This window comes from Pseudomonas sp. NY15181 (assembly GCF_048068055.1).
GTDB lineage: Bacteria > Pseudomonadota > Gammaproteobacteria > Pseudomonadales > Pseudomonadaceae > Pseudomonas.
This window is the reverse complement of sequence record NZ_JBLUPT010000007.1, coordinates 110664-223503: the sequence shown is the minus strand read 5'-3', so window position 1 is coordinate 223503 and position 112840 is coordinate 110664. Positions and strand designations below refer to the sequence as shown.

Below are 112840 nucleotides of genomic sequence, written 5' to 3'. Positions count from 1 at the left end.
GTGCCGCCCATGGCCTCGCGGCCCTCGAGGATGGCGTAGGATTTGCCGGGGCACTGCTTCTGCAGGTGGCAAGCGGCGCCGATGCCGGACAGGCCAGCGCCGATGATCAGTACATCCAGATGCTCGACTGACATGCGAGGGGCTCCTTGCTGCAACGCCTTGGTGAGTCTAGGCGGGAATGCCTCGCCACACCCTACAAGGGAGCCCGGCGGCGCCACGCCGACCTTTAGTCGTGCGTGGCACGTGCGCTGTTACAGCTGCGCCTGTACCCAGTCGCGTACCTGGGCGTAGGGGTAGTCCTCCAACGTTGCGTAGCCCGGCAACGTGCGCGCCCGCAGGCGGGTGAAGGCCGGCACGCTGATGCCGCAGAGGAAGCGCGTGATGCAGTCGGCGCTGGGCTCGGCACCTCGGGCGCTGCGGTACTTTTCCAGGAACGCGGCGCAGCGGTTGTGCAGCGACTGGCCCTGCAGCGGCGGCAGCGCGGGCGGCTCCGGCAGGCAGGCGACGCGGCCGGCGCACACCGAACAGTGGCCACAATGGCGCGGCGCCTGCTGGTCGCCGAAATACTGCGCCAGGCGCCAGCTCAGGCAATCCGCGCTGCCCAGCAGTTCGAGCATGGCGCCGATGCGGGCGATCTCGCTGTCCTCGTGGCGCTTGAAATAGCGGTGCAGTTCGTCGCTCAACTTATCCACATCGAAGGCAGCGTCGCGCACCGCATAGACCTCGGTCATCTGTTTGCTTTCCAGCTCGACCCAGCCGCGCTCCTGGAAGTAGTCCAGCGCCTTCACCACCCGCGCGCGCTCGGCGCCGTGGCGGCTGTAGAGGGTGTCGAAATCCAGGGTTGCCCAGGTCCGCGCGCGGGCCGAGGTGTTGAGGATGGCTTCGACGAACTGCCGCCGCTCGCCCTCGAAATGCCCGAGCAGCGCTGCGGAATCGATGAGCAGTTTGTAGCGATATTCGGCGAAATAGGCGAAACGCGGCGCGATGATGCCGCGCAGCTCCAGCTGCACCAGCAGCGTCTTGAGCGGCAGCTGGCGGATGTTGGACTGGTCCGACAGCGGCACCAGCATGGTTTCCCACTGGCCATTCGGCGCCTGGCGGATTTCCTCCAGCACATTGCGGATGCCTTCGCGCTCGGGCGTGTCGCCGTAGACGAAGTTCTCCAGCACGTTGAGGCTGTCGCGATTGGCCAGCACCAGGCATTCCGAACGCTGGCCGTCGCGCCCGGCGCGGCCGATTTCCTGGCTGTAGTTCTCCAGCGATTTGGGCAGGTCGTAGTGCACCACCTGGCGGATGTCGCTCTTGTCGATGCCCATGCCGAAGGCGATGGTGGCGACGATGCAGTTCAGCTGGCCGTCCATGAAGCGCCGTTGGATGCCTTCGCGCTCGGGATGCTCCATCCCGGCGTGATAGGCGCAGGCGGGCATGCCGCGCTCGGCCAGGTGCGCGGCGACTTCCTCGGCGGTCTTCTGCTGGGTGACGTAGACGATGGCCGGCTGCCCGGCGCGCTCGCCCAGCCACTCCACCAGGCGCGCCCGGCGGGCGGCGCTGGCCACCGGTTCCACCTGCAGGTCGAGGTTGGCGCGGTAGAAGCCGGTGGTGACCACGTCGGTCTCGGCGATGGCGAACTTGGCGCGCATGTCGGCGATCACCGCCGGCGTCGCGGTGGCGGTGAGCAGCAGCACCTGGGGAATGCGGAACTGCTTCTGGTAGTCCGGCAGCTTCAGGTAATCCGGGCGGAAGTTGTGGCCCCATTCGGAGATGCAGTGCGCCTCGTCCACCACCAGCAAGGAAATCGGCACCTCGCTGATGAAATTGCGGAAGCGCTCGTTCTTCAGGCGCTCCACCGAGATCATCAGCACCTTCAGCTCACCGCTGCGTGCGCGGGCCATGGTCTGCGCGGTCTGTTCGCGGCTCTGCGCCGAGTCGATGCTGGCGGCGGCGATGCCGTGGCGGGCGAGGAAGGCCAACTGGTCCTGCATCAGCGCCAGCAGCGGCGAGACCACCAGGGTCAGGTGTGGCAGCAGCAGCGCCGGCAGCTGGTAGCACAGCGACTTGCCCGAGCCGGTGGGGAAGATCGCCGCCGCCGAGCGCCCGGCCAGCACGGCGCTGACCGCCGCCTCCTGGCCGGGGCGGAACTGGCGGAAACCGAAGACGCGTTCGAGGGTGTCGTGCATGTGGGTAACTCCTTTCATGGGCGTCCACCCAGCCTAGGAAGCGTCATTGTAGGAGCGAGCTTGCTCGCGAACCGGAGCTGGGCTGTTCGCGAGCCAGCTCGCTCCTACGAAGAGCCCAATGGCGTAGGACCGTTCCCAGGCGCCAATGAAAAAGCCGCCCGAAGGCGGCTCTTTCCAGAACGGGCTCGCTTACAGCTGCGGGCCGGCGTTTTTGATGGCGTCGCTCACGTCGAACTTCTTGAAGTTCTCGATGAACTTGCTGGCCAGGCCCTTGGCGGCTTCGTCGTAGGCGGCCTTGTCTGCCCAGGTGTTGCGCGGGTTGAGCAGGACGGTCTCGACGCCCGGAACGGCCTTGGGCACGTCCAGGTTGATGATGTCCAGGTGCTCGGTCTCGGCGCCGATCAGAGCGCCGCTCTGGATGGCGGCGATCACGCCACGGGTGGTCGGGATGTTGAAGCGCTTGCCAACGCCGTAGCCACCGCCGGTCCAGCCGGTGTTGACCAGGTAGACCTTGGAGCCGAAGGCCTTGATGCGCTTGATCAGCAGCTCGGCGTAGACGCCGGCCGGACGCGGGAAGAACGGCGCGCCGAAGCAGGTGGAGAAGGTCGACTTGATGCCGCCGCCCGAACCCATTTCGGTGGAACCGACCAGCGCGGTGTAGCCGGACAGGAAGTGGTAGGCCGCCTGCTCGTTGTTCAGGATCGACACGGGCGGCAGAACGCCGGTCAGGTCGCAGGTCAGGAAGATCACGGCGTTGGGTTCGCCGCCGAGGTTCTTCTCGGAACGCTTCTCGACATGCTCCAGCGGGTAGGCCGCGCGGCTGTTCTGGGTCAGGCTGTCATCGGCGTAGTCCGGGGTGCGGTTGTCGTCGAGGACGACGTTTTCCAGCACGGAACCGAACTTGATGGCTTTCCAGATCACCGGCTCGTTCTTCTCGGACAGGTCGATGCACTTGGCATAGCAACCGCCTTCGATGTTGAAGACAACGCCTTCGCCCCAGCCGTGCTCGTCGTCACCGATCAGGTAGCGGCTTTCGTCGGCGGACAGGGTGGTCTTGCCGGTGCCCGACAGGCCGAAGAACAGGGTGACGTCGCCGGCTTCGCCGATGTTGGCGGCGCAGTGCATCGGCAGTACGTCTTTTTCCGGCAGCAGGTAGTTCTGCACGCCGAACATGGCCTTCTTCATTTCACCGGCGTAGCGCATGCCGGCGATCAGCACTTTCTTCTGGGCGAAGTTGAGGATCACGCAGCCGTCGGAGTTGGTGCCGTCACGCTCGGGCACGCACTCGAAGTTGGCGACGTTGAGGACCTGCCACTCTTCGCGGCCGGCCGGGTTGTACTGCTCCGGCTCGATGAACAGCGCGCGGCCGAACAGGTTCTGCCAGGCGGTAGCGGTGGTCATCTTAACGGCCAGGTAGTGCTCGTGGGCCGAACCTACATGGACGTGGGAAACGAAGTGATCCTGGGCGTTGTTGAAGGCCTGGACACGGTCCCACAGGGCATCGAACTTGTCGGCAGGGAACGGACGGTTGATGGCGCCCCAAGCGATGGAATCCTTGCTGCCCGGCTCTTCGACGATGAAACGGTCGGCAGGCGAGCGGCCGGTGCGGTGGCCGGTCTTCACCACCAGCGAGCCGTTGTCGGCGAGTTCGCCTTCGCCGCGGCGAATGGCTTCCTCGACCAGTTGGGCAACGCTGATGTCGGTGTAAACGGCTTTATTGGCTTGCGTCATGTGGGTCCCCGTCGGCCGAAGCCGAGTCCTCCAAACATTGCGTAGTGACTTCTATTTCCCACTACCGCGGAAAAAAGTCGCGGGATTATGCCAGAAAAGAACTGTTCTCGTGCAGCCTCTGATCTGGCAAGAGCGCCATTGGTGCGGCTATCGGACGGATAGATGCGGTCAGTGGCGGGTTTCTGACGGTGTCTGACTCCCGCCGCCCGAGAACAGCTGGGCAACGTCCGACCCGTCGAAGCGATAACGCTGATTGCAGAACTGGCAGTCGATAACGATCTCGCCATCCTCCTCGGCCAGCAGACGCTCGGCGTCTTCCTGCCCAAGACTGACCAGCGCGTTGGCCGAGCGTTCCCGCGAGCAGCTGCAGCGGAACACCAGCGGTTGCGGGTCGAACAGGCGCACATCGTCCTCGTGGTACAGGCGGTGCAGCACGGTGGCGTTGTCCAGGCCCAGCAGCTCCTCGGCGGTGAGGGTGTCGGCCAGGGTGGTGACGTGCTGCCAGCTGGCTTCCCGCGACTCCGCGTCGCGCTGACGGTCGGCCGGCAGCTGCTGCAGCAGCAGGCCACGGGCACGGCGGCTGTCGGCGTTGAGCCAGAAGCGGGTCGGCAGCTGCTCGGAGGTGGCGAAGTAGGTCGACAGGCAGTCGGCCAGGGTCACGCCTTCCAGCGGTACGATGCCCTGGTAGCGCTTGCCGTTCTTCGGATCGACGGTAAGGGTCAGCACGCCGTGGGGCATCAGGTCGGCCAGCCCCGCGGCATCGCCGATGGCGTCCGCGTCGTAGCGGGCCAGGCCACGCACTTCGCGGTCGCTGGAACACTCCACCATCAGCAGCGGCACCGCGCCGTTGGAGCGCGCCTGCAGCACCAGCAGGCCGTCGAACTTGAGGGTGCCGCACAGCAGCGCAGCGGCGGCCAGCATCTCCCCCAGCAGCTGGGCGACCGGCTGCGGGTAGGGGTGCTTGGCCAGCACTTCGGCGTAGCTGCGATCGAGCTCCACCAGTTCACCGCGAACATCGGTGTTGTCGAACAGGAAACGCTGACTTTGATCGATCTGAGACATGCTGGGCACAACGCTGGGAGAGGCACAAATAAATGACAAGATGACGGCAAAGGCCTATAAAGCGCGCTTTGCAGCACCCACCCGCACTCGGGTGGTTCCGTAAGGGGGTACCGATTTTATGGATAAAGCCAATCCGTTCCAAGCCACCTGGTCCTGGAAGCCCTTTATCGCCTGTCACCTGTTCGCGCTCGCGCTGCTCCTGCTGTGGTTGTGGGAGCCCACCCGGGCCGCGATGAACCTGTTCGACGTCAGCCTGTTCAGCCTGCTGAACGAACCATTGGCGACCAACAACGCCTGGCGCCTCACCTGGGCCGTGGCCAGCACCCGCCCGTTCGACCTGCTGGTCGGCGTGACCCTGTTGCTCCTGCTGATCCGTGGCGACTGGATCTTCAAGGCCACCCAGGCCCGTGCCGCCACCTTCGGCTTCCTCTGTGCCGCCGTGGTACTGGTGGCAGTGCGCATCCTCTACGCAAAGATCGCCCACCACTTCGGCTGGCAGCACGCGAGCATCTCTACCGTCCTGCCGGATGCCGTGAGGCTGGAGCAATACTTCCCGGGCTGGGAAGACACCGCCTTCGAGATCAAGGATGAGTCCGCCCGCAGCTTCCCCGGCGACCACGCCTCGGTGCTGCTGATCTGGGCGCTGTTCCTCACCCTGTTCGCCCGCACCGCCCTGCAATGGGTGGTGATCTGGGGCCTGGCGCTGCTGTTCATGCTGCCGCGCCTGGTGGCCGGCGCGCACTGGGGCCAGGACGACTACATCGGCGGCGTACAGATGGCGCTGGTGGCCCTGGCCTGGAGCTGCTTCACCCCGCTTGCCGCCAAGGTCAGCGCCGCACTGGTGCGCTGGACCGAGCCGCTGTTCAACCTGCTGACGAAGATCCCGCTGCTCAATCGCCTGAGCGTCGTCGCGGCCTGAGCGGCCTGTCGATCAGGGCGAGGCGCGTTCCGCCCTCGCCACTGGGTCACTCCTGGTCGCGGAAACTGAACAACTGGCGGCGCTGCTTCTTGGTCGGCCGCCCGTCGGTCTGCAGGCCCAGCGCGCCGGCCTTGCGCATTGCGGCCGCGTCCTCGCGGCGCTTGGCGCTATCGGCGGTCTCCTCATACAGCAGCTGGGCCTCCGGCGCGCCACGGCGCACCATGGATAGCGCCTTCACCACCACCGTGCGCTCATCGAAGCCGGTGCGGATCACATATTCCTCGCCGATCTTCGGCTCCTTGCCCGGCTTGCAGCGCTCGCCTCGGCAATGCACCTTGCCGCCCTCGATGGCCTCCTTGGCCAGGGAGCGGGTCTTGTAGAAGCGCGCCGCCCACAGCCACTTGTCCAGGCGGACCTTGTCGTCGTCTTTCTCGCTCACTTCATAACCTCGTCATGCGGGTCTGAGAGTGTACCGCGCGCCCCGCTGGCGGGGCACAACCGGCCTGACTAGAATGCCGGCAAACGCCGGGGACGCCTGCCTTGAAGACATTCGACCAGCTGTCGGTAATCGGTTTGCGCGAATGGATCGCCCTGCCCGAACTGGGCATGGTCGGCCTGCGCGCGAAGATCGACACCGGCGCCAGCACCTCCACCCTGCATGCCAGCGACATCGTGCCGTTCAAGCGCGACGGGCAGAACTGGGTCCGCTTCGTCGCCCACCTCGGCACCCAGGTGCAGCGCCGTCACCGCTGCGAAGCGCCAGTGGTGACGATGAAGACCATCAAGAGCTCCAACGGCCAGGCCCAGACCCGCTACGTGATCCGCACCCTGCTGGCCCTGGGCGACCGCGCCTGGCCGGTGGAATTCACCCTGGCCTGCCGCAAGACCATGCGCTACCGCGTGCTGCTAGGCTCCAAGGCTTTGGTCCACGGGCAACTGGTGGTCAATCCGGGCCTGACCTACGTCCAGGAAAAACCCCTCATCATGGTTTCCTCCACCCCTTCAGGTGATCAATGAAAATTGCTGTGCTGTCGCGCAACCCGCGCCTGTATTCCACCCGACGACTGGTGGAGGCCGGGCAGCAACGCGGCCATGAGATGGTGGTGATCGACACCCTCCGCGCCTACATGAACATCGCCAGCCACAAGCCGCAGATCCACTACCGCGGCCAGCCGCTCGAAGGCTTCGACGCGGTGATCCCGCGCATCGGCGCCTCGGTGACCTTCTACGGCTGCGCGGTGCTGCGGCAGTTCGAAATGATGGGCGTGTTCCCGCTCAACGAGTCGGTGGCCATCGCCCGCTCCCGCGACAAGCTGCGCTCGCTGCAGCTGCTCTCGCGCAAGGGCATCGGCCTGCCGATCACCGGCTTCGCGCATTCGCCCGATGACGTGCCGGACCTGATCGAGATGGTCGGCGGCGCACCGCTGGTGATCAAGCTGCTGGAAGGCACCCAGGGCATCGGCGTGGTGCTCTGCGAGACGGAGAAGGCCGCCGAGTCCGTGCTGGAGGCCTTCATGGGGCTCAAGCACAACATCATGGTGCAGGAGTACATCAAGGAAGCCGGCGGCGCCGACATCCGCTGCTTCGTGGTCGGTGACAAGGTGATCGCCTCGATGAAGCGTCAGGCCGCGCCCGGCGAGTTCCGCTCCAACCTGCACCGCGGCGGCAGCGCCAGCCTGATCAAGATCACCCCGGAAGAGCGCATGACCGCCATCCGCGCCGCGCGGATCATGGGCCTGAAGGTCGCCGGCGTGGACATCCTGCGCTCCCACCATGGCCCGCTGGTGATGGAAGTGAATTCCTCGCCTGGCCTGGAGGGCATCGAGACCACCACCGGCAAGGACATCGCCGGGGTCATCATCGAGTACCTGGAGAAGAATGGCGGGCCGCATCTGGCCAGAACCAAGGGTAAAGGGTGAGCACGCTGCGCTCTTCGTAGGAGCGAGCTTGCTCGCGAACCGCCCACCTTCCGCGCCATACGGCGGATAAAGCGTTCCGCTTTATTCGCCCTACGGGTGTGAGCCTTCTGCTTTCGTTGCCACGCTGAACTCTTCGCGAGCAAGCTCGCTCCTACAGGCACTCCCCGCCAATACTGGATGTACCCATGCCGTCTTCCCGCTCCAACGCCGAACTCAAGTGGACACCCATCGAAGGCCGCGTCGCCCTGGTCGCGCCAGCCTCGGCCATCGCCGACGAGGTGCTGGAAGCCACGTTGCGCCAGCTGGAAGTGCTGGGAGTGGATTACCACCTGGGCGAACACGCCGATGCGCGCTACCGCTACCTGGCCGGCACGCCGCAACAGCGCCTGGAAGACTTCCACGCCGCCTTCGAGCGGGACGACATCAGCGCCGTCTGGTGCCTGCGCGGCGGCTACGGCTGCGGACAACTGATCCCGCAACTGGACTGGAAGCGCCTGCAAGCCGCCTCGCCGCGCCCGCTGATCGGCTTCTCTGACATCTCCATCCTGCTCAGCGCCTTTCACCGCCACGGCCTGCCGGCGATCCACGGGCCGGTGGCCACCGCTCTCGGGCTGCAGCCGCTCAGCGCGCCCAGCGAGCAGCGCGAGCGCCTGGCCTCGCTGGCCTCGGTCAGCCATGTGCTGGCGGGAGATCCGGGCAAGCTGGCGCTGCAGCACCTGGCCGGGCCGAAGCACTCGGTGGAGGGCGAACTGATCGGCGGCAACCTCACCGCGCTGGCCTGCATGGCCGGCACCGACGGCGCGCTGTACGTGCCGGATGGAGCGATCCTGATCCTCGAAGACGTCGGCGAGCCCTACTACCGCCTCGAGCGCAGCCTCTGGCAACTGCTCAACAGCCTCGGCGGAGCGCGCCTGGGCGCGGTGTGCCTGGGAGGTTTCACCGACTGCCCGCGCAAGGGTGTGGCGCACAGCCTGGAAGAGATCATCAGCGAGTACGTCGCCGCGCTGGGCGTGCCGCTCTACCACGGCCTGGCCAGCGGCCACGGCGCGCACAATCGCGCCTGGCCCTACGGACGCCGGGCGGTGCTGGAAGGCAAATCCCTGCGCTGGGAGTAAAGCCTGTTCACGATCTCGCGAGATAGAGCAGAACAAGGCGGGGACAGCTGAGAAAGCCTCAGTTGACTGCAGTCAATGAGCATTTCCCAGCTGGCCTCAACGCAGTTATGCCGACGCACAGCAGATCGTGGACAGACTCTTAGTGGGCGTTGCGCGGCAGCAGCAATCCCAGCGGCAGGCAGACCCGCGCTTCCACACCGCCGCCCTCGCGGTTGCGCAGCTCGATGCTGCCGCCGTGCTGCTCGGCGATGCGTTTGACGATGGCCAGTCCCAGGCCAGTGCCCTTCCCGCCGCGCGCCTTGTCGCCACGGATGAAGGGATTGAAGATGGTGTCCAGCTCCTGCGGGTCTACGCCGGCGCCACGGTCGAGCACGCTGAGCACCACATAGGGCGCGTTGCCGCCACCGGCCACGTGAGCCGCCACTTCGACCTTGCCGCCACCGTGGTTCAGACCGTTCTCGATCAGGTTGCCCAGCAGGCGCTTGATCGATACCCGACGGAAGCGGAACAACGGCAAGGTATCCAGGCACAGGCGCACGCGGTTGCCGTTCTGGTTGAAGGCATCGGCCACCTCGCGAATCAGGTCGGCCAGGTCACCCTCCTCCACCGGCTCGTCGCGACCGTCGCGGATGAAGGCGAGGAACTGGTCGAGGATGGCGTCCATGTCCTCGATGTCGCGGACCATGTCCTCGACCATCTCGCGGTCGCTCTCGGGCATCAGCTCCAGGGACAGGCGCAGGCGCGTCAGCGGCGTGCGCAGGTCGTGGGACACGCCGGCGAGCATCAGCTCGCGCTCGCGCCCGGCCTGCTCGACGTCGTCGGCCATCTGGTTGAACGCGCGGTACACCTCGGCCATCTCGCTGGGCGTTTCCGGCCCCAATGGCAGGCGCACGCTGCGCCCCTTGCCGAATTCGCGGGAAGCGAACACCAGGCGCTTGAGCGGCTGGCTGAGCAGGCGCACGAATATCCATGCCGCCGCCGTGGACAGCAGGCCGATGCCGAGGAACCAGCCGAGCACGCTCCAGATCTGCTGACCGCGCAGCGGGTGCGGGTAGAGCGGTACGCCGATCCAGCCGTCACCCAGGCTCGGCGCACGCACCCAGAGCATCGACGGGTGATGGATGCGCAGGCGGGTCTCGGTGTCGATGCCCAGTTCCATGCGCATCTGCCGCTGGAAGATCTCGGTGTACGGCCAGTGCACCTCCTCCGGCTGCCCCTGCTCGTGGGGCGCCCACTTCAGCCCGGCGGACTGGGCGATGGCCTCGCGCGACTTCTCGTCCGCCGCCCAATAGGCGCGCACGGTCAGCGCCGCGCCGTGGCTGTACTGGCGGTCGACCAGCATGTCTTCGTTCATCAGCAGGTAGACCAGGGTCAGCGCCTTGGAAAACAGCACGACGATGAGCACCAGCCAGAGGGTGCGGGCGAAGAAGCTTTGCGGAAACCAGAGGGGTGTTTTCAAGAACGGATTACCAGGGAACGGCTGCAGTAGGAGCGAGCTTGCTCACGAACCCGCATAGGTACGAAGCATTGTTCGCGAGCAAGAACGAGGGCGTCCCCCTCGCTCCTACAAAAGAAACATCACTTGCGGGCGGCGCCGTCCGGCACGAATACATAGCCCACGCCCCAGACGGTCTGGATATAGCGCGGCTTGGACGGGTCGGGCTCGATCAGCCGGCGCAGACGGGAAATCTGCACGTCGATGGAGCGCTCCAGGGCATCCCACTCGCGGCCACGGGCAAGGTTCATCAGCTTGTCGCGGGTCAGCGGCTCGCGGGCGTGCTGTACCAGGGCCTTGAGCACGGCGAACTCACCGGTGGTGAGCATGTGCACTTCCTCGCCCTTCTTCAGCTCGCGGGTAGCCAGGTGCAATTCGTAGTCGCCGAAGGTGACGATCTCGTCCTCGCCCGCCGGAGCGCCCGGCACCAGCGGCGCCTGGCGGCGCAGCACGGCCTTGATCCGCGCCAGCAGCTCGCGCGGGTTGAAGGGCTTGGCCAGGTAGTCGTCGGCGCCCTGCTCCAGGCCCTGGATGCGGCTGGACTCGTCGCCCTTGGCGGTGAGCATGATGATCGGGATCTGGTTGTTCGACTCGCGCAGGCGCTTGCACGCGGAGAGGCCATCCTCGCCGGGCATCATCAGGTCCAGCACCACCAGCTGGAACAGCTCGCGGGCCAGCAGGCGGTCCATCTGCTCGGTGTTCTCGACGGCGCGGACGCGGTAACCCTGCTCGTCGAGGAAGCGTTCGAGCAGACGGCGCAGGCGCGCGTCGTCATCGACCACGAGGATCTTTTCGCCTTCCGGCAGGGTGGCAGCGTTACTCATGGAGACTCCCAGAATCTGATTCGGCGGGCATTATCGCCCAGCCGCCGCGCATCACGGCTTGTCCATTGTTAGCAGATTTTTCCCCGACCAGTCGCCCACCCGGTGAAATTGACGTGGGTATAATGCGGCGCTTTTGCGGCGGGGCGTTGTCACAGAGCCTGTCGTGAGGCCGGAACTCCGGTCCTGACGTCCCGTAATTCGATTGTTTTGTCAGGTGGATTCATGGACAGCATCAACACCCGTATCGCCGAAGAGCTTTCCGCACTGCCCTCCGGCCGCGTTCAACCGCAGCAAGTCGCCGCTGCCGTCGCCTTGCTCGATGAAGGCTCCACCGTCCCCTTCATCGCCCGTTACCGGAAAGAAGTCACCGGCAGCCTGGATGACACCCAGCTGCGCATGCTCGAAGAGCGCCTGCGCTACCTGCGCGAGCTGGACGACCGCCGTGGCGCGATCCTCGCCAGCATCGAGGAGCAGGGCAAGCTGACCCCGGAACTGGCCCGCGAGATCAACCTCGCCGACACCAAGACCCGCCTCGAAGACCTCTACCTGCCTTATAAGCAGAAGCGCCGCACCAAGGGCCAGATCGCCCTGGAAGCCGGCCTGGGCGAGCTGGCCGACGCGCTGTTCGCCGACCCGACCCTGACCCCGGAAACCGAAGCCGCGCGCTTCGTCGATGCCGAGAAAGGCTTCGCCGACACCCGCGCCGTGCTCGAAGGCGCCAAGTACATCCTCATGGAGCGCTTCGCCGAGGACGCCACCCTGCTGGACCGCCTGCGCGGCTTCCTCAAGGAAAACGCCACCCTCACCGCGCGCATGGTACCGGGCAAGGAAACCGAAGGCGCCAAGTTCAGCGACTACTTCGAGCACGACGAACCGCTGAAGAACGCCCCGTCGCACCGCGCCCTGGCGATCTTCCGCGGCCGCAACGAAGGCGTGCTGAGCGTCGCCCTCAAGGTCGGCGAAGAGCTACCGGGCACCGCCCACCCGTGCGAGACCATGATCGGCGAGCGCTTCGGCATCGCCAACCAGGGCCGCGCCGCCGACAAGTGGCTGTCCGAAGTAGTGCGCTGGACCTGGAAGGTCAAGCTCTACACCCACCTGGAAACCGACCTGCTGGGCGAGTTGCGCGACGGCGCGGACGCCGAGGCGATCAACGTCTTCGCGCGCAACCTGCACGACCTGCTGCTGGCCGCCCCGGCCGGCCCACGCGCCACCCTGGGCCTGGACCCGGGCCTGCGCACCGGCGTGAAGGTCGCCGTGGTCGATGCCACCGGTAAGCTGCTGGACACTGCCACCGTCTACCCCCACGCGCCGAAGAACCAGTGGGACCAGACCATCGCCGTGCTCGCCGCGCTGTGCGCCAAGCACCAGGTGGAACTGATCGCCATCGGCAACGGCACCGCCAGCCGCGAGACCGACAAGCTGGCCGCCGAGCTGATCAAGAAGTACCCGGCGCTCAAGTGCACCAAGATCATGGTCAGCGAGGCCGGCGCCTCGGTGTACTCGGCGTCCGAGCTGGCCGCCAAGGAATTCCCGGACCTCGACGTGTCCCTGCGCGGCGCCGTCTCCATCGCCCGCCGCCTGCAGGACCCGCTGGCCGAACTGGTGAAGATCGAGCCGAAATCCATCGGCGTCGGCCAGTACCAGCACGACGTCTCCCAGCTGCAGCTGGCGCGCAGCCTGGACGCCGTGGTGGAAGACTGCGTGAACGCCGTGGGCGTGGACGTGAACACCGCCTCCGCCGCCCTGCTGGCGCGCATCTCCGGCCTGAACAGCACCCTGGCGCAGAACATCGTCGCGCACCGCGACGCCAACGGCGCCTTCAAGACCCGTGACGATCTGCGCAAGGTCAGCCGCCTGGGCGACAAGACCTTCGAGCAGGCCGCCGGCTTCCTCCGCGTGATGAACGGCGACAACCCGCTGGACGCCTCCGCGGTGCACCCGGAAACCTACCCGCTGGTGCAGCGCATCGCCGCCGATACCGGCCGCGACGTGCGCTCGCTGATCGGCGACTCGTCCTTCTTGAAGCGCCTGGACCCGAAGAAGTTCACCGACGAGCAGTTCGGCCTGCCCACCGTCACCGACATCCTCAAGGAACTGGACAAACCCGGCCGCGACCCACGCCCGGAGTTCAAGACCGCCGAGTTCCAGGAAGGCGTCGAGAGCCTGAAGGACCTCAAGCCCGGCATGGTGCTCGAAGGCGTGGTGACCAACGTCACCAACTTCGGCGCCTTCGTCGACATCGGCGTCCACCAGGACGGCCTGGTGCACATCTCCGCGCTGTCGGAGAAGTTCGTCAAGGACCCGTACGAAGTGGTCAAGGCCGGTGACATCGTCAAGGTGAAGGTCATGGAAGTGGACATCCCGCGCAACCGCGTCGGCCTGTCCATGCGCATGAGCGACACCCCCGGCGAGAAGGTCGAAGGCCCGCGCGGCGGCGGTCGTCCGCAGGGCGGCCAGCGTCCCGATCGTGGCGCCCCGCGCCAGCAGGAGAAGGCCCCGGCGAACAACGCCATGGCCTCGCTGTTCGCCAACGCCAAGCAACTGAAGAAGAAGTGAGGAAAGCCTGAGTGAGCGAGATGCCCAGCCGCGAGACGCTGATCAGCGCCTTCAGCGACATGGTCGGCCTGGAGCCGATCAGCATCGGTGACGGCGTGGCCGAGGTGAGCCTGAAGATGGGCGACCACCTGCGCAACCGCGGCAACATGATGCACGGCGGCGCGCTGTTCTCGCTGATGGATGTCGCCATGGGCCTGGCCTGCTCCAGCGCCCATGGCTTCGAACGGCAGAGCGTCACCCTGGAGTGCAAGATCAACTACATCCGCGCGGTCGCCGAGGGCGAGGTGCGCTGTGTGGCCAAGGTCCTGCACGCCGGGCGCCGTTCGCTGGTGGTGGAAGCTGACATCCACCAGGGCGACAAGCTGGTCGCCAAGGGACAAGGCACCTTCGCCCAGCTGTAAATAGCACCGCGACATCTGACCTATGCTGTACGCCGGAGCCCAGGGATCGTGGGCCCTGGCGTATCGCCCATCAAGCCAGGCGACCACGCCGGTTGTGTTCTCCCCTTGTAGACCGCCCAGTCCACCCCCATAGTGGGGCGACTGCCGTGTGAAGGACTTCCAACTTGAGCGACCAACTCTCCCGCCGCCTGGCTCTGCTCGGCGATGCTGACAACCTGTCCCTGCTCACCCAGTGCCTGCACGGTATCGAGCGCGAATGCCTGCGCGTCGACGAGCAAGGCAAGCTGGCGCTGACCCCGCACCCGCGCGCCCTGGGCTCGGCCCTGACCAACCCGCAGATCACCACCGACTACTCCGAGTCGCTGCTGGAATTCATCACGCCGACCGCCAGCAGTGTCGAAAAGACCCTGGAAGATCTGGGCGAAATCCACCGCTTCGCCTACGAAAAGCTCGACGGCGAATACCTGTGGAGCCCGTCGATGCCCTGCGAGCTGCCGGATGAAGAGACCATCCCGATCGCCCGCTACGGTAGCTCCCATATCGGCCGCCTGAAGTACGTCTACCGCAAGGGCCTGGCCCTGCGCTACGGCAAGACCATGCAGTGCATCGCCGGCATCCACTACAACTTCTCCCTGCCTGAAGGACTGTGGGAAGTGCTGCGCCAGGAAGAAGGCAGCGAGAAGAGCGCGCGGGACTACCAGTCGCACCGCTACATCGCGATGATCCGCAACTTCCGCCGCTACAGCTGGTTGCTGATGTACCTGTTCGGCGCCTCCCCGGCCCTGGACGCCGGCTTCCTGCGCGGCCGCCCGCACGGCTTGGAAGCCTTCGACGAACACACCCTCTACCTGCCCTACGCCACCAGCCTGCGGATGAGCGACCTGGGCTACCAGAACAACGCCCAGGCAGGCCTGACCCCCTGCTACAACGACCTCGACAGCTACATCGACAGCCTGCGCCGCGCAGTCAGCACCCCGTACGCGCCTTACGAGAAGGTCGGCACCAAGGTCAACGGCGAGTGGGTGCAGCTCAACACCAACATCCTGCAGATCGAGAACGAGTACTACTCGAGCATCCGCCCCAAACGCGTCACCTACACCGGCGAGCGCCCGATCCAGGCGCTGATGGCCCGTGGCGTGCAGTACGTCGAGGCGCGCTGCCTGGACATCAACCCCTTCCTGCCGCTGGGCATCGACCTTCCCGAAGCGCGCTTCCTCGACGCCTTCCTGCTCTACTGCGCGCTTTCCGACAGTCCGCCGCTGGGCGGCTGCGAGTGCGGCGCGGCCACCAGCAACTTCCTCAAGGTGGTCAAGGAAGGCCGTCGCCCCGGCCTGAAGCTGGAGCGCGGCGGCCAGCAGGTAGAGATGAAGGACTGGGCCAACGGCCTGCTCGACGCCATCGCACCGATCATCGAACTGCTCGACCGCGCCCGTGGCGGCAGCCTGCACGCGCAGAGCCTGGCCGAGCAGCGCGCCAAGCTTGCCGATGCCAGCCTGACGCCGTCGGCGAAGGTGCTGGCGGAAATGCGCGAACGCGGCGAGAGCTTCGAGGCCTTCGCCCTGCGCCACAGCCGCGAGCACGCCGCCGCCCTGCGCGCACAGCCGCTGTCCGCCGAGGAGCAGGCACGCTTCGAGGATATGGCCAGCCAGTCGCTGCAGGAGCAGGCGGAACTGGAAGCGCAGCCCGAAGGCGACTTCGACACCTTCGTCGCGGCCTACCAGGCGAGCATCCTGGGGCTGCTCAGCGTTTGAGTGCACAGCCACGCTGAACGAAAAAGAGGCCCGAGGGCCTCTTTTTCATGTCCACACCACAGCGTCCTGTAGGAGCGAGCTTGCTCGCGAATGGGCCCGCAGCGGGATTGGTTCGCGAGCAAGGACCAGGCGTCCCCCTCGATCCTACGAGAAGCGCGTTACAGGCTCTTCTCGAATACCTGCGAATTTCGCTGGTAGTTGTACAGCGAGGCACGCGCCGTCGGCAGCCGGTCGACGCTGCTGGGCTGGAAGCCGCGCTCGCGGAACCAATGGGCGGTGCGGGTGGTGAGTACGTAGAGGGTCTTCAGCCCGAGGTTGCGCGCGCGCTGCTCGATACGCTCCAGCAGCTCATCCCCGCGCCCGCCGTGGCGGTACTCCGGGTTCACCGCCAGGCACGCCAGCTCGCCAGCATCGGAATCGGCGATGGGATAGAGCGCCGCGCAGGCGATGATCAGCCCCTCGCGCTCGACGATGCTGAACTGCTCGATCTCGCGCTCCAGCACCTCGCGCGAGCGGCGTACCAGAATCCCCTGCTCTTCCAGCGGGCGAATCAGTTCCAGCAGGCCGCCGACATCCTCGATGGCCGCCTCGCGCAGTTGCTCGAACTGCTCCTGGGCCACCAGGGTGCCATTGCCGGTGCGGGTGAACAGCTCGGAGAGCAGCGCGCCGTCTTCGGTAAAGCTGACGATATGGCTGCGCCGCACGCCCGCGCGGCAGGCCTGGGCGGCAGCGTCGAGCAGTTCGCCCTGGTAGCTCGCGCCGAGGCGCTCCAGGTGCGCCGGCACCTGTTGCGGACGCAGTTCGCGCACCAGCTTGCCGTCGACATCCAGCAGGCCGCGTTCGGCTCCGTAGAGGATCAGCTTGTCGGCATCCAGCTCGATGGCCGCGCGCATGGCCACGTCTTCGCAGGCAAGGTTGAAGATTTCCCCGGTGGGCGAGTAGCCCAGCGGCGAGAGCAGCACGATGCTGCGCTCGTCGAGCTGGCGGTTGATGCCCTTGCGGTCGATCCGGCGGACTTCGCCGGTGTGGTGGTAGTCGATGCCCTCGACCACGCCGATCGGCCGCGCGGTAACGAAGTTGCCGGCGGTCACCCGCAGGCGCGAGCCCTGCATGGGCGAGGCGGCCATGTCCATGGACAGGCGAGCCTCGATGGCGATGCGCAGGCTGCCCACCGCGTCGATCACGCATTCCAGGGTCGGCACGTCGGTGACCCGCAGCCCGTGATGGAAGCGCGGCGCCAGCCCGCGAGAGGCCAGGCGCGCCTCGATCTGCGGACGCGAGCCGTGCACCAGTACCAGGCGCACGCCCAGGCTGTGCAGCAGCACCAGGTCGTGGACGATGTTGCCGAAATTGGGGTCTTCGACGCCCTCGCCGGGGAGCATCACCACGAAGGTGCAATCCCGGTGCGAGTTGATGTAGGGCGAGGCGTGGCGCAGCCAGTTGACGTAGTCGTGCATTGCTTGAAAAGCCTGTCGTGCGAGTGGGCGGAAAGCTGTCGAGTGCGGCCGGAGCTCGGCCAGGGGCGGCGCGGTTATCGTCGTCGCATGTACATCGACAGGTTTCTCCTCTGGAGTACGTTGGGCCCGCTATCCGGGCGCTCTACAGGCAAGTTTCACAAACAATAGTGACGGATCAGACCGCGCAGCAATTCCACGGTCGGCTCGATGCGCTCGAGGGCGAGGTGCTCATCCGGCTGGTGGGCGCAGGCGATGTCGCCGGGGCCAAGCACCAGGGTCTGGCAACCGAGCTGCTGAAGATACGGTGCTTCGGTGCCAAAGGCTACCGCTTCCGCCGAGTGCCCGGTCAGACTTTCGGCGATACGCACCAACTCGCTGTCGGCAGCCTCCTCGAAGGGCGGCACGGCCGGGAACAACGGGCGGTAGTCGAGCTGCACCGCATGGCGTTCGGCAACCGGCCGCAGGCGCTCGCGGATGGCCTGGCGCAGCGCCTCCGGCTGCATGCCGGGCAATGGGCGCAGGTCGAACTCCAGGGCGCACTGGCCGCAGATGCGGTTGGGGTTGTCGCCACCGTGGATGCAGCCGAGGTTGAGGGTCGGCTGCGGCACGCTGAACTGCGGGTTGGCGAACTCGCGCTGCCACTCGCCGCGCAGCACCAGCAGCTCGCCGATGGCGGCGTGCATGGCCTCCAGCGCGCTGCGGCCCAGGCTCGGGTCGGAGGAATGGCCGCTCCGGCCGACGATGTCGATGCGCTCCATCATCACGCCCTTGTGCAGGCGGATCGGCTTGAGGCCCGTCGGTTCGCCGATCACCGCGGCCCGGCCCAGCGGCTGCCCGGCGGCGGCCAGCGCACGGGCGCCGGCCATGGAGCTTTCCTCGTCGCAGGTGGCGAGCAGGATCAGCGGTTGCTTGAGCGGCTGCTCCAGCAGGGGCAGAACAGCCTCGATGGCCAGGGCGAAGAAGCCCTTCATGTCGCAGGAGCCCAGGCCGAACCAGCGCCCGTCGCGCTCGTCCAGGCGCAGCGGGTCGCTGCTCCACAAGGCTTCGTCATAGGGCACGGTGTCGGTATGCCCGGCCAGCACCAGGCCGCCGGGGCCGCTGCCCAGCACGGCGATCAGGTTGAGCTTGCCCGGCGAGACTTCCCGCAGCTCGCAGGCGAAACCCAGGTCGTCCAGCCAGCCGGCCAGCCGTTCGACCACCGGCCGGTTCGACTGGTCCAGCGCGGCCTGGGTGCAGCTCACCGACGGCAGCGCGAGCAGCTCGGCGAAGCGTTGTTTCAGGGGCGGCAACGACATGGCGTTCTCCGAAGACTTTGTCCCCACTATGAACCAAGCCAGCCTGAGGTAAAACCTCGCGCCGCCCGGCAGGCATGCCGAACTCCCTGTAAACTGCACACCTTTGACGTCTTTTTTCGCGCCCGTCCCCCAGGCTTATCGCCGGACAGGTGCAACCGCCCTCACCCGGACATCGCCATGCAGAAAGAAACCGAAATCAAACTGCGCGCCAGCCGCGAAACCCTCGAAGCCCTGCGCGATCACCCGGCGCTGAAGAAGCGCAACAAGTCCGGCTGGGAACCCCGCGAGCTGTTCAATCAGTACTACGACACGCCGGATCGCGAGCTGGCCCAGGCCCGTGTCGCCCTGCGCATGCGCCGCGATGGCGAGCAGTTCATCCAGACCCTGAAGACCCGCGGCCAGAGCATGGCGGGCCTGTCCGAGCGCAACGAGTGGGACTGGTACCTGGAGAAGAACAAGCTCGACCTGAAGAAGCTCGACGACCAGTGCTGGCCGGCCGCCCTGGCCGACCTGGACAAGAAGACCCTCAAGCCGATCTTCAGCACCGACTTCACCCGCCAGCGCGCCGAGATTGCCTGGGGCCGCGGCAAGACCAAGGTGGTCATCGAGGCGGCGCTGGACCTGGGCAAGGTGGTCGCCGGCAAGCAGGAAGAGGAAATCTGCGAGCTGGAACTGGAACTGCGCCAGGGCGAACCCGCCGCGCTGCTGGAGCTGGCGCTCGAACTGGCCGCCGACCTGCCGCTGATGCCCTGCGACATCAGCAAGGCCGAGCGCGGCTACCGGTTGTTCGACCCGGCGAGCTACAGCATCCAGCCCGACACCCAGAAGCTGCTGGCGGAAACCCCGCTCGACGGCGCCTTCGCCGCGCTGGCCTGGGCGCTGCTGGGCAGCAGCCAGCGCCTGGCCGAGCAATACCGCTTCAACGGCCACTGGCTGCTGCTGCAGGACTGGCTGCGCCAGCTGATGGACCTGCGCGCCCTGCTCGGCAGCCTCGGCCAGGCCGTGCCGCGCGCCAGCACCCGCGAGCTGCGCGCCAGCCTCGATGCGCTGATCGCCGACTGGCTGCCGCGCATCGAACAGGGCCGCCACGACGAAGCCCTGCGCCAGCAGATGCCGGAGGCCTTCCGCGAGGAACTGGCCAACACCCGCTGGGGCCAGTTCTCCCTGAACGCTTCGCGCTGGCTGCTGGCCAAGGCCTGGACCGCCGAGCGCAACGAGCGCGCCAACCGTCTGGGCGGCGCCGCGGTCGGCAAGTGGCTGCAACGCACGCTGGCCGAAGAGGCCCAGGCCATGCCGCTGCAACGCGCTCAGCAACTGCCCGAAGTGCTCGCCGACCAACTGCCGCGCCTGCAGCGCATGCTGGTCTGGCTGCGCCCGGCGCGCGGCGTGCTGGAGCTGCCGGAGACCGACCGTCTGTACGGCGAACTGGCCAAGCTGGAAGAGCTGCTGGCCGCCCCGGAGGCAGAGGGTCGCCTGGATGCCCTGGCAGCCCAGGCCCATACTGTGCTCACCCTCAAGCCGTGGAAGGCGCTTTTGAAATAAGCTGGCCCGGCATCGCGGCGGGCCGAGCCAGGCCCGCCCCACACGAAGCCCGCCCTACACGAAGGGAATCCGTATGTCCGCCTATGCCCCATCCGCCCAGGACCGTTTGCTCGACCTGGGCGACATTCTGCGCGAACTGGTGAGCCAGGGCCGCGTGGCCCAGGATGACGCCGAGCAGTGCATGGCCATCCGCCGCAGCGCGGTGAACAACCAGCAGCACCCGCTGGAATTCCTCGCCGCGCAACAGATCGAGGACCGCCAGCGCAATGGCCGCAAGCTCGACCTCGACGCCCTGGTGCACTGGCTGGCGGACTACTCCGGGCAGCCCTACCTGCGCATCGACCCGCTGAAGATCGACGTCGCCGCGGTCACTCCGCTGATGTCCTACGCCTTCGCCCAGCGCCACCAGATCCTCGCGGTGGCCGTGGCGCCGGACGAGGTCACCATCGCCAGCGCCCAGCCCTTCGTGCAGGCCTGGGAAAGCAACCTCATCCACGTCCTCAAGCGCCCGATCAAGCGCGTGGTCGCCAGCCCCACCGACATCCAGCGCTTCACCGTGGAGTTCTACCGGCTGGCCAAGTCGGTCAGCGGGGCGACCGCCAAGGACCAGAAGATCAGTGGCGTGGGCAACTTCGAGCAGCTGCTCAACCTGGGCGCGGCAGACCAGGAGCCCGATGCCAACGACGCGCACATCGTCACCATCGTCGACTGGCTGTTCCAGTACGCCTTCCAGCAGCGCGCCAGCGATATCCACATCGAGCCGCGCCGCGATCAGGGCACGGTGCGCTTCCGCATCGACGGCGTGCTGCACAACGTCTACCAGTTTCCGCCGCAGGTCAGCATGGCGGTGGTGAGCCGCCTCAAGTCCCTGGGCCGGATGAACGTCGCCGAGAAGCGCAAGCCGCAGGACGGCCGGGTGAAGACCAAGACCCCGGACGGCGCCGAGGTGGAACTGCGCCTGTCGACCCTGCCCACGGCGTTCGGCGAGAAGATGGTGATGCGGATCTTCGACCCCGAGGTGCTGCTCAAGACCTTCGACCAGCTCGGCTTCTCGCCGGACGACCTGCGTCGCTGGCAGAGCATGACCAGCCAGCCCAACGGCATCATCCTGGTCACCGGCCCCACCGGCTCGGGCAAGACCACCACGCTCTACACCACGCTCAAGCAGCTGGCGACCGATGAGGTGAACGTCTGCACCATCGAGGACCCGATCGAGATGATCGAGCCCTCGTTCAACCAGATGCAGGTGCAGCACAACATCGAACTGACCTTCGCCAGCGGCGTGCGCGCCCTGCTGCGCCAGGACCCGGACATCATCATGGTCGGCGAGATCCGCGACCTGGAAACCGCCGAGATGGCGATCCAGGCGGCGCTCACCGGCCACCTGGTGCTCTCCACCCTGCACACCAACGACTCGCCCACCGCCATCACCCGCCTGCTGGAACTGGGCGTGCCCTACTACCTGATTCGCGCCACCGTGCTCGGCGTCATGGCCCAGCGCCTGGTACGCACCCTGTGCCCGCACTGCAAAGCGCCGATGGAGCTGGAGGAGGCGGACTGGCAGGAGCTGACCCGGCCGTGGAACGCCCCGCTGCCCACCAACGCCCACCGCGCCGTCGGCTGCCTGGAGTGCCGCGACACCGGCTACCGAGGCCGCGCCGGGGTCTACGAGATCATGCTCTTGAGCGAAACCGTGAAGGAGCAGATCACCGCCGATACCGACCTGATCCCGCTGCGCCGCCAGGCCTTCAAGGAAGGCATGCGCAGCCTGCGCCTGTCCGGTGCGCAGAAGGTCGCCGCCGGGTTCACCACCATCGAGGAAGTGATGCGGGTCACTCCGCAGAGCGAGCAAAAGTAGCGCCGCCACGCGCAGGCGAGGCCGACGGGCTCAGGCCGGTCCACCCCTTGAAGGCGCGCCGGAACGCACGATCATCGGAAAAGCCCAGGCGCTGCGCCACCGAGGCGATCGACGCGCCGCCATCCTGCATGAGCCGTTCCGCAGCCTCCAGCAGGGATGACGCGCGCAACTGGAGATAGCTGCTGCCGTGCGCGCGCAGCTGGCGGCGCAGAGTGGCCTCGCTCATGTGCAGGATATCGGCGATGGTCACCGCCGAGGGCAACCGCTTGCCCTGGCGCAGGGCCTGCTCCAGCAGCAGCTTCACCTGCACCGGCAGCCCATGCTCATGCAGCGTCTCGATGATGAAGTTGTAGGGAAAACAATCGAGGATCGCCGCCAGCTCCGAAGGCGTCCGCACCACCGGCCGGGCGAGCATGGCCTCGTCGAACAGCAAGGTGTTGCGCGGCTGCTCGAACTGCACCGGGGCGCCGAACAGATCGAGCAGCCGGTTCGAGCGCGGCGGGCGGTCATAGACCAGTTCCACGCCGCGCAGATCGAGGCGCTGGCCGCTGAGCCAGGCCAGCAGCGAGAGGTAATAGTGCAGGCCGATCAGGTCGCTGAGCAGCGTGGCATCGTCGCGCGTCGCATAGCGCGAGGCCATGCTGAACCGCACGAGCTGCCCCTGCCGCTCCAGCCGGCTGGAGTGCTCGGCGCCGACGAACATGATGCTGAAGCGGTGGCTGCGTTCGAGCACCGCCCCGATATCCGGACAGCTGATGACCGCGTGGCAAAGCATTTCGCCCGCCAGATTGGCGAAGATGGGCGCGTTGTCGCGGGCGCAGCATAGGCGTTCGAGCGCATCCATCCGGTCGCTGAACATGCGCGCGAATGCGGAAGGGTCGTGCCCTGGGAAGCCGTCCAGCCCCTCCCGCCCGGCAGGCGGGGAATCGAAGCAGGCCAGGGCATTGGCCAATTGGGCCAGCAGCCCTTCGGTAAGATCGGAGCCGTCCATCCAGTCCGCCACAGCGAAGTCGTAGCCGCGTCGTCTGCACGCGGGCGATCGAAACTGTCCTACGATATTGCGCGCTTGCGTCCTGTGCAATGAACGAGGCGCGCTCGATAGTGCCCGCCACTGACACCTTCATGCACAGCGAGGATGGACGGGATGGCGGAGAAGCGATTGGCAGGCAGGACGGCCCTGGTGACGGGATCGAGCCGGGGGATCGGGCGCGCTATCGCCCAGCGGCTGGCAGCGGAAGGCGCCACCGTGGTGGTGACCGCGCGGAGCGTGGACGCCTCCGCCGGCAACCCCGGCACGCTGCGGGAGACCGTCGACCTGATCGAGGCGATGGGTGGCCGGGCAATTCCGATCGCCTGCGACCTCGAACGGCAGGAGGAATGCGAGCGGCTCATCGAAACGGCAACCCAGGCCGCCGGGCCGATCGACATTCTGGTGAACAACGCCGGGCTGGCGGAATACGTGCCGCTCGCCAGCATGCCCATCAGCCTGTTCGACCGCACGCTGACCCATTACCTGCGCGCGCCCTTCATCCTGACCCAGGCGGTCATCCCGCAGATGAAGGCCCGTGGCGCCGGGTGGATCGTCAACATCGGCTCCGTCACCGCGCAGCCGCCGATCAAGCCCTACAGCCTGTTCGACACCGAGGTCGGCTCGACCATCTACGCCACCGCCAAGGCAGCGATGAACCGCTTCACCCAGGGCGCGGCCGCCGAGCTGCTGGCGTCGAACATCGCCGTCAACCTGGTCGCGCCGTCCACCGCCATCCTGACCCCCGGCGCGGCCCGCTACATCCCGGACGACTATCCCGGCGAAAACGTCGCCTATCTCGTGCATACCGTCGTCGAGATGTGCCACCTGCCGGCCGCCGAGCGCTCGGGCCTACTCGCCCATTCGATGCACTTCCCGGCGGCACACAAGCTGGCGGTGCTGGACCTGGATGGCGTCACGCCGCTGCCGCCAGCGCAGATCCCGGCCTGGTCGCACCCGGCGGTGAATCCGTTCGGCGAATAGACCATCCGCCAAGGGCGATCCGCCCCATAGCCCCACAACCGGGACACCAGAAGAAGAGGACTGCATGAACGAAAACATCATGGCCGGCGGCGTGGCCGTCATCACCGGCGCGGGCAGCGGCATCGGCGAAGGAATCGCGCGGACCGCGGCCTCACGCGGCATGAAAGTGGTGGTGGCGGATATCGCTGGCGACCGCGCCGAAGCGGTGGCCGCCGACATCCGCGCGCAGGGCGGCGAGGCGCTGGCGGTAGCGACCGACGTGTCCGACGCCGCGCAGCTCGATCGCCTGGCCCAGCGCAGCTACGAGGCCTTCGGCGAGGTGGCCCTGCTGGTCAACAACGCCGGCATCGAAATGCTCGGCTATGCCTGGGAAATCCCCGCCGCCACCTGGGAGAAGACGCTGGCGATCAACGTCCTTGGCGTCATCCAGTCGGTGCGCGCCTTCGCCCCGCGCATGATCGCGGCCGGCAAGCGGGCATGGATCGCCAATGTCGGTTCGGTCGGCTCGCTGGGCATGATGCCGATCCAGACGTCCTACATGGTGAGCAAGCACGCCGTGCTGTCCTTCAGCGAATGCCTGGCGCTGGAGATGGCGCTCATCGGCGCGCCGATCAGCGTGTCCTGCGTGCTGCCCGGCCCCGTCGCGAGCCGGATCTTCACCGACGCCGTGATGGGCGAGGAAGGCGGGCATTCGGACAAGCATCGTAAGATCATGGCCGACATGCTGCGCACCCAGGGCCTGACGCCCCTGCAGGCCGGCGAGATCATCCTCGATGGCATCGCCGCCGGGGACTTCTGGGTGCCGACCCATCCCGAGCTGGCCGACGCCATGGCGCGATCGCGTGCCGACTACCTGGTGGGTGAACGCCGCCCCCGGCTCCGCGACGAAGTGCGCGGGCTGCTGTAACCCTCAGGGCGCAGGGAAAAGCAGATTGTGGCAGGGGCCCGGCGTGCAGCGCCGGGTCCTGAAGCCCGTTGCGGACCTCCCGCTGTTCAGCGCCCGCTCGCACCTTCGTTGCAAGCGCCCCTGGCGAGGGGCGCAGTCGGCTCCATGCAATCGATCACACCGCCGCCGCCCCGCCATCCGACTCCATTCCAATGCAGCCCACCTGAAACGATACCGCTCAGGAACCGAACGGAAGTCGTCAAACATTCGTGGCGCTGGGATAGTATTTCCCCAGCCAATCCCTGACCGCACTCAGCGCCCCTCCGGGCGCCCTGGGCTTGAACAGGGTCTGTTCGCGATCATCGGCCGGGGGCGGGTTCGTCTCCTGCGCAAACACGGAGCCCGGCCGCAAAGACACGGGAAGTTTTCGACCAAGGAGTCCTTCGCATGGAAATCGGTAGTGTCGCGCTGCTGTTCGTCATCCTCGCCATCGCCATCGTCCTGATGGGCTTCAAGGTGGTTCCGCAAGGCTTCGAATGGACGGTTGAGCGCTTCGGCCGCTACACCAACACCCTGAAGCCGGGCCTGAACATCATCGTCCCGGTGGTCGACCGCATCGGCCAGAAGATCAACATGATGGAGCGCGTGCTGGACGTGCCGCCGCAGGAGGCGATCAGCGCCGACAACGCCATCGTGCAGATCGACGCCGTGTGCTTCTTCCAGGTGGTCGACGCGGCCCGCGCGGCCTATGAAGTGAGCGGCTTGGAAAACGCCGTGCGCAACCTGGTGATGACCAACATCCGCACCGTGCTCGGCTCCATGGAACTGGACCACATGCTCAGCCAGCGCGACGCGATCAACGAACGCCTGCTGCGCACTGTCGACGAAGCCACAGCGCCCTGGGGCCTGAAGGTCACCCGCATCGAGATCAAGGACATCAGCCCGCCGGCCGACCTGGTGGAAGCCATGGCCAGCCAGATGAAGGCCGAGCGCCTCAAGCGCGCGCAGATCCTTGAGGCCGAGGGCCGGCGCGCGGCGGAAATCCTCACCGCCGAAGGCAAGAAACAGGCGCAGATTCTCGAAGCCGAAGGTCTGCGCCAGTCGGCCTTCCTCGAATCCGAAGCCCGCGAGCGCCAGGCCGAGGCGGAAGCCAAGGCGACCCGCGTGGTCTCCGAAGCCATCGCCACCGGCAACGTGCAGGCGGTGAACTACTTCGTCGCGCAGAAGTACGTGGACGCACTCGGCCAGTTGGCCAGCTCGAACAACAGCAAGATCGTGCTGATGCCGCTGGAAGCCAGCCAGGTGATCGGCGCGGTCGGCGGCATCGGCGAGATCGTCAAGGCCACCTTCGGTGACGGCCAGGGTCGCAGCTGATGGCGGACTTCCTGCACCACCTCGGCTTCTGGGACTGGCTGGGCCTGGGCATCCTCCTGCTGATCCTGGAGGTCTTCGGCGCCGGCGGTTACCTGCTGTGGATCGGCATCGCCGCCGCCATCACCGGCGTCATTGCCTTCCTCATCCCCGGCCTGGACTGGACCTGGCAGTTCCTCCTGTTCGGCGTCCTGGCGATCCTCACCGCCGTGTTCTGGTGGCGTCACCAGCGCTCGGCGAAGCACGCCGGGGGAAGCCCGGGCCTGAACCGGCGCGGCAGCGAACTGGTCGGCCGGCAGTTCGCCCTGCACGACGCCATCGTCGGCGGGCGCGGCAAGATCCGCGTCGGCGACAGCGTCTGGCTGGTCAGCGGGCCGGAGCTACCGGCCGGCGCCCAGGTCCGCGTGACCGGGCAGGACGGCGTGTTGCTGCTGGTGGAGCCCGCCTGAGCCAGTACCTGTAGGAGCGAGCTTGCTCGCCAACCAAACCCTGCAGCGGAGTCTGTTCGCGAGCAAGCTCGCTCCTACAAAGGTCCATGAAAAAGCCCGCCGATTGGCGGGCTTTTTCATTCAGGCGAAATTCAGTTCGCCGCCGGCTGCGCCGGTGCGCGGCGGTAGGCCCAGACCATCAGCCCGATGCCGCCCAGGACCATCGGCACGCACAGCACCTGGCCCATGGTCAGCCAGCCCCAGGCCAGGTAGCCCAGCTGGGCGTCCGGCACACGGACGAACTCGACGATGAAGCGGAAGATGCCGTAGCAGAGCACGAATAGGCCGGACACCGAGGCGGTCGGGCGCGGCTTGCGAGTGAACAGCCAGAGGACGACGAACAGCGCCACGCCCTCCAGGGCGAACTGGTACAGCTGCGACGGATGGCGCGGCTCCGGGCCGCCGGTGGGGAAGACCATCGCCCAGGGCACGTCGGTCACCTTGCCCCACAGCTCGCCGTTGATGAAGTTGCCGATACGCCCGGCGCCCAGGCCGATCGGCACCAGCGGCGCGATCAGGTCCATCAGCTGGAAGAAGCTCTTGTTGTTGCGCTTGCCGAACCACCAGGTCGCCAGCATCACGCCGATCAAGCCGCCGTGGAACGACATGCCGCCCTTCCACACCTCGAAGATCAGCGTCGGATTGGCGATGTATTCCTCCAGGTTGTAGAACAGCACGTAGCCCAGGCGTCCGCCCAGCACCACGCCGCAGGCCACCCAGAACACCAGGTCGGAGAGCTTCTCCTTGGTCCAGGTCGGGTCGAACTGGTGGAGCTTGCGCGACGCCAGCAGCCAGGCACCACCGATGCCGATCAGGTACATCAGGCCGTACCAGTGGATTTTCAGCGGCCCAAGCGCTACGGCAACCGGGTCGATCTGTGGATAAGGCAGCATCCGCTTCTCCTAGCAGGAATCAGATCAGGAAACTCAGCCCCACGCTGAACAGCAGCAGGGCGAACAGGCGCTTCAGGACTTTCGCCGGCAGGCGGTGCGCCAGCCGCGCCCCGATGCGCGCGAAGAACATGCTGGTCAGGGCAATCCCCACCAGCGCCGGCAGGTAGACGTAACCGACGCTCATCTCCGGCAGCTTGGCGTGGTGCCAGCCGACCACGATGAACGATATCGCACCGGCGATGGCAATCGGCAGTCCACAGGCGGACGAAGTCGCAACCGCCTGTTGCATGGAGACGCCGCGCCAGGACAGGAAAGGCACGGTCAGCGAGCCGCCGCCGATACCGAAGATCGCCGACGCCCAGCCGATCACGCCCCCGGCAACGCCCAGGCCGAAGCGCCCGGGCACCTCGCCGCCGCCCTTGGGCTGCAGGCCCAGCGCCATCTGCATCGCCACCAGGATGGCGAAGCCCCCGATGATCTTCTGCAGGACGTGCCCCTGGATCTTCGAGGCGGTGACCGCCCCCAGGGCGCTGCCCACCAGGATGCCCACGGTCATCCAGAGGAACAACCGCCAGCGCACCGCGCCACGGCGGTGATGCTCGAGGATCGAGTTGGTCGAGGTGAAGATGATGGTCGCCAGCGAGGTACCGACCGCCATCTGCGTCAGCACATCGGCGGAAAAACCGTGGGCGCTGAAGCTGTACACCAGCACCGGCACGATGATCAGCCCGCCGCCGACGCCGAACAGGCCGGCCAGAACACCGGCGCAGGCACCTAGCACCAGGTAGAGCACGAACTCCATGGGGCACCCTTCGTAAACAAAGCGGGCATGGTAGCCGATGCCTCCTGGGCGCTCCAGCCACTCCGGGACATCGATGGATGTTGATAGACTGCCGGCACACTACGGAGTTCGACCCATGTGCCTGATCGTCTTCGCCTGGCGCCCCGACCACGCCACGCCGCTGATCGTCGCGGCCAACCGCGACGAGTTCTATGCCCGACCTACCCTGCCGCTGTCGGCATGGGAGGACTTCCCCGGCCTGTACGCGGGCCGCGACCTGGAGGCGGGCGGCACCTGGATGGGCATCGCACCCGACGGCCGTTTCGCGGCGCTGACCAACGTCCGTGATCCGCGCCAGCCACTGGGGCCGCGCTCGCGGGGCGAACTGGTCGCCGCCTTCCTGCAGGGCCGGCAGGCGCCGCTGGAATACCTGCAGCAGGTCGCGCGCCGCGCCAGCGACTACAGCGGCTTCAACCTGCTGGTCGGGGACAGCGGGCAGCTCTGCTACTTCAACCCGCGCATCGGCCCGCCGACGGCGGTGGCGCCCGGCGTGCACGGGCTGTCCAATGCCGCGCTGGATACGCCCTGGCCGAAGCTGCTCCGCGCCCGTTCGGCGCTGGAGACCCAGCTCGAACAGCCGGAGGCGGGCTCGCTCGTCGCCCTGCTGGCCGACGACCGCCAGGCCAGTGACGCGGAACTGCCCGAAACCGGCGTGGGCCTGGCCACCGAAAAGCTGTTGTCGAGCGTGTTCATCGCCAGCGCGAACTATGGCACCCGCGCCAGCACGGCGCTGATCGTCCACGCGGACGGCCGCCGCGAACTGCTGGAGCGCAGCTTCGGCCCCAGCGGCGCGCGCCTGGGCGATGTGCGGGTGAGCATCCTCTAGCAGGTGACGATACAGTCGCGCCGCTGCTTGGCGCGGTAGAGCCCATCGTCGAGCCGGCGCATCAGCGCCATCAGGTCCTCGCCGTGGTGCATCGCGGTGACTGCGAAGCTGGCGGTCAGTTTTACCGGCAGCGACGTCTCCGCGCTGCGTATGCTCAGGCGCAAGCGTTCGGCCAACTCCCGCGCCTCGTCGCGGCTGGTTTCCGGCAACAACACGATGAACTCCTCGCCGCCCCAGCGGGCGAAGCAGTCTTCCTCGCGCAACTGCCGACGCACCACGTCCGCCACGGCCACCAGCACGCGGTCGCCGGCCGGGTGTCCCAGGCGATCGTTGACCCGCTTGAAATGGTCGAGGTCGAACATCAGCAGCGCGCAGGCGTGGCCGTGGCGCTGCAGGCGCTGCCATTCGGCATGCATCTGCTGTTCGAAGCGGCGGCGGTTGGCGATCTGCGTCAGCGGGTCGATCTCGGCCAACCGCAAGGCCATGGCCGCCTGTTCGGCGAGCGACTCGTTGGCCCGGCGCAGCGCCTCGGTGCGCGCCTCCACCAGCGCTTCGAGCTGCTGGTTGAGCTGCTGCAATTCGAGATTCTTCTGCTGCAGCGCCAGTTCCGCCAGCTTGCGCTCGTGGATATTGCGATGCGCGCCGATCATCCGGGTCGCCTGCCCCGTCTCGTCGAACTCGACGAAGCGGCCGTGATCGCTGACCCACAGGTAGCTGCCATCGCGGCAACGGCAGCGGTATTCCTCGGCGTAGTGCTCGCTGCGCCCCTCGATGTAGGCATTGAAGCCGTTCATCACGCGCCCGAAGTCATCCGGGTGGATCACCTCATGCCAGGTCGCGACGTTTTCCGGCAGGCTGTCCGTGTCGTAGCCGAGCATGCTGTACCAGCCAGGGGTGCGGCTGACGTGATGGGTACGGATATGCCAGTCCCAGATGCCATCGCTGACGATCCCCAGGGCCAGGCGCAGGGTCAGGGCACTGTCGTGGGCGTCCGCGCCGGGACTGACGTCGAGCTCGTCCATAAGCTTCGCCTTGGCCGGCGACCGGCCTCACCGTCTGGGTATCTCCCGCCACCGGGAGGGCACGAGCCCGGCGTCAGGCCTGGATGGTCGCCGCCGGGTTGATTACGCGGCCGAGGCCGAGGTTGCGCAGCGCCAGATGCAGCGAGCTGTGGATAACCTGCGGGTTGTCGAAGGTCATCAACTGACCGAGCAGCTCGCGGGACCTGGAAAGGGTCATCTGCCGCAGCAACCATTTCACCTTAGGCAAGTTGGTGGCGTTCATCGACAACGAATCGAAGCCCATGGCCATCAGCAGCACGGCGGCCGCCGGATCGCCGGCCATCTCGCCGCAGATGCTCACCGGCTTGCCCTCGGCGTGGGAGTCGTCGACCACCTTCTTCAGCGCCTGCAGCACGGCCGGGTGCAGGTAGTCGTAGAGGTCGGCGACGCGCGGGTTGTTGCGGTCTACCGCCAGCAGGTACTGGGTCAGGTCGTTGGAGCCGACCGAGAGGAAGTCCACCTGGCGCGCCAGCTCGCGGGTCTGGTACACGGCGGCGGGGATCTCGATCATCATGCCGATCGGCGGCATGGGGATGTCCACGCCCTCGTCGCGCACTTCGCCCCAGGCACGGTGGATCAGGTGCAGCGCCTCTTCCAGCTCGTGGGTGCCGGAAATCATTGGCAGCAGGATGCGCAGGTTGTCCAGGCCCTCACTGGCCTTGAGCATGGCGCGGGTCTGCACCAGGAAGATTTCCGGGTGGTCGAGGGTGACGCGGATGCCGCGCCAGCCGAGGAAGGGGTTCTCTTCCTTGATCGGGAAGTAGGACAGCGCCTTGTCGCCGCCGATGTCCAGGGTGCGCATGGTCACCGGCAGCGGATGGAAGGCGGAAAGCTGCTCGCGGTAGATGGCGAGCTGTTCCTTCTCGCTGGGGAAGCGGTCGTTGATCATGAACGGCACTTCGGTGCGGTACAGGCCAACGCCCTCGGCGCCGCGCTCCTGGGCACGCGCCACGTCTGCCAGCAGGCCGGTGTTGACCCACAGCGGCATGCGGTGGCCGTCCAGCGTTTCGCAGGGCAGCTCGCGCAGTGCGGCCAGGCCCTTGCTCAGTTCCTTTTCTTCGGCGACCACTTCGCCGTACTGCTTGACCAGCTGCGGCGAGGGGTTGGTGTAGATCTCGCCGTGGTAGCCGTCGACGATCAGGTCGATGCCGTCGACCTTGGAATACGGCAGGTCGACCGCGCCCATGACCGTGGGAATACCCATGGCGCGGGCGAGAATGGCGACGTGGGAGTTGCCCGAGCCGAGCACCGAGATCAGGCCCACCAGCTTGCCTTCGGGCACCTCGCCGAGCATGGCCGGCGACAGCTCCTCGCTGACGATGATGGTCTGGTCCGGGTAGGTCAGGGACTGCTGACGCTCTTCCTGCAGGTAGGCGAGGATGCGGCGGCCGATATCCTTCACATCCGAGGCGCGCTCGCGCAGGTAGGCGTCGTCCATCAGCTCGAAGCGCTGCACATGCTCCATCACCACCTGGCGCAGGGCGCCCTGGGCCCACTGGCCGGTGCGGATGATGCGCTTGACCTCCTGGCCGATGGAGGCGTCGTCGAGCATCATCAGGTAGACGTCGAACAGCGCGCGCTCTTCCTTGCGCAGCTGGCTGGCCAGCTTGCTGGAGAGGTTGCGCATGTCCTCGCGGACGGATTCGAGGGCCTGCTTGAACAGCTCGACCTCAGCCTCGACGTCGTCGATGGGCTTGTCCGGGACCACTTCCAGGTCAGCCGGCGGCAACACCACCACGGCCTTGCCCACGGCCACGCCGGGAGCGCCGGGAACGCCGACGAACTTGGCTTCGCTGATGCCCTTGCCCATCTTGCCCAGGCCACGGATCGACCCGGTGGCCTCGGCGTGGGCGATCACACCGGCGAGCTGCGCGCTCATGGTGACGAGGAAGGCTTCCTCGCCCTCGTCGAACTGGCGCTGCTCCTTCTGCTGCACCACCAGAACGCCCATCACCCGACGGTGGTGGATGATCGGTGCGCCGAGGAAGGAGGCATAGCGCTCCTCGCCGGTCTCGGCGAAGTAGCGGTAACGGGGGTGTTCGGAAGCATTCTCGAGGTTGAGCGGCTCCTCGCGGGTACCGACCAGGCCGACCAGGCCCTCGTTCGGCGCCATGCTCACCTTGCCGATGGAGCGCTTGTTCAGGCCCTCGGTGGCCATCAGCACGAAACGGTTGGTATCGGCGTCCAGCAGATAGACCGAGCACACCTGGGTGCCCATGGCCTCCTTCACGCGCTGCACAATGATGCCCAGCGCCGCCTTGAGGTCCTTGGCGGAGTTCACTTCCTGGACGATCTTACGCAGCGTGTTGAGCATGGCTTCCGGGTCTAACTCCTTGATCTTGCGTGCTAGTCGCGCGCCAAGAGGCGCGGTGCCAATTCCTTCAGGGCCCGGCGGTAGACCTCGCGCTTGAAGGTCACGACCTGGCCCAGCGGGTACCAGTAGCTGACCCAACGCCAGCCATCGAATTCCGGTTTGCCGGTCACATCCATGCGCACCCGGCTTTCCTCGCCGGTCAGGCGCAGGAGGAACCATTTCTGTTTCTGCCCGATGCACAGCGGTTGGCTGTTGGTCCGCACCAGGCGTTGCGGCAGGCGGTAACGCAGCCAGCCACGGGTACAGGCAAGAATACGTACGTCCTGTTCTTCCAGGCCGACTTCTTCGTTCAATTCGCGGAACAGCGCTTCCTCAGGGGTTTCACGGGGGTTGATGCCGCCCTGGGGAAATTGCCAGGCTTCCTGGTTGATACGCCGTGCCCACAATACTTGTCCGACATCGTTGGAAAGGATGATGCCGACATTAGGGCGAAAACCATCGGGATCGATCACGGCGGTACATCCTCGAAATCGCGTGTGCCCGCATTGTTCCACAAAGCTTGTGACAGCGGCAACGCGAGGCGCGGCGTCATGTGCAGGGCCGGCAAAAGCCGTTACTCTAGGCGACTTTTCAGCATAGGCAACCATTGGTAATTCGACGTGCGATTGGCTCTCTTCGATCTCGACAACACCCTCCTGGCCGGTGACAGCGACCACAGCTGGGGCGAATGGCTGTGCCAGCGCGGGCTGGTCGACGCCGGCGAGTACCAGGCGCGCAACGACGCCTTCTACGCCGACTACATGGCCGGCACCCTCGACGTGTTCGCCTACCAGGCCTTCACCCAGGCCATCCTGGGCCGCAACAGCCTGGAGCAGCTGGCGATCTGGCACCGCCAGTTCATGGAAGAGGTCATCGAGCCGATCATCCTGGCCAAGGGCGAGGCCCTGCTGGCCGAGCACCGCGCCGCCGGCGACAAGCTGGTGATCATCACCGCCACCAACCGCTTCGTCACCGGCCCCATCGCCGAGCGCCTGGGCGTGGAAACGCTGATTGCCACCGAATGCGAGATGAAGGATGGCCTCTACACCGGCCAGACCTGCGACGTGCCCTGCTTCCAGGGTGGCAAGGTGACCCGCCTGCAGCGCTGGCTCGACGAAACCGGCCTGAAGCTCGATGACGCCTACTTCTACAGCGACTCGCGCAACGACCTGCCGCTGCTGGACCTGGTGGCCAACCCGATCGCCGTCGATCCGGACGACACCCTGCGCGCCACCGCCATCGAGCGCGGCTGGCCGGTGATCAGCCTGCGCGACTGAGCCGCCTCAGAGCGTCTTGTTCACCATCAGGTGGAAAATCGCCAGAAAGGCCAGGAACGCCGGCCAGCCCAGGGCGAACCACCAGCGCATATAGAGGAAGGCTTGCGGCGGCAGCGCCGCACCTTCCCGGTGCGCCGTCTCGGCCATGTCCCGCACGCGGATCTGCAGCCAGACCACCGGCAGCCAGCAGGCGCCGGCAAACACGTACAGCGACAGGCTCCACAGCAGCCAGCCCGAATCCAGCGGCCAGCCGGCGATATGCGCCATGGCCAGGCCGCTCAGCGGCTGGAACAGCGCCGTGGTGGCGATGAACAGCCAGTCGGCGGTGACCAGGTGGCGAAAGGTGACCCGGATCGCCTCCAGGCTGCCGCTGCGCCACGCGCGCCAGGCGTAATAGGCCGAGCCCAGGCCGGTGCCGAACAGCAGCGTGGAAGAGAGGATGTGCAGGGTCTTGAGCAGCAGGTAGAAACTCACGAGGCGCGCTTCAGACCGGCTTGCTGATCATCAGCACCAGGATGGCGATCACGCACAGCAGCGAGAGCACGAAAAAGGCCAGGCCGAACTTCCACTCGCGCAGCGCACGCACGGCGATCGGCTCGCCGCTACCCTGGGCGGCCAGCGCCAGCCCACGGATACGCCACAGGCGGGTGGTGAACAGCAGCCAGAACAGCGTGGCGACGATCAGCAGGCAGGCACTGCCCAGCAGCCAGGTCTGCCCCAGCGGCAGGCCCGCGCCGTGGACCATCTGCCAGCCGCTGACCGGCAGGCTGGCGATACTGCCGGCGACCAGTACCCAGCCGGCCAGGCCGATGCGTTGCAGCGCCGTGGCGATCTTCCCGGCGTCGCCACCGCGCCAGCTGCGCCAGCCGTACCAGGCCAGGCCGATGATGGCGAGGAACGGCAGCACCGCCGCGACACCGTGGAGGATTCGGAAGGTCTGGTAGCTTTCCATGGTCATGCGTTCCTGTGAACAATCCCGTGTTCAGCGAAGACTAGCACCCGCCGCCGCGGCCCTGGTCCCCGGCGTCAGCCGAGGAACAGGCGATAGGCCGGGTTGTCGCTCTCGTCCCAGTAGGGGTAGCCGATCTCTTCCAACGCTGCGGCCACCAGGTGCTTCTCCTCGTCCGGCACCTGCAGACCTGCGACTACGCGGCCGTCGGCGGCGCCATGGTTGCGGTAGTGGAACATGGTGATGTTCCAGCGCCCGCCCAGGCGGTTGAGGAAGTTGAACAGCGCGCCCGGCCGCTCGGGGAACTCGAAGCGGAACACCTGCTCGCCCGACACGCGCGGCGAGTGGCCGCCGACCATGTGGCGGATGTGCAGCTTGGCCAGCTCGTTGTCGGTCAGGTCGAGCACCGGGAAGCCCTGGCCGCGCAACTGTTCCACCAGCGCCTCGCGCGGATCGTTGTCCGGATGGGTCTGCACGCCGACGAAGATGTGCGCTTCCTGGTTGGTGTTGTAGCGGTAGTTGAACTCGGTGATCTGGCGCTTGCCGATGGCTTCGCAGAAGGCCTTGAAGCTGCCCGGACGCTCGGGGATGGTCACCGCGATGATCGCTTCGCGCTTCTCGCCCAGTTCGGCGCGCTCGGCCACGTGGCGCAGGCGGTCGAAGTTGATGTTGGCGCCCGAATCGATGGCCACCAGGGTCTGGCCGCTGGCGCCCTCGCGCTGCACGTACTTCTTGATGCCCGCCACCGCCAGCGCGCCGGCCGGCTCGGTGATCGAGCGGGTATCGTCGTAGATGTCCTTGATCGCCGCGCAGATCTCGTCGGTGCTGACGGTGATCACCTCATCCACGTACTGCTTGCAGACATCGAAGGTGTGCTGGCCGATCTGCGCCACGGCCACGCCGTCAGCGAACAGCCCGACCTGCCCCAGCACCACGCGCTCGCCGGCGGCCATGGCGGCCTGCAGGCAGTTGGAGTCGTCCGGCTCGACGCCGATCACCTTGACGTCCGGACGCAGGTATTTGACGTAGGCGGCGATGCCGGCGATCAGGCCGCCGCCGCCGACCGGGACGAAGATCGCGTCCAGGCGGCCCGGATGCTGACGGAGGATCTCCATCGCCACGGTGCCTTGGCCTGCGATCACTTCCGGATCGTCGTAGGGGTGGATGTAGACGTAGCCCTTCTCTTCCACCAGTTTCAGCGAATACGCCAGTGCCTCGGGGAAGGCGTCGCCATGCAGCACGGCCTTGCCGCCACGGGCGCGCACGCCCTGCACCTTCAGCTCCGGCGTGGTGCGCGGCATCACGATGGTCGCCTTGATCCCGAGTTCACGGGCCGCCAGCGCCACGCCCTGGGCATGGTTGCCCGCCGAGGCGGTGACCACGCCGCGTGCCAGTTCCTCCGGGCTCAGCTGCGCCAGCTTGTTGTAGGCGCCGCGAATCTTGAAGGAGAACACCGGCTGCAGGTCTTCGCGCTTGAGCAGAATCTGGTTGCCCAGGCGCTCGGAGAGCTGGCGGGCGGGCTGCAGGGGCGTTTCCACGGCAACGTCGTAGACACGCGAGGTGAGGATCTTCTTGACGTATTGTTCGAGCATCGGAAGGGCACATTCGGCGGCATTTTCGAGGATTTGCGAGTCTACTCCAGCCGGCGCCGGGCGGGCCACCGAACAATCCGCGCGGGAATGACCATAACAGTTGCCAGGCGGCGCAACACCGAGGCGGCCGTGGCCGCTATAATTCGACCCTTCGTACCTTCCCGGGCGCCCGGCGCGCCAACCATCCAGAAGACAGTCCGCCATGAACCAGGATCAGCTCAAGCAGGCAGTGGCCCAAGCCGCCGTCGACCACATTCTTCCGCACCTCGACAGCAAGAGCATCGTGGGCGTGGGCACCGGCTCCACCGCCAACTTCTTCATCGACCTGCTGGCCAAGCACAAGGCCGAGTTCGACGGCGCGGTGGCCAGCTCCGAAGCCACCGCCGCACGCCTGAAGGGCCACGGCATCCCGGTCTACGACCTGAACACCGTCAGCGAGCTGGAGTTCTACGTCGACGGCGCCGACGAAACAAACGAGCGCCTGGAGCTGATCAAGGGCGGCGGCGCCGCGCTGACCCGCGAGAAGATCGTCGCCGCGGTGGCCAAGCAGTTCATCTGCATCGCCGACGCCAGCAAGCTGGTACCGATCCTCGGCGGCTTCCCGCTGCCGGTGGAAGTCATCCCCATGGCCCGCAGCCACGTGGCCCGCCAGCTGGTGAAGCTGGGCGGCGACCCGGTGTACCGCGAGGGCGTGCTGACCGACAACGGCAATATCATCCTCGACGTGCACAACCTGCGCATCGACAGCCCGGTCCAGCTGGAAGAAGCGATCAACAACATCGTCGGCGTGGTCACCAATGGCCTGTTCGCCGCGCGTCCGGCCGACCTGCTGCTGCTCGGCACCGCCGAAGGCGTGAAGTCGCTCAAGGTCTGAGCCTGCGGGGCGCCATCCACCCGATGGCGCCCGCCCTCCCGCTCGCGGCCGTCTACGCTGGGGATACCTTCCACCCAACGGAGAAACGGCATGGCCGCCAAGTACCATCTCAAGACGGCCAGTGATGGCCAGTTCCACTTCAACCTGCACGCCAGCAATGGCGAGATCGTGCTGACCAGCGAGCTGTACAAGGCCAAGGCCTCGGCCGAAGCCGGCATCGAGTCGGTGCGCCAGAACTCCCAGCGCGAAGGCGCCTTCGAGGTGAAGACCGCCTCCAACGGCAAGCACTACTTCGTGCTCAAGGCCACCAACGGCCAGGTCGTCGGCCAGAGCCAGATGTATGCCAGCCAGGCTAATGCCGAAGGCGGCGTGGCCGCGGTGAAGCGCTATGCGCCGGAAGCCTCGGTCAGCGACGAGACCTGAAACCGCCCCTGCGCGAGCGAGTTCTGAAGAAGGACGCGGAGGCGCTCAAGGCGCCTCCGCCTCGCGCTTCTTGAACACGTAGAAGAGGTTGGGCTCGCTGACCAGGTACAGCGTGCCCTGGTCATCCATGGCGATCCCCTCCGCCTGCGGCACGCTGCGGCGCAGGCCCTGCATGCCGCGCAACAGTGACAGCGAACTGATCGGCTCGCCCTCGGCGCTGAGCTCCAGCACCAGCCGCGACTCATCGGACAGCGCCAGCAAGTGCCCGCTGCGGGTGTCGTACAACAGGCTGGACAGGTCGCGGACGAACAGGTTGCGGTTGTGCTTGAGGTCTTCCACCACATGCACGGCGAAGGGCTGGTCGCTGTGCATCTGGGGGAAGCCCCGCACCTCGTAGATGCGCACCGGGTTGCGCTCCTTGGCAACGAACAGGCGCTTGCCCAGTGCGTCGTAGGCCAGCCCCTCGAAGCCCTGGTTGCCGAGGTTGCCCACCGACAGCGAGAGCTGCTGGGCCTGGCTGGCGTCCAGGTGAGTGGTGTCGTCGCGCAGGGTTATCCGGAACAGCCGCTGGCGGTGCTCATCGCTCAGCACGTAGACATCCTTGCTGATGTACTCGATGGCTTCGGTGTCGCCGAAGTCCCCCAGGCTGATCTTGCGCAACAGCTTGCCTTCCAGCGACAGCTCGACGAGCTGCGCCGGCTTGTTGGTGACGGAGAACAGGGTTTGCCGGTCGGGGTCGTAGGTCAGCGCCGAGACGTTATCCTCCAGCCCCGCGATCGGCTCGGCCTCCAGCACCACGCGGTAATCCGGCAGCCACAGCGACTTGCCGCGCCAGACCCCGGCATGGCGCCACTCCTCGAAGCCAAACCAGACCCGCTCGTAGACACGCAGGACCTGCCCCAGCCCGAGCAGCAGCGCCAGGGCGACCAGCAGCAGCGCGGCGATCAGGCGGCGGGGTGTGAGCAGGCGGCGCATGGAGGGCTCGACGATCTCGGAAAGGCCGCGCAGCTTCGCAGCCAGGGCTGAAGCCAAACTTAAAGGCAGCAGGGGAAATGCCCGCAGGCTAGAGTCAGGTTAGCGCAAGACCGATCGATCATCCCCACAGGTGTACCGATGCCCGCGTCCCTGCTTCCCGAACAACGCCAGCAAGCCACCCTGCATACCGTGGTGCTGGCCACCGAGGTGCTGCATCACGCGGGCATACCGCGCCAGCGGCTGCTGGAGGGCAGCGGCATCGACGCGGCGGACCTGCTGACCCCGCACAAGCTCATCACCCACGCCCAGGAGCTGCGGGTCTTCGCCAACGCCCTGAGCTGCCACCACGATCCGGCCCTGGGCCTCTACCTCGGCCTGCGCATGCACGTCTCGGCCTACGGCATCCTCGGCTACAGCATGCTCGCCAGCCGCACCCTTCGCGATGCACTGCAACTGGCGCTGTCCTTTCCCGACCTGCTCGGCACCTACTTCCGCCTGGCACTGACACCGCAGGGCGATGAGGTCCATCTGACCGCCGACGGCTACCGCTACGCGCCGGAGCTGACGGTGTTCAACACCGAGCTGTGCCTGACCTCGATGCTCACGGTGATCCGCGACCTGCTCGGCGAGTCGGTGCGCCCGCGCCGCCTGCTGCTGGCCTACCGGCCGCCGCTGCACGCGGAAACCTACACCGAACGCCTGGGCTGCCCGGTGGAGTTCGGTGCGCCGACCAGCGCGCTGTGCTTCAGCCCGGCGCTGCTCGACCGCCCGCTGCCGCTGGCCGACCCGGTGAGCTGCCACAACGGCGTGCAACAGTGCCTGCGCATGAGCGCGATGCTCAGCAGCCGTGGCGACGTGATCGAACAACTGCGCCAGCACCTGGCCAGCCACCTGCAGGACACCGCCAATCTCGACACCGTGGCGCGCCACCTGCACCGCTCCACCCGCACCCTGCGCCGCCATCTGCAACAGCAGAACACCAGTTATCAACAGGTGCTCGACGAGGTGCGCTTCGACCGCGCGCGGCAACTGCTCAAGGACACCGACCTGCCGATCTACCTGATCGCCGAGCAACTCGGCTACAGCGAGACGGCGAGCTTCCGGCATGCGTTCCATCGCTGGAGCGGGTCGAGTCCGAGCCTGTATCGGGGCTGACATTCACCGGCAGCCCGTAGGGCGTACAACCGTTCGCGGTTGTACGCCGATACACCGTACTTATCGTCGGCGTCATGGTTGAGTTCAGAGTGCCCTGAAGCTGCGGCTCCGAGGCCTGCTCCGGTGCGTTCGGGAGTTAGGGTCAAACGGCGTATAACGTCGAACGTTATACGCCCTACGCATCTGATCCTGCGGAAATGCGCTTTGCACGCCAGCCCGCTGACGCCTGAAATCCCGCATCCCAGAGGGTATTTTCAACTTGGCCTGATTTATCCCTTATTGGCCTGATCTATCGTTCTGCGTACCGGGCTGCTTGGTCATTATCAATCCGCAGCTAGGTGAAACGGTCTCAGAAACCGTAAAACCTCAACAATAACAACTGCTTAACTGCATGGTACCAGCATGACCAGCGCGATCACCATCGAGCGGATATGCATGGAGTTCGGTACACCCGGACAAGGCCTCAAGGCCCTGGACGACGTGTCACTGGAAATCCGCGCCAACGAGTTCTTCACCCTCCTCGGGCCTTCGGGCTGTGGCAAGACCACCTTGCTGCGACTGATCGCCGGATTCGAACAACCCTCCTCCGGCAGCATCCGCCTCTACGGCGATGCGATGGAAGGCCTCCCGCCCTTCCGCCGCCCGGTCAACACCGTCTTCCAGAGCTACGCCCTGTTCCCGCACATGACGGTGGCGCAGAACATCGCCTTCGGCCTGGAAATGCAGGGCAAGAGCCGCGCCGACATCGATGCCACCGTGCAGAAGATGCTCGACCTGGTACGCCTGCCGGACGTCGGCTCACGCCGCGCCGACCAGCTCTCCGGCGGCCAGCAGCAGCGCATCGCCCTGGCCCGCGCCCTGGCCAGCCGGCCCAAGGTGCTGCTGCTCGACGAATCCCTTTCCGCGCTGGACCTCAAGCTGCGCAAGGAAATGCAGATCGAGCTCAAGCGCCTGCAGCACGAGACCGGCATCACTTTCATCTTCGTCACCCATGACCAGGAAGAAGCCCTGACCATGTCCGACCGCATCGCGGTGATGAGTCGCGGCAAGGTCATGCAGATCGGCACGCCGACGGAAATCTACGAAGCGCCGGTCAACCGTCTGGTGGCCGACTTCATCGGCGAGACCAACTTCCTCGAAGGGGAATCCAGCGGCGACAGCGTGCGCCTGCCCGACGGCCAGCTGCTGCCGGCGGCGACCACCCTGCCGGGCAAGGTGACCCTGGCGATCCGCCCGGAACGTACCGAGCTCGCGCACGACGGCCAGCTCGAAGGCGTGGTGGAGAACATCGTCTACGTCGGCACCGACACCGTGTATCACCTCAACGTCGCCGGTCAGGGCGGCTTCCGCGTGCGCCAGCAGAACCGCGACGGCGCCCATTCCACCCACGCCCCGGGCGCACGGGTACGGGTCCGCGTGCCCGCCACCGCCATCCGGGTGCTGGCCGAATGAGCACACTGCGCGCACAAGCCGAACGCAAATCGCTGTTCAATCGCCTGGCCCTGACCAGCCCGGCGATGATCATGCTGGTGGTGTTCCTCGTCCTGCCGCTGGGCATCATGTTCGCCGTGTCGGTCCAGGCACCGGGGGACTACGGCGGTGTGAAATGGGGCCAGCACACCGTCGAGGCCTACATCAATTTCCTCTGGGAGCGCGACCTGGACGACAGCCTGTCGTTCAATGCCGACTACCTGGGCATCTTCCAGCGTTCCTTCTGGCTGTCGATCCTGACTACCCTGGGCTGCCTGCTGATCGGCTTCCCCACCGCGCTGTACCTGGCGCTGCAGGACGAACGCCGGCGCAACCTGCTGATGTTCCTGGTCACGGTGCCGTTCTGGACCAACCTGCTGGTGCGGGTCTACGCCTGGATCCTGCTGCTGCGCAACGGCGGGCTGATCGACGAGGGGCTGCACGGGCTGGGCTTCACCGACGCGTCCATCGGCCTGCTCTACACCGACAACGCGGTGATCATCGGCCTGCTCTACACCTACCTGCCGTTCATGGTGCTGCCCATCTACACCAGCCTGGAAAAGATGGACTGGCGCCTGGTGGAAGCCGCCTTCGACCTCGGCGCCAACCGCTGGAAGGCGCTCAAGCGGATCATCGTGCCACTGGCCATGCCCGGCATCGTCGCCGGCTGCATCCTGGTGTTCATCCCCTCGCTGGGCAGCTACATCATTCCCGAGCTGTTGGGGGGCGGTAAGTCGCTGATGATCGGCAACCTGATCCAGCTGCAGTTCGGCACGGCGCACAACTGGCCGTTCGGCGCGGCGCTGTCCTTCGCCCTGCTGGCCTTCGTACTGCTGGCGATGATGATCTACAGCATGCGCTTCAAGCAGGGCACCGGGGGAGGTCATCCATGAAGTCGGCCAATCCGCTCTGGCGTTTCACCGGCGTACGGCCCGCGGCCTGGCTGTTCTTCGCCTTCCTCTACATCCCGATCATCGTGCTGGTGGTGCTGAGCTTCAACAGCGGCCAGTCGGCGACGCTGTGGGAAAGCTTCAGCCTGAAGTGGTACGCGGTGGTGGCGGACGACCCGGAGATTCTCCGCGCGGCGAAGAACTCGCTGATCGTCGCCAGCCTCGCCACGATCATCTCCACCACGCTGGCCACCCTCGCCGCCCTCGGCATGCGCGGCCGGATTTTCCGTGGGCAGGGCCTGATGAGCGGCGTGCTGGGCCTGCCGCTGCTGGTGCCGGAGATCGTCACAGCCGTGGCGACCCTGATGTTCTTCGCCTTCATCGGCCTGAAGCTGTCGCTGTTCACCATCCTGCTGGCGCACGTGGTGTTCTGCATCCCCTTCGCCTACCTGCCGATCCGTGCCCGCCTCGAAGGCATGGACCCGCGCCTGGCCGAAGCGGCGGCGGACCTCTACGCCTCGCCCTGGAAGACCTTCTGGAAGGTGACCTTCCCGCTGCTGATGCCGGGCATCCTCTCCGGGGCGATGCTGGCGTTCATCATCTCGATGGACGACTTCGTCATCACCTACTTCGTCGCCGGGGCCGGGGCCACCACCCTGCCGGTGTACATCTTCAGCTCCATCCGCATGGGGATTTCCCCGAAGATCAACGCCATTTCTTCAATAATACTGTTGATTTCCATCGCGTTCGTTGCGTTGTCGTACTACGTCGGCCAGCGTCGCCGCTGACCTCCTGCCGCCACACAAAACAACATTGCAAGGAGCTTCACCGATGAAATTCCGCCGTACCCCCATTGCCCGCACGGTCCTCGCCGCCAGCCTGCTGCTGGCCGGCAGCGCCCACGCCGAAGGCACCCTGCACTTTGCCAACTGGTCGGACTACTTCCCGCCGGAGCTGTTGAAGAAATTCGAAAAGGACACCGGCATCCACGCCACCCTGGATTCCTACGACAGCAACGAGACCCTGCTGGCCAAGCTCAAGGCAGGCGGCGGCGCCTATGACGTGGTGGTGCCCTCGGACAGCTTCATCGAAATCTTCGTCAAGGAAGACCTGCTGCAGAAGCTCGACAAGGCGCAGCTGCCGAACCTGGCCAACCTGAAGGACAAGTTCAAGGCCCTGAGCTACGACCCGGGCCACGACTACACCATCCCCTACCTGTGGGGCACCACCGGCTACAGCTATGACAGCGCCAAGGTGCCCGGCGGCCAGCTGGAGGAAAGCTGGAAGCCCTTCTTCGAGCCGCCGGCCGAGCTGAAAGGCAAGGTGGTGGCGCTCAACTCCATCGAGGAGCTGTACGCCCCGGCGTCCTACTACCTGGGCATCAACGAGTGCACCGAGGACCCGAAAGAGGCGGCGAAGATCCAGGACCTGCTGCTCAAGCAGAAGCCGATGCTGGCCATGTACAACAGCGACGGCACCATCGAGCGCATGGCCGCCGGCGAAGTCTCCATGCACCAGCAATGGAACGGCGCCTTCCACCGCGCCCACGCCCAGCGCGCCAGCCTGGTCTACGTCTATCCGAAGGAAGGCATCCGCCTGTTCATCGACAACCTGGCCATTCCCAAGGACGCCACCAACATCAAGGAAGCCCACACCTTCCTGAACTGGATGATGCAGCCGGAAAACATCGCCGCCGCCTCCAACTTCGCCAAGTACAACAACGCCATCCAGGGTTCGGACAAGTACATGGAGAAGGAGCTGTTCGACGACCCGGCGATCAACACCCCGGCCGACAAGCTCGATCGCCTGAAGCCCTTCCAGCTGTGCTCGCCGAAGGCGCTGCAACTGCGCTCCAAGGTGTGGACCAAGCTGAAGAAATGACCCGGAGAATACCCGGTGCGGCGGTGCGCGCCGGGTATTTCTGACAGTCATTTTGGCCATTTCGATCCCTTTTTGACCCTTTGCAGGGTTCTGCCCGGCCACCTCCGTTGCTAGAGTCGGGCGGCTCGCGCAGGGAGCGGCAGGAAAGGCGGCCAGCTCCGGCGCCACAATCAGTGGCGCGGGAATATCCCAAGGGAACGCGAGCGCGTTATCCACAAGAACAAAGTCCCCGAGAACGCCCATGACCAGCTTTTGCGTCACCCTGCAGCACAGCCCTTCATTCCTCGCCCGTCGTCACTGCTGCGGCTGAGCCGTAGCCGACGACATCCCGACGGCCACCGAACGCCGTCCAATCGCGCCCTATACAAGAGCCAGAACAATCGCGAGGAATCCCCATGGCCAGCCAACACAGCGCCAGCACTGCACACATCACCCAGGGTGACGCGGCCTCCGCCGACGCCCGCCTGAAACGCGTACTGGGGCTGCCCGCCCTGGTCTTCTTCGGCCTGGTCTACATGGTCCCGCTGACCATGTTCACCACCTACGGCGTGGTCACCGAGATGACCGGCGGTCGTACCGCCACGGCCTACCTGATCACCCTGCTGGCGATGCTTTTCACCGCCGCCTCCTACAGCTTCATGGTGCGCAAGTACCCGATCTCCGGATCGGCCTACTCCTACACCAGCCTGAGCTTCGGCCCGGCAGTCGGCTTCCTGTCCGGCTGGTCGCTGCTGCTCGACTACCTGTTCCTGCCGATGATCAACTACCTGCTCATCGGCCTGTTCATGAACATCGCCTTCCCGGAAATCCCGGCCTGGGTCTTCGTGGTCGGCTCCATCGCCCTGGTCACCGTGCTCAACGTGGTCGGCATCAGCCAGGTGGCCGGCATGAGCAACATCATCGTCGGCGCCCAGCTGGTGTTCATCGTGGTCTTCGTGGCGATGTCGTTCAAAAGCCTTGCCGGCGCCCCGGTCCTGGACCTGGCGCTGCCCTTCACCGGCGACGGCAGCAAACCCGGCTTCGCTCCGCTGATGGCCGGCGCCGCCGTGCTGTGCCTGTCGTTCCTGGGCTTCGACGCGGTCTCGACCATGGCCGAGGAAACCCGTGACGCCCGCCGCGACATCCCGCGCGCGATCATCATCACCACCGTGATCGCCGGCCTGATGTTCACCCTGCTGGCGGTGATCAGCCAGCTGGTGTTCCCCGGCAGCGTGTTCCAGAACGCCGACTCGGCGGCCAACGAGGTGATGCTCAAGGCCGGCGGGCAGTTCCTGACCAACTTCTTCACCGCCGCCTACATCGCCGGCTGCATCGGCTCGGCGCTGGCGTCGCAGGCATCGGTGTCGCGCATCCTGTTCACCATGGGCCGCGACGGCATCCTCCCGCGCAGCCTGTTCGGCGTCCTGCACGCGCGCTTCCAGACTCCGGTGGTGGCGATCCTGGTGGTCTCGGTGATCTCCCTGCTGGCCGTGGTGCTGGACCTGACCACCCTGGCCTCGATGATCAGCTTCGGTGCGCTGGTGGCCTTCTCCGTGGTCAACCTGGCGGTGATCCGCACCTACCTGGGCGTCGAGCGCCGCCGTGGCGCCGGCAACCTGCTGAAGTACGGGCTGATCCCCTTCATCGGCCTGTGCCTGACCCTGTGGCTGTGGACCAGCCTGTCGCAGCTGACCCTGATCGTCGGCCTGAGCTGGTTCGCCGTCGGCTTCACCTACCTGGCGGTGCACACCGGCGGCTTCCGCCGCAAGGCGCCGAGCGTGAACTTCGAGGAAAACCCATGACCCAGTGTTCGCCCCCTGCCCGCCCAGGCGGCGAACACGCCCCGACAACCTGAACCCAGCGGGCGCCACCAGGCGCCATGAGGAGCGCGTGATGTTGACGATCTACACCGACGACCATCGCTTGCACCACGGTCAGCACGAGCTGATCGGCGGCCAGTTCACTCCCTGCTTCGAGAAGCCCAGCCGCGCCGACATGGTGCTGGACCGGGTCAAGGCGGTGAAACTCGGCGACATCCATGCCCCGCGCGACTTCGGGCTGGAGCCGATCCTGCGGGTGCACGACGAAGGCTTCGTGCGCTTCCTGCAACATGCCTGGCGCGACTGGCTGGCCACCGGCCGGACCCACGACATGCTGCCCATCGCCTGGCCCACCCGGCGCCTGCGGCAGAAGGAGCCCGACAGCATCGACGGACGCCTTGGCTACTACTCCTTCGACGCCGGCGCGCCAATCACCGCCGGCACCTGGCAGGCAGTGCTCAGCTCGGTGAACGTCGCCATGACCGGCCAGGCCGAACTGGCCAAGGGCGCGCGCTCGGTGTTCTCGCTCTGCCGTCCGCCGGGCCACCACGCCTCGGCCGACTTCATGGGCGGCTACTGCTTCTTCAACAACGCGGCCATCGCCGCCCAGTCGATCCTCGACCAAGGCGCCAACCGCGTGGCGATCCTCGACGTGGACTACCACCACGGCAACGGCACCCAGGACATCTTCTACGACCGCGCCGACGTGCTGTTCACCTCGATCCACGGCGACCCGCGCTTCGAATACCCCTACTTCCTTGGCTACGCCGACGAGAAGGGCCAGGGCGTGGGCGAAGGCTTCAACTTCAACTACCCGCTGGCCTCGGGCAGCGACTGGTCGGTGTGGAGCCTGGCGCTGCAGGCGGCGATCCGGCAGATCTCGGCGTACAAGCCGGACGTGCTGATCGTGTCGCTGGGTGTGGACACCTTCAAGGAAGACCCGATCTCCCAGTTCAAGCTGGACAGCCCGGACTACCTGCGCATGGGCGAAGCCATCGGCAAGCTCGGCCTGCCGACCCTGTTCGTCATGGAAGGCGGCTACGCGGTGGAAGAGATCGGCATCAACGCCGTGAACGTGCTGCAGGGCTTCGACAGCATCGGCTGAAGCTTTTCCTGTAAGAGCGAGCTTGCTCGCTCCTACGAAGAGCACAAAAAAGCCGCGCCGGGATCACTCCCGGCGCGGCTTTTTTGTTGGGGCAGGATTACTGCAGGACTTCGACGCGATCCACGTCGATATCGGTGGCCTTCTGCTTGTGATGATCGACCTCACCGGTCAAGCGTACCTTGGTGTTCTCGGAAACCGAGGCGCCTGCAGGCCAGTCATCGTGGTCGATCTCGGCCTGGATAGTGCCGGTGGCATCCTTGAACTCGTAGTGCTCTCCACCGATGCGCTTGGTGATGGTGCCTTCCAGCATGGCCGGGGTGTCGTCGGCGGCGGAGTGGGCCTGCTTGACGGTGGTGACCTGGGTGGCAGCGGCCGGCTTGGCGGCCTCGCTGCCCGGGCCGGTGTAGCCGGCGGCCAGGGTCAGGGTGGAGAACAGGCCAGCGGCAGCGATCAGGGGGAGATGACGGAGTTTCACGGATTGGCCTCCTGGGCGTTTTCGATGGGGCCAGCTTATTGCCGGTGGCTGAAACCAGCCTGAATCCGGACTTAACCCAAGCTTAAGCGCCCCGAAACACCCCTCTCCCGGCCAGATCAATCAGCCTTGGCCGGCTCCGCTTCGCGCTTGAACACGTAGAACAGGTCAGGCTCGCTGACCATGTAGATAGTGCCCTGCTCGTCGATGGCCACGCCCTCGGCGCGCGGAATCCGGTCGTGCAGACCATTGAGGCCGCCGAGCAAGCTGATGAAGCTCACCGGCTCGCCCTTGTTGTCCAGTTCCAGCAACAGGTGCGACTCCGCCGACAGCACCAGGGTGTGCCCGGTGCGCGGGTCGATGCTCAGCGCCGAGACGTTGGTCATCAGCAGATCGCCGGCCAGCGGCTGCAGGGTGCCACTCACGCTCGGACCACCGTCGCTGGCCAGGCTGAACAGCGCCAGCGGATCACGCTCCTGCCCCAGGATCAGCCGATGCTGGCGCGGGTCCCAGGCGATGCCTTCGATGCCCTTGTTCTTCTTCCCGCGCGGCCCCAGGTCGAAGCTGGACAGCTTCTCGGTGCTCAACTCACGGGTCTGCGGGTCGACATGGAAGATGGTCAGCGAATTCCTGCGCTCGTCGGTCACGGCGATATTGCCGTTCTCCAGCACCGCCACGCCCTCGGGGTTGGACATACCCAGCAGGGGGATCACCCGCAGCACGTCGCCGGAAAGCGACAGCTCGGCGAGCAGCGGCTTCTTGCCGGTCACGGTGAACAGGGTGCGGGTCACCGGGTTATAGGCCAGGTCGGAGGCCTCCTGGCCTTCGAGGCCGCCAGTCAACTGCTTGGCCTGGATCTCGGCGCGGTAACTGGGCAACCAGACGCTCTCGGCGCGCTCCTGCGCGCTGGCATCCTGCTCACGCAGCCAGAGACGGGCGCGGTCGTCCCAGTGGAAGCGGACGGTCAGCACGGTGAGCACGATCAGGAGCAGCAGCAGTGCCAGCAGCAGCCAGCGCGAGCGAAGAACGGAAATGGCCATGGCGACTCTTGTTGGTAGGCGGAACAGGCATCCCGCAACAGACGAAGGCCGCACAAACGGCGGCCTTCGGCGGAACAATGGTTAAAGCACGCGGCTTTCGAATCGGCTGGCGCCGGGAAGTTCCAGCACCAGCGCATTGCCGCTGGACAGCGGCCCGACGCCGACCGGCGTGCCGGTGGACACCACGTCGCCCGGCTGCAGCGAGAAGTGCCCGCAGATGTGCTGGATCAGCGGCACGATGGGGTTGAGCATGTCGCGACTGTTGCCGTCCTGGCGGACTTCGCCGTCGATGGTGAGGCGGATGCCGATGTCGGTCGGGTCCGGGAAGTGGTCGGCGCTGACGAAGGGCGCGAGCACGAAGGCGCCGTCGAACGACTTGGCCAGCTCCCACGGCAGACCCTTTTCCTTCAGCTTGGCCTGCACGTCGCGCAGGGTCAGGTCCAGCGCCGGCGCGTAGCCGGAGATGGCATCCAGCACTTCCTCGGTGCTGGGCTTGCGCGACAGCGGCTTGCCGATCAGCACGGCGATCTCGGCTTCGAAGTGCACCGCGCCACGGTCCGCGGGAATGGCGAAGCCGCCGGCCGGCGACACGGTGCAGGAACCAGGCTTGATGAACAGCAGCGGCTCGGTCGGCACCGGGTTGTTCAGCTCCTTGGCATGCTCCGCGTAATTGCGGCCGACACACACCACCTTGCCCAGGGTGAAATGGATCGGGGTGCCGTCGACATACTGATGCTGGTAACTCATGACCGACTCCTGAACGGGTGGATGGAAGGGGCGCGCCTGGAGCTCGTGCTCCCTCGCGACACTCCGCGCCCAGTGGCGCAAACGTGCGAAGGGCCGGCCCCTCTATCCAAAGAGCCGGCCCTTCTGGATAAAACGACTTACTCGGCGAAGATCTTCCCGGGGTTCATGATCCCGTTCGGGTCGAACACCGCCTTGACCGCCTTCATGTAGCCGATTTCAGCCTCGGAGCGAGAGTACCCCAGGTAATCGCGCTTGGTCATGCCCACGCCGTGCTCGGCGGAGATCGAGCCGTTGTACTTCTGCACGGTCTCGAACACCCACTTGTTGACGGTGGCGCACTTGCCGAAGAACTCGTCCTTGGTCAGGTTCTCGGGCTTGAGGATATTCAGGTGCAGGTTGCCGTCGCCAATGTGGCCGAACCACACGACTTCGAAGTCGGGGTAGTTGGCTTCGACGATGGCATCGATGTCCTTCAGGAAGGCCGGGACCTTGCTAACGGTCACCGAGATGTCGTTCTTGTACGGGGTCCAGTGCGAGATGGTCTCGGAGATGTACTCGCGCAGCTTCCACAGGTTCTGCAACTGCTGCTCGCTCTGGCTCATCACGCCGTCCAGCACCCAGCCCTGCTCTACACAATGTTCGAAAGTCGCCAGCGCCTCGTTGGCCACTTCTTCGGTGGTCGCCTCGAACTCCAGCAGGGCGTAGAACGGGCAGTCGGTCTCGAAGGCCGCCGGCACGTCGCCTCGGGCCATGATCTTGGCCAGGGCCTTGTCGGAGAAGAATTCGAAGGCGGTCAGGTCCAGCTTGCTCTGGAAAGCGTGCAGCACCGGCATGATCGAGTCGAAGTCCGGGGTGCCCAGGACCATCGCAGTGAGGTTCTTCGGCTGGCGCTCCAGGCGCATGGTCGCCTCGACCACGAAGCCCAGGGTACCCTCGGCGCCGATGAACAGCTGGCGCAGGTCGTAACCGGTGGCGTTCTTGATCAGGTCCTTGTTCAGCTCCAGCAGATCACCCTTGCCAGTAACCACTTTCATGCCGGCCACCCAGTTGCGGGTCATGCCATAGCGAATGACCTTGATGCCACCGGCGTTGGTGCCGATGTTGCCGCCGATCTGGCTGGAACCCGACGAGGCGAAGTCCACCGGGTAATAGAGGCCATGCTCTTCGGCGAAGGTCTGCAGTTGCTTGGTAATCACGCCCGGCTGGCAGACAGCGGTGCGGTCGAATTCGTTGAACTCGACGATCTTGTTCATGTAGTCGAAGGCTACGACCACTTCGCCATTGGCGGCGACGGCGGCGGCGGAGAGCCCGGTACGGCCGCCCGAGGGGACCAGTGCGACCTTGTGCTCATTGGCCCAGCGAACGATGGCCTGGACCTGCTCGGTGCTCTTGGGGAAGGCGATGGCCAGCGGCGCCGGGGCGAAATGCTTGGTCCAGTCCTTGCCGTAGGTCTCGAGGGAATCGGCGTCAGTCAGCAGCTTGCCGGGCTCCAGCAGGGGCTTGAGCGATTCGATCAGGGCTTCGCGGGTCATGGGAGGAACTCTCAAAGGATTCATGGTCGTCCTGAGAACAGCTCAGGTCGTAACCGGGCAAGGAAAAGGGAGAACATGCTAGCATACGCACCCCACGCAGATCGCCACTTGGCGCCAAGTGTGGTATCGGCCGGTTCGGCCTGAGCTGTTCATTTTCTCGCCACATCCCGGGACTACAGGTTCAAAGCAGATGAGCAAGACTTCTCTCGACAAGAGCAAGATCAAATTCCTTCTCCTTGAAGGCGTGCACCAGAATGCCGTCGACACCCTCAAGGCCGCCGGCTACTCCAACATCGAGTACCTCAAGGGCGCGCTGTCCGGCGAGGAACTGAAGGAAAAGATCGCCGATGTGCACTTCATCGGTATCCGCTCCCGCACCCAGCTCACCGAAGAAGTCTTCGATGCCGCGAAGAAGCTGATCGCCGTCGGCTGTTTCTGCATCGGCACCAACCAGGTCAACCTGGATGCCGCCCGCGAGCGGGGCATCGCGGTGTTCAACGCGCCCTACTCCAACACCCGTTCGGTGGCCGAGCTGGTGCTGGCCGAGGCCATCCTGCTGCTGCGCGGCATCCCCGAGAAGAACGCCTCCTGCCACCGTGGCGGCTGGATCAAGTCGGCGGCCAACTCCTTCGAGATCCGCGGCAAGAAGCTGGGCATCGTCGGCTACGGCTCCATCGGCACCCAGCTGTCGGTCCTGGCCGAAGCCCTGGGCATGCAGGTGTTCTTCTACGACACCGTGACCAAGCTGCCGCTGGGCAACGCCCAGCAGATCGGCAACCTGCACGAACTGCTCGGCATGTCCGACATCGTTTCGCTGCACGTGCCGGAGCTGCCGTCCACCCAGTGGATGATCGGCGAGAAGGAAATCCGCGCCATCAAGAAGGGCGGCATCCTGATCAACGCCGCACGCGGCACCGTGGTCGAGCTGGACCACCTGGCCGAAGCGATCAAGGACGAACACCTGATCGGCGCCGCCATCGACGTGTTCCCGGTCGAGCCCAAGTCCAACGACGAAGAGTTCGCAAGCCCGCTGCGTGGCCTGGACCGCGTGATCCTGACCCCGCACATCGGCGGCTCCACCGCCGAAGCCCAGGCCAACATCGGCCTGGAAGTGGCCGAGAAGCTGGTCAAATACAGCGACAACGGCACCTCCGTGTCCTCGGTCAACTTCCCGGAAGTGGCCTTGCCGTCGCACCCGGGCAAGCACCGCCTGCTGCACATCCATGCCAACGTTCCGGGCGTGATGAGCGAGATCAACAAGGTGTTCGCCGACAACGGCATCAACATCTCCGGCCAGTACCTGCAGACCAACGACAAGGTCGGCTACGTGGTGATCGACGTCGACGCCGAGTACTCGGACCTGGCGCTGGAGAAGTTGCAGCACGTGAACGGCACCATCCGCAGCCGCGTTCTGTTCTAAACGCTGCTCGGTGGTAAGGAAAAAGGAGGCCCCTGGGCCTCCTTTTTTCGTTTCTGCTCTCTGGGAATTCAGTGCTGGGCCAGAGCCCCTCACCCCAGCCCTCTCCCAGAGGGAGAGGGCGCCGTTCAGTGTTCTGAATGGATACTCGCGCTAGCCGGCAAGCACCAGGCTGTCAGCGAGTTCAGGACAATCCCCTCTCCCTCCGGGAGAGGGTTAGGGTAAGGGCAGGCCCCCGCTCCCAAGCCCAGCCATCACTTCACGTTGACGGTGATCTGCTGCGACTCCACCGGCGGGTCGAACGGCACGTGGTTCTTGTCGCCCACCAGCAGTTGCAGGGTGTGCTTGCCCGGCGGCAGGGTCACCTGGGTCTCGGTCTGGCCCTTGCCGAAGTGTTTGATCTGGTCGGTCATCGGCAGCGGCATATTCATCGCCGGCTGTTCCTTGAGGTCGATCAGCAGGTGGTGGTGGCCGGTGGCTGGCGAGTCCACGCCCGCCGGCGCGACACCCATGCCCTTGAGGCCGAATTTGACGGTGAAGGTCTTGTCCACCGTGGCACCGTCGGCCGGCTCGATGAAGTACACCTTGGCGCCTTCCGGGGCCGGGGTGCGCGGCATGTCGGCGGCGATCGCGGAAGACGCGGCGAGCAGCGCAGCGAGACCGAGGCAAGGCAGCATGGTTCTCATGGGATTCTCCTTCTTCACGGGATTCGGGGAACGAGCCTTCAGAATCGGCCGTTCACCCGCATGGAACCCACAAGCATAGGCGGCTCCCCCACAGGCTCAAGAAAAAGAGTGCGTCTTCAAATGTCCTCGAGCGCTCTAGCCTCCGGCTTCCAGCCCGGCCAGGCAGACCGCGGCGGCATCCAGCTCTTCCTCACTGAACACCAGAACGCCCATGCGCTTGAGCGCGGCGGCGGTGACGCCCTCGCCGGCGACCTTGCGGCCGCTGAAGCTGCCGTCGTAGTTCTCGCGGTGACCACAGGACGGGCTGCGCGCCTTCAATATGGCCAGGCGGATATCGTGATGCCGCACCAGCTTCACCGCCGCGTCGGCGCCCGCCAGGAAGGCCTGGCTGACGTCCTCGCCGTCCACGGTGACCACCGGGCGGGCGCGCTCCAGCACCGCCATGCCCTGGCCACCGGGAATCTCCGCCGGCGCGCGGGGCGTCGGCAGGCCACCGGCCACTTCCGGACATAGCGCCACCACGCGCCCCTGGGCCAGCCAGCGCGCCAGCAGGTCGAACGGGCCGTGGGCACCGCCGTCGTAGCGAACGCGGTGTCCGAGCAGGCAACGGCTGACGAGAACCTTCTGCATGGGCCAAGCACTCCGATTCGAATGCCACAGACTAGCCGCAAGGCCCCGACGGGTCACGCGGGGTAACAAGACATTCATCGGCGATCCGTTTCCGATGATTTCGAGCCTGCCGAAAGTCTGGGCGCGCAGTCCTCTACCGACCGTCGGCGCGCTGACCGGGCACAACCTTTGGCGGGATTCGCCGTCCGGCACTGGCCGCCCGGGCGGCGCCTGACCAGACTGGCGCACCGGCCATTCCCCTCGGAGCCTTCAGCATGTCCCGCCTGTTCACCCTGTCCGCAGCCGCCGCGGCGCTGCTCCACCTGTCGGTCAGCCAGGCTGCCCTCGAAGCGCTCGACAACGAGAGCCTCGGCGCGGTCACCGGACAGGACGGCATCAGCATCCGCGCCGACGTGCTGGCGCACATCGGCAGCGCCGCCTGGAACGATGACGGTGGCAGCGTCTCCTTGCGCAATGTCTCCATCGACAACGGCTGCGTGAAAGCCGGGGACTGCCCCAATGGCCGCGGTGGCAGCCTGCCGTACGGCGCCGCGCAACTGGGGCTGAGCCTGCCGATCTTCGGCATTGAGCTACCGACCCTGCAGGTGGACGTGGTGCAGAATGCCAGCGGCAAGCAGCAGCTCGCCCTGACGCTGCCGGACCTCACCACCATCAACCAGCAGCTCAATGCCAGCGGCCTGCCGGCGCAGACCATCCGCATGCGGGTGATCGGCGACCTCTATGTCGGCGCCGGACGCCTGGGCACGCTGGAGATCCGCGACATCCAGGACATCAGCGGGACCATCAAGGTCTGGGGGCACTGAGCCGGGCGGCTCAGAAGGATGAGTCACCGCGCCGGCGGAACCAGCCGGTCAGCGACAGCCGCTCGTCGCTGGCCGGCAGCACCTCGTGGGGGAACTCGCCGGAGAGGAACACCACCAGCCGTCCGCCGATCGGAGCCAGGTCCAGTGTCCGCTCGTCGGGCAGGTACATCCGCAGCGCGCCGCCCTGCTCCTCCCGCCAGTCGGGATTGAGGTAGAACACCGCCGAGAGGGTGCGGCGGTCGTCGTCGCGGAAGCGGTCCAGGTGCTTCTGGTAGAACGCGCCCGGCGGATAGAGAGCGAAGTGCCCCTCGAAGTCTTCCAGGCCCAGGTACAGCGAGCGGTTGATCAGCCGGCGCAGCGCGTCCAGCGCGCCCAGGTAGAGGTCGCAGGCCTCGGACTGGCCGGGCTCGATCCACTGGATGCGGTCGCCGCGGATGCCTTCGCGCACCGTCTGTCCGTCCCCCCGACCAATGGCCGCGGCGGCCAGCTTGCCGGCCGCATCGCGGGCACGGCACTCCGTCGCCAATCGGGCGATCAGGGCATCGGGAAGGAAGGCATCCTGCTGCGACCAGCCCTTGTCGGCGAGGTCGTCAACGATGCTGTGCAGGAGGGGAGAATCGGCGTCGAAATCCATGACGCATTGTAACGTCCGACGCCAGTGGCTCGACAAGCGGGGCAAGCCTTGCCGACAATAGCCCCCGGCGAGCGAACCCTGCCGCCCACAAGGAGTTGCAATGCGCGTACTGCTGGCCCTCACTCTTCTGGTACTGGGCATGCCCGCCCTGGCTGACAATTACCAGCGCCTCTACCAGGCCGCCGGTTGGCCCGAGCAGCGCGCACACTTCAATGACGCCCTGCACGCCGCGCAGAAGCGCTACCAGGGCAACCTGCCGCCGGCGCTCTACCAGGCCCTGGTGGACAACAGCAACCGCCGCTTCGCCGCCGCCGACATCGACCAGCGCGCCCTCTCCAGCCTGCGCCAGAACCTGCCGGACAGCACATCGGCACTGACCTTCTTCGAATCCCCCCTGGGCCACAAGGTCGCCACCGCCGAGACCTTCGCCACCCGCAGCGACCAGTTGCTCAAGTACGCCAACGGCCTGCCGCGCCAACAGGCCAGCGAGGCCCGGCACCAACTGGTGCAGCGCCTGGGCAAGGTGCTGCCGGCCCGCGAAGCCGGCGCCGAGGTCAGCCTGGCACTGGCCAGCGTCGCCGCCGACAGCCTCAGCCAGATGCTCCCCGGCCTGCTCGGCGGCGGACAGGCGCAGGGCATGCTCGAAGGCCAGCGGCAGAAGCTGATGGGGCAGATCGGCGCCGACCTGGATAACACCCTGCTCTACGTCTATCGCGGGCTGGACGATGCCGAACTGGGCCAGTTCACCGCCTTCAGCGAGTCCCCGGCCGGGCGCGACTACTATCGCGCCGCCCTGGCCGCCCTGCGTGCCGGGTTGTCCGTGTCATCCGACGGTCAGTGATCGGACTTTACCTACAGCGCTTGCAGACCACTCCGAGGAACGGTCCTCTTAGAATCACGCTCGTCGTAGCGGGGGTGGCGCCTGAGGAAGATGGCGCAAGGAGTGAAGGACACACCCCCACTCGTCCAGACTCTCCCTCTTATGCCAATCTCTCGCTGAGAAATTCGAAGTAGCGCTGGCGCAAGGCCTCGCTCTCGTTCGCCAGATGGTGTCGCGCGCCGGTCAGCAGCAGGCACTCGATCTTCTCGAACTTGTCCTCCAGCACCCTCAGGTTGTACCGCCAGTCCACCGTCTCATCGGCGTCGCCCTGCACCACCAGCAGGCTTTGCGCGCCCGGCGAGGCGGCCTCGATGCGTGGAATCCAACGCGCCAACGCGCCCACCCAGGCGGTCGGCAGAGTGCGCGGCTGCAAGGGGTCGCGATCCCGCAGGAAGGCCAGGAACTCCGGGTCGGTGGAGTTTTCGGTGAAGCGTCGCGGAATCGAATCCACGAAGGGCCGCAGCACCTGGTAGCTCAACTTCGACCAGCCCCAGGCGCGCGGACGGACCAGCGGCGCCAGAAGGATGGTGCGTCCCAGCTCCGGCCGCATCTCGCCGTTCAGCAGGTAGTCCAGCAGGATTCCCCCACCGGTACTCTGCCCGCACAGATGCCAGGGCTGCGGCAGGTCCAGCGCCAGGGCCTGGCCGAACAGGCCGGCCAGCACCGTCTGGTACTCGGCGAAGTCGCCGATGCTCGCCGCCTTGCCTTCCGACAGGCCGTGCCCCGGCAGGTCGCAGGCCAGCACCGCGAAGCCCATGCCCACCGCCCAGTCGATCACATGGCGGTACAGGCCCATGTGGTCGTAGTAACCGTGCATCAGCAACAGGGTGCCGCGCGCCTGCGCCGGTCGCCAGAGCTGCGCGGCGATGCGATAACCGCCTGCCTCGAATGTGCCCAGACGGCTGTGCAGGCCAGGGTAGCGCCCGGCCAGGTCGAGCCCGTAGAAACGCTGGTACAGGGCGATGCCGCCCTCCGTCGTCGCTGCGGTCAGTGGTCGCAGGAGCGGACGCAGCAGATCGGGCTGGAAGGCTTCAGACATGGGCGATTCGCTTATCGGCAGGGGATGAAAGGAGAGATCGGTGCGCTGCAGGGATATTCAGCCGCGGCCGTCCTCATGGCAAGCTTGGCGGCCATTTACTGGCCGTCGTCTGCGAGAGATGCCATGTCCACCCGCCGCAAAACGCTCATCGGCTGGCTGATCGCCGCCCTCTGCCTCGCCGGCCTGCTCAGCACCTACGCGTGGTACGAGAAGCGCTACATCCGTCCGTTCAGCCACCAGCCACAGCTGTTCTCCGGCGACCACCTGATGCTCCCGGCCCAGCTGGCCGGCCCCGGGCACATCCGCCTGGTGCATTTCTGGGACCCGGCCTGCCCGTGCAATGTCGGCAACCAGCAGCACCTCGCCGAGCTGATCGCACGCTTCGCATCGCAAGGTGTGGACTTCTATGCCGTGCAGAAGGCCGGTAGCCACGGGCAACTGCCCGACACGCTGAAATCCATGCGCACACTGCCCGCCCTGCCCGGCGCCGAACAACTGCCGGCCACGCCGGCCGTGGCGATCTGGGATGCCCAGGGCAATCTCGCCTACGTCGGCCCCTACAGCGAAGGCGCGGTGTGCACGTCCAGCAACAGCTTCATCGAACCGATCCTCGATGCGCTGGTGCAGGGCCGGCGCGTACAAGCGACCCACACCCTGGCGGTCGGCTGCTATTGCCCGTGGAGCAGCGCCTCGAAGTAGTGACACAACACCAGAAACTATCGCCGAACCCTGGCTACACTTGCAGCGCTGGCCCATGAAGGGCCATTTGCTACCAAGGAGTTCACATGCGTCTTCATTCCGCCCTCGCCTTCTGTGCTGTTCTTGCCCTGCCGCTGGCCGCTCACGCGGACGACACCCCCAGCAGCAGCCAGGTCATGGCCCAGCACAAGGAGGCCATCAACAACCGCCTCGCTGACATCGACTACAAGCGCAAGCGCATCGTCGAAGCCAACATGAAGCTCACCCCGCAGGAAGGCGAGAAGTTCTGGCCGATCTACAACAGCTACCGCACCGAGGCCGACAAGCTGAGCAAGAAGACGCTGGCGATCATCATCGACTACGCCGGCAGCTATAACACTGGCTCGGTCAGCAACGACGACGCCACCAAGCTGCAGAAGCAGGTGCTGGACCTGCAGGACGACAAGCAGGACCTGAAGGAGAAGTACGTCAAGCGTATCGCCAAGGAAGTGTCGCCCACCCGCGCCCTGCGCTTCCTGCAGATCGAGGACCAACTCGACGCCATGGCCCTGCTCGAAGTGACCCGCGAGATTCCGCTGGCCGACTGATCGCGCTCAGGACTCGGCACCGCCCTCGCGCAGCCACTGCCGGTAGCGCTCCGGCGGCGCCGAGTACCAGCGCCGGAATGCCCGGTAGAACGGCGACAGCTCGGCGAAACCGCAAGCACGCGCCACCTCGCGTATCGCTATCCCCTGATCCAGCATCTCGGCGGCACGCTGCCGTCGAACCTCTTCCCGCACGTCCCGGAAGGTCTGCGCCCTGGCCGCCAGACTGCGCTGCAGCAGCCCCGGGCGTACGCCCAACTCCCCCGCGCAGCTGCGCAGCGAGCATTCCCCTGCCCCCAGCCGCACGCCGATCAGATAGCGCAGACGGTTGAGCAGGTCATTCTCATCGAACGTCCCCAACTGCTCGCGGGCGTGCGCACTGAGTACGCGGTGCAGGTCCGGGTTGGCCGTGCGTGAGGGGCGCGACAGCAGCGCGCGATCGAACAGCACGGCATCGTGAGGCTGGCCGAATCGTGGAATGAGTCCGTACAGCCGCCGATGCTCGATCAGGCGACGCGGCGCGGTGTGCCGGAACTCGATGGCCTGGACGCGGAATTCGTCGTCGGTGATCAGTGCCAGCAACTTGAGGAACAGCAGCATCAGGCACTCCATCTGCTGGCGCAGGCTCGGCACGCCCAGGTAGTTGAGGTCGAGGATCAGCCGCACCTGCTCGCCTTCCTCCTGCATCTGCGCGGCGAAGCCCCCGGAGAGGATGTGCTGGAAGCGCAGGAAGCTCACCAGGGCCTCGCGCAGGTCGGCGCTGGCCATCAGCAGGTAGCCGACCACGTCCAGCAGGCGCGGCTTCATCACCTCGCCCAGGTGCAGGCCGATGTCGCGGTCGCCGGTGATTTCGTCAAGTGTGCTCCAGAACAGCGGCGCATCGTCATGTACCAGGCGGCCGCTCTGGGCCGGCGCCGGCAGGCGGACTTTCTGCAAGGCCTGGCGATAGATGTCGGTCGGGTCGAAATCCAGGTCGGCGAGCGACTCGTACAACAGGCGGCGCAGCGTGGCGGACTGGGTCAGCGCGGGGCTGGCCGGGAAATTCAGCTCGGGGGCAGACATGGTGTCTCGCTGTTTGATCAAAGAAGTTTGACCAAAGAATTCCAACACCGAGACATTCGGTCAATGAACGGCAACGGCCTTCCTTTGCAGAATCCCCGGATAACAACAAGGAGTTGCCGCATGAAACGCACTTTGACTGTCCTCGCCGTCGTCGTGGCCGCCGCCGCGGCGGGTGCCGGCTGGTACCTGCATGGCAAGCAGCCGGTCCGCGACGGACAGTTGCCCCTGGCCGGCCTGCACAGCGAGGTCACGGTTCGCTACGACGAGCGCGGCGTGCCGCACATCAAGGCCGGTAGCGAAGAAGACCTGTACCGGGCGATCGGCTACGTCCACGCCCAGGACCGCCTGTTCCAGATGGAGATGCTGCGGCGCCTGTCGCGCGGCGAGCTGGCCGAGGTGCTGGGGCCCAAGCTGGTGGACACCGACCGCATGTTCCGCAGTCTGCGCATCCGCGACAAGGCCGCCGACTACGTGGCGCGCCAGGACAAGAACTCCCCGGCCTGGAAGGCGCTGGCGGCCTACCTCGATGGCGTCAATCAGTTCCAGGACAGCCACCCGCGTCCGCTGGAATTCGACATCCTCGGCATTCCCAAGCGGCCGTTCACCCCCGAAGACACCGTCAGCGTCGCCGGCTACATGGCCTACAGTTTCGCCGCCGCCTTCCGCACCGAGCCGGTGCTCACCTATGTGCGCGACCAGTTGGGGGCGGACTACCTGAAAGTCTTCGACCTGGCCTGGCACCCGGACGGCGTGCTCAAGCCAAGCCCGCTGGCCGCCGCCGACTGGCAGGACCTCAACACCATCGCGCGGATCAGCCACGCGGCGCTGGAGGAAGCCGGCCTGCCGCAGTTCGAGGGCAGCAACGCCTGGGCCGTCTCCGGCAGCCGCACCAAGAGCGGCAAGCCGCTGCTGGCGGGCGACCCGCACATCCGCTTCGCCGTGCCGGCGGTGTGGTACGAGATGCAGACCAGCGCCCCCGGCTTCGAACTCTACGGGCACTACCAGGCGCTCAATCCGTTCGCCTCGCTCGGGCACAACGAGCAGTTCGGCTGGAGCCTGACCATGTTCCAGAACGACGACGTTGATCTCATTGCCGAGAAGGTCAATCCGGACAACCCCAACCAGGTCTGGTACCAGGGCCGCTGGGTCGATCTGAAAAGCCAGGAGCAGAACATCGCGGTCAAGGGCCAGGCGCCGGTGAAGATCACCCTGCGCAGCTCGCCCCACGGCCCGCTGGTCAACGACGCGCTCGGCACGGCCGCCGGCAAGACGCCGATCGCCATGTGGTGGGCCTTCCTGGAAACCCAGAACCCGATCCTCGACGCCTTCTACCAGCTCGACCGGGCCGACACCCTGGACAAGGCTCGCGCCGCGGCCTCGAAAATCCACTCGCCGGGCCTCAACGTGATCTGGGCCAACGCCCGCGGCGACATCGGCTGGTGGGCCTCGGCGCAACTGCCGGTGCGCCCGGACGGGGTGGTGCCCTATTTCCTGCTCGACGGCAGCACCGGCCAGGCCGACAAGAACGGCTTCTACCCCTTCAGCGAAAACCCGCAGGAAGAGAACCCGGCGCGCGGCTACATCGTGTCCGCCAACTTCCAGCCGGTTCCGGCCAATGGCCGGCCGATTCCCGGCTACTACAACCTGCCCGATCGCGGCCAGCGCCTGAACGAGCGCCTGGCCGACGCCTCGGTGAAGTGGGACCTGGAGAACAGCCAGGCGCTGCAACTGGACACCGCCACCGGTTACGGGCCGCGCGTCCTCAAGCCGCTGCTGCCGCTGCTGCGGGAGGCGGTTTCGACGGCCGAGGAGAAGGCGCTGGTCGAGCAACTGGCGGCCTGGCAGGGCGATCACCCGGTCGACTCGGTCACCGCCACCCTGTTCAACCAGCTGCTGTATCAGATCGCCGATGGAGCGATGCGCGACGAGATGGGCGATGCCTTCTTCGACAACCTGCTGTCGACCCGCGTACTGGACGTCGCCCTGCCGCGCCTGGTCGCTGACGACAGCTCGCCCTGGTGGGACAACCGCAAGACCGAGCAGAAGGAAACCCGCGCCGATATCGTCAAGGCTGCCTGGCAGGCCAGCCTGGACCACCTTCGCGCGACGCTGGGCCAGGATTCGGCACAGTGGCGTTGGGGCAAGGCGCACACCCTCACCCACGGCCACCCACTGGGGCAGCAGAAGCCGCTGGACCGCATCTTCAACGTCGGCCCCTTCGCCGCCCCCGGTGGACACGAAACGCCGAACAATCTGTCGCACCGCGTCGGCCCGGCGCCCTGGCAGGTGGTGTATGGCCCGTCGACCCGCCGTCTGATCGACTTCGCCGATCCCGCCCACAGCCTGGGCATCAACCCGGTCGGACAGAGCGGCGTGCCCTTCGACAAGCACTACGACGATCAGGCGCAGGCCTACATCGAAGGCCAGTACCTGCCCCAGCACTATGAGGAGTCCGAGGTGAAGGCCAACACCCAGGGCCTGCTCAGGCTGGTACCGGCGAAACGCTGAACCACCGCCCAAAACAAAACCCCGCGTTAGCGGGGTTTTGTTTTGGAGCTTGAAAGAGAGTGCTGCGGGAGATGCCGAAGCTCCCTGGCGCGTTATTTCCCCTAGGGATAACACTCGGGGTGTTGTATTGGGCGCCGTCTCCCGCACGTATGCCAAGGGTTTCACAGGAAGTTGCCGTTGACGCTCCCGGCCCTGGTTCGGGGGGGAGGCCGGAAGACGCCACCGAACGAGTTAAATACTAGTTGGCCAATTCGCGGGAGTAGAGCGTTGTACTTACAGATTTTTCCGATAAACCCAGGAAATCCAGACACTTCGGAATAACGTGGGCACAAAAGACACGGGCCACCCGAAGGTGGCCCGTGGTTCGACAATCGCCGGATACTACCGGCCGACAAGACGGTGTCAGGCGGTGGCTGTCGAAACTTTTTGCTGCCAGTCGGTCGCGTTGGACTCCATGGCTTCCTGGATCGCGCGCTTGCGACGTTCCTCTGCCTGACGGGTGAAGTACCAGGCGAAGAAGGTGAACAGCGAAACGGTGAGCAGGATCAGGCTGGCAACGGCGTTGATCTCCGGCTTCACACCCAGGCGCACGGCGGAGAACACTTCCATCGGCAGGGTGGTGGAGCCTGGACCGGACACGAAGCTGGCCAGTACCAGGTCGTCCAGCGACAGGGCGAAGGACATCATGCCGCCCGCCGCCAGCGACGGCGCGATCATCGGGATGGTGATCAGCAGGAACACTTTCCAGGGCTTGGCGCCCAGGTCCATGGCCGCTTCTTCAATGGACAGGTCCAGCTCACGCAGGCGCGCCGACACCACTACCGCCACGTAGGACGAGCAGAAGCTGGTGTGGGCGATCCAGATGGTCACGATGCCGCGCTCCTGCGGCCAGCCGATCAGCTGGGCCATGGCCACGAACAGCAGCAACAGCGACAGACCGGTGATCACCTCGGGCATGACCAGCGGCGCGGTGACCATGCCGCCGAACAGCGTACGGCCACGGAAGCGCGGGATGCGGGTCAGCACGAAGGCGGCCAGGGTACCCAGCGCCACGGAGGAGAACGCGGTGTAGACGGCGATCTCCAGGGAGCGGAACACCGAACCGATCAGTTGCTGGTTGTCGAGCAGGCCGACGTACCACTTGACCGACCAGCCACCCCACACGGTCACCAGCTTGGAGCCGTTGAAGGAGTAGATGACCAGGATGATCATCGGCACGTAGATGAAGAGCAGGCCCAACACCAGCATGATGTTGGAGAACGACCAACGCTTGTTCATACCTTGCCCTCCAGCTCTTTCGCCTGGTTCTTGTTGAACAGGATGATGGGCACGATCAGGATCGCCAGCATCACCACGGCGAGGGCGGAAGCCACCGGCCAGTCACGGTTGTTGAAGAATTCCTGCCACAGCACCTTACCGATCATCAGCGTCTCGGGGCCGCCGAGCAGTTCCGGGATCACGAACTCGCCCACCGCCGGGATGAACACCAGCATGCAGCCGGCGATGATGCCGTTCTTGGACAGCGGCACGGTGATCTTCCAGAAACTGGTGAAGTTGCGCGCGCCCAGGTCGGACGCGGCTTCCAGCAGGCTCATGTCGTGCTTCACCAGGTTGGCGTAGAGCGGCATGACCATGAACGGCAGGTACGAGTAGACGATACCGATGTACACCGCGAAGTTGGTGTTGAGGATCGTCAGCGGCTCGTTGATCACACCCAGCCACATCAGGAAGCCGTTGAGCAGGCCGTTGTTGGACAGGATGCCCATCCAGGCGTACACGCGGATCAGGATCGCCGTCCAGGTCGGCATCATGATCAGCAGCAGCAGGACGGTCTGCATTTCCTTGCTGGCGCGGGCGATGGCGTAGGCCATCGGGTAGCCGATCAGCAGGCAGACGAAGGTGCTGATCGCCGCCATCTTCAGCGAGCCGAGGTAGGCGTCGATGTACAGCGGGTCGCCCGTCAGCATCAGGTAGTTGCCGAGGTTCATCACCACCTGCAACGTCTGGTCGGCGTACTGGAACACCTCGGTGTACGGCGGAATCGCCACATCGGCTGCCGCCAGGCTGATCTTCAGCACAATGGCGAAAGGCAGCAGGAAGAACAGGAACAGCCAGAAGAACGGTATGCCGATGACGGCATGCCGCCCCCGGGGCATACGTTTCAGGATCGATGCGCCAATGTTCATGCTTGCAGTACCACGCCGCTGTCGTCATACCAGCTGATGTACACGGGCTGGTCCCAGGTCGGGCGAGCCACGTGACGTTCGGCGTTGGCCATGAAGGCCTGCACGATCATGCCGGAAGCGAGCTTGATGTAGTACACCGAGTGGCCGCCCAGGTAGGCGATGTCATAGACGGTGCCCTGGGCGCAGTTGAAGCCTTCGTGCTCGAGGTTTTCCGGCTTCTGCGCGCTGACCATGACCTTTTCCGGACGCAGCGCATAGGTGATGCGCTTGTTCTCGGCACGGGTACTGATGCCGTGGCCGATGTAGATCGGGTTTTCCAGCTGCGGGCAGGCGATCACCGCGTGGTCCTGCAGGTCTTCCACGATATCGCCATCGAACATGTTGACGTTGCCGATGAACTCGCAGATCAGGCGGCTGGCCGGGGTCTCGTAGATGTCCATCGGGCTGCCGATCTGCTCGATGCAACCCAGGTGCATGATGGCGATGCGCTGGGCCATGGTCATGGCCTCTTCCTGGTCGTGGGTCACCATCACGCAGGTCACGCCGACGCGCTCGATGATTTCAACCAGTTCCAGCTGCATCTGCGAACGCAGCTTCTTGTCCAGGGCGCCCATCGGCTCGTCGAGCAGCAGCAGCTTCGGACGCTTGGCCAGCGAGCGGGCCAGGGCCACGCGCTGACGCTGGCCGCCGGAGAGCTGGTGCGGCTTGCGCTTGGCGTACTGGGTCATCTGCACCAGCTTGAGCATCTCGTCGACGATCTTGTCGATCTCGTCCTTGGGCAGGCCGTCCTGCTTCAGGCCGAAGGCGATGTTCTGCGCCACGCTCATGTGGGGGAACAGCGCGTAGGACTGGAACATCATGTTGATCGGCCGCTCATAGGGCGGCAGGTCGGTAATGTCCTGGCCATCGAGGAAGATGCGACCTTCAGTGGGACGCTCGAAACCAGCCAGCATACGCAGCAGGGTCGACTTGCCCGAACCCGAACCACCGAGCAGGGCGAAGATCTCGCCCTTCTTGATATCCAGGGACACGCTGTCCACAGCCAACGTTTCGTCGAACTGCTTGCTGACCCGGTCGATTTTTACCAGAACCTCTTTAGGTTTCTGGTCGCCACTGAGGGCTTTCTTGTAGGCACCGGAGGCTATTGCCATTACCACAACTCCCAAATCATAGAGGCCCGACCCCCGCGGCCGGGCATGCTTGGATAACTACAGGCCGGCGCAGTTTACGTGCGCCGAATGGGCTTTCCGAGACCGCTCCGAGGCACCGTGCCCGCGCGGATGAATCCCGGAAAGACCCGGGTTTACTTGCCCGACTTGATCTTGGTCCAGGAACGGGTCATTAGGCGCAGGATCTTCGGCGGCAGCTCATGCTGCACGAAGAGTTTGTCGAGAACCTCCTGGGGGGGGTACACCTCAGGATTGTTGCGCACGGACTCATCCATGAATTCGCCAGCCTTGGGGTTCGGGTTGGCGTAACCGACGTAATCGCTGACCTTGGCGATCACTTCGGGCTTGAGCAGGTAGTTGATGAACGCATGGGCGGCCTTGGGGTTGGAGGCATCCTTCGGAATGGCGAGGATGTCGAACCACAGGTTGGCGCCTTCCTTGGGAATGGCGTAGGCGATGTTCACGCCCTTGCCGGCTTCCTTGGCGCGGTTGGCGGCCTGGAATACGTCACCGGAGAAACCGGCCGCAACGCAGATGTTGCCGTTGGCCAGGTCGGAAATGTACTTGGAGGAATGGAAGTAGGTGACGTACGGCCGCACCGCCATCAGCTTCTCTTCCACCTTCTTGTAGTCGTCCGGGTTGGTACTGTTGGGGTCCAGCCCCAGGTACTTGAGCACAGCCGGCATCATCTCGTCGCCCGAATCGAGGAAGGCGACGCCGCACTGGCTGAGCTTTTTCATGTTCTCAGGCTCGAACAGCACGGCCCACGAATCGATCTTGTCGACACCCAGAACGGCCTTGACCTTGTCGACGTTGTAGCCGATGCCGTTGGTGCCCCACAGGTACGGCACGCCGTACTGGTTGCCCGGGTCGTTGGCCTCGAGCTGCTTCATCAGGTGCGCATCGAGGTTCGACCAGTTGGGCAGCTGGCTCTTGTCCAGCTTCTGGAACGCGCCCGCCTTGATCTGACGGCCGAGGAAGTGGTTGGACGGCACGACCACGTCATAACCGGTGCGACCGGCCAGCAGCTTGCCTTCCAGGGTCTCGTTGGAGTCGAAGACGTCGTACACCGGCTTGATGCCGGTTTCCTTCTCGAAATCGGCCAGGGTGGTCTCGCCGATGTAGTCCGACCAGTTGTAGATATGGACGGTCTGCCCCGCCTGGGCCAGCGAGGCCAGGCTGAATACGGAGACTGCGGCGATCAGGGTTCTGCGGAAGGGAATGCGCACACGTTAGTCCTCTCGTTGTCCTAATTTCTTCTGTCGGTTGGCGGCGACGGCCGTTCCGTGGATAGCGCCAAAGCCTTCAGGAGCGCGAGAGCGCCTCGACTTGCGCAGCCATTCCACTGATGGAAGCTACGGAGTTCCTGCCGGGAGAACGGGGGAGCGAACTCCCCCGCCACCTACCCGGTACATCGGCCGGCGCGCGAACGCGCCGGCGACTACCCGATTACTTGCCGGACTTGATGGTGGTCCAGCTGCGGGTCATCAGACGCTGGGTCTTCGCCGGCAGATCCGGGAAGGCGTACAGCTTCTTCATCACCTCGTCGGTCGGATAGATACCCGGGTCCTTGCGGATGGCTTCGCTCACCAGAGGAGTAGCGGCGGAGTTGCCGTTCGGGTAGGAAACGGTATCGCTGATCTCGGCAATGACTTTCGGCTCAAGCAGGAAGTTGATCCACTTCAGCGCGCCTTCCGGGTTCTCGGCATCTTTCGGGATGGCCACGGTGTCGAAGAACGCACCGGCGCCTTCCTTCGGAATGTTGTAGCTGACCTTCACGCCGTTCTTGGCTTCTTCGGCGCGGGACTTGGCCTGGTAGACGTCCCCGGAGTAACCGATGGCCACGCAGATGTTGCCGTTGGCGATATCGGAGATGTACTTCGAGGAGTGGAAGTAGGAGATGTACGGACGGATCTTCAGGAACAGATCTTCTGCCGCCTTCAGCTCTTTCGGGTCCTGACTATCCGACTTGTAGCCCAGGTAGTGCAGGGCGGCCGGCAGCATTTCGGTCGGCGAATCGAGGAAGCTCACGCCGCACTGCTTCAGCTTCTCGATGTTTTCCGGCTTGAAGACCAGGTCCCAGGAGTCGACCGGAGCGTTGTCGCCCAGTACAGCCTTGACCTTGTCCGGGTTGTAGCCGATGCCGATGGTGCCCCACAGGTAGGGAATCGCGAACTTGTTGCCCGGGTCGCTGATTTCCAGGGTCTTCATCAGATCGGGGTTCAGGTTCTTCCAGTTCGGCAGCTTGGACTTGTCCAGCGGCTGATAGACGCCAGCCTTGATCTGCTTGGCCAGGAAGGAGTTGGACGGAACCACGATGTCATAACCCGACTTGCCGGCCAGCAGCTTGGCCTCCAGCACTTCGTTGCTGTCGTAGACGTCGTAGACGACCTTGATCCCGGTTGCTTTGGTGAAGTTGTCGGTAGTGTTCGGAGCGATGTAGTCCGACCAGTTGTAAACGTGCAGCACTTTGTCATCTGCCTGCGCCATACCAGCCACAGCGCCCGCCAGAGTCACAGCGAGCAGGGATTTGCCGAGGGTGTTGAACATGCGGGTAGCTCCGTTTGTTTTTTTGATGTTCCGGGTGGCGTGGACAGTTCGATCCGTCACCACCCGGTGAGCCTGGCCAACGCACAGGCGCAGTCTGTCAAAGGTCCGGTGAAAGACTCAAGACAGAACGGCTGCGGCGGTTTGATCGAGGCACTTGCGCGCCAGGGTGATCAGGTCATCGATCTGCGATTTTTCGATCACCAGAGGTGGCGAAATAATCATAGTGTCTCCGACCGCGCGCATGATCAGGCCGTTGCGGAAGCAGTGCTCTCGGCACACCATCCCCACGCCCTTCTCGAAGCGCTCACGGGTTTTCTTGTTCTTCACCAGCTCCAGTGCTGCCACCAGACCGACGCCGCGCGCTTCGCCTACCAGGGGATGGTCGGCCAGCTCCTGCCAGCGTTTCTGCAAATACGGTGCCGTTTCAGCCTTCACTCGCTCGACGATCTTCTCTTCCCGCAGGATGCGGATGTTCTCCAGCGCGACAGCCGCCGCAACCGGGTGACCAGAGTAAGTGAAGCCGTGGTAGAACTCCCCACCCTCATTCAGGGTATGGACGATTTCGTCGCGAACGATCACGCCACCCATGGGGATGTAGCCGGAAGTCAGGCCCTTGGCGATCGGCATCAGGTCCGGGGCGTTGCCGTAGTACTGGCTGCCGAACCATTCGCCGGTACGGCCGAAGCCGCAGATGACTTCATCGGCGATGAACAGGATGTCGTACTTGGCGAGGATCTCGCGGATCTTCGGCCAGTAGGTTTCCGGCGGAACGATCACGCCGCCCGCGCCCTGAATGGGCTCGGCGATGAAGGCGGCGACCTTGTCTTCGCCCACTTCCAGAATCTTCTTCTCCAGCTGCTCGGCCGCCCAGACGCCGAACTCTTCCGGCGACATGTCGCCACCCTCGCCGTACCAGTACGGCTGCGGGATGTGCACGATGCCCGGAATCGGCAGGTCGCCCTGCTCGTGCAGCGCCTTCATGCCGCCCAGGCTGACGCCCGCGACGGTGGAGCCGTGATAGCCGTTCCAGCGGCCGATGACCACTTTCTTCTGCGGCTGGCCCTTGATGGTCCAGTAGTGGCGAACCATGCGCAGCACGGTGTCGTTGGACTCGGAGCCGGAACCGGTGAAGAACACGTGGTTCATGCCTTCCGGGGCGATGTCGGCGATAGCCTTGGCCAGTTCCAGCGCCGGCGGGTGGGCGGTCTGGAAGAACAGGTTGTAGTAGGGCAGTTCCTGCATCTGCTTGTAGGCGGCTTCAGCAAGTTCCTTGCGACCGTAGCCAACGTTCACGCACCACAGGCCGGCCATGCCATCGAGGATCTTGTTGCCCTCGCTGTCCCACAGATAGATGCCTTCGGCCTTGGTGATGATGCGAGCGCCCTTCTCGTTCAGCTGCTTGTAGTCGGTGAACGGAGCCAGGTGGTGTTCGCGGCTGAGCGCCTGCCAGTGTTGGGTCTGGGCGCTGGTCTGGATAGTCATCTTGATAAAAACCTCTCTCTAAGTAACACGAGGCCCGGACGGGGTTCCGGGCCCCACGCCGATCAGACGGAAAGCAGGAGGAACTCGCGTTCCCAGGAGCTGATTACCCGCTTGAAGTTCTCGTGCTCGGCGCGCTTGACCGCGACGTAACCACGAATGAACTTGTCGCCCAGGTAACTCTCCAGGGTCTTGCTGCCTTCCATGCGTTCCAGCGCCGCCTCGATGGTCAGGGGCAGACGCAGGTTACGCCGTTCGTAGCCACGACCCTTGACCTGGGCACTGGGCTTGATGCCTTCGACCATGCCGATGTAGCCGCACAGCAGACTGGCGGCCAGGGCCAGGTAGGGGTTGGCATCGGCGCCGGCCAGGCGGTTTTCCACACGGCGGTTCTCCGGGTTGGAGTCCGGCACGCGCAGGCCGACGGTACGGTTCTCTTCGCCCCACTCCACGTTCACCGGCGCCGACGTGTCGGGCAGGAAACGGCGGAACGAGTTGACGTTCGGGGCGAACAGCGGCAGGGCTTCGGGAATGAACTTCTGCAGACCGCCGACGTGGTGCAGGAACAGTTCGCTCATGCTGCCGTCGGCGTTGGAGAAGATGTTCTTGCCGGTCTTCAGGTCAACGATGCTCTGGTGCAGGTGCATCGCACTGCCCGGTTCGCCGGTCATCGGCTTGGCCATGAAGGTCGCGGCCACGTTGTGCTTGAGCGCCGCTTCGCGCATGGTGCGCTTGAACACCACGATCTGGTCGGCCAGGTCCAGGGCATCGCCATGACGGAAGTTGATTTCCATCTGCGCGGTGCCTTCTTCGTGGATCAGGGTGTCCAGATCCAGGCCCTGCAATTCGCACCAGTCGTACATGTCCTCGAACAGCGGGTCGAATTCGTTCGCCGCGTCGATGGAGAAGGACTGGCGGCCGGTCTCCTGGCGGCCGGAACGGCCTACCGGAGCCTGCAGCGGGTAGTCCGGGTCGTCGCTGCGCTTGGTCAGGTAGAACTCCATCTCCGGCGCGACGATCGGCTTCCAGCCCTTGTCGGCATACAGCTTGAGCACGCGCTTGAGCACGTTGCGCGGCGACAGCTCGATGGGGTTGCCCATCTTGTCGTAGGTATCGTGGATGACCATCGCGGTCGGTTCGATGGCCCACGGGACGAGGAACACGGCATTCTCGTCCGGGCGGCAGACCATATCGATGTCGGCCGGGTCCAGCAGGTCGTAATAGATGTCGTCCTCGACGTAATCACCGGTCACGGTCTGCAGGAGAACACTCTCCGGCAGGCGCATGCCTTTCTCGTTGAGGAATTTGGCAGTCGGCGCGATCTTGCCCCGGGCAATCCCGGTCAGGTCGGCGATCATGCATTCCACCTCGGTGATCTTGCGTTCCTTCAGCCAGCTGCTGAGCTGGTCTAACTTGGTAGTCATAAAGACCTCAGGGTTTGAGAGCCGGGCACCAACGCCAGGCTCAACGGTTCCCCGCCCTCTTGCCGCAGGCCTTGCCGAAGGCCTGGAAGATAGCGAGATAGTTGGGGTTCGTTTCGACCTGCCACTCCGGGTGCCACTGCACACCGACGGCAAAGTCCACACCTTCGACGGAGAAGGCTTCAACCAACCCGTCAGGCGCCAGAGCTTCTACACGAAGGCCGGGCGCCAGACGTTCAACGCCCTGGCCGTGAATGGAGTTGACCTGGAACTGCGAGGGTAGCCCGATACCGGCGAATACGCCGCCCGGCTGCACGCTCACCGCGTGCCGCAGTCCATACTGAACTTCGAGCGGCTGGTTGGCCGGCTCGCGGTGATCCATGAAGCCTTCGACCTGGTGCACCTTCTGGTGCAGCGTGCCGCCGAAGGCGACGTTCATTTCCTGGAATCCGCGGCAGATGCCCAGCACCGGAATCCCGGCCGCGACGGCGCGGCGAATCAGCGGCAGCGTGGTGCTGTCGCGCGCGGGATCATGAAGAGTGCCGGCTTCGCTTGCGGAGCCACTATAATGATGAGGTTCGATATTCGACGCCGAGCCTGTGAACAGCAGGCCGTCGAGTGCGGCCAACATGGCTTCCTGGTCGATGGCATCGCCCAGGGAGGGAATGATCACCGGAATGCCCGAGGCCCCGGAGATCACAGCTCTGAGGTATTTGTCGCCAGTGACGTGGTAGGGTTTCGAACCGATCTGCTTGAAGCAGGCGGACACGCCGATTAACGGCAGGCGAGTCATGAGGCACCCGTGTTTGTATGTGTTATGGGCTTGAGGCCGAGCTTAGCCTTGTTCATTTTTTTACACAATAGGGATGTAAAAAATCAAACACGCCCGACTGAACAGCCCGCCAGCCAAGGCTCTCCGTCTACCTGAAGCGACCTGAAACGCCCCAGAATCGGCCCATCGCAACTGCGACGCCCCATTTTGGTGCGACATTGACAACCCTTGCCAATTCGGATTGACTCACACCTCAGCCTTCGAATGATTGAAATTTTTAACAATAAAGGTGTTGCATCATGTCGGTACCCCAGAGTGCCGTTTCGCTTGAAGAAGCGAGTGAGTTCCTGAAGGAACACCCCGAGGTCCAGTTCGTCGACCTCCTTATTGCAGACATGAACGGTGTGGTTCGCGGTAAGCGCATCGAACGCACCAGCCTGCCCAAAGTCTATGAGAAGGGCATCAACCTCCCCGCTTCTCTCTTCGCTCTCGACATCACCGGCTCCACTGTAGAAAGCACTGGCCTCGGCCTGGACATTGGCGACGCGGACCGCGTCTGCTTCCCGATCCCCAACACCCTGGCCATGGAACCCTGGCAGAAGCGCCCGACCGCGCAGCTGCTGATGACCATGCACGAGATGGAAGGCCAGCCGTTCTTCGCCGACCCGCGCGAAGTGCTGCGCCAGGTGGTGCAGCGCTTCACCGACATCGGCCTGACCATCGTCGCGGCCTTCGAGCTGGAGTTCTACCTGATCGACCAGGAGAACGTGAACGGCCGTCCGCAGCCGCCGCGTTCGCCGATCTCCGGCAAGCGTCCGCAATCGGTCCAGGTCTACTCCATCGATGACCTCGACGAGTACGCCGACTGCCTGCAGGACATCATCGACGGCGCCCGCGCCCAGGGCATTCCGGCCGACGCCATCGTCAAGGAAAGCGCCCCGGCACAGTTCGAAGTCAACCTGCATCACGTTGACGACGCCCTGAAGGCCTGCGACTACGCGGTCCTGCTCAAGCGCCTGATCAAGAACGTCGCCTACGACCACGAGATGGATTCGACCTTCATGGCCAAGCCCTACCCGGGCCAGGCTGGCAACGGTCTGCACGTCCACGTCTCGCTGCTCGACAAGGACGGCAAGAACATCTTCACCAGCGAGGATCCCGAGCAGAACGCCGCGTTGCGCCACGCGATCGGCGGTGTGCTCGAGACCCTGCCGGCGTCGATGGCGTTCCTCTGCCCGAACGTCAACTCGTACCGCCGTTTCGGTTCGGCCTTCTTCGTGCCGAACGCACCGAGCTGGGGCCTGGACAACCGTACCGTCGCCCTGCGCGTTCCCACCGGCGCGCCGGAAGCGGTGCGCCTGGAGCACCGTGTCGCCGGCGCCGATGCCAACCCGTACCTGCTGCTGTCCGCCGTACTGGCCGGCATCCACCACGGCCTGACCAACCAGGTCGAGCCCGGTGCGCCGATCGAAGGCAACGCCTACGAGCAGCTGGAACAGAGCCTGCCGAACAACCTGCGCGATGCACTGCGCGAGCTGGACGACAGCGATGTGATGAACAAGTACATCAGCCCCGAGTACATCGACATCTTCGTCGCGTGCAAGGAGCACGAGATGCAGGAGTTCGAATATTCGATCTCCGACCTCGAGTACAACTGGTATCTGCATACCGTTTAAGTGGTAACGAAACGCCGGCCCTTGTGCCGGCGTTTCTTTGTGCCTCTGGCACATCCCGGGGACTGCGACATCGCAACGGCGAGAGGGGCGCCGTGGCGGCCCATGCGCGCACCTCCTTTTTGCTCGCGATGTCTCCATCCGCCCGCTCGGGCGTCCATCGCGTCTGTCGTGCTTTGCTGTTGCGCCATCAGCGGCTCCGGCCGCACCCGCTGACATGTGGTCATATCAGGGAGATCGCCAATGCCACGCCTGTACGCCTTGCTGCTGTTGCTGCTATGCCCGTTGTCCGGATGGGCCGAGCAGGTCATCCGCGTCTACAACTGGAACGACTACATCGCCCCCGAAGTGCTCAAGGACTTCGAGAAGGACACCGGCGTTCGCGTCGAGTACCACACCTACAGCACTGACGAAGAACTTCTCAAGGCACTGGACCAGGGTGAGCACATCGACGTCGCGGTGCCCTCGCACAACGACCTGCCGGCGCTGATCCGCAAGAAGCTGATCCGCCCCCTGGATTTCGCCAAGCTCCCCAACCGCAGCCACCTCGATAGCCAACTGCTGAGCAAACTGGCCGCGGTAGACCTCAACAACCAGCATGCCGTGCCCTACCTGTGGGGCGCCGTGGGCCTGGCAATCAACCAGCCGGAAGCCGAGAAGGCCTTCGGCGGTAAACTGCCCGACAGCTGGAGCCTGCTGTTCGACCCGCAGCAGAGCCAGCGCCTGAAGACTTGCGGCATGAGCCTGCTGGACGCGCCGGACGAAGCCTTCTCGGTGCTGATGAACTACCAGGGCCGCAACTTCGCCCGCAGCGCCCCGTCGCAGATCCGCCGCGCCGGCGAGGTGCTCACCCAGCTGCGCCCGAACCTGCGCTACATCGACAGCGAGCGCTACATCCAGGACCTCAACAGCGGCAAGCTGTGCGTCGCCATGGCCTGGGTCGGCGATGCGCTGAACGCCGCCAACGCCGGCCAGCCGGTGCGTTTCGTGGTGCCCCAGGAAGGCTCGGTACTGTTCATCGACAACCTGGTAATCCCGACCACGGCCGAACAGCCCGACCTTGCGCACAAGTTCATCGACTACCTGATGCAACCCAAGGTCGCCGCGCAGATCACCGCCGCCACCCTCTACCCCAACGGCAACAAGGACTCCGCGCAGTTCCTCGACGCCGCCCTGCGCGACCAGCCCGGCCTGTACCCCGACCAGGAGACCAAGCGCCGCCTGTTCGCCCTGGAAACCGCGCCGGAGAAGACCGCACCGGTGATCACCGAGCTCTGGGGCAAACTGCGCGCCGGCGGCAGCTGACTTGCCGAGCGCACCGGAGCTGGCGTCCAATAGCCGCCCAGCTCCGGAGACCGCCATGCCCGCTCACTCTCCCACTCGCAAACCCCGCGCCAGCAGCCAGGCGCGCATCGCCGTGATCCTCGATGCAGCCCGCGCGCTGCTGGCCGAGAGCGGCGCGGCGAGCCTGTCGATCTATGCGGTGGCCGAGCGCGCACAGATACCGCCCTCCTCCGTCTACCACTTCTTCCCCAGCGTGCCGGCCCTGCTCCAGGGCCTCACCAGCGACGTCCATGCCGCCTTCCGCGACTGCCTGGAACAACCCGTCGACCACGCCGTCCTGCGCGACTGGCGCGATCTCGCGCGCCTGGTCGAGCAACGCACCCTCGCGGTGTACGCGGGCGATGCCGCCGCACGCCAGCTGATCCTCGCCAGCCACGGCCTGGCCGAAGTCACCCAGGCCGACAGCCAGCACGACGTGCAACTGGGCGCAGCGATGCGCCAGCTGTTCGAGCGCCACTTCGAACTGCCGCCGCTGCCGCAGGACATCGAAGTCTTCAGCCTGGCCATCGAGCTGGGCGACCGTGTCTACGCCCTTTCCGTGCAACGCCACGGGCGGATCACCGAGCGTCTGGCCGAGGAAGGAATGCGGGTGATCGACGCCTACCTTTCGCTGTACCTGCCGCCCTGCCTGCCGAAGCGGGCCACGCCCCTGCCATGATTCGATATTCGATTTTTATCCGATAAATATCCGGATAGGCGGCTGAAATATTTCAAAATCGCCCTTCATAAACCGATTTTTATCGGCTATAAATTCTCCCACCCTGGGAGAAGCCCAACGCGACGACGCAACCGCCCGCCTATACTGGCCCCTTGCGACTCACGACGGCGACGCCCTCTCGAATGACACAACCCACTGCGTAGGATGGCTGGAGCACGGCGATACCCATCGATAAGTATCCGCATTGCCCATCCCTCGAAGCCCTCACCAAGGATCGCCCCATGACCACTCTGACCAGCACTCCCCGCGCCGATGGCTTCCGCATGCCGGCGGAATGGGAACCCCATACCCAGACCTGGATGGTCTGGCCCGAGCGTCCGGACAACTGGCGCCTGGGCGGCAAGCCCGCGCAGGCCGCCTTCAGCGCAGTGGCCCGCGCCATCGCCCGCTTCGAGCCGGTGACCGTCGGCGTTTCCGCCGGCCAGTACGAGAACGCCCGCGCCCAGCTGGCCGACGCGACCAACATCCGCGTGGTGGAAATCAGCAACGACGACGCCTGGGTGCGCGACACCGGCCCGACCTTCGTCACCGACGACAAGGGCGAAGTGCGCGGCGTGGACTGGACCTTCAACGCCTGGGGCGGCCTGGAAGGCGGCCTGTACTTCCCCTGGCACCGCGACGACCAGGTGGCGAGCAAGATCCTCGGCATCGAGCGCAGCGCCGGCTACCGCACCGAAGGCTTCGTGCTCGAAGGCGGCTCGATCCACGTGGACGGCGAAGGCACCCTGATCACCACCGAGGAATGCCTGCTCAACCACAACCGCAACCCGCACCTGAGCCGCGAAGAGATCGAGGCCATGCTGCGTGATCACCTGGCCATCGACACCGTGATCTGGCTGCCGGACGGCCTGTTCAACGATGAGACCGACGGCCACGTGGACAACTTCTGCTGCTACGTGCGCCCGGGCGAAGTCCTGCTGGCCTGGACCGATGACGTCAACGACCCGAACTACGAGCGCTGCCAGGCCGCCATGCGCGTGCTGGAAACCGCCCGCGACGCCAAGGGCCGCCAGCTGACCGTGCACAAGATCGTCATCCCCGGCCCGATCCACGCCACCCAAGCCGAATGCGAAGGCATCGACATGGTGATCGGCACCCAGCCGCGCGACCCGTCGATTCGCCTGGCCGGTTCCTACGTCAACTTCCTGATCGTCAACGGCGGCATCATCGCCCCGCGCTTCAACGATCCGGCAGACGCCGAGGCCGAAGCCACCCTCAAGCGCATCTTCCCCGAGCACGAAGTGGTCATGGTGCCGGGCCGCGAAATCCTCCTGGGCGGCGGCAACATCCACTGCATCACCCAGCAGCAGCCGGCGCCGCAGAAGCGCTGATTCGCTTTCATTGAAAAGGCCGTCGCCCCGTGAGGAGCGACGGCCTTTTTCATTGAGCAGGAAACACCTCTGCAGGAGCGAGGATTACAGCAGCGGAATGCTGTAGCTGACGATCAGGCGGTTCTCGTCCTGATCACGCTGAGCGGCAGTGCCTGGAGCGGCGCTGGCCGGCAGGCCGCTGCGTAGGGAGGCGTTCTTCCAGGCGAAGCCCAGGCCCTTCAGATTGCCGTCCGGAATCACGTAACCCAGGCTGATGTCGCGCTCCCACTCGCTCTGGCTGCCGTAGGCGGTATCGATGTTGTCGCCACGCAGGTAGATAGTCTGGAAGCTCAGGCCCGGCACACCCAACGCAGCGAAGTCATAGGCGTAGCGCGCCTGCCAGGTGCGCTCGCCGGCGTGCTGGAACTTGCCGATCTGCACGTCGGTGGTCAGGTACGAGGAAGCGCCGTCGCCATCGTTGATGAACGGAAAGTCGCTGTCGCCGGACAGCACCTGGTGCCCGGCACTGAAGCTGTGGCCCTTGATGCTGTAGGTGAACAGGCCGCTGAAGGCGCGGTTATCCACCTTGCCCTTGGTGATGCCGTTGCCGTAGTAGCCGGTGGTGTAATAGGAAAGGTCGTTGCCGTTCTTGCCGTCGCTGCTGCTGTGGAAGTAGCGCAGGTCGCTTTTCAGCACGCCCTCGCCAAGCGCCCAGTTGTGCTGCAGGCCGAGGAAGTGCTGTTTGTAGAAGTCCTTCAGGTTGCCGTAGTAGTACTGCAGGGTGGTGTCCTTGCCGACCTTGTAGTCGCCACCGGCGTAATAGAACTTGTTGGTGAACTGGCCGGACTGGGCGTTGTTGGCGCCCGCGATGGACAGCCCCTGGTCCGAGTTGCTGGAGTTACGCCCCTTCATGTGTTCGAGCTGGCCGCCCACCAGGGTCAGGTTGTCGATCTCATTGGAGGTGATCTGCCCGCCGCTGAAGGTCTGCGGCAGCAGGCGGCCGTCGTTGTAGGTCACCACCGGCAGCTTGGGCTGCAGGGTGCCGTAACGCAGCTCGGTGGCCGAGACCTTGGCCTTGCCGGTCAGCCCCAGGCTGGAGAAATCATCCACCGCGCGGCCATCGCTGTCGGTAGGGAATACGGTGCCGCCGAACGCCTTGCTCTGCGGGTTGTAGTGCTTGCCCTTGCCGCTGTCGAGCTTCACGCCGAGCAGGCCGAGCGCATCGACGCCAAAGCCGACCGGGCCTTCGGTAAAGCCGGAGGCGTAGTTGAGCATGAAGCCCTGGCCCCACTCCTCCTGCTTGCTCGGCGCAGCGGAGCCATTGCGGTTGTCGTTGTTGATGTAGAAGTTGCGCAGGCCGAGGCTGGCCTTGCTGTCTTCGATGAATCCATCCGCGAGCGCGGATTGGGCAAGGCCCGCAGCGGCGATGGCCACGGCCAGGCTGGCGCGATTGAGTGTGCGGTAGTGCATTGCGGTTCCCCATGAACATGTTCGTGCAGTGCGTCATCGGCAGGCGGCCAGCGGCATTCGCGGCGGGATGGATGACGGCGGTCCTGATCACGACGGCGGGGAGAAGGTGAAAGTCGACGCCAGCATGGGAGACCTGAAGGGCGATCTGCGCCGCCTTGTCGCTCCGCTGATGGCCGGCTGCGCTCGATCGTCAAGGCAGGCGGCATCCGCTGCGTCACTCCATCACCGGAAGGCCTGCTCGATGCCCTTCCCCGGGTCCGCGCGACCGGCGCCACGATAAGAGAAGGCCCGGCGGCGGGAGGGAAATCGGCCTGCACTTGGCGGCCTGTTGCGCAATCTTTGACCAGGCTCACGCTTGGATTTTCAGCCGGGCACGAGCGGCCCCGAAAATGAATGGGAAGTGTCCGAGCACAGCGGGTAGAACACGGATTGGACCAGGGAAATTTCGCCGGATAGAGCCCCGTACGGCGTCCTACAGAAAAGCACCGCCATGAAAAAAGCCGCCGCCTCTTGCGAGGTCGGCGGCTTTTCGTCAGGACGCGAGGCTTACAGCAACGGGATGGTGTAGCTGACGATCAGGCGGTTCTCGTCCTGGTCACGCTGGGTCGCGGTGCCCTTGCCTGCAACCGGCAGGCCGCTGCGCAGGGCAGCGTTCTTCCAGGTGAAGCCCAGGCCCTTGAAGGCGCCGTCCGGAATCACGTAGGCCAGGGAGACGTCGCGCTCCCACTCGCTCTTGTCGCCGTACTTGGTGTCGATATTGTCGCCATGCAAGTACAGGGTCTGGAAGGTCAGGCCCGGAAGGCCGGCCTGGGCGAAGTCATAGCCATAGCGGACCTGCCAGGTACGCTCGCCGGCGCGCAGGAACTTGCCGATCTGCACGTCGGTGATCAGGTAGGCGGTGGCGCCGTCACCGTTGTTGATGAACGGGAAGTCGCTGTCGCCGCTGAGCTGCTGGTAGCCGGCGCCGAAGCTGTGGCCGCTCAGGGTGTAGGTGAACAGGCCGCTCCAGGCGCGGTTGTCGACCTCGCCCTTGGTCACGCCGTTGCCATAGTAACCGGTGGTGTAGAAGTTCTTGTCGTGGCCGTTCTTGCCGTCGTCGCTGCTGTTGAAGTAACGCAGGTCGGACTTCAGCACGCCCGGACCGATCGCCCAGTTGTGCTGCAGGCCGAGGAAGTGCTGTTTGTAGAAGTCCTGCAGGTTGCCGTAGTAGTACTGCAGCGTCAGGTCCTTGGTCAGCTTGTAGTCGGCGCCGCCGTAGTAGAACTTGTTGACGAACTCGCCAGTGCGGGCGTTGTTGGCGCCGGCGATGGACAGCCCTTCGTTGTTGCTGGAGCTGCGCCCCTTCATGTGCTCCAACTGGCCACCGATCAGGGTCAGGTCCTTGAACTCGTTGGACGTGACCTGGCCGCCGTCGAAGGTCTGCGGCAGCAGGCGGCCGTCGTTGTAGGTGATTACCGGCAGCTTCGGCAGCAGGGTGCCGTAGCGCAGCTCGGTGGCGGACACCTTCAGCTTGCCGGTGGCGCCCAGGTGGGAGAAATCGTCCACCGCGCGGCCATCGCTGTCGGTGGGGAAGACAGTCCCGGAAAAGTTCGAGCTGGTTGGGTTGTAATGTGTGCCCTTGCCGCTGTCGAGGCGAACCCCGAGCAAGCCCAGCGCGTCGACGCCGACACCGACGGTGCCCTCGGTGTAGCCGGAGGTGTAGTTGAGCAGGAAGCCCTGGCCCCACTCTTCCTGCTTGCTCGGCGCGGCGCTGCCGTTGCGGTTGTCGGTGTTGATGTAGAAGTTGCGCAGGGTGAGGCTGGCCTTGCTGTCCTCGACGAACCCGCCGGCGATGGCCGACTGGGCCAGGCCCGCGGCAGCGATGGCGAGCGCCAGGCTCGATTGCGTGAGAGTGCGGCTTTTCATTGGATTTCCCCCATTTATTGATCTTGGAAAACAGGCCATTCAGCGTGACAACCAGCTCCCCCGGAGCCCTACTGAACGGCAAGCAGCGGCCATCGCGTGTACGTGCGAACACGCGCGGCTACGGTCATTCAGTGGTAATGCAACGCGCCCCTAGACAGGGGTGATGCGCAGGCAGGCAGGCGGGAAGGCAACGGCTGAAAGGGACGGCATGGGTCTGTTCTCGTGTCTTGTTGTCGTGGCGATGCGTGGGGCATGCACCACTGGCTAGGCAATCCCCAGGCCAACCGGCCGTGCCTGCCCGATCCCCCGAAAAATCTGCCTTTCAGACTTGTCAGCGGATATTTTCCTTCAGACCACTAAGCGGGAAACCGCCACGAACATCGTCCATCCCGGCGGGAAACCGCCACCCCAACCGCACTTGCCAACCGTCCTCGCGACAGCGCTGGGGCAACGATAAAAGAAGCTCTATAAATCAAAAAAGAATTAATTATTACTATGTAATTTCCTTATGGAATATAGGATAGCACGCCGACACCGCTCGGGACTGCACCTCTGACGAGGTACCTCGGTTGAGCGAATGATCCGATCGAGGGTTTCCAGGGGCGGAAAAAAGAAACCCGCCCGTGCTGCAACACGGGCGGGTTATGGGCATTGCTAGGGGATGCCCAAGAAAGTGCAGAATCACGGAGCTGAGTTCTGCTAGTCCGAAAGAGCGTGCACAACCCTGTGCAACCCGGCGAATGATCGCCAGCCAGGCATTCGGCCGTCCATGTGGCCAGTCCGATTGCCAGGTACGAATTTTCCTTTCGCTTTAAGGCGTGCGCCCCGGTTACTTGTGGCCGACGGTGGCGCTGGTGCCGATGAAGGATGCCGACGGCAGCAGCTGGCTGATGAAGCGGTTCCACCGGGTGATGTTGGCCGGGCCGATGAACACCACATCCTGGGGCTGCATGGCGAAGTCACGGGCCAGGGCGAAGGCCGTGGGCTTCTTCGCTTCCAGGTGGAAGACCTGTGCCGTGAGGGCGTTCTGGCCACCATTGGCGCCCGGCTGCAGATCGCCGGCGCGGATCACGTAGACGGCGTCGGCATCGGAAGTTTCCTGGCTGAGGCCGCCCGCGTTGCCCAGCACTTCCAGCAGGCTCAGGCCGGTGGTGCGGTAGGTCACCACGGTCGGCTGGTGCACCTCGCCCACGATGTAGACTTTCTTGCGGTCGTTGTAGGGCAGGTGGATCTGGTCGCCGTTCTTCAGGTAGACGCCGCTCAGGCTGGAGCCGCTGCGGTTGAGCGCGTCGACGTCGATCAGGTACTCACGCCCGTCGCGCTTGAGCGTCAGCCCCGAGAGGTCCGCTTCGCCGGCCACCACGCCGGCCTTACTCACCGCCTGCACCAACGTCGTCGGCGTGTTGTTCAATTCCACCTGCCCGCCATTCTGGAAGGCCCCGGACATTACGATGCGCTGGCTGGCGTAGCGCAACACGGTCACGTCCACCTGCGGGTCGACGATGCCTTTCTTGGCCAGCCGGCTGGCCAGTTGGCTGCGCAGCTGCGTCGGCGTCCGACCCTGCGCCATCACGGTACCGGCGTAGGGGAAGAAGATATTGCCGTCGGCGCCGACCACGCGGCCGTTGGCTTCCATCTGCTGCGTCGAGCCGGGGCTGGTCAGTTCCGGGTGATCCCAGACGGTGACCAGCAGCACGTCCCCTGCGCCGATCACGTATTCACCCTGCTGCGGTTTGTAGTTGAGCAGCTCCGCCGGCAACTGCTGATTGGCACGGGCCATGTCCTGGCTTTGCAGCACCTGCGGGGTGATGGGAACGAGGGTGATGCGCATGCCTTGGTCCCGCGCCTCTTTCTCGATATCGGAGTCCGTCATGTGCTGACCGGGGGAAAATACACAGCCTTGTAGCGTCAGACTGCCGACAACAAGACCGATCACGAACAGAGTTTTCATGGCGATCATTCCTTGAAGCAGGGTGTTGGTAGGGGGACTGCCTCAGAACGCGTTGTGGTTGACGAAGCCCTTGAAGAGGGTCAGCCCAACGATCTTCAGGTCCCACCAGACGGACCAGTTCTCGATGTAGTCCAGGTCGAACTCAATGCGTTTCTGCATCTTTTCCAGGGTGTCGGTTTCACCACGCCAGCCGTTGACCTGGGCCCACCCGGTAATGCCCGGCTTGACCTTGTGGCGCAGCATGTAGTGGTTGACCTGACGGCGGTACTGCTCGTTGTGCGCGACCGCATGGGGCCGGGGGCCCACCACCGACATCTCACCGCGCAGGACGTTGATGAACTGCGGCAGCTCATCCAGCGAGGTGCGTCGCAGGAACGCGCCCAGTCGGGTGACACGGCAGTCGTTGCGCGAGGCCTGGATCACCTGCGCACCATCCTCCATGACGGTCATGCTGCGGAACTTCCATACGCGGATCGGCCGGCCATCCATTCCGTAGCGGGTCTGGCGGAACAGCACCGGACCGCGCGAGGTGAGCTTCACCGCCACAGCGATCAACAGCATCGGCACCGACACCAGCAGCAGGATCAGCGAGGCGAGGACCACGTCCTCGATACGCTTGAGCACTGCGTTGGGGCCATCCATGGGGGTGTCGAAGATGCTGATGGTTTCCAGGCCGTTGATGCTCTCGCTGCGCGCGTGCAGCAGGTCGAACATGAACAGGTCGGGAATCAGGTAGACCGACACCGTGGTGTCGGAGAGTTCGCGAATCAGTTCGTTGAGCAGCGGCTCGCGGGAGAGCGGCAGGGTCAGGTAGACCTTGTCGATCTGCCCGCCGCGCGCCGCCTCGATCAGCGCCAGGCGCCCGCCCTTGACCGGCACCCGCTCGTCCAGCGCCATCTGCTGCGGACGGTCGTCGTAGAAGCCGACCAGGCGCAGGCCCATCCAGGGTGCGTCGAGGATGGTCGAGGCCAGGTGCGCGCCGACTTCCCCGGTGCCGTAGATGGCCACGTTGCGGCTGTTGAAGCCATGCCGGCGCGCCAGGCGCAGGAGCATGCGCAGGAGCAGACGGTAGGCGCACATCACCAGCAGTGCGCTGGCGAACCAGCCGAAGCGGCGTGCATCGACGACGAGGCCGTGACGCAGCGCCGCGTCCAGCAGCAGCACGGCAAAGAACGTCAGCGACCAGTAGCTGGTGACCAGCATCGACTCACGCAACATGGACTCGCCACGCCAGGAGCCATAGAGCCGGTTGAGCTCGCCCAGCCAGTGGAACAGCATCACGCACAGGAGCACCGACACCCAGACGCGGGCATCCGGCACACCGCTGCCGTCACTCAGGAAAATCGCCCCGCAAAGGACGATGACCAGCAGATCGAGCAGACGGTGAGCCAGCGCCAGGAGGGACTGGTTCGCCCGCAGTATTCCCTTCGATCGAATGGACATGGAAAACCTCACCACACTCGGCGCCCATCCCGGCGCCACTGCCTCTCGCGGCAGATGAATCACTGACGCACCGCCTCGGCCGAGCGGCCGGACGGGCGGCAGGCAGTCTCAGGGACGGGCATCCCGCAGCAATTGCTGCAGGTAGCGGCCATAACAGGTCTTGCCCAGGCGCTCGGCCTGCAGGGCCAGGCCCTCGGTGGACAGCCAGCCCTGCTGGAAGGCGATTTCCTCCAGGCAGGCGACCTTCAGGCCCTGCCTCGCCTCGATGGTCTGGACGAAGTGACCGGCCTCCATCAGTGATTCGTGGGTACCGGTATCCAGCCAGGCGAAGCCGCGCCCCAGCAGGCTCACGTGCAACTCGCCGAGTTCGAGGTAGAGGTTGTTGATGTCGGTGATCTCCAGCTCGCCGCGTGCCGAGGGGCGAATCTGCCGGGCCATCTCCACCACCCGGTTGTCGTAGAAATACAGGCCCGTCACCGCATAGTTGGAGCGCGGCACCCGTGGCTTTTCCTCGATGGAGAGCACATGGCCGGCGGCGTCGAACTCCACCACGCCGAAGCGCGCGGGGTCGGCCACCTGATAGCCGAACACGGTGGCGCCGCGCTCGCGCGAAGCGGCCTCGCGCAGGGTCGCGGTGAAGCTCTGGCCGTAGAAGATGTTGTCGCCCAGCACCAGGCAAACCGAGTCACTGCCGATGAACTCCTCGCCGATCAGGAAGGCCTGGGCCAGGCCGTCCGGCGAAGGTTGCACCGCGTAGTGCAGGTGCAGGCCGAAGTGCTCGCCGTCACCGAGCAGCGCACGAAAGTTGGGCAAGTCGGCGGGGGTGCAGATCAGCAGGATCTCGTCGATGCCGGCGAGCATCAGTACCGACAGCGGGTAGTACACCATCGGCTTGTCGTAGATCGGCAGCAGTTGCTTGGACACCCCGAGGGTGATGGGGTGCAGGCGGGTGCCGGAGCCTCCGGCGAGAATGATGCCTTTCATGGAAATGCCTCCTTGGCGCGGTAGCCAGGAACCGGGCTACTCGAGCGGTTTGAAGCGCGGCAGATAGGCCGCGCGCTCGGCTAGAAAGGAGTCGATCAGGGTGGAGAGACGCAGAGCGGAGAGGTCCCAGGAGTAGCGCAGGACGTTCTCCAGCCCGGCGTTGCGCAGGCTGGCGCGCAACTTCGCGTCCCGCAGCACGCGGCGCATCGCCATGGCCAGGGCCTGGGTATCGGCGGGGTCGAAGTACAACGCCGAGGTGCCCAGCACTTCGGGGACCGAGGCGCTGCGGGCGGCGATCACCGGGCAACCGCAGGCCTGCGCCTCCAGCGGCGGGATGCCGAACCCCTCGTAGAGCGAGGGGAAGACGAAGGCCATGGCGCCGCGGTACTCGTCGATCAGCTGGCGGTCGTCGATGCGCCCCAGCCAGCGCACGCGCTCGTGCTGCCCGCTGGACTGCAAGCGGTAATCGACGAAGGCGCGGGCAGCCGAGCCGACGATGTGCAGGTCGACGTCCAGGTCGTGCAGCAGGTCGAACGCCTCGATCATCCGCGCGAAGTTCTTGTGCGCGGCCGGCGAGGACACCGCCAGCAGGTACGGTCGCCCGCCCGCGACCACGGGGCCGGGGCAGAACGCGGGGGACACCGCGTTGGCGATCACGTGGATGCGCTCGCTGGGGAAGTGGTAGTACGAGGCGATCTCCTCGCGGGAGAACTCGCTGACGCTGACCAGCGCCAGCACCCGCCGCAGCATCAGCGGGGTCAGCGTCCGGTACAGCGCGCGAAAGCGCCAGGAAAAGCTCTCGGGATGCCGCACGTACGCAATGTCGTGGTGCGTCGCCAGTTGCGGGCCGTAGGCCAGCGGTGCGGTATTGCCCAGCGATACCAGCAGCGGCCGTCCGTTGCGCAACAGCCACAACGGCAGATCGACCTGCTCCCACAGGTGCCCGTGGCTGTGCCCGATGCGTTCGACGTGCAGGCGCCGGGCGATCTCCTCCCGCGGCAGCGGGCCGGGAGGCGCAACGAATTGCACGTCGCCGCGCAAGCGCGCCAGCGACAGCGAGATCTGCTCGGCGAAGCGTTGCACGCCGCTGATTTCCTGGGACAGGAATCGCGCGTTGATGACGATCATGGAAGCCCTCTCGGCGGGTCGTTGCGCCGCTTTCAGCGCAGTGACAGCTGATAGCCCGGAGCGCTGCGCAGCAGCGTCGGGGCGTTGTCGATTCGGATGTCGGCCTGGCACGGTCCGCCACCGGCGGGGCAGTCCCAGGGCACTTTTTCGCCCTGGCCGGTGCTGACGCCATCGAAGTCCCGCAGGCGCCAGAGGATGTCGGAGCTGCCCGGCTGGCTGGTGATCTTCAGGCTCTGCTCTCGGCCCAGGGTCCAGGCCACCAGGATTTCGTCGCCGGCCTTGGCGAAACGCAGCAGGTAAACGTTCGGGTCGTCGTTGGGAACCCGGCCGACGAAGCGGTAGTGGCCGATGATCGCCGCCACGCTGGCCATCGCGTGGTAGGCCGGCTTGGGCTTGCCGTCGGCGGTGAGCAGGCCGAAGTTGTGCTCCATCTCGCGGCGATCGATGCCGTCGTCCACCAGGTCGTACCACCAGGAGCCCTTCACATTCGGCAGGCTGCGCAGCAGGAAGTAGGCGCGCGCCAGGTAGGCCGCCTGGCGTTCGCGGCTGATCCCGCAGCCGCCGTCATAAGCCGGCCAGCTGAACTCGGTGAAGTACAACGGCACCGGCTTGCCGGCGGCCCGTTCGAGCTGCTGGTTGACGCCCTGGAACCATCCCAGCCAGTTCTCCGGCGTCGCCAGTTCGCCCTCGCAGTACACCGACGGGTGCAGCGACAGGCCGTCCGTGACGTCCAGCAATCCACCGGCGACCAGGCGCTCGGCGAAGCCCTCGCGGATGCCGCGCAGCGTCACTGCGCCAGCGATGATCCTGGCCTGTGGGTCTTCCTCGCGAATCACCTTGGCCGTGGCACGGATCAGGACCAGATATTCGTCGCTGAATGCCTTGTCGGTGGGGTTCTCCACATCCCACTCGTTCCAGATCTCGTAGATCGCCACCTGACCCTTGAAGCTGCGCACCACGTAGCGCACATAGCGCAGGTAAGCGGCGCGTGAGGCCTCGTCGCGCGGCTTGGCGTTGCCGTGGAACTGGTTCTCCACCCCCAGGATCAGCAGGGTGCTGATGCCCAGGCTGCGGGTGCTGCGCAGTTGTGCGCGCCAGGTGTCGTAGATGGAGAGCACGTTGGGCTCACGCTCGACGCTGGACCAGAAGGCATCGTCGCGGAACGACAGGATGCCGGCCTGTTGCGCCAGGCGGTTGATGCCGTCGCGGTTGCCCGGGCGCATGTTCTGATGGGTGCTGACGCCGACGATGAACTCCGGTGCGCCCGGCTCGGCCACCGGCGTCACCGGCGCTTCGTTGGCCAGCGCCCGCGGCGCCTGCCCTGCTCCGGCCAGCAGCATCCCCGCCAGCAGCAGGCTCAGCAGCTCCCTCTTGCCTTGCAGGCGCCAGGCCTGGGGCGTCGGCGGCGGCGCCAGTTCTTCTGGCGGGCGCACTGCCCGGCCGATGGCCAGGCCCAGGAACAGACTCGGCACCTGCGCCTCCAGCACGTCGCTGGTCCAGCCCATCAGCAGGATGCAGTAGGTGATGCCCAGCAGCGCACGCGCTTCGCGTCCCGGCTGGAGTTGCAGGCGCATCAGCAGCGGAATCGCCAGTGCGTAGAGCCCGAGCCCGGCAACGCCGAACAGCAGCCAGAGATAGAGCAGCGTGTTGTCCGACACCGCCAGTTGATCGATACCGAACACAGGGAACTGCGCGAAGGCGCTGCCGGTCATGCCCATCCCGGCGCCGGTGTAGGCCCAGCCGTTGTAGGTCATCACCTTGATCACCCCTGGCCAGGTGTTGACCAGACGATCCACCATCGAGCCGAGCAGGTTCTCGCTGCTGGAGCTGGCCAGGTACGGCTCGACATTCCCGTACAGGCCATAGAGCGGCAGCGCCAACGCGCCGAATACCACCACCAGCACGGCCAGCAGGAACAGCAGGCGGTGACGGGCAATGTTCATCACCAGCAGGACGATGACGAAGGCGACGGCGGAGGTCTTGTTGGTGGTCAGGACTATCCCCACCAACGAGACCAGGTAGATCAGCCAGCGCAGCAGCATCGACAGGCGGAACGATCCCAGGTACAGGCTGAAGATCGACAGCATGATTGCCAGGGCCGACGACATCCGCGAGAAGCCGGCGATGCGGTCCAGCCCATAGGCGCTCCAGGCGCGGTTGGCGCTGATCTGCACGCCGCCCATGGCGTAGGTGTAACCCTTCCACGGCACGTGGCCGGACATGTCCAGTGCAATGCCCGCCAGCGAGGCGACGAGACAGAAGAAGATGGCCCAGCCCAGCACCTTGCGGTGCATCTCCAGGTAGGGGCCGCAGAGCAGGCCGAACAGCAGCGGCGCATAGATGAAGACGCTGAAGGCCCCGGCCTGCCCGGCCGCGCCGTGCAACAGGCCGAGCATCAGCGAGGCCGCCGCCAGTATCAGCAGCAACCACAGTCCTCGATGCTGCGGGCGGGTGAGCAGCTCCCAGGCCACCGCGATCACGCAGCCCACCTTTGGCACATAGATCAGCGCCGACAGGCCGACCTGGTCGCTGTAGAAGCGCAGCGCCCCGTTGAAGGTCTCCACCAGCAGGACCGACACCACCACCCCCAGCGCCAGCAGCGAGCGATCGAAAATGATCCCGCCCGTGGGCTCAAAGCGCGGATACGGCGATTGCAGATCCATGACGGACTCCACGGCTGAGCAGGGTGTGGTGCAGGACGGCCTCGTACTCGTCGAGCATCCGCTCGACACTGAGCATCGACTCCACGCTTTCCCGCGCACGGGAGGCCAGGCGCTGGCGCAGCGGCGCGTCTTCGCTGAGGCGGCGGATCGCATCGCCCAGCGAATCGGGCCGCTCCGGCGAGCAGTGCAAGCCGTTGAGTCCATCCCGGACGATCTCGACGAGGCCGCCACGGGTCGAGACGATCACCGGCAGGTGATGGGCGCAGGCCTCCAGCGCCACCAGGCCGAAGGATTCCGGCCCGACGCTGGGCACCACGGCCACATCGATCTCGGCGAAGAACCCGCAAGGATTGCGATAACCGACGAAGTGCACGTGCTGCGGGTCGGCGAGGGACTTCAGCGTGTTCACGTAGGCCGCGTCACCGCGCCCGGCGATCAGCAGCGAAGCGTCCAGCGCTTGTTTCTGGAACTGCTCGATCAGCCATTCCACGCCCTTGTTCGGGGTGATCGCGCCGATGAAGCCGAAGCGCAGCGGCCGGTGCTGCACGAGCGCCGCCGGCGCCTCCTGCAAGGGTATGAACGGCGCGCAGTTGTAGACGACGTAGTGCTGGCTGTGGGCGAAGTAGCCCGCATCGACCAGGGCCGCCAGTTGGTAGCGGCTGACGCCGACCACGGTGTCGACCTGCGCCGACGCCTGCGCATGGGAGCGCCGCAGCAGCGCACAGGAGACGCATTGCTGCTGGCAGTGCTGGCCGTTGTTGAAGCGCATCGCGCGCGGACAGGTGAGGTACTGGTCGTGCAGGACCTGCACGATGGGCAACCCGGCATCGCGGATCGCATCCCAGGCGGCGATCGACCAGCCCGACAGGTTATGGCACACCACGAGGTCAGGCCGGCTCTGCGCCAGCACCTGCGCCAGCACATCGCGCATACCCCGGTTATAGCGGTCCAGCGCATGCCAGGCGAGCCGCCGCAGCAGGCCGGGACGCGGGTCGGCAAACGGCCAGTAGAGGTTGCGCAGGCCGGCGCGCAACACCGGCACGCCGTTGTGCAGTTCGCTGTGCACGCCGGCGTCGGGCCCCGTGCTCAATACCTGCACCGAATGGCCGCGCGCCTGCAGGCCCTCGGCCATGGCCTGCACCATCAGCTCCGCGCCGCCACCGATGTGCGGGGCATAGAGGGTGTTGAGGAACAGGAGTTTCATAGCGGATAGGTCCGGCTCATGCCCAGTGCGCCGGACTCGCCGTCGCGTATGGCGCGCAGCAGCAGTTGCAGGCGCCCCTCGCGGCCATGCCGACGGGCGAAGAAGTGCAGCAGGCGCAGGAACACCCAGCGGTTGAAGCGGTACATCAGCGGCGAGGTGACCCACAGGTTCTTGTCGAACCAGGCCTGGTTGCGCGCGGCGTAGTAGGCGCGCAGGTCCGAGCTGCCGAGCAGGTAGGTCTCGTAGATGTTGGAGGTGCGCTGCTTGAGGTTCCACGAGCGCTCCAGGTCATCCAGTCCGGCATCGGGCACCAGGTAGAGATGACCGCCGCAGGCGCTGATGCGGAAGGTGTATTCGGTGTCGTCGGCATAGAGCACCAGCTCGCGGCGCGGCAGGCCGATGCGTTCGATCAGCCGGCGGTGCGCCAGCAACCCGCCGTAGTAGGCGAACGGCAGCTCCAGCAGAGGCTCCAGCGGATGCGGGTGGGGCTTGCCCCAGGGCGTGCGGCGCCAGAGCTTGTAGGGCAGCTGGTGCACGTGGAAGCCGAAATAGCTGGAGCGCGGCGGCGCGATGAAGCGCTTCGGCACCCCGGCGACGACGTCGGCCTGGTGCTCCGCGCGAAAGCCCAGCACTGCGGTCTGGTCCGCCCCGTGGCGTTGCACGCAGTCGAGCAGGCGCTGCTTGAGCAGGGGAAAGGCTCCCGGCATCGGCGCGTTGTCGTCGTCCATCAGCCAGATGTATTCGCAGCCGGTCTTCAATGCCGCCTCGATGCCCACGCAGTAGCCGTTGGCCGAGCCGGTGTTGCTGCTGAGTTCGATCACCTGGACGCGGTTGGGCCAAAGCCTGAACAGGCGGTCCAGCTCGGCCACCGAGGCGTTGCTGACGACGATCGCGCGGGCGATATCGGGCTCTCGCAAAGCTCTGGCGAGCAGCTCCTCCAGGTAGTCCAGACGGTCGCCATAGGTCAGCGTCACCAGTACGGTCGATCCACTCATGATGGTGCGTCTCCCTCATCGATCAGCGGGCACTCAGGCCCACCCTCTTTTTTTCCCCACCGGCCGCCGAGAGCTGGCTCAGCGGTACCCGCACGCGCTGTTCGCGCTGCAGCAGGTTGAGCAGGATCAGCGCCCGTTCGGCGCCGTCGTCGCAGAGAAAGATCGCTTCCACCTCGCAGTCGCCAGCGCAATGCAGATGCACCACCTGGCCCTCCTGGAAGCGCCTGGCCACGCGCTCCGGCATCGCCCGCGAGCGCTGGCGGATGTCCTCCACCAGCTCATCGGCCACCGGCAGCGGCTGCGGGCCGAAGCTGACGATGCGCGCCACGCCACGGGTCGAGCGGATCGGGAACCAGTTGTCGTGCTGCTGATCCAGGTTGATGAACAGGTAGCCGGGGAACAGGGGTTGTGGCCGGGGGCCCTGCCCGACCACTGGCCGGTAGCAGCAAAAGCCCTGGCGAGTCAGGTTTTCCTCGGCGCGCAGTTCCTGGTGCGGTTTGGTCTGGATCAGGTACCAGCGATGAAGGGGGTCAGCGTTACTCATGATGCGTATGCCTCGACGCCGGGGCGGGCGATGCGTGAGGACGGGGCCTGGCGTTCCGTGGAACGGAGCCCCGAAAGGAGTGGAGGTTGCCTGGCGGCTTCCGCCTCGGCCCGTCATGAGCGGCGGGCCGGGCGGGAAGGCGCCGGACGTCGGGGGCCTCAGTCGCGGTTGTCGTAGCGGTAGGCGTACGCGCCGTAGTCGTAGGCGGCGGTCGAGGCCTTGCGCCGGACTCCGTTGAGAATCGCGCCTTGCAGATGGATGCCGTTCTGCCCGAGGCGGCGGCGCGCGGTATCGATCTCGCTGGGTGGGCTCTGGCCGAAGCGGGTCACCAGCAGGCTGATGCCGCACAACCGACCGACCAGCGATGCGTCGGTCACCGCCAGCACTGGCGGGGTATCGATGATGACCAGGTCGTACATCGCCGAGGCGTCGCGCAGCAACTGGGCGAAGTTCTCGTGCATCAGCAGTTCCGACGGGTTCGGCGCGGCGAAGCCACAGGAGATGAAGTCCAGGTCCGGTACCTCGGTCGGAAGGATCACCTCGCTCAGCGGGCGACCGGAACTCAGCGCATCGGACAGGCCGTGCCGCGGGGTCAGGCCGAAGACGCGGTGCAGGTAGCCCTTGCGCATGTCGCCGTCGATCAGCAGGGTGCGCAGGCCGGACTGGGCAATGATCGCCGCCAGGTTGGAGGAGACGAACGACTTGCCGGCACCCGGCGCGGGGCTGGTGAGCATCACCACGTTGTTGCGCGCTTCCAGCAGGGCGAAATGCAGGTTGGTGCGCAGGCTGCGCAGCGACTCGTTGGCCAGGTCGCCCGGGTTGGCGGCGGCCAGCAGCATGGGGGCATGGGCGGTGATGGCGCCCTTGCGTTCTTTTTCCAGGCGCTCCTGCTGACGGGAGTACGGCACCGCCGCAAGCACCGAAAGGCCGATCTGTTCGATCGCCTCGGGATTCTCCACGCCCCGGTAGAAGGCCTGGCGCAGGAACAGGATGCCCATCGCGACGCAGAAACCGAGCAGGGTGGCGAGCAGCACGATGACCTTGCGCATCGGCTTGGCCGGTTTCTCCACGTCGGCCTGGGCGGTGTCGATCACCCGCACATTACCGATGGTACCGGCGCGCAGGATGTCCTGCTCCTGGGCCTTGTCCAGCACGGTGGTGTAGGTCTGCTGGGTGACGCGCATGTCACGGGAGAGGCGCAGCAGTTCCTGCTGGGTGGACGGCAAGGCCTGGATGCGCCCTTGCAACGCCTGCTTGCGGGCCTCCAGGCTCGCCACTTGTTTCAGCAGCGCCTGGTAGGTCGGGTGGCTGGGCGCGTAGAGGCGGTCGTACTCGGCGCGCTTGAGCTTGAGGTCGGAGAGCTGGTTGTCGATCCCCACGACCTGGTCCAGCACGCCACGGGTCTCGACGCTGATGTCGGCGGACTTGGCGCTGGTCTGGTAGGCGTTGTAGGCGGCCTCGGCGCGTTCCAGTTCCATGCGCACCATCGGCAACTGCGAGCGCAGGAATTGCAGGCGCTGGGAGGCTTCGGCGGAACTGCGCTCGACGTTCTGCATCACGTACAGATGGCTGATCTTGTCGAGGATGAGGTCGGCCTGCCCCGCGTTGGGGTCCTCCAGGGTCATGTAGATGATCCCGGAGTCCTTGCCGGCCTCAACCACCTTGAGCGCCTTCTGATAGAGCAGGGTGGTGGTCAGCAGGCGGTCACGGGTGAGAATGAATTCGGTGCCCGGGTGTGCCACCAGCTCGTCCACTTCGAGGGTGAAGCCCTTGTCGACCACCGTCTTGTTCACCTCGCCGCGCAGCAGCTGTTCCCCGTCGGCATTGAGCAGGACGTAGGCGCCGCCGCCCTCGGCGACCAGGGTCAGCTTCTCGCCGAGATACTCTTCGGGCACTTCCAGCTGGTACACCTTGATCTGCTCGCCGCCCCAGGCGTAGGCGCCCATGCCGAACAGAGGATCCGCCAAGGGTTGCGTCGGCGTGGGTTTGAAACGCCGAGCCAGGTAATCGCCCACCAACGGCATGTGCCGGGGCTTGGCGGTGATGTAGAGCTTGAGTATCTCCACCGCCTTGCCGAGCACCGCGCGGGACTTCAGCAGCTCGATCTCGGTGGCGGCCAGGGAGACCGAGTCGGGGCGGTTGATCACCTCGGGAGTGCCGTTGAGGCCGTTCTTCTTCTGCTCGACCTGGATCATCGCGCCCGAGACGTAGATCGGCGTGGCGATCAGCGCATAGACCAGTCCCAGGGTGGCGAACAGCCCGGTGACGATGATGATCATCCGCTTGTGGTCAAAGAGCAGGCGCAGCAGACCGGCCACGTCGATACGGGTGTCCTGGAGATTCTCCAGGGATGAGTGGGGCATGATGCTCATGGACTTCCATCCTCCGGTGACGTGACGCGGCTCAGCGTGCGTGGATCGGGTTCAGCCGCTTGAGCAGGTTCAGGCTGTGGTTGCCGATCAGCAGCAGGAACGCCTCGATCTTGCGCGGAAGGGGAATCGCGGCCATCGACAAGCGACAGACCTGGACCAGGAAGTACTCGTGCAGCGCCTGGTCGCCGATGCGCTGGTAGTAGCGCGACAGGCAGTAGTAGGTGTGCAGCGTCATCCGCTGCTGCACGCTCTCGGCCTGCATGGAGAAGATCCCGCCCTTGTGCCGGCGGTAGGCGGCCGGGCCGATCTGCTCGAGGAACTTGCCCTTGCCGTAGGCCCCCAGCAGCGACCACCAGCACAGGTCCACCATGCGGGTGGTGCGCAGCTCCTCGGGCATCTCGCCCAGGACATTGCGGAAGCAGGCGGTCAGGGTGGAAATCGCGCGCGCCTGCTGAAGGTCGCGGCGGCTGGCGTCGCGGCGAAACCGGCCGGCGAGCTGCCGCGGCTTGATGATGCCGTCCTCGTCGAAGACATAGGCATCGTGATAGGTGATCACGTAGTCCGGATGGCGTTCGAGGAAGTCGACCTGGATCTGCAGCTTGTGCGGATCGGTCCAGAAGTCGTCGCCTTCGCAGTAGGCGATGTAGCGGCCTCGCGCCTTGCGGAAGGTCGCCATGCCGTGGGAGACACCCTTGGAGTACTGGTTTTCCTTGTGGAAAATCGGCTTGATGATGTGCGGGTAACGCGCCGCGTAGTCGGCGATCAGCTCGGCGGTGCCGTCGTTGGAGGCGTCGTCGTTGATCACCACCTCGAAGCGAAAGTCGGTGATCTGTTCGAGGAAACTGTCCAGCGTGCGGCCGATGTAGTTCACCTGGTTGTAGGCCAGGCAAACGATGCTCAGCAGCGGCTCGGGGGCTTCCGGCCAGTTGGAGAGGATCTGCAGCTCGGAGCGGATATCCATGTCTAGACACTCGGCTTCTGGAACGGTTTGAACAGACGCAGCAACGCGGCAGCGCAGCCCACGCCCACCAGGGTCTGGGTAATCAGCCCGCAGGCGGCCAGCGCCAGCAGCAGGAACAGGCGCTCGCCGGAACGGGCCAGCAATGCGTAGACGGGCTCGCTGAGCAGCAGCCCGGCGCCGCTCAGCGCGGCGATCTGCAGGGTGTCGCGCAGCCACGGCCAGTGCAGGTCATTGCCAAAGCGCCGGTGCACGATCGGCGGCAGGATCAGGAAGGACGCCACGCGCAGACCGAACCAGCACAGCGCGACACCGAGCACGCCGAACAGGTAAGCGCTGGCCACCACCAGCGGAATGCTCACCAGCGCCGACAGCACGCTGTACCAGACGTGCAGCCGCAGCTGGCCGTGGGCGTACTGCAGGTAGAACTGGAAACTGCTCACCGCCATCAGGCCGGCACCGAGCACATACCAGACCAGTATCGGCTGGCACCATCTGGCGGCCACGGCATCGCCGCTCCAGGCCAGGACCAGGTCGTGACCATGAGCGGCGATCACCGCGACCATCGGGAGCAGCAGCACACAGACGAAACGGTTCGCCTTCAGATAGAGCTGCTGCATGTCGTTGTGGCGCCCCTCGGCGATCAGCATGGTCATGCGCGGCAGCAGCGACTGCGCCAACGGATTGACCAGACTGAGGATGCCGCCGCTGATCAGCGCCACCAGTGAGAAATAGCCGTAGTCCCGTAACGGCATCAGGCTCGACAGCAAGACCTTGTCGAGCTGGGTAACGATGACCCACAGGCCGGAGGTGAAGCTCATGCCCAGGGCGAAGGGAATCACCGGCCGCAGCGTGTCCCAGCAGAAACGCGTGAGCAGCCGCACGTCCATCCACAGGTACGCCTTGGCGCCGAGCATCAGGGTCTCGAGCAGCGACACCGCCACCTGGAATTCGAAGAACACCAGCGGGTCCTGGCTGACCTTGATCACCAGCAGCAGGCCGCCGAAGTAACGCAGGGTGGTGACGAAGACGTTGATCCCGTTGATCCAGCCGTGCAGCTCCAGGCCTTGCAACGCACTGCGGTACAGCGTGCCGTACAGGCGCAGGGCGACCAGCAGGCCCATCAGGCTGATGCACTGCGCCACCAGCACCGGGCTCAGCGCGTGGACGTTCAGCCAGCGCCCGGCGATCCACGGGCTGCCGGCATACACCGCCAGCGAACTGAGCAGGGTCAGCGGCAGCAGGATCAGCTCGAAGGAGCGCAGCAGGCTCGCCTGGCCATAGGCCTCGCCCTCGGCGCCGCGGACGTGGGCAACCTGCCGCACCAGGGCCGGCGAGAGACCGACGTCCAGCAGCAGCAACCAGGACTGCAGGACCGCGAAGAAGCCGATCAGGCCATAGGCCTCGGCGCCCAGGTGGCCGAGGTAGAACGGCTGGATCAGGATGCCGATGACGATCGCATAGGCCTGCCCCGCGTAGTTCAGCAGGGTATTGCGGATCATCGACAACGAACGCTTGGCCGACATGACCGATTCCTCACACCGCCACGGCGACCCGTCCGGCATCCATCTGCAGCACCTCGATCACCGCACGCTGCACGTCCTGCGGCAGCCCCGGGTACAGCGGCAGGCAGAGAATGCGCTGGCTCAGTTCGCGCGAGATGGCTTGCGGCTGCTGCGGCGCGAGGTAGTCGAGGGTATCCAGCGAGGGGTAGAAGTAACGCCGTGGATTGATCCCGATGGCATTCAGCCCGCTGCGGACGCGCAGCACCTGCTCCTCGTCGCGCAGACCGATCGGGTAGTAGCTGTTGTTCTGCCGGGCGCCGGCCTGGACGGTCTGCAGCTCGTAGTAGCCGCTCAAGGCCGTGGTGTAGCGGGCGGCGATTTCCTCGCGCTGGGAAAGGATGAGGTCGATGTCATCGAGCAGGCACAGCCCCATGGCGGCGGAGAACTCATTCATCTTGGCGTTGATGCCGGGGCCGACGATCTTGTCCACCCCGGCGATGCCGAAGTTGCACAGCAGGCGGATCTGCCGGGCCAGTTCGTCATCGGAGGTGACGATGGCGCCGCCCTCGATGGTGTGGAACAGCTTGGTGGCGTGGAAGCTCAAGGTGCTCAGGTCGCCCCAGGCCAGCACCGAGCGGTCGCGGTAGCGCGAACCGAAGGCGTGGGCGCCGTCGTAGATCACCTTCAGGCGATTGCGCTGGGCCACCGCCTGGATCTCTTCCACCGCGCAGGGGTTGCCGAACACGTGGGTGGCGACGATGGCCGTGGTGTCCGGCGCCAGGCTCGCCTCGATCAGTTGCGGATCGAGGTTCCAGGTGCGCGCGTCGATATCGGCGAAGCGCGGCCGGATGTGTTCCCACTCCAGGGTGCTACTGGTGGCGACGAAGCTGAACGGCGTGGTCACCGCGCTACCGGTCACGCCCAGCGCGCGATAGGCCACCTGCAGGGCGAGGGTGCCGTTGCAGGTGAGGATCACGTTGCGCACCCCCAGGTAGTCCTGCAGACGCTCTTCCAGCGCGGTGGCGAAGGGGCCGTGGTTGGTCAGCCAACCCGTGGCGTAGATCTGCTCCACGTAGCGCTTGAACTTGTCCAGGTCGCCCAGATACGTCTTGGTCACATTGATCACAGTCGCATCCCTCTGATGAATGAAAGAATCCCCGGGGTGAGGCGGACGCGCCGCTCAACCCAGCGCGGACAGCACGAAGGGCGTGCCGTCGAGCGGGGCATCCAGTGAAGGCTCGGGCGCCTGCTGGGCGTAGCTGGCCAGGTGTTCCTGAAGGGCTTCGATGACCCGGCCGCTGGCGTCGTGGTGGAACTGCCAGACGCCATAGATGCGGCTGTCGAAGGAGCGCTCGCTGCCGAGCATCGGGTTGGCCGCCAACCCCGAACCGAGGCCGAAGCTGTACAGACCCGGAATCGGTCGGCCGTTGTGGTCGCGCAGGCAACCGGCCTCGTCGGAGTCCAGCCCGCCCTTGCTCTCGCGCACCTGCAGCGGCTCGCCGTTGGCGTGGCGCATGGCCGGCAGGCAGGGCTGGTAGCCGATGGCCTGGACCATCACGCCCGGCTCGCTGCAGCAGCGTTCCAGGCGCTCGCGGGTAGCCGGCGAACGGTCCTCCAGGCGCAACAGCTCGACCTTCACCCGGGTGCCGCTGACATGGCCGTTGGCGAGCACGTCGGTACCCACCTGGTGGGCGCGGTAGCGCAGCCCGCCGGAGCGATTGACCCGACCGGAGACCGGGCACACGTCCATGCCCTCGTCCACGTTGTAGCCGGCGGCAAGCGCCTCCTCGACGCTCTCGAAGAACAGCCGGATCGGCGCGCGGTGCACCAGGGTCAGCCGTTCAAGGCCAAGGCAGTCGAGGGCACAGGCGAGGTTGTCGAGCACCGAGAAGGCACTGTGGGAACCGCCGACCACGGTGAAGTGGCTGTCCGGCGTCACGCGGTCGCTGAACAGCTCCACCAGTTCGGCGGGACTCAGGCTGAGCAGCGCATCGGAGGAGTAGACGATGGGGCCTTCGGCGCTCAGGTGCAGGTCCTGCTCGGCGAGGCTCCAGTGCAGGTATTCGCGGGTCTGCCGGCCGCCGAGGTTGAGGACCAGGCCACCCGCATCCACCTGCCAGGAGCAGGAGCCGCTGCGCAGGGCCAGCTGGAAGCTGCCGTTGCCCTGGGCGGTGATCTTCTCGATGCGCGTGCCCAACGCGACCTCGACGCCCAGATGCTGGGTGACGTAGCGCATGAACAGTGTCGAGGCGTGCGCCAGCAGCTCACCGACCTGGGTCAGCATCGGCGCGCCGTGGGGATCGTCGCGCAGCCGGCGGAAGGCCGCCGAATGTTCCAGCGGCGCGAAGATCGGCAGCAGCGCCGGATCGCGCAAGCAGTCGAGGAACACGTCACCCACCGAGTTGGCGGTGATGTGGTAATCCCCTAGCCGGCCGCGGCCGACCGCCAGCGCGGCGTCCACGACCAGCAGGCCGGAACGCGCGAGGCTCGCGAGCGCTCCGGTCTTGTAGGCATTGAACAGAAACCCCATGCCTGCCGGGCCGGCACCACCGACCACACAGGCGTAACTGGAACGAAAGGATTGATCGGTCATCAGCCTGACTCCCTAGCGAGCCCGAGGCGCGCGGGCCGCGCGGCTCTCGTCGTGACGCCGGCACCAGCGGCCGGCAACAGGCGCGCGTTCGCGCCGAAATTCCGTCGCACACTGCGAGTGCTCGATCAGAGCGGGGACGGGATGCGTGAACGGCACATCGCGGGCGAGTGCCGTAGAAAGCACTTCGGAAACAGGCCGAAGTTGAACTTTCTGCGATAACGGAAATAGCGATTGGTGCTTTTGAAGTTCCACTGGAAGTTCAAGAGCAACGATGCCTGGAAGAAAGAGATAAATACGATTGGCGATATTTCCGAAGGTCGTATAAAACTTCTTCCGGGACTTACAACTTATTGGCGCTCGCTTTCTGGCAAACCTGCCGGATGCGTATTTATGCGCACTTTGGCGGCCTCTGAAGATTCGCCTGCCGCCCTGCCTTCTTCGCTTATCTGCAGTGGCTCCGCTAACGGAGATCGCTTCGTATCGGATCCAATGCAACATTCGAAGACAAAGCTACCGCCCGAGTTCGAATGACCCGATTCCGTCAACGACTGCTCAACTGCTTATCCCTGTAGTGGCCGTTATGTTTCGCCGGGCAAAGCTACCGCCCCTCGGCCAACTCCGAAAATCTGGGAAACGACAACAAAAAAGCCTGGCTTCCGTTGCGGAAAACGCGACGGAAGTGCTCGTGCTGAGGACGGGGGTGGTGGGAAGACAGGGGGAAAGATCAAATCTTCCGTGACACGCTGCTCGTGTGAAAACTCCCCTGGTGTCTCATCCGGACACCACACGATATGGCTATGTGATTAGTAATAGTGGGGGGGTTGGAGGTATGTCAATCAAGGAAGGACCAAGCCGCCAATAATCCGACAAAAGGCAAATGCATATTTGTAAGTCATTGATTATAAAGCCGCCAATTTAATGGCATTACCAGACGAACTGCAGAGTTAATTCTCCATCGTGAAACAATGGTATTAGTCGAAAAGTATTAGTTTCGCCACCCGGCGTGAGCGGCTGTGTTTCATCCTTGAACTATGCGGTCCTTGCCGGTGCGCTTGGCCTGATACAGCGCCGCATCGGCGCGACTGTAAAGCGCCGACAGGTTCTGATCGTCCGGCTGCAGCAAGGTCAGCCCCTGGCTGATGGTCACGCTGAAGTACTGCTCGGCTTCGTTGAAGCGCAGGCGCTGGACTTCCCGTTGCAGGCGTTCGCCGATCTGCCGGGCCATCGTCTCGTTGCATCCGGGTAACAGCACGGCGAATTCCTCGCCACCGATGCGGCCGAACAGGTCGCCCCGGCGCAATGCGCCCGCCCCGCTCTGGGCAATCCGTTGCAGCACCACGTCGCCAACCTGGTGGCCATAGGCGTCATTGATCTTCTTGAAGTCGTCGACATCCAGCAGCAGGAACGCCAACGGCGTGGAGGTCGCCTTGCAGTCGCGGAAGGCCTGCTCGGCACTGTCGAAGAAGTAGCGGCGGTTGCTGCTCTGGGTCAGCACGTCGGTAGTGGCCAGGCGGTGCAGCTCGGTCTCCATGTGCTTCTTGTCGGTGATGTCCTCGGCGATGCCGACGATCAGCTGCGGCAGGCCGGCATCGTTGTGCTGGCTGACGAAGCACTTGTCGCTCAGCCAGCGCACCTGGCCGTCGGCCCGCAGGATGCGGTACTCGCGCTGCTCGATGGCGCCGCGTTCGAGCACTTCCAGCAGGCTGCTCTGGGCGTAGTCCAGGTCATCGGGGTAGATGCAGTTGTGCCATTCGCTGTAGTCCGCCAGCAGCAAGGCCGCGGAACGGCCGAAGATGCGCTCGTAGGCCGGGCTGACATAGACCATGCGCTGGGCCTGCCAGTCGAAGGCCCAGAGGACTGAATTGATGCTGGCCAGCAGAGTGCTGAAGAGCTGCTCGCGTTCCTTGAGCCGCTGTACCTCGGCGCGGCTGTGCAGTAGCGCCAGCAGGGCCTCGTCCTGATCCACAGGCATTTTGTTCTGTTCATCCATGGTTGGCGCCTCCCGTTCATCGACCGGGGCTATGACCGCAAACTACGCCAGGCTGTTGCAAAATAAACGAAAAGCCCGCCGAACGGCGGGCTTTTCTTGCGACTGGCTTCACATCGTCCTAGGACGATGGCGTCGGTTACACAGCGGGGCGCAGCGAATAGGTCTTGAGCTGCTCGGCGAATTCCTTCAGCGACTGGATGCCACTGGCTTCCGCCTCCTGCACCCACTGCTTGATCGCCGCCAGCATGTCGTGGCCGTTGGCGCTGGTCTTCACCCAGATCTGCTGCAGCGCCAGGCGCTTCTCGTAGATCACCTGCAGGGACTGGCTCTGCGCCAGCAGGTCCTGGATGCGCGCGTGATGACGCTCCTCCAGCAGGCTGGTCTCCCGCGACAGCAGGCGCTTGGCGCGGCGGAACAGGTGGCGCACCGAGGCATCGGCCTTGGCCAGCTCCTGCTTCACCAGCGGGCCGATCACCAGCTTGCGGTACTGGGCCATGATCTGGAAGCGGTTGTTGAGGATGGCCATGGCGGTGTCCATGTCCAGGCTGCCCTTGCCTTCCACCCGGTGGGCGATCGGCGCCACGCGGGCCACTTTGGCCAGGCGCAGGAAGCTGAACAGCTTGATCCAGGCCCAGCCCAGGTCGAACTCCCACTTCTTCACCGACAGCTTGGCCGAGTTCGGGTAGGTGTGGTGGTTGTTGTGCAGCTCTTCGCCGCCGATGAGGATGCCCCAGGGCAGCAGATTGGTGGCGGCATCGCGGCACTCGAAGTTGCGGTAGCCGACCGCGTGGCCCAGGCCGTTGATCACCCCGGCTGCCCACACCGGAATCCACGCCATCTGCACGGCCCAGACGGTCAGGCCGAGGGCGCCGAACAGGGCGGCGTCGATCAGGAACATCAGCACGATGCCGCCCAGCGGGTAGCGGCTGTAGACATTGCGCTCCAGCCAGTCGTCCGGGCAGTTCTTGCCGTAGATGCGCAGGGTGTCCTCGTTCTTCGCTTCTTCGCGATAGAGCTCGGCGCCGCGCCGCAGGACGGTGCCCAGGCCCTTGAACACCGGGCTGTGCGGGTCGTCGGCGGTTTCGCACTTGGCGTGGTGCTTGCGGTGGATGGCGGTCCACTCGCGGGTGTTCATGCCCGTGGTCATCCACAGCCAGAAACGGAAGAAGTGCTGCAGCGCGGAGTGCAGTTCGAGGGCGCGGTGCGCGGAGTAGCGGTGCAAATAAACGGTGACGCTGACAATGGTGATATGCGTCAGAACCAACGTGACCGCCACCAGTTGCCACGGCGACAGGTCAAGGAAACCGTTGTACCACATGGTCGATAATGAACCTCGGAAGTGGTGTGAAAGAGCGACTTTGTTGGACAAAGCCAGCTCGCATTATCACCAAGCGGGTCCGGAAAACCATCCGGTCTTTTAGATAAGAACGACCGCCTGCAGGCGTCCTTTATACTGCACAGCCAATATCTCCTCCTCGCCACCCCATGAACCCTCGACTTAGCGCCCTTCGCATCAGTCTGCTCTACCTGATGCTCGCCGCCCTCTGGATGCTGCTGGGTGACCATTGGTTACAAATGGTCTTCACCGAGCCGGCCGAGCTCCTGCGTTGGATGATCGCCAAGAAGTACGTGTTCCTGGGGGGCAGCGCGCTGCTGCTGTTCCTGCTGCTGAACCGGCATTTCTGCCGCCAGCATACGACCGTGAGCGCCCTGGCCGACCGCGAGGAACGCCTGAGCCGCGCGCTGGACGTGGTCGAGGACGGGGTCTGGGACTGGGACCTGCGCAGCCAGCGCATCTATTACTCACCAGGGTATTCCAACCTGATCGGCCTGCCCTGCGAGCGCCTGAGCGATGACGTGCTGCTCTGGGAAAATCGCCTGCACCCCGATGACCGCCGCGCCACCCTCGCCACCTACCAGGACCATATCGACGGACTGAGCGAAGAGCTCAACTGCGTCTACCGCATCCGCCACAGCGACGGCGGCTACCGCTGGGTCCACGCCCGTGGCCGCGTCGAGCGCGATGCGAGCGGAGAAGCGCTGCGCATGACCGGCATCAGCCGCGACATCACCCGCCAGCGCAGCAACGAGGACCACCTGCGCCAGGCCGCAGCGGTGTTCGAGGCGACCCAGGAGGGCCTGCTGGTCACCGACAGCCGCGGCATCATCGTGCACACCAACCCCTCGTTCTCGCGCATCACCGGCTACGCGGCCGAAGACGTGCTCGGCGGCCAGCCGTCGCTTCTCAAGTCCGGCAGGCAGGACGCCGCCTTCTATCGGCGCATGTGGGAAGCCCTGCTGCGCGACGGCGTGTGGAGCGGCGAGATCTGGAACCGTCGCAAGAGCGGCGAGGTGTACCCGCAATGGCAGCACATCCGCGCGGTGCGCAATGACCAGGGCCAGCTGACCCACTACGTGGCGGTGTTTTCCGACCTCAGCAGCCTCAAGCGCTCGCAGCACGAACTGGACTTCCTCGCCCACCATGACCCGCTCACCGGCCTGCCCAACCGCCTGCTGCTGCGCGAGCGCATCGAGCAGGCCCTGGCCCGCGCCGAACGCGAACAGGGCGGCGGCGCCCTGCTGGTGATCGACCTCGACCACTTCAAGCACATCAACGACAGCCTCGGGCACAGCACCGGCGACCTGCTGATCAAAGCCGTCGCCGAACGCCTGCAAGCCTGCCTCGACGAGCGCTGCTCCCTGGCACGCCTGGGCGGCGACGAGTTCGCGGTGATCCTCGAAAGCCCGCAGCAACAACACGCCAGCAGCCTCGCCCAGCGCCTGCTGGAAGCCATGAACGCGCCATTCGAAGTCGACGGGCAGACCATCTACATGTCCGTCAGCCTCGGCGTGAGCCTGTTCCCGGACGACGCACGCAACGTCGACCACCTGATGCAGCACGCCGACGCCGCGCTGTTCCAGGCCAAGGCCAGCGGCCGCAGCCTGTATGCCTTCTACACCCCGGAGCTGACCGCCCGCGCGCGCTCCCACGTGCAGGTGGAAGCCGCGCTGCGCCACGCGCTGGACCACGACGAACTGCGCATCTACTTCCAGCCGGTGCATGACCTGGCCAGCGGACGCATGGTCGGGGTCGAATCGCTGGTGCGCTGGCAGCATCCGCAGCGCGGCCTGGTGCCGCCCAGCGAGTTCATTCCCGTGGCCGAGGAATCCGGGTTGATCACCGCGCTCGACGCCTGGATGCTCGACCAGGCCTGCCGGCAGATGCGCGCCTGGCTGGATGCGGGCATCACTCTGGACTTCATCGCGGTGAACGTCTCCAGCCGCCTGTTCAGCCGTGGCGGCCTGGAGGAGCGCGTGGCCCTGGCGCTGGAACAGAGCGGCCTGGAACCCCATCACCTGGAGCTGGAGGTCACCGAAAGCGCGGTGATGCAGAACTTCGACCAGGGCCTGGAGCTGCTCTGCCAGTTGCGCCTGCTCGGCGTGCACCTGGCCATTGACGACTTCGGCACCGGGTATTCCTCGCTGATGCGCTTGAAGCGCATGCCGGTGCACAAGCTGAAGATCGACCAGGGCTTCGTCGCCGGCCTGCCCGATGATGCCGAAGACGCCGCCATCGCCTGCGCGGTGATCGCCCTGGGCCAGAGCATGGGCCTGCAGGTGGTCGCCGAAGGAATCGAACGCCCCGACCAGGCCGCCTTCCTCCTCACCCACGCCTGCGACTTCGGCCAAGGCTACTGGTACGACAAGCCGCAGCCCGCGCAGGCCCTGCTGGCGAAGCTGCCGCGCCAGAGCGGCTAACTGCCATTAAAAACTTTCGGATATATAAAAATTCTTAAACAGTATTTTTAAGAATATCCAGCTCCTGCCTAAGATGCGCTCACACCGCACGCGCCGCCAGTGAAACGGCCGGTGGTCAACCCACTAGGAGCAGATACCCATGAGCGCAACCCTCCGTAGCCTGGACGGCCAGGACGAAGCCAACATCCTGCGCGAAGTGCAGAGCGCCCTGCGTGGCCTGCGTTTCGGCGCCGTCGAGATCACCGTGCACAACGGCCAGGTGGTGCAGATCGAGCGCAAGGAAAAATTCCGCCTGCAGCAGAGCCCCGGCAAACCCGCCTGAGCCCCCCCGGGCCGCAAAAGCAGCGAACACGACTGGACCACCGGAGCGTCGCCATGACCGCCCTGCCCCACCGGTACTGCAGCAGCCAGCCGCGAATGCGCGGCTGATATAGCCCCCCGAAAGACCCTGCCAAACAAACACAAAGAACTGCATTTATTTCAGGAGCTGCACATGTCCATCCGCCGTTTCGCCCTGGCCGCCCTGGCCAGCGCCCTGATTGCCGGCCCGGTTTCCGCCGCCACCCAACTGCTGAACGTTTCCTACGACCCGACCCGCGAGCTGTACCAGGCCTACAACGCCGCCTTCATCAAGCACTGGAAAGCCCAGGGCGGTGACGACCTGACCGTGCAGCAATCCCACGGTGGCTCGGGCAAACAGGCCCGCGCCGTGATCGACGGCCTGAAGGCCGACGTGGTGACCCTGGCCCTGGCCGGCGACATCGACGAACTGAACAAACTGGGCCAACTGCTGCCCGCCGACTGGCAGGCCCGCCTGCCCGACAACAGCACCCCCTACACCTCGACCATCGTATTCCTGGTACGCAAGGGCAACCCCAAGGGCATCAAGGACTGGGGCGACCTGACCAAGCAGGGCGTGGAAGTCATCACCCCGAACCCGAAGACTTCCGGCGGCGCCCGCTGGAACTTCCTGGCCGCCTGGGCCTGGGCGAAGAAGCAATACGGCAGCGAAGAGAAAGCCCAGGAATACGTGAAGAACCTGTACAAGCACGTACCGGTTCTGGACACTGGCGCCCGCGGTTCGACCATCACCTTCGTCAACAACAACATCGGCGACGTGCTGCTGGCGTGGGAGAACGAAGCCTTCCTGGCCAAGAAAGAACAGGGCGGCGAGAACTTCGAGATCGTCGTACCGTCGGTCTCCATCCTGGCCGAGCCGCCGGTGGCCGTGGTCGACAAGACCGTCGACAAGAAAGGCACCCGCAAGGTCGCCGAGGAATACCTGAAGTACCTGTACAGCGAAGAAGGCCAGCGCATCGCCGCGCAGAACTTCTACCGCCCGCGCGATAGCAAGGTCGCTGCCGAGTTCGCCAACCAGTTCCCGAAACTCAACCTGGTGACCATCGACAAGGACTTCGGCGGCTGGAAAGTCGCGCAGCCCAAGTTCTTCAACGACGGCGGCGTCTTCGACAAGATCTACCAGGCGCAGTGATGCGCCAACCGCCCGGCCTGAGCCGGGCGACCCGATCCGTGCGGGCCGGTGCACAGCCCGCACGGAACGAAAACCCCCGCCCCATGGCGGGGGCTTAACGCGTTCATGAGAAAGGACAACCAATGTCACGACGCATCTCCCCGGTCATACCCGGCTTCGGGCTGACTCTGGGCTACACCCTGGTGTATCTCAGCCTGTTGGTGCTGATTCCGCTGGGGGCCATGTTCCTCAAGACGACCCACCTCTCCTGGGATCAGTTCTGGACCATCATCACCGCGCCGCGCGTCATCGCCGCGCTCAAGCTGAGCTTCGGCACCGCGCTGATCGCCGCCCTGATCAACGGCGTGATCGGCACCCTGCTGGCCTGGGTGCTGGTGCGCTACCGCTTCCCGGGACGCAAGATCATCGACGCGATGATCGACCTGCCCTTCGCCCTGCCCACCGCCGTGGCGGGCATCGCGCTCACCGCGCTGTACGCGCCCAACGGCCTGGTCGGCCGCTTCGCCACCGAGATCGGCCTGAAGATCGCCTACACCCCGCTGGGCATCACTCTGGCGCTGACCTTCGTGGTGCTGCCCTTCGTGGTGCGCACGGTACAGCCGGTGCTGGCGGACATCCCGCGCGAAGTGGAAGAAGCCGCCGCCTGCCTGGGCGCCAAGCCGCTGCAGGTATTCCGCCACGTACTGTTGCCGGCGCTGCTGCCGGCCTGGCTGACCGGCTTCGCCCTGGCCTTCGCCCGCGGCGTCGGCGAATACGGCTCGGTGATCTTCATCGCCGGCAACATGCCGATGAAGACCGAGATCCTGCCGCTGCTGATCATGGTCAAGCTGGACCAATACGACTACACCGGCGCCACCGCCATCGGCGTGCTGATGCTGGTCGTCGCCTTCGTCCTGCTGCTGCTGATCAACCTGCTGCAACGCCGCATCGAAACGCCTTGAGGAGCGCGCCATGAGTACCGCAAGCCTTTCCGCCGCGGCCGCTGCCAATGCTGCTCGCCGGGGTAACGTCTGGGGCCGCCGCGCCCTGATCGCGCTGGCCTGGCTGGCCTTCGCCCTGTTCCTGTTGCTGCCGCTGTTCGTGGTGCTCAGCGAAGCGCTGAAGGAGGGCTTCGGCACCTTCTTCGAAGCCATTCTGGAGCCCGACGCGCTGGCCGCACTGAAGCTGACGCTGATCGCCGTGGGCATCTCGGTGCCGCTGAACCTGGTGTTCGGTGTCGCCGCCGCCTGGTGCGTGACCAAGTTCGAGTTCCCCGGCAAGAGCATCCTGGTGACCCTGATCGACCTGCCGTTCTCGGTTTCCCCGGTGATCGCCGGTCTGATCTACGTGCTGCTGTTCGGCGCCCAGGGCTACTTCGGCCAGTGGCTGTCGGACCATGACATCCAGATCGTCTTCGCCGTGCCCGGCATCGTCCTGGCCACCATCTTCGTCACCTTCCCCTTCGTCGCCCGCGAACTGATCCCGCTGATGCAGGAACAGGGCACCCAGGAGGAAGAGGCCGCGCGCCTGCTGGGCGCCAACGGCTGGCAGATGTTCTGGCACGTCACCCTGCCGAACATCAAATGGGGCCTGATCTACGGCGTGGTGCTCTGCACCGCGCGGGCCATGGGCGAGTTCGGCGCGGTGTCGGTGGTCTCCGGCCACATCCGCGGCGTCACCAACACCCTGCCGCTGCACGTCGAAATCCTCTACAACGAATACAACCACGTCGCCGCTTTCAGCGTCGCCACCCTGTTGCTGCTGATGGCCCTCGTCATCCTGCTGCTCAAGCAGTGGAGCGAGTCGCGCCTGTCCCGAACCAAAGTCAAAGCTGACGATGAATAAGTGAGAGCCCAGCCATGAGCATCGAAATCCGTAACGTCAGCAAGAACTTCCACGCCTTCAAGGCGCTGAACGACATCAACCTGGATATCCACAGCGGCGAGCTGGTCGCCCTGCTCGGCCCGTCCGGCTGCGGCAAGACCACCCTGCTGCGCATCATCGCCGGCCTGGAAACCCCGGACGTCGGCAACATCGTGTTCCACGGCGAGGACGTCTCGCAGCACGACGTGCGCGACCGCAACGTCGGCTTCGTGTTCCAGCACTACGCGCTGTTCCGCCACATGACGGTATTCGACAACGTCGCCTTCGGCCTGCGCATGAAGCCCAAGAAGGAACGCCCGAGCGAGTCGCGCATCGCCGAGAAGGTTCACGAGCTGCTCAACATGGTGCAGCTGGACTGGCTCGCTGACCGCTACCCGGAGCAGCTCTCCGGCGGCCAGCGCCAGCGTATCGCCCTGGCCCGCGCGCTGGCGGTGGAACCCAAGATCCTGCTGCTGGACGAACCCTTCGGCGCCCTCGACGCCAAGGTGCGCAAGGAGCTGCGCCGCTGGCTCGCGCGCCTGCACGAGGAGATCAACCTGACCTCCGTGTTCGTGACCCACGACCAGGAAGAAGCGATGGAAGTCGCCGACCGCATTGTGGTGATGAACAAGGGCGTGATCGAGCAGATCGGCTCGCCGGGCGAGGTCTACGAGAATCCGGCCAGCGACTTCGTCTACCACTTCCTCGGCGACTCCAACCGCCTGCACATCGGCGGTGACGAGCACGTGCTGTTCCGTCCGCACGAGGTCTCGCTGTCGCGTTCCGAAGTGGCCGAGCACCGCGCCGCGGAAGTGCGCGACATCCGCCCGCTGGGCGCGATCACCCGCGTGACCCTCAAGGTCGACGGCCAGGACGAGCTGATCGAGGCCGAAGTGGTGAAGGACCACGATAGCCTCACCGGCCTCGCCCGTGGCGAGACGCTGTACTTCAAGCCGAAGGCGTTCCAGCCGGTGGCGAATATCTGATCAGGGCAACGGCCCTTTCGTAGGAGCGGGCTTCGTCCGCGATATGCTCCGCCGCGGCGAGGATCGCGGACGGAGTCCGCTCCTACGCAGATGCGTCCTGCGACTTCTCGTCCAGGTGCCGGATCAGGAAATCCCGACTCGACTCGACGATCGCCTTCTGCACCTTCTCCGTCGCCACCATCCGCGCCAGCATCAGCGCGCCGACGCATTGCGACAGCAGCGCCCAGGCATCCTCCTGCGACCCCAGCACCTCGGCCCAGGCCTGCTGCAACTCCACCAACGCATCCTCGGCGCCCTGCCGCACGGAGACGTCCGCACGGGAGATCTCCGCCCCCAGCGCCGGAATGGCGCAGCCGGCGGCGGCGTCCTGCACATGGGTGACATTCAGATAGCGCTTGAGCCCACGCTCAAGGCGCGCACGGTCCAGCACCTTGCCCTTCGCCGCGAGCCGCTCGACGCTCTGCTGCAACTCGCGCTCGACGATGGCGGCGAACAGTTCGTCCTTGGAGCCGAAGTGGTTGTAGAAGGCCCCGCCGGACAAGCCCACCGCCTTCATCAGCCCGTCCACGCCGGTGGTGGCGAAGCCGCCCTGCTTGGCAATCGCGCCGCTGCTGTCGATCAGGCGCTGGCGGGTTTCTTCCTTGTGGGTGGCTGAGTAGCGCATCGGGCGACTCCGGGAAACGGTTGACGATGGGCACGAGCATAACATAACGTTCGTTTACCTAACGACCGTTTACCCACGAGGACGAAACGCATGTCGCAGAACAAGAAAGTCGTATTGGTGATCGGCGCCGGCGACGCAACCGGCGGCGCCATCGCCCGCCGCTTCGCCCGTGAAGGCTATGTCGCCTGTGTCACCCGGCGCTCGGCGGACAAGCTGCAGCCGCTGGTGGATGCGATCCGCGCCGAAGGCGGCGAGGCCCACGGCTTCGCCTCCGACGCCCGCAACGAAGACGCGGTGATCGAGCTGGTGGAAACCATCGAGCGCGACATCGGCTCCATCGAAGCCTTCGTCTTCAACATCGGCGCCAATGTGCCGTGCAGCATCCTCGAAGAGACCGCGCGAAAGTACTTCAAGATCTGGGAAATGGCCTGCTTCTCCGGCTTCCTTACCGGCCGCGAGGTGGCCAAGCGCATGGTCAAGCGCCAGCGCGGCACGATCCTCTTCACCGGCGCCACCGCCGGCCTGCGCGGCGCCTCCGGCTTCGCCGCCTTCGCCGGGGCCAAGCACGGCATCCGTGCCCTGGCCCAGAGCATGGCCCGCGAGCTGGGGCCGATGGGCCTGCACGTGGCCCATGTGGTGGTCGACGGCGCCATCGACACCGAGTTCATCCGCGAGACCTTCCCCGAGCGCTACAAGCTCAAGGACCAGGACGGCATCCTGAACCCCGAGCACATCGCCGACAGCTACTGGTATCTGCACTCCCAACCCAGGGACGCCTGGACCTTCGAACTGGATCTGCGCCCATGGATCGAGCGCTGGTAGCCCGCCCATAACGACAACAAGAAAGAGAGCCACTCATGACCAAGAACGTCGAGTTCTACTTCGATTTCGGCAGCCCGACTTCCTACCTGGCCTACACCCAACTGCCGAAGATCTGCGCCGAGACCGGCGCCGAGCTGGTCTACCGCCCGGTGCTGCTGGGCGGCGTATTCCAGGCCACCGGCAATGCCTCGCCCATCGCCATCCCGGCCAAGGGCCGCTACACCCTGATCGACATGCTGCGCTTCGCCCGACGCTACGGCGTGCCGCTGAAGATGAATCCGCACTTCCCGATCAACACCCTTACCCTGATGCGCGCCGCCACCGGCATCCAGATGCGCCAGCCGGAACGCTTCGAGGCGCTGCTGGCCTGCGTGTTCAAGGGCATGTGGGTGGACGCGCTGAACCTGGGCGACCCGGCGGTGCTCGGCCCGTTGCTGGCCGAAGCGGGATTCGATCCGCAGGTGCTGCTGGCGCTGACCGCCGAGCAGGAGGTGAAGGACGCGCTGAAGGCCAATACCGAGGCAGCGATCAAGCGGGGGATGTTTGGAGCGCCGACGATGTTCGTTGGTGACGAGATGTTCTTCGGCCAGGACCGCCTCGATTTCGTTCGCGAAGCGCTGGCGTAAAGCGGTTCGCGAGCAAGCTCGCTCCTACGAAGAGCGCACCGGCGCTGAGCTGTAGGAGCGAGGGGGACGCCCAGTTCTTGCTCGCGAACATCACAGGGCCAGAACCGCCGACCGGCGCAGGCCGAAGAACTCCAGCTCGGCAAACAGCAAGACCACCAGCGCCTGCCCAATCACGAAGGCGTAACCCAGAGTGGTCGGCTGCACATACCCGGTCACCAGCAGGGCAACGCTCTCCACCACCCACAGGACATTGAGCGCGATCACCGCCCAGACACCGGTGCGCGACAGCGCCGTCTGATAGGACATCCAGTAGAGCACCAGCGCCAGCGGCAACAGCACGATGCCGGCGACCATCAGCAGGACGAAAGGCAGGCCGAACAGCTCGCCGAGCGGCTGCGCGGCCAGGGCCATCAGCAGGCCCATGGCGCCACCGGCGATGGCATCGATCTTCAGGGTGAGGCGAAGCAGCGGGGACGGTTGCAGCAGGGTCATGGCGAAGCTCCTTCAGGGACCGCCACCGGTTGGCGGCGTGTGGCTGCAGAATCCGCCCGAGCCTGACGCGCGTCGATTACCTGCCAGGTAATGGCCGCAATGAAGTGCAAGGTCTATCGTTCGATCCCATGAACAGTCCAGTCCAGAACAACCCAGCCCATCCCGTCGGCGCCCTGCTCCGCCAATGGCGCCAGCGCCGCCGACTCAGCCAGCTCGACCTCGCCTGCGACGCGGAGATTTCCACGCGCCACCTGAGCTTCGTCGAAACCGGACGCGCCCTGCCCAGCCGCGAGATGCTCCTGCATCTGGCCGAACAGCTGGACATCCCCCTGCGCGAACGCAACCGCCTGCTCAGTGCCGCCGGCTACGCCCCGGTGTATTCCGAGAAGGGCCTGGACGATCCGGCGCTGATCGTGGCGAAACAGGCCATCGACCAGTTGCTCAAGGCCCACGAGCCGAACCCGGCAATGGTGGTGGACCGCCACTGGAACCTGCTGGCGTCCAACCGCACGGTGGATATCTTCCTGATCGGCGTCGACCCGGAGCTGCTGCAGCCACCGATCAACGTGCTGCGCATGAGCCTGCACCCCAAGGGGCTGGCGCCGCGCATCCTCAATCTCGGCCCGTGGAAGGCGCACGTGGTGGAGCGTTTGCAGCGCGACTACGAAGCCAGCGGCGACCCGGCATTGGCGGCGTTGCGCGACGAGGTGGCGGCCTATCCGGCACCGCCGTATGACGAAACGGCCAGCGGCGACATGGTGCTGATCCCGGTGCAGTTGCAGACCGAACTGGGCGTGTGCAGCCTGATCGGCACCATCACGGTGTTCGGCACACCGGTGGACGTGACGCTGTCGGAGCTGGCGCTGGAAACCTTCTTCCCGGCCAACCCCGACAGCGCCCGAATCCTGCGCCAGCTCAGCGGCGCAGAATGAGGTAGATCAGGCGGTCGCCTTCTTCTCGCGGATGCAGGTGGGGCCGGCGCGCTCTTCCACGGCACGGCGCACTTCGTCACGCAGGCCCAGCAGGAAAGCGGCTTCGGCGGCGACGAATAGCGGCCCGACAATCAGCCCGGAGAGGTCATCGACGAACGCCGGCTTGCGCCCTTCGTACCAGTGGCCAACGAACTGGATGATCCAGCCCACCACGAACAGGCCGATGCCCCAGGTCAGCCAGGAGGCGGTGGTACCGGCGGCCAGCGCCGCGCCGATCCACAGCGACAGCGCCAGCAGCACCGTCATCAGCAGGCCGAAGCGCAGGTCCAGGCGCAGGTAGAATACCACCGAGGCCAGCGCCAGCAGCATGGCGGGCGCCAGCGTCAGGCCAGCCAGCTCGAAGCCGGGGCGCGACAGCAGGGTGGCGATGGACAGCACGATCATCGGGATACCGATGAAGTGGCTGACGATGTTCCGCCGGTCACGGTGATAGGCGGCATATTGGGCAAGGTGATCGACGAGCGTTTTCATTGTTGTTCTCCCGCAAGGTACTGGCATGATGGCGTTTGCGCGCTTTCCCACTCTGTCAGTTAGCCGACAAAGCCCATGACCGACGCCCGACCCTACCTGTCCCGCCTCAATGAAGGCCGCTGGTTCCAGGCCCTGCCCGAAAGCCTGCGCCACGCGCTGTGCGATGCCGCCGTAGTGCGCCGCCTGCCGGCCGGGCAGCGGCTGTTCGCCCGGGGCGACGCGCCGTGCGGCCTGTATTGCGTGGTGGAAGGCGCGATCCGCGTCAGCGTGGTCGGCGAGAGCGGCAAGGAAGCGCTGCTGGCCCTGGTGGAAGCACCCAACTGGTTCGGCGAAATCTGCCTGTTCGACGGCCAGCCGCGCACTCACGATGCCTATGCCGAGGGCGCCACCGTACTCCTGCAGGTGCCCG

At 65.5% G+C, this 112840-nt stretch carries 101 protein-coding genes (2 of these 101 only partly in view); 45 read left to right on the top strand and 56 right to left on the bottom strand.

Translation table 11 applies throughout. The features are described from left to right. The 4 genes from ACNFBT_RS17900 to hslO all read right to left on the bottom strand — a co-directional run. Positions 1-134 carry the beginning of a flavin-containing monooxygenase gene (locus ACNFBT_RS17900; RefSeq protein WP_416751560.1) on the bottom strand. Its footprint begins 1366 nt before the window's first position, so the window shows 134 of its 1500 coding nt (coding positions 1-134); the start codon lies at positions 132-134; the stop codon falls past the left edge of the window. A 117-nt stretch (positions 135-251) separates the two neighbouring features. Continuing rightward, on the bottom strand, positions 252-2177 hold the full coding sequence (locus ACNFBT_RS17895) for a RecQ family ATP-dependent DNA helicase (protein WP_416751558.1): 1926 nt from the start codon (positions 2175-2177) through the stop codon (positions 252-254). Between the two features lie 189 nt (positions 2178-2366). Beyond that, positions 2367-3908 carry a phosphoenolpyruvate carboxykinase gene (locus ACNFBT_RS17890; protein ID WP_416751556.1) on the bottom strand — a complete coding sequence of 514 codons (1542 nt, stop codon included), beginning with the start codon at positions 3906-3908 and terminating at the stop codon, positions 2367-2369. 168 nt (positions 3909-4076) lie between these two features. Next, complete coding sequence (gene hslO, locus ACNFBT_RS17885) at positions 4077-4970, bottom strand: Hsp33 family molecular chaperone HslO (RefSeq protein ID WP_416751554.1); 894 nt, start codon at positions 4968-4970, stop codon at positions 4077-4079. A gap of 118 nt (positions 4971-5088) precedes the next feature. Here hslO and ACNFBT_RS17880 point away from each other — a divergent pair, with 118 nt between their 5' ends. Beyond that, positions 5089-5889 (top strand): phosphatase PAP2 family protein, encoded by an 801-nt coding sequence (locus ACNFBT_RS17880; protein ID WP_416751552.1) that lies wholly within the window; start codon positions 5089-5091, stop codon positions 5887-5889. A 46-nt stretch (positions 5890-5935) separates the two neighbouring features. On the opposite strand, the gene ACNFBT_RS17875 is transcribed toward ACNFBT_RS17880, so the two are convergent. Next, a complete protein-coding gene (locus ACNFBT_RS17875) occupies positions 5936-6328 on the bottom strand; it encodes an RNA-binding S4 domain-containing protein (protein WP_275609120.1) in 393 nt (130 codons plus the stop codon). Between the two features lie 134 nt (positions 6329-6462). Here ACNFBT_RS17875 and ACNFBT_RS17870 point away from each other — a divergent pair, with 134 nt between their 5' ends. From ACNFBT_RS17870 to ACNFBT_RS17860, 3 genes are all read left to right on the top strand, one after another. Next, complete coding sequence (locus tag ACNFBT_RS17870; RefSeq protein WP_416751729.1) at positions 6463-6906, top strand: ATP-dependent zinc protease; 444 nt, start codon at positions 6463-6465, stop codon at positions 6904-6906. Next, positions 6903-7808 (top strand): 30S ribosomal protein S6--L-glutamate ligase, encoded by a 906-nt coding sequence (gene rimK / locus ACNFBT_RS17865; protein WP_015479406.1) that lies wholly within the window; start codon positions 6903-6905, stop codon positions 7806-7808. The genes ACNFBT_RS17870 and rimK overlap by 4 nt, the downstream gene beginning before the upstream one ends. Positions 7809-7993: 185 nt before the next feature. Next, a complete protein-coding gene (locus tag ACNFBT_RS17860) occupies positions 7994-8923 on the top strand; it encodes a S66 peptidase family protein (protein ID WP_416751550.1) in 930 nt (309 codons plus the stop codon). Between the two features lie 139 nt (positions 8924-9062). Here the strand turns inward: ACNFBT_RS17860 and ACNFBT_RS17855 are convergent, their stop codons facing one another. Together ACNFBT_RS17855 and ompR are read right to left on the bottom strand one after the other, a co-directional pair. Beyond that, entirely contained in the window at positions 9063-10382 is a 1320-nt protein-coding gene (locus ACNFBT_RS17855) for an ATP-binding protein (RefSeq protein WP_416751548.1), read from the bottom strand. Between the two features lie 119 nt (positions 10383-10501). Beyond that, complete coding sequence (gene ompR / locus ACNFBT_RS17850; RefSeq protein ID WP_416751546.1) at positions 10502-11242, bottom strand: two-component system response regulator OmpR; 741 nt, start codon at positions 11240-11242, stop codon at positions 10502-10504. A 222-nt stretch (positions 11243-11464) separates the two neighbouring features. Between ompR and ACNFBT_RS17845 the strand changes: the two genes are divergently transcribed. From ACNFBT_RS17845 to gshA, 3 genes are all read left to right on the top strand, one after another. Next, positions 11465-13801, top strand: a complete 2337-nt coding sequence (locus tag ACNFBT_RS17845) for a Tex family protein (RefSeq protein WP_416751544.1) — start codon at positions 11465-11467, stop codon at positions 13799-13801. Between the two features lie 59 nt (positions 13802-13860). Further along, positions 13861-14202, top strand: coding sequence for a PaaI family thioesterase (locus ACNFBT_RS17840; RefSeq protein ID WP_416751727.1), 342 nt, complete (start codon positions 13861-13863; stop codon positions 14200-14202). Positions 14203-14366: 164 nt separating this feature from the next. Beyond that, entirely contained in the window at positions 14367-15953 is a 1587-nt protein-coding gene (gene gshA / locus ACNFBT_RS17835; protein WP_416751542.1) for a glutamate--cysteine ligase, read from the top strand. A gap of 158 nt (positions 15954-16111) precedes the next feature. Here the strand turns inward: gshA and argA are convergent, their stop codons facing one another. Together argA and argE are read right to left on the bottom strand one after the other, a co-directional pair. Further along, on the bottom strand, positions 16112-17410 hold the full coding sequence (gene argA / locus ACNFBT_RS17830) for an amino-acid N-acetyltransferase (protein ID WP_416751540.1): 1299 nt from the start codon (positions 17408-17410) through the stop codon (positions 16112-16114). A 155-nt stretch (positions 17411-17565) separates the two neighbouring features. Next, positions 17566-18705, bottom strand: a complete 1140-nt coding sequence (gene argE / locus ACNFBT_RS17825; protein ID WP_416751538.1) for an acetylornithine deacetylase — start codon at positions 18703-18705, stop codon at positions 17566-17568. 177 nt (positions 18706-18882) lie between these two features. On the opposite strand from argE, the gene ACNFBT_RS17820 reads away from it, so the two are divergent. Together ACNFBT_RS17820 and ACNFBT_RS17815 are read left to right on the top strand one after the other, a co-directional pair. After that, a complete protein-coding gene (locus ACNFBT_RS17820) occupies positions 18883-20247 on the top strand; it encodes an inorganic triphosphatase (RefSeq protein WP_416751535.1) in 1365 nt (454 codons plus the stop codon). A 73-nt stretch (positions 20248-20320) separates the two neighbouring features. Beyond that, a complete protein-coding gene (locus tag ACNFBT_RS17815) occupies positions 20321-22105 on the top strand; it encodes a GspE/PulE family protein (protein ID WP_416751533.1) in 1785 nt (594 codons plus the stop codon). On the opposite strand, the gene ACNFBT_RS17810 is transcribed toward ACNFBT_RS17815, so the two are convergent. Continuing rightward, positions 22080-23096: an AraC family transcriptional regulator ligand-binding domain-containing protein gene (locus ACNFBT_RS17810; protein ID WP_416751531.1), complete on the bottom strand. Its 1017-nt coding sequence runs from the start codon at positions 23094-23096 to the stop codon at positions 22080-22082. The genes ACNFBT_RS17815 and ACNFBT_RS17810 overlap by 26 nt on opposite strands. A gap of 189 nt (positions 23097-23285) precedes the next feature. On the opposite strand from ACNFBT_RS17810, the gene ACNFBT_RS17805 reads away from it, so the two are divergent. From ACNFBT_RS17805 to ACNFBT_RS17790, 4 genes are all read left to right on the top strand, one after another. After that, positions 23286-24116, top strand: coding sequence for an SDR family NAD(P)-dependent oxidoreductase (locus ACNFBT_RS17805; protein WP_416751529.1), 831 nt, complete (start codon positions 23286-23288; stop codon positions 24114-24116). Between the two features lie 64 nt (positions 24117-24180). Beyond that, a complete protein-coding gene (locus ACNFBT_RS17800; RefSeq protein ID WP_416751527.1) occupies positions 24181-25023 on the top strand; it encodes an SDR family NAD(P)-dependent oxidoreductase in 843 nt (280 codons plus the stop codon). Positions 25024-25449: 426 nt separating this feature from the next. Further along, positions 25450-26376 (top strand): SPFH domain-containing protein, encoded by a 927-nt coding sequence (locus ACNFBT_RS17795; protein ID WP_416751525.1) that lies wholly within the window; start codon positions 25450-25452, stop codon positions 26374-26376. Beyond that, a complete protein-coding gene (locus tag ACNFBT_RS17790; protein WP_416751524.1) occupies positions 26376-26822 on the top strand; it encodes an NfeD family protein in 447 nt (148 codons plus the stop codon). Before ACNFBT_RS17795 ends, ACNFBT_RS17790 begins: the two co-directional genes overlap by 1 nt. A 131-nt stretch (positions 26823-26953) precedes the next feature. Here the strand turns inward: ACNFBT_RS17790 and lgt are convergent, their stop codons facing one another. Together lgt and ACNFBT_RS17780 are read right to left on the bottom strand one after the other, a co-directional pair. Next, positions 26954-27754 (bottom strand): prolipoprotein diacylglyceryl transferase, encoded by an 801-nt coding sequence (lgt, locus tag ACNFBT_RS17785; protein WP_416751522.1) that lies wholly within the window; start codon positions 27752-27754, stop codon positions 26954-26956. Positions 27755-27773: 19 nt separating this feature from the next. After that, the gene (locus ACNFBT_RS17780; protein ID WP_416751520.1) at positions 27774-28556 is read right to left on the bottom strand and encodes a sulfite exporter TauE/SafE family protein; all 783 of its coding nucleotides are present in this window, start codon (positions 28554-28556) and stop codon (positions 27774-27776) included. 115 nt (positions 28557-28671) lie between these two features. Between ACNFBT_RS17780 and ACNFBT_RS17775 the strand changes: the two genes are divergently transcribed. After that, positions 28672-29421, top strand: a complete 750-nt coding sequence (locus tag ACNFBT_RS17775; RefSeq protein ID WP_416751518.1) for an NRDE family protein — start codon at positions 28672-28674, stop codon at positions 29419-29421. On the opposite strand, the gene ACNFBT_RS17770 is transcribed toward ACNFBT_RS17775, so the two are convergent. From ACNFBT_RS17770 to ACNFBT_RS17760, 3 genes are all read right to left on the bottom strand, one after another. After that, a complete protein-coding gene (locus ACNFBT_RS17770; RefSeq protein ID WP_416751516.1) occupies positions 29418-30443 on the bottom strand; it encodes a diguanylate cyclase in 1026 nt (341 codons plus the stop codon). The genes ACNFBT_RS17775 and ACNFBT_RS17770 overlap by 4 nt on opposite strands. A 73-nt stretch (positions 30444-30516) precedes the next feature. Next, entirely contained in the window at positions 30517-32796 is a 2280-nt protein-coding gene (gene ptsP, locus ACNFBT_RS17765; protein WP_416751514.1) for a phosphoenolpyruvate--protein phosphotransferase, read from the bottom strand. A gap of 32 nt (positions 32797-32828) precedes the next feature. Further along, positions 32829-33308: an RNA pyrophosphohydrolase gene (locus ACNFBT_RS17760; RefSeq protein WP_416751512.1), complete on the bottom strand. Its 480-nt coding sequence runs from the start codon at positions 33306-33308 to the stop codon at positions 32829-32831. A 147-nt stretch (positions 33309-33455) separates the two neighbouring features. On the opposite strand from ACNFBT_RS17760, the gene ACNFBT_RS17755 reads away from it, so the two are divergent. Beyond that, positions 33456-34112: an HAD family hydrolase gene (locus tag ACNFBT_RS17755; RefSeq protein ID WP_416751510.1), complete on the top strand. Its 657-nt coding sequence runs from the start codon at positions 33456-33458 to the stop codon at positions 34110-34112. A 6-nt stretch (positions 34113-34118) separates the two neighbouring features. On the opposite strand, the gene ACNFBT_RS17750 is transcribed toward ACNFBT_RS17755, so the two are convergent. The 3 genes from ACNFBT_RS17750 to ilvA form a co-directional block, all read right to left on the bottom strand. After that, entirely contained in the window at positions 34119-34586 is a 468-nt protein-coding gene (locus ACNFBT_RS17750) for a DUF2269 family protein (protein ID WP_416751508.1), read from the bottom strand. A gap of 10 nt (positions 34587-34596) precedes the next feature. Then, a complete protein-coding gene (locus ACNFBT_RS17745) occupies positions 34597-35064 on the bottom strand; it encodes a DUF2269 domain-containing protein (RefSeq protein ID WP_416751506.1) in 468 nt (155 codons plus the stop codon). A 74-nt stretch (positions 35065-35138) separates the two neighbouring features. After that, positions 35139-36653: a threonine ammonia-lyase, biosynthetic gene (ilvA, locus tag ACNFBT_RS17740; RefSeq protein WP_416751505.1), complete on the bottom strand. Its 1515-nt coding sequence runs from the start codon at positions 36651-36653 to the stop codon at positions 35139-35141. Between the two features lie 202 nt (positions 36654-36855). Here ilvA and rpiA point away from each other — a divergent pair, with 202 nt between their 5' ends. Continuing rightward, positions 36856-37527: a ribose-5-phosphate isomerase RpiA gene (gene rpiA, locus ACNFBT_RS17735; RefSeq protein ID WP_416751503.1), complete on the top strand. Its 672-nt coding sequence runs from the start codon at positions 36856-36858 to the stop codon at positions 37525-37527. Positions 37528-37617: 90 nt separating this feature from the next. After that, positions 37618-37950, top strand: coding sequence for a YegP family protein (locus ACNFBT_RS17730; RefSeq protein ID WP_416751502.1), 333 nt, complete (start codon positions 37618-37620; stop codon positions 37948-37950). Positions 37951-37995: 45 nt separating this feature from the next. On the opposite strand, the gene ACNFBT_RS17725 is transcribed toward ACNFBT_RS17730, so the two are convergent. Next, positions 37996-38925: an SdiA-regulated domain-containing protein gene (locus tag ACNFBT_RS17725; protein ID WP_416751500.1), complete on the bottom strand. Its 930-nt coding sequence runs from the start codon at positions 38923-38925 to the stop codon at positions 37996-37998. Between the two features lie 138 nt (positions 38926-39063). Between ACNFBT_RS17725 and ACNFBT_RS17720 the strand changes: the two genes are divergently transcribed. The 7 genes from ACNFBT_RS17720 to ACNFBT_RS17690 all read left to right on the top strand — a co-directional run bounded on the left by ACNFBT_RS17720 (position 39064) and on the right by ACNFBT_RS17690 (position 47225). After that, the gene (locus ACNFBT_RS17720) at positions 39064-40080 is read left to right on the top strand and encodes an AraC family transcriptional regulator (RefSeq protein WP_416751499.1); all 1017 of its coding nucleotides are present in this window, start codon (positions 39064-39066) and stop codon (positions 40078-40080) included. A gap of 402 nt (positions 40081-40482) precedes the next feature. Beyond that, complete coding sequence (locus ACNFBT_RS17715) at positions 40483-41532, top strand: ABC transporter ATP-binding protein (RefSeq protein ID WP_416751498.1); 1050 nt, start codon at positions 40483-40485, stop codon at positions 41530-41532. After that, a complete protein-coding gene (locus ACNFBT_RS17710) occupies positions 41529-42443 on the top strand; it encodes an ABC transporter permease (RefSeq protein WP_416751496.1) in 915 nt (304 codons plus the stop codon). Before ACNFBT_RS17715 ends, ACNFBT_RS17710 begins: the two co-directional genes overlap by 4 nt. Next, a complete protein-coding gene (locus ACNFBT_RS17705) occupies positions 42440-43228 on the top strand; it encodes an ABC transporter permease (protein WP_416751495.1) in 789 nt (262 codons plus the stop codon). The genes ACNFBT_RS17710 and ACNFBT_RS17705 overlap by 4 nt, the downstream gene beginning before the upstream one ends. Before the next feature lie 43 nt (positions 43229-43271). Further along, the gene (locus ACNFBT_RS17700) at positions 43272-44321 is read left to right on the top strand and encodes an extracellular solute-binding protein (RefSeq protein ID WP_416751493.1); all 1050 of its coding nucleotides are present in this window, start codon (positions 43272-43274) and stop codon (positions 44319-44321) included. A 395-nt stretch (positions 44322-44716) separates the two neighbouring features. Next, entirely contained in the window at positions 44717-46102 is a 1386-nt protein-coding gene (locus tag ACNFBT_RS17695; protein WP_416751491.1) for an APC family permease, read from the top strand. 91 nt (positions 46103-46193) lie between these two features. Further along, a complete protein-coding gene (locus ACNFBT_RS17690; protein WP_416751489.1) occupies positions 46194-47225 on the top strand; it encodes a histone deacetylase family protein in 1032 nt (343 codons plus the stop codon). Between the two features lie 97 nt (positions 47226-47322). On the opposite strand, the gene ACNFBT_RS17685 is transcribed toward ACNFBT_RS17690, so the two are convergent. The 4 genes from ACNFBT_RS17685 to ACNFBT_RS17670 form a co-directional block, all read right to left on the bottom strand. Beyond that, complete coding sequence (locus ACNFBT_RS17685) at positions 47323-47700, bottom strand: NirD/YgiW/YdeI family stress tolerance protein (RefSeq protein ID WP_416751487.1); 378 nt, start codon at positions 47698-47700, stop codon at positions 47323-47325. Between the two features lie 116 nt (positions 47701-47816). Further along, entirely contained in the window at positions 47817-48737 is a 921-nt protein-coding gene (locus tag ACNFBT_RS17680; protein ID WP_416751485.1) for an SdiA-regulated domain-containing protein, read from the bottom strand. Positions 48738-48818: 81 nt separating this feature from the next. Further along, the gene (locus tag ACNFBT_RS17675) at positions 48819-49484 is read right to left on the bottom strand and encodes a fumarylacetoacetate hydrolase family protein (protein ID WP_416751484.1); all 666 of its coding nucleotides are present in this window, start codon (positions 49482-49484) and stop codon (positions 48819-48821) included. A gap of 137 nt (positions 49485-49621) precedes the next feature. Then, positions 49622-51016: an FAD-binding oxidoreductase gene (locus tag ACNFBT_RS17670; RefSeq protein ID WP_416751483.1), complete on the bottom strand. Its 1395-nt coding sequence runs from the start codon at positions 51014-51016 to the stop codon at positions 49622-49624. A gap of 190 nt (positions 51017-51206) precedes the next feature. Between ACNFBT_RS17670 and serA the strand changes: the two genes are divergently transcribed. Then, positions 51207-52436: a phosphoglycerate dehydrogenase gene (serA, locus tag ACNFBT_RS17665; RefSeq protein ID WP_416751482.1), complete on the top strand. Its 1230-nt coding sequence runs from the start codon at positions 51207-51209 to the stop codon at positions 52434-52436. Between the two features lie 251 nt (positions 52437-52687). Here the strand turns inward: serA and ACNFBT_RS17660 are convergent, their stop codons facing one another. Together ACNFBT_RS17660 and ACNFBT_RS17655 are read right to left on the bottom strand one after the other, a co-directional pair. Beyond that, on the bottom strand, positions 52688-53119 hold the full coding sequence (locus ACNFBT_RS17660) for a DUF4399 domain-containing protein (protein WP_416751481.1): 432 nt from the start codon (positions 53117-53119) through the stop codon (positions 52688-52690). Between the two features lie 135 nt (positions 53120-53254). Then, positions 53255-53749 carry a DUF523 domain-containing protein gene (locus ACNFBT_RS17655; protein ID WP_416751480.1) on the bottom strand — a complete coding sequence of 165 codons (495 nt, stop codon included), beginning with the start codon at positions 53747-53749 and terminating at the stop codon, positions 53255-53257. 254 nt (positions 53750-54003) lie between these two features. Between ACNFBT_RS17655 and ACNFBT_RS17650 the strand changes: the two genes are divergently transcribed. Next, complete coding sequence (locus ACNFBT_RS17650; RefSeq protein ID WP_416751478.1) at positions 54004-54552, top strand: DUF6160 family protein; 549 nt, start codon at positions 54004-54006, stop codon at positions 54550-54552. Positions 54553-54562: 10 nt separating this feature from the next. On the opposite strand, the gene ACNFBT_RS17645 is transcribed toward ACNFBT_RS17650, so the two are convergent. Then, positions 54563-55186 (bottom strand): 2OG-Fe(II) oxygenase, encoded by a 624-nt coding sequence (locus tag ACNFBT_RS17645; protein WP_416751476.1) that lies wholly within the window; start codon positions 55184-55186, stop codon positions 54563-54565. Between the two features lie 100 nt (positions 55187-55286). Here ACNFBT_RS17645 and ACNFBT_RS17640 point away from each other — a divergent pair, with 100 nt between their 5' ends. Continuing rightward, entirely contained in the window at positions 55287-56027 is a 741-nt protein-coding gene (locus tag ACNFBT_RS17640) for a hypothetical protein (RefSeq protein WP_416751474.1), read from the top strand. Positions 56028-56166: 139 nt separating this feature from the next. Here ACNFBT_RS17640 and ACNFBT_RS17635 read toward each other — a convergent pair whose 3' ends face one another. Continuing rightward, positions 56167-57105: an alpha/beta hydrolase gene (locus tag ACNFBT_RS17635; RefSeq protein ID WP_416751472.1), complete on the bottom strand. Its 939-nt coding sequence runs from the start codon at positions 57103-57105 to the stop codon at positions 56167-56169. A 75-nt stretch (positions 57106-57180) separates the two neighbouring features. Between ACNFBT_RS17635 and ACNFBT_RS17630 the strand changes: the two genes are divergently transcribed. Continuing rightward, positions 57181-57804, top strand: a complete 624-nt coding sequence (locus ACNFBT_RS17630) for a DUF6436 domain-containing protein (RefSeq protein ID WP_416751471.1) — start codon at positions 57181-57183, stop codon at positions 57802-57804. Positions 57805-57890: 86 nt separating this feature from the next. Further along, complete coding sequence (locus tag ACNFBT_RS17625) at positions 57891-58391, top strand: transcriptional regulator (RefSeq protein WP_416751469.1); 501 nt, start codon at positions 57891-57893, stop codon at positions 58389-58391. Positions 58392-58397: 6 nt separating this feature from the next. Here the strand turns inward: ACNFBT_RS17625 and ACNFBT_RS17620 are convergent, their stop codons facing one another. Continuing rightward, a complete protein-coding gene (locus ACNFBT_RS17620; RefSeq protein ID WP_416751467.1) occupies positions 58398-59450 on the bottom strand; it encodes an AraC family transcriptional regulator ligand-binding domain-containing protein in 1053 nt (350 codons plus the stop codon). 120 nt (positions 59451-59570) lie between these two features. Here ACNFBT_RS17620 and ACNFBT_RS17615 point away from each other — a divergent pair, with 120 nt between their 5' ends. After that, positions 59571-61958: a penicillin acylase family protein gene (locus ACNFBT_RS17615; protein WP_416751465.1), complete on the top strand. Its 2388-nt coding sequence runs from the start codon at positions 59571-59573 to the stop codon at positions 61956-61958. A 402-nt stretch (positions 61959-62360) separates the two neighbouring features. Here ACNFBT_RS17615 and ACNFBT_RS17610 read toward each other — a convergent pair whose 3' ends face one another. The 8 genes from ACNFBT_RS17610 to ACNFBT_RS17575 form a co-directional block, all read right to left on the bottom strand. After that, positions 62361-63236 (bottom strand): ABC transporter permease subunit, encoded by an 876-nt coding sequence (locus ACNFBT_RS17610; protein WP_416751463.1) that lies wholly within the window; start codon positions 63234-63236, stop codon positions 62361-62363. Continuing rightward, the gene (locus ACNFBT_RS17605; RefSeq protein WP_370601721.1) at positions 63233-64114 is read right to left on the bottom strand and encodes an ABC transporter permease subunit; all 882 of its coding nucleotides are present in this window, start codon (positions 64112-64114) and stop codon (positions 63233-63235) included. The genes ACNFBT_RS17610 and ACNFBT_RS17605 overlap by 4 nt, the downstream gene beginning before the upstream one ends. 26 nt (positions 64115-64140) lie before the next feature. Then, the gene (locus ACNFBT_RS17600; RefSeq protein WP_416751461.1) at positions 64141-65295 is read right to left on the bottom strand and encodes an ABC transporter ATP-binding protein; all 1155 of its coding nucleotides are present in this window, start codon (positions 65293-65295) and stop codon (positions 64141-64143) included. A gap of 152 nt (positions 65296-65447) precedes the next feature. After that, positions 65448-66536 carry a polyamine ABC transporter substrate-binding protein gene (locus ACNFBT_RS17595; protein ID WP_416751724.1) on the bottom strand — a complete coding sequence of 363 codons (1089 nt, stop codon included), beginning with the start codon at positions 66534-66536 and terminating at the stop codon, positions 65448-65450. A gap of 226 nt (positions 66537-66762) precedes the next feature. Beyond that, positions 66763-67863 carry a polyamine ABC transporter substrate-binding protein gene (locus ACNFBT_RS17590; protein WP_416751459.1) on the bottom strand — a complete coding sequence of 367 codons (1101 nt, stop codon included), beginning with the start codon at positions 67861-67863 and terminating at the stop codon, positions 66763-66765. Between the two features lie 117 nt (positions 67864-67980). Beyond that, complete coding sequence (locus ACNFBT_RS17585) at positions 67981-69345, bottom strand: aspartate aminotransferase family protein (RefSeq protein ID WP_416751457.1); 1365 nt, start codon at positions 69343-69345, stop codon at positions 67981-67983. Between the two features lie 62 nt (positions 69346-69407). Continuing rightward, positions 69408-70766, bottom strand: a complete 1359-nt coding sequence (locus ACNFBT_RS17580) for a glutamine synthetase family protein (protein ID WP_243803987.1) — start codon at positions 70764-70766, stop codon at positions 69408-69410. Positions 70767-70806: 40 nt separating this feature from the next. Beyond that, on the bottom strand, positions 70807-71556 hold the full coding sequence (locus tag ACNFBT_RS17575; RefSeq protein ID WP_416751454.1) for a gamma-glutamyl-gamma-aminobutyrate hydrolase family protein: 750 nt from the start codon (positions 71554-71556) through the stop codon (positions 70807-70809). A 278-nt stretch (positions 71557-71834) separates the two neighbouring features. Between ACNFBT_RS17575 and ACNFBT_RS17570 the strand changes: the two genes are divergently transcribed. From ACNFBT_RS17570 to aguA, 4 genes are all read left to right on the top strand, one after another. Next, complete coding sequence (locus tag ACNFBT_RS17570) at positions 71835-73211, top strand: glutamine synthetase family protein (RefSeq protein WP_416751452.1); 1377 nt, start codon at positions 71835-71837, stop codon at positions 73209-73211. Between the two features lie 240 nt (positions 73212-73451). Next, entirely contained in the window at positions 73452-74513 is a 1062-nt protein-coding gene (locus ACNFBT_RS17565) for a polyamine ABC transporter substrate-binding protein (protein WP_416751451.1), read from the top strand. 55 nt (positions 74514-74568) lie between these two features. Beyond that, on the top strand, positions 74569-75210 hold the full coding sequence (locus ACNFBT_RS17560; RefSeq protein WP_416751449.1) for a TetR/AcrR family transcriptional regulator: 642 nt from the start codon (positions 74569-74571) through the stop codon (positions 75208-75210). Positions 75211-75491: 281 nt separating this feature from the next. Further along, positions 75492-76601, top strand: coding sequence for an agmatine deiminase (aguA, locus tag ACNFBT_RS17555; RefSeq protein ID WP_416751447.1), 1110 nt, complete (start codon positions 75492-75494; stop codon positions 76599-76601). 84 nt (positions 76602-76685) lie between these two features. Here the strand turns inward: aguA and ACNFBT_RS17550 are convergent, their stop codons facing one another. The 15 genes from ACNFBT_RS17550 to ACNFBT_RS17480 all read right to left on the bottom strand — a co-directional run bounded on the left by ACNFBT_RS17550 (position 76686) and on the right by ACNFBT_RS17480 (position 98295). Then, complete coding sequence (locus ACNFBT_RS17550) at positions 76686-78050, bottom strand: OprD family porin (RefSeq protein ID WP_416751445.1); 1365 nt, start codon at positions 78048-78050, stop codon at positions 76686-76688. A gap of 546 nt (positions 78051-78596) precedes the next feature. Next, entirely contained in the window at positions 78597-79955 is a 1359-nt protein-coding gene (locus ACNFBT_RS17545; protein WP_416751443.1) for an OprD family porin, read from the bottom strand. Between the two features lie 829 nt (positions 79956-80784). Then, a complete protein-coding gene (locus ACNFBT_RS17540; protein WP_416751441.1) occupies positions 80785-81906 on the bottom strand; it encodes a polysaccharide biosynthesis/export family protein in 1122 nt (373 codons plus the stop codon). A 42-nt stretch (positions 81907-81948) separates the two neighbouring features. Next, positions 81949-83349, bottom strand: a complete 1401-nt coding sequence (locus ACNFBT_RS17535; protein WP_416751439.1) for an undecaprenyl-phosphate glucose phosphotransferase — start codon at positions 83347-83349, stop codon at positions 81949-81951. A 108-nt stretch (positions 83350-83457) separates the two neighbouring features. Beyond that, the gene (gene rfbA, locus ACNFBT_RS17530; RefSeq protein ID WP_416751438.1) at positions 83458-84333 is read right to left on the bottom strand and encodes a glucose-1-phosphate thymidylyltransferase RfbA; all 876 of its coding nucleotides are present in this window, start codon (positions 84331-84333) and stop codon (positions 83458-83460) included. 36 nt (positions 84334-84369) lie between these two features. Beyond that, positions 84370-85461, bottom strand: coding sequence for a glycosyltransferase family 4 protein (locus ACNFBT_RS17525; protein ID WP_416751436.1), 1092 nt, complete (start codon positions 85459-85461; stop codon positions 84370-84372). A 32-nt stretch (positions 85462-85493) separates the two neighbouring features. Further along, on the bottom strand, positions 85494-88124 hold the full coding sequence (locus ACNFBT_RS17520) for a hypothetical protein (RefSeq protein ID WP_416751434.1): 2631 nt from the start codon (positions 88122-88124) through the stop codon (positions 85494-85496). Beyond that, entirely contained in the window at positions 88093-89328 is a 1236-nt protein-coding gene (locus ACNFBT_RS17515) for a glycosyltransferase family 4 protein (protein ID WP_416751432.1), read from the bottom strand. Before ACNFBT_RS17515 ends, ACNFBT_RS17520 begins: the two co-directional genes overlap by 32 nt. Further along, positions 89325-90323 carry a glycosyltransferase gene (locus ACNFBT_RS17510; RefSeq protein ID WP_416751430.1) on the bottom strand — a complete coding sequence of 333 codons (999 nt, stop codon included), beginning with the start codon at positions 90321-90323 and terminating at the stop codon, positions 89325-89327. Before ACNFBT_RS17510 ends, ACNFBT_RS17515 begins: the two co-directional genes overlap by 4 nt. A 22-nt stretch (positions 90324-90345) precedes the next feature. Further along, complete coding sequence (rfaH, locus tag ACNFBT_RS17505) at positions 90346-90867, bottom strand: transcription/translation regulatory transformer protein RfaH (protein ID WP_416751428.1); 522 nt, start codon at positions 90865-90867, stop codon at positions 90346-90348. Positions 90868-91025: 158 nt separating this feature from the next. Beyond that, positions 91026-93239, bottom strand: a complete 2214-nt coding sequence (locus ACNFBT_RS17500) for a polysaccharide biosynthesis tyrosine autokinase (RefSeq protein WP_416751426.1) — start codon at positions 93237-93239, stop codon at positions 91026-91028. A gap of 31 nt (positions 93240-93270) precedes the next feature. Further along, the gene (locus tag ACNFBT_RS17495) at positions 93271-94200 is read right to left on the bottom strand and encodes a glycosyltransferase family 2 protein (protein WP_416751424.1); all 930 of its coding nucleotides are present in this window, start codon (positions 94198-94200) and stop codon (positions 93271-93273) included. A gap of 2 nt (positions 94201-94202) precedes the next feature. Continuing rightward, positions 94203-95723 carry a lipopolysaccharide biosynthesis protein gene (locus ACNFBT_RS17490; protein ID WP_416751422.1) on the bottom strand — a complete coding sequence of 507 codons (1521 nt, stop codon included), beginning with the start codon at positions 95721-95723 and terminating at the stop codon, positions 94203-94205. 10 nt (positions 95724-95733) lie between these two features. Then, a complete protein-coding gene (locus ACNFBT_RS17485) occupies positions 95734-96828 on the bottom strand; it encodes a DegT/DnrJ/EryC1/StrS family aminotransferase (RefSeq protein ID WP_416751420.1) in 1095 nt (364 codons plus the stop codon). Positions 96829-96882: 54 nt separating this feature from the next. Beyond that, positions 96883-98295: a hypothetical protein gene (locus ACNFBT_RS17480; RefSeq protein ID WP_416751418.1), complete on the bottom strand. Its 1413-nt coding sequence runs from the start codon at positions 98293-98295 to the stop codon at positions 96883-96885. Between the two features lie 234 nt (positions 98296-98529). Here ACNFBT_RS17480 and ACNFBT_RS17475 point away from each other — a divergent pair, with 234 nt between their 5' ends. After that, on the top strand, positions 98530-98826 hold the full coding sequence (locus tag ACNFBT_RS17475) for a hypothetical protein (RefSeq protein ID WP_416751416.1): 297 nt from the start codon (positions 98530-98532) through the stop codon (positions 98824-98826). A gap of 487 nt (positions 98827-99313) precedes the next feature. Here the strand turns inward: ACNFBT_RS17475 and ACNFBT_RS17470 are convergent, their stop codons facing one another. Then, the gene (locus tag ACNFBT_RS17470; RefSeq protein ID WP_416751414.1) at positions 99314-100285 is read right to left on the bottom strand and encodes a GGDEF domain-containing protein; all 972 of its coding nucleotides are present in this window, start codon (positions 100283-100285) and stop codon (positions 99314-99316) included. A 136-nt stretch (positions 100286-100421) separates the two neighbouring features. Then, the gene (gene desA, locus ACNFBT_RS17465; RefSeq protein ID WP_416751412.1) at positions 100422-101603 is read right to left on the bottom strand and encodes a delta-9 fatty acid desaturase DesA; all 1182 of its coding nucleotides are present in this window, start codon (positions 101601-101603) and stop codon (positions 100422-100424) included. A gap of 167 nt (positions 101604-101770) precedes the next feature. On the opposite strand from desA, the gene ACNFBT_RS17460 reads away from it, so the two are divergent. The 6 genes from ACNFBT_RS17460 to ACNFBT_RS17435 all read left to right on the top strand — a co-directional run bounded on the left by ACNFBT_RS17460 (position 101771) and on the right by ACNFBT_RS17435 (position 108364). Then, complete coding sequence (locus ACNFBT_RS17460) at positions 101771-104044, top strand: putative bifunctional diguanylate cyclase/phosphodiesterase (RefSeq protein WP_416751410.1); 2274 nt, start codon at positions 101771-101773, stop codon at positions 104042-104044. A gap of 139 nt (positions 104045-104183) precedes the next feature. Then, positions 104184-104366: a sulfur starvation response protein OscA gene (gene oscA / locus ACNFBT_RS17455; RefSeq protein WP_017520779.1), complete on the top strand. Its 183-nt coding sequence runs from the start codon at positions 104184-104186 to the stop codon at positions 104364-104366. A 171-nt stretch (positions 104367-104537) separates the two neighbouring features. Next, on the top strand, positions 104538-105536 hold the full coding sequence (locus ACNFBT_RS17450) for a sulfate ABC transporter substrate-binding protein (protein WP_416751408.1): 999 nt from the start codon (positions 104538-104540) through the stop codon (positions 105534-105536). A 122-nt stretch (positions 105537-105658) separates the two neighbouring features. Continuing rightward, positions 105659-106477 (top strand): sulfate ABC transporter permease subunit CysT, encoded by an 819-nt coding sequence (cysT, locus tag ACNFBT_RS17445; protein ID WP_416751406.1) that lies wholly within the window; start codon positions 105659-105661, stop codon positions 106475-106477. A gap of 10 nt (positions 106478-106487) precedes the next feature. Further along, positions 106488-107360, top strand: a complete 873-nt coding sequence (gene cysW / locus ACNFBT_RS17440) for a sulfate ABC transporter permease subunit CysW (protein WP_416751404.1) — start codon at positions 106488-106490, stop codon at positions 107358-107360. A gap of 14 nt (positions 107361-107374) precedes the next feature. Further along, complete coding sequence (locus ACNFBT_RS17435) at positions 107375-108364, top strand: sulfate/molybdate ABC transporter ATP-binding protein (RefSeq protein WP_416751402.1); 990 nt, start codon at positions 107375-107377, stop codon at positions 108362-108364. An 82-nt stretch (positions 108365-108446) separates the two neighbouring features. Here the strand turns inward: ACNFBT_RS17435 and ACNFBT_RS17430 are convergent, their stop codons facing one another. Next, a complete protein-coding gene (locus ACNFBT_RS17430) occupies positions 108447-109028 on the bottom strand; it encodes a TetR/AcrR family transcriptional regulator (RefSeq protein WP_416751400.1) in 582 nt (193 codons plus the stop codon). A gap of 90 nt (positions 109029-109118) precedes the next feature. Here ACNFBT_RS17430 and ACNFBT_RS17425 point away from each other — a divergent pair, with 90 nt between their 5' ends. Both ACNFBT_RS17425 and ACNFBT_RS17420 read left to right on the top strand, forming a co-directional pair. After that, the gene (locus tag ACNFBT_RS17425; protein WP_416751398.1) at positions 109119-109850 is read left to right on the top strand and encodes an SDR family oxidoreductase; all 732 of its coding nucleotides are present in this window, start codon (positions 109119-109121) and stop codon (positions 109848-109850) included. 35 nt (positions 109851-109885) lie between these two features. Next, positions 109886-110476, top strand: coding sequence for a 2-hydroxychromene-2-carboxylate isomerase (locus ACNFBT_RS17420; protein WP_416751396.1), 591 nt, complete (start codon positions 109886-109888; stop codon positions 110474-110476). A 90-nt stretch (positions 110477-110566) separates the two neighbouring features. Here the strand turns inward: ACNFBT_RS17420 and ACNFBT_RS17415 are convergent, their stop codons facing one another. Continuing rightward, positions 110567-110968, bottom strand: a complete 402-nt coding sequence (locus ACNFBT_RS17415; protein ID WP_416751394.1) for a hypothetical protein — start codon at positions 110966-110968, stop codon at positions 110567-110569. Between the two features lie 128 nt (positions 110969-111096). On the opposite strand from ACNFBT_RS17415, the gene ACNFBT_RS17410 reads away from it, so the two are divergent. After that, the gene (locus ACNFBT_RS17410) at positions 111097-111900 is read left to right on the top strand and encodes a helix-turn-helix domain-containing protein (protein ID WP_416751392.1); all 804 of its coding nucleotides are present in this window, start codon (positions 111097-111099) and stop codon (positions 111898-111900) included. A gap of 6 nt (positions 111901-111906) precedes the next feature. Here the strand turns inward: ACNFBT_RS17410 and ACNFBT_RS17405 are convergent, their stop codons facing one another. Next, entirely contained in the window at positions 111907-112431 is a 525-nt protein-coding gene (locus ACNFBT_RS17405) for a DUF962 domain-containing protein (RefSeq protein WP_416751390.1), read from the bottom strand. A 75-nt stretch (positions 112432-112506) separates the two neighbouring features. Here ACNFBT_RS17405 and ACNFBT_RS17400 point away from each other — a divergent pair, with 75 nt between their 5' ends. Then, a protein-coding gene (locus tag ACNFBT_RS17400; protein WP_416751388.1) for a Crp/Fnr family transcriptional regulator crosses the window boundary here: on the top strand, positions 112507-112840 show its start. Its footprint extends 356 nt past the window's final position; only the first 334 of its 690 coding nucleotides appear in the window; the start codon lies at positions 112507-112509; its stop codon lies off the right edge, out of view.

What these genes read in the sequence shown, in the direction of transcription:
- ACNFBT_RS17630 (WP_416751471.1), top strand. Translation starts at nt 57,181, where the DNA reads ATGGCAAGCTTGGCGGCCATTTACTGGCCGTCGTCTGCGAGAGATGCC.
- ACNFBT_RS17695 (WP_416751491.1), top strand. Translation starts at nt 44,717, where the DNA reads ATGGCCAGCCAACACAGCGCCAGCACTGCACACATCACCCAGGGTGAC.
- ACNFBT_RS17490 (WP_416751422.1), bottom strand. Translation starts at nt 95,723, where the DNA reads ATGTCGGCCAAGCGTTCGTTGTCGATGATCCGCAATACCCTGCTGAAC.
- ACNFBT_RS17515 (WP_416751432.1), bottom strand. Translation starts at nt 89,328, where the DNA reads ATGAAACTCCTGTTCCTCAACACCCTCTATGCCCCGCACATCGGTGGC.
- ACNFBT_RS17560 (WP_416751449.1), top strand. Translation starts at nt 74,569, where the DNA reads ATGCCCGCTCACTCTCCCACTCGCAAACCCCGCGCCAGCAGCCAGGCG.
- ACNFBT_RS17570 (WP_416751452.1), top strand. Translation starts at nt 71,835, where the DNA reads ATGTCGGTACCCCAGAGTGCCGTTTCGCTTGAAGAAGCGAGTGAGTTC.
- ACNFBT_RS17520 (WP_416751434.1), bottom strand. Translation starts at nt 88,124, where the DNA reads ATGGATCTGCAATCGCCGTATCCGCGCTTTGAGCCCACGGGCGGGATC.
- ACNFBT_RS17605 (WP_370601721.1), bottom strand. Translation starts at nt 64,114, where the DNA reads ATGCCCCGGGGGCGGCATGCCGTCATCGGCATACCGTTCTTCTGGCTG.
- cysT (WP_416751406.1), top strand. Translation starts at nt 105,659, where the DNA reads ATGTCACGACGCATCTCCCCGGTCATACCCGGCTTCGGGCTGACTCTG.
- ACNFBT_RS17600 (WP_416751461.1), bottom strand. Translation starts at nt 65,295, where the DNA reads ATGGCAATAGCCTCCGGTGCCTACAAGAAAGCCCTCAGTGGCGACCAG.
- ACNFBT_RS17550 (WP_416751445.1), bottom strand. Translation starts at nt 78,050, where the DNA reads ATGCACTACCGCACACTCAATCGCGCCAGCCTGGCCGTGGCCATCGCC.
- ACNFBT_RS17420 (WP_416751396.1), top strand. Translation starts at nt 109,886, where the DNA reads ATGACCAAGAACGTCGAGTTCTACTTCGATTTCGGCAGCCCGACTTCC.
- ACNFBT_RS17680 (WP_416751485.1), bottom strand. Translation starts at nt 48,737, where the DNA reads ATGGCCATTTCCGTTCTTCGCTCGCGCTGGCTGCTGCTGGCACTGCTG.
- ACNFBT_RS17495 (WP_416751424.1), bottom strand. Translation starts at nt 94,200, where the DNA reads ATGGATATCCGCTCCGAGCTGCAGATCCTCTCCAACTGGCCGGAAGCC.
- ACNFBT_RS17525 (WP_416751436.1), bottom strand. Translation starts at nt 85,461, where the DNA reads ATGATCGTCATCAACGCGCGATTCCTGTCCCAGGAAATCAGCGGCGTG.
- ACNFBT_RS17840 (WP_416751727.1), top strand. Translation starts at nt 13,861, where the DNA reads ATGGTCGGCCTGGAGCCGATCAGCATCGGTGACGGCGTGGCCGAGGTG.
- lgt (WP_416751522.1), bottom strand. Translation starts at nt 27,754, where the DNA reads ATGCTGCCTTATCCACAGATCGACCCGGTTGCCGTAGCGCTTGGGCCG.
- ACNFBT_RS17635 (WP_416751472.1), bottom strand. Translation starts at nt 57,105, where the DNA reads ATGTCTGAAGCCTTCCAGCCCGATCTGCTGCGTCCGCTCCTGCGACCA.
- ACNFBT_RS17660 (WP_416751481.1), bottom strand. Translation starts at nt 53,119, where the DNA reads ATGAGAACCATGCTGCCTTGCCTCGGTCTCGCTGCGCTGCTCGCCGCG.
- rfaH (WP_416751428.1), bottom strand. Translation starts at nt 90,867, where the DNA reads ATGAGTAACGCTGACCCCCTTCATCGCTGGTACCTGATCCAGACCAAA.
- ACNFBT_RS17815 (WP_416751533.1), top strand. Translation starts at nt 20,321, where the DNA reads ATGTCCGCCTATGCCCCATCCGCCCAGGACCGTTTGCTCGACCTGGGC.
- ACNFBT_RS17540 (WP_416751441.1), bottom strand. Translation starts at nt 81,906, where the DNA reads ATGAAAACTCTGTTCGTGATCGGTCTTGTTGTCGGCAGTCTGACGCTA.
- ACNFBT_RS17480 (WP_416751418.1), bottom strand. Translation starts at nt 98,295, where the DNA reads ATGACCGATCAATCCTTTCGTTCCAGTTACGCCTGTGTGGTCGGTGGT.
- ACNFBT_RS17580 (WP_243803987.1), bottom strand. Translation starts at nt 70,766, where the DNA reads ATGACTACCAAGTTAGACCAGCTCAGCAGCTGGCTGAAGGAACGCAAG.
- ACNFBT_RS17730 (WP_416751502.1), top strand. Translation starts at nt 37,618, where the DNA reads ATGGCCGCCAAGTACCATCTCAAGACGGCCAGTGATGGCCAGTTCCAC.
- ACNFBT_RS17575 (WP_416751454.1), bottom strand. Translation starts at nt 71,556, where the DNA reads ATGACTCGCCTGCCGTTAATCGGCGTGTCCGCCTGCTTCAAGCAGATC.
- ACNFBT_RS17800 (WP_416751527.1), top strand. Translation starts at nt 24,181, where the DNA reads ATGAACGAAAACATCATGGCCGGCGGCGTGGCCGTCATCACCGGCGCG.
- rfbA (WP_416751438.1), bottom strand. Translation starts at nt 84,333, where the DNA reads ATGAAAGGCATCATTCTCGCCGGAGGCTCCGGCACCCGCCTGCACCCC.
- ACNFBT_RS17890 (WP_416751556.1), bottom strand. Translation starts at nt 3,908, where the DNA reads ATGACGCAAGCCAATAAAGCCGTTTACACCGACATCAGCGTTGCCCAA.
- ACNFBT_RS17640 (WP_416751474.1), top strand. Translation starts at nt 55,287, where the DNA reads ATGCGCGTACTGCTGGCCCTCACTCTTCTGGTACTGGGCATGCCCGCC.
- ACNFBT_RS17780 (WP_416751520.1), bottom strand. Translation starts at nt 28,556, where the DNA reads ATGGAGTTCGTGCTCTACCTGGTGCTAGGTGCCTGCGCCGGTGTTCTG.
- ACNFBT_RS17675 (WP_416751484.1), bottom strand. Translation starts at nt 49,484, where the DNA reads ATGAGTTACCAGCATCAGTATGTCGACGGCACCCCGATCCATTTCACC.
- ACNFBT_RS17670 (WP_416751483.1), bottom strand. Translation starts at nt 51,016, where the DNA reads ATGACCCGCGAAGCCCTGATCGAATCGCTCAAGCCCCTGCTGGAGCCC.
- ACNFBT_RS17795 (WP_416751525.1), top strand. Translation starts at nt 25,450, where the DNA reads ATGGAAATCGGTAGTGTCGCGCTGCTGTTCGTCATCCTCGCCATCGCC.
- ACNFBT_RS17655 (WP_416751480.1), bottom strand. Translation starts at nt 53,749, where the DNA reads ATGCAGAAGGTTCTCGTCAGCCGTTGCCTGCTCGGACACCGCGTTCGC.
- ACNFBT_RS17715 (WP_416751498.1), top strand. Translation starts at nt 40,483, where the DNA reads ATGACCAGCGCGATCACCATCGAGCGGATATGCATGGAGTTCGGTACA.
- ACNFBT_RS17880 (WP_416751552.1), top strand. Translation starts at nt 5,089, where the DNA reads ATGGATAAAGCCAATCCGTTCCAAGCCACCTGGTCCTGGAAGCCCTTT.
- ACNFBT_RS17535 (WP_416751439.1), bottom strand. Translation starts at nt 83,349, where the DNA reads ATGTCCATTCGATCGAAGGGAATACTGCGGGCGAACCAGTCCCTCCTG.
- ACNFBT_RS17720 (WP_416751499.1), top strand. Translation starts at nt 39,064, where the DNA reads ATGCCCGCGTCCCTGCTTCCCGAACAACGCCAGCAAGCCACCCTGCAT.
- ACNFBT_RS17450 (WP_416751408.1), top strand. Translation starts at nt 104,538, where the DNA reads ATGTCCATCCGCCGTTTCGCCCTGGCCGCCCTGGCCAGCGCCCTGATT.
- ACNFBT_RS17650 (WP_416751478.1), top strand. Translation starts at nt 54,004, where the DNA reads ATGTCCCGCCTGTTCACCCTGTCCGCAGCCGCCGCGGCGCTGCTCCAC.
- ACNFBT_RS17610 (WP_416751463.1), bottom strand. Translation starts at nt 63,236, where the DNA reads ATGAACAAGCGTTGGTCGTTCTCCAACATCATGCTGGTGTTGGGCCTG.
- rimK (WP_015479406.1), top strand. Translation starts at nt 6,903, where the DNA reads ATGAAAATTGCTGTGCTGTCGCGCAACCCGCGCCTGTATTCCACCCGA.
- ACNFBT_RS17590 (WP_416751459.1), bottom strand. Translation starts at nt 67,863, where the DNA reads ATGTTCAACACCCTCGGCAAATCCCTGCTCGCTGTGACTCTGGCGGGC.
- ptsP (WP_416751514.1), bottom strand. Translation starts at nt 32,796, where the DNA reads ATGCTCAACACGCTGCGTAAGATCGTCCAGGAAGTGAACTCCGCCAAG.
- ACNFBT_RS17860 (WP_416751550.1), top strand. Translation starts at nt 7,994, where the DNA reads ATGCCGTCTTCCCGCTCCAACGCCGAACTCAAGTGGACACCCATCGAA.
- ACNFBT_RS17460 (WP_416751410.1), top strand. Translation starts at nt 101,771, where the DNA reads ATGAACCCTCGACTTAGCGCCCTTCGCATCAGTCTGCTCTACCTGATG.
- ACNFBT_RS17470 (WP_416751414.1), bottom strand. Translation starts at nt 100,285, where the DNA reads ATGGATGAACAGAACAAAATGCCTGTGGATCAGGACGAGGCCCTGCTG.
- serA (WP_416751482.1), top strand. Translation starts at nt 51,207, where the DNA reads ATGAGCAAGACTTCTCTCGACAAGAGCAAGATCAAATTCCTTCTCCTT.
- ACNFBT_RS17620 (WP_416751467.1), bottom strand. Translation starts at nt 59,450, where the DNA reads ATGTCTGCCCCCGAGCTGAATTTCCCGGCCAGCCCCGCGCTGACCCAG.
- ACNFBT_RS17405 (WP_416751390.1), bottom strand. Translation starts at nt 112,431, where the DNA reads ATGAAAACGCTCGTCGATCACCTTGCCCAATATGCCGCCTATCACCGT.
- ompR (WP_416751546.1), bottom strand. Translation starts at nt 11,242, where the DNA reads ATGAGTAACGCTGCCACCCTGCCGGAAGGCGAAAAGATCCTCGTGGTC.
- ACNFBT_RS17725 (WP_416751500.1), bottom strand. Translation starts at nt 38,925, where the DNA reads ATGCGCCGCCTGCTCACACCCCGCCGCCTGATCGCCGCGCTGCTGCTG.
- ACNFBT_RS17645 (WP_416751476.1), bottom strand. Translation starts at nt 55,186, where the DNA reads ATGGATTTCGACGCCGATTCTCCCCTCCTGCACAGCATCGTTGACGAC.
- argA (WP_416751540.1), bottom strand. Translation starts at nt 17,410, where the DNA reads ATGCACGACTACGTCAACTGGCTGCGCCACGCCTCGCCCTACATCAAC.
- ACNFBT_RS17430 (WP_416751400.1), bottom strand. Translation starts at nt 109,028, where the DNA reads ATGCGCTACTCAGCCACCCACAAGGAAGAAACCCGCCAGCGCCTGATC.
- ACNFBT_RS17585 (WP_416751457.1), bottom strand. Translation starts at nt 69,345, where the DNA reads ATGACTATCCAGACCAGCGCCCAGACCCAACACTGGCAGGCGCTCAGC.
- ACNFBT_RS17565 (WP_416751451.1), top strand. Translation starts at nt 73,452, where the DNA reads ATGCCACGCCTGTACGCCTTGCTGCTGTTGCTGCTATGCCCGTTGTCC.
- ilvA (WP_416751505.1), bottom strand. Translation starts at nt 36,653, where the DNA reads ATGCTCGAACAATACGTCAAGAAGATCCTCACCTCGCGTGTCTACGAC.
- desA (WP_416751412.1), bottom strand. Translation starts at nt 101,603, where the DNA reads ATGTGGTACAACGGTTTCCTTGACCTGTCGCCGTGGCAACTGGTGGCG.
- ACNFBT_RS17415 (WP_416751394.1), bottom strand. Translation starts at nt 110,968, where the DNA reads ATGACCCTGCTGCAACCGTCCCCGCTGCTTCGCCTCACCCTGAAGATC.
- oscA (WP_017520779.1), top strand. Translation starts at nt 104,184, where the DNA reads ATGAGCGCAACCCTCCGTAGCCTGGACGGCCAGGACGAAGCCAACATC.
- ACNFBT_RS17770 (WP_416751516.1), bottom strand. Translation starts at nt 30,443, where the DNA reads ATGGACGAGCTCGACGTCAGTCCCGGCGCGGACGCCCACGACAGTGCC.
- cysW (WP_416751404.1), top strand. Translation starts at nt 106,488, where the DNA reads ATGAGTACCGCAAGCCTTTCCGCCGCGGCCGCTGCCAATGCTGCTCGC.
- rpiA (WP_416751503.1), top strand. Translation starts at nt 36,856, where the DNA reads ATGAACCAGGATCAGCTCAAGCAGGCAGTGGCCCAAGCCGCCGTCGAC.
- ACNFBT_RS17895 (WP_416751558.1), bottom strand. Translation starts at nt 2,177, where the DNA reads ATGCACGACACCCTCGAACGCGTCTTCGGTTTCCGCCAGTTCCGCCCC.
- ACNFBT_RS17410 (WP_416751392.1), top strand. Translation starts at nt 111,097, where the DNA reads ATGAACAGTCCAGTCCAGAACAACCCAGCCCATCCCGTCGGCGCCCTG.
- ACNFBT_RS17710 (WP_416751496.1), top strand. Translation starts at nt 41,529, where the DNA reads ATGAGCACACTGCGCGCACAAGCCGAACGCAAATCGCTGTTCAATCGC.
- ACNFBT_RS17705 (WP_416751495.1), top strand. Translation starts at nt 42,440, where the DNA reads ATGAAGTCGGCCAATCCGCTCTGGCGTTTCACCGGCGTACGGCCCGCG.
- ACNFBT_RS17820 (WP_416751535.1), top strand. Translation starts at nt 18,883, where the DNA reads ATGCAGAAAGAAACCGAAATCAAACTGCGCGCCAGCCGCGAAACCCTC.
- ACNFBT_RS17745 (WP_416751506.1), bottom strand. Translation starts at nt 35,064, where the DNA reads ATGGAAAGCTACCAGACCTTCCGAATCCTCCACGGTGTCGCGGCGGTG.
- ACNFBT_RS17790 (WP_416751524.1), top strand. Translation starts at nt 26,376, where the DNA reads ATGGCGGACTTCCTGCACCACCTCGGCTTCTGGGACTGGCTGGGCCTG.
- ACNFBT_RS17775 (WP_416751518.1), top strand. Translation starts at nt 28,672, where the DNA reads ATGTGCCTGATCGTCTTCGCCTGGCGCCCCGACCACGCCACGCCGCTG.
- argE (WP_416751538.1), bottom strand. Translation starts at nt 18,705, where the DNA reads ATGTCGTTGCCGCCCCTGAAACAACGCTTCGCCGAGCTGCTCGCGCTG.
- ACNFBT_RS17425 (WP_416751398.1), top strand. Translation starts at nt 109,119, where the DNA reads ATGTCGCAGAACAAGAAAGTCGTATTGGTGATCGGCGCCGGCGACGCA.
- ACNFBT_RS17845 (WP_416751544.1), top strand. Translation starts at nt 11,465, where the DNA reads ATGGACAGCATCAACACCCGTATCGCCGAAGAGCTTTCCGCACTGCCC.
- hslO (WP_416751554.1), bottom strand. Translation starts at nt 4,970, where the DNA reads ATGTCTCAGATCGATCAAAGTCAGCGTTTCCTGTTCGACAACACCGAT.
- ACNFBT_RS17810 (WP_416751531.1), bottom strand. Translation starts at nt 23,096, where the DNA reads ATGGACGGCTCCGATCTTACCGAAGGGCTGCTGGCCCAATTGGCCAAT.
- ACNFBT_RS17510 (WP_416751430.1), bottom strand. Translation starts at nt 90,323, where the DNA reads ATGAGTGGATCGACCGTACTGGTGACGCTGACCTATGGCGACCGTCTG.
- ACNFBT_RS17500 (WP_416751426.1), bottom strand. Translation starts at nt 93,239, where the DNA reads ATGAGCATCATGCCCCACTCATCCCTGGAGAATCTCCAGGACACCCGT.
- aguA (WP_416751447.1), top strand. Translation starts at nt 75,492, where the DNA reads ATGACCACTCTGACCAGCACTCCCCGCGCCGATGGCTTCCGCATGCCG.
- ACNFBT_RS17625 (WP_416751469.1), top strand. Translation starts at nt 57,891, where the DNA reads ATGCGTCTTCATTCCGCCCTCGCCTTCTGTGCTGTTCTTGCCCTGCCG.
- ACNFBT_RS17545 (WP_416751443.1), bottom strand. Translation starts at nt 79,955, where the DNA reads ATGAAAAGCCGCACTCTCACGCAATCGAGCCTGGCGCTCGCCATCGCT.
- ACNFBT_RS17435 (WP_416751402.1), top strand. Translation starts at nt 107,375, where the DNA reads ATGAGCATCGAAATCCGTAACGTCAGCAAGAACTTCCACGCCTTCAAG.
- ACNFBT_RS17690 (WP_416751489.1), top strand. Translation starts at nt 46,194, where the DNA reads ATGTTGACGATCTACACCGACGACCATCGCTTGCACCACGGTCAGCAC.
- ACNFBT_RS17700 (WP_416751493.1), top strand. Translation starts at nt 43,272, where the DNA reads ATGAAATTCCGCCGTACCCCCATTGCCCGCACGGTCCTCGCCGCCAGC.
- ACNFBT_RS17615 (WP_416751465.1), top strand. Translation starts at nt 59,571, where the DNA reads ATGAAACGCACTTTGACTGTCCTCGCCGTCGTCGTGGCCGCCGCCGCG.